This window comes from Solibacillus sp. CAU 1738 (genome assembly GCF_039888725.1).
GTDB lineage: Bacteria > Bacillota > Bacilli > Bacillales_A > Planococcaceae > Metasolibacillus.
In genome coordinates this window covers 1-115,343 of sequence record NZ_JBDQQN010000006.1, presented here as the reverse complement: position 1 = coordinate 115,343, position 115,343 = coordinate 1, and the positions used below count along the sequence as shown (strand labels likewise).

Annotated in this window: 116 protein-coding genes, 8 tRNA genes, 1 rRNA gene, 1 pseudogene and 1 other annotated feature (1 of these 127 running past the window's edge); of the genes and pseudogenes, 98 read left to right on the top strand and 28 right to left on the bottom strand. The window is 37.0% G+C overall.

The features are described 5' to 3' along the window. The 8 genes from AAFN87_RS16495 to AAFN87_RS16460 all read left to right on the top strand — a co-directional run. On the top strand, window positions 1-764 hold the 3' portion of the coding sequence (locus AAFN87_RS16495; protein ID WP_347792161.1) for a LysR substrate-binding domain-containing protein. Its footprint begins 112 nt before the window's first position; the window shows 764 of its 876 coding nt (coding positions 113-876); the start codon falls outside the window, past its left edge; the stop codon is at window positions 762-764. Window positions 765-1,206: 442 nt separating this feature from the next. Further along, entirely contained in the window at window positions 1,207-1,773 is a 567-nt protein-coding gene (locus AAFN87_RS16490; protein ID WP_347792160.1) for a DNA-3-methyladenine glycosylase I, read from the top strand. Between the two features lie 57 nt (window positions 1,774-1,830). Continuing rightward, on the top strand, window positions 1,831-2,202 hold the full coding sequence (locus AAFN87_RS16485; protein WP_347792159.1) for a YybH family protein: 372 nt from the start codon (window positions 1,831-1,833) through the stop codon (window positions 2,200-2,202). A 29-nt stretch (window positions 2,203-2,231) separates the two neighbouring features. Beyond that, window positions 2,232-3,236 (top strand): serine hydrolase domain-containing protein, encoded by a 1,005-nt coding sequence (locus tag AAFN87_RS16480; RefSeq protein ID WP_347792158.1) that lies wholly within the window; start codon window positions 2,232-2,234, stop codon window positions 3,234-3,236. 354 nt (window positions 3,237-3,590) lie between these two features. After that, entirely contained in the window at window positions 3,591-4,223 is a 633-nt protein-coding gene (locus tag AAFN87_RS16475) for a class I SAM-dependent methyltransferase (RefSeq protein WP_347792157.1), read from the top strand. Window positions 4,224-4,287: 64 nt separating this feature from the next. After that, window positions 4,288-4,755 carry a DinB family protein gene (locus tag AAFN87_RS16470; protein WP_347792156.1) on the top strand — a complete coding sequence of 156 codons (468 nt, stop codon included), beginning with the start codon at window positions 4,288-4,290 and terminating at the stop codon, window positions 4,753-4,755. A 27-nt stretch (window positions 4,756-4,782) separates the two neighbouring features. Further along, window positions 4,783-5,244, top strand: a complete 462-nt coding sequence (locus AAFN87_RS16465; RefSeq protein ID WP_347792155.1) for an NUDIX hydrolase — start codon at window positions 4,783-4,785, stop codon at window positions 5,242-5,244. Window positions 5,245-5,415: 171 nt separating this feature from the next. Continuing rightward, on the top strand, window positions 5,416-5,649 hold the full coding sequence (locus tag AAFN87_RS16460) for a hypothetical protein (protein ID WP_347792154.1): 234 nt from the start codon (window positions 5,416-5,418) through the stop codon (window positions 5,647-5,649). A 169-nt stretch (window positions 5,650-5,818) separates the two neighbouring features. Here the strand turns inward: AAFN87_RS16460 and AAFN87_RS16455 are convergent, their stop codons facing one another. Then, window positions 5,819-6,568, bottom strand: coding sequence for a class I SAM-dependent methyltransferase (locus AAFN87_RS16455; RefSeq protein WP_347792153.1), 750 nt, complete (start codon window positions 6,566-6,568; stop codon window positions 5,819-5,821). Window positions 6,569-6,905: 337 nt separating this feature from the next. Here AAFN87_RS16455 and AAFN87_RS16450 point away from each other — a divergent pair, with 337 nt between their 5' ends. After that, the gene (locus AAFN87_RS16450) at window positions 6,906-7,316 is read left to right on the top strand and encodes a MarR family winged helix-turn-helix transcriptional regulator (RefSeq protein ID WP_347792152.1); all 411 of its coding nucleotides are present in this window, start codon (window positions 6,906-6,908) and stop codon (window positions 7,314-7,316) included. Between the two features lie 14 nt (window positions 7,317-7,330). Continuing rightward, on the top strand, window positions 7,331-8,518 hold the full coding sequence (locus AAFN87_RS16445) for an MFS transporter (protein ID WP_347792151.1): 1,188 nt from the start codon (window positions 7,331-7,333) through the stop codon (window positions 8,516-8,518). 137 nt (window positions 8,519-8,655) lie between these two features. On the opposite strand, the gene AAFN87_RS16440 is transcribed toward AAFN87_RS16445, so the two are convergent. Together AAFN87_RS16440 and AAFN87_RS16435 are read right to left on the bottom strand one after the other, a co-directional pair. Continuing rightward, on the bottom strand, window positions 8,656-8,787 hold the full coding sequence (locus AAFN87_RS16440) for a hypothetical protein (protein ID WP_347792150.1): 132 nt from the start codon (window positions 8,785-8,787) through the stop codon (window positions 8,656-8,658). A 227-nt stretch (window positions 8,788-9,014) separates the two neighbouring features. Beyond that, window positions 9,015-9,278, bottom strand: coding sequence for a hypothetical protein (locus tag AAFN87_RS16435; protein WP_347792149.1), 264 nt, complete (start codon window positions 9,276-9,278; stop codon window positions 9,015-9,017). 103 nt (window positions 9,279-9,381) lie between these two features. Here AAFN87_RS16435 and AAFN87_RS16430 point away from each other — a divergent pair, with 103 nt between their 5' ends. From AAFN87_RS16430 to AAFN87_RS16405, 6 genes are all read left to right on the top strand, one after another. After that, window positions 9,382-10,158: a DUF2268 domain-containing putative Zn-dependent protease gene (locus AAFN87_RS16430; RefSeq protein ID WP_347792148.1), complete on the top strand. Its 777-nt coding sequence runs from the start codon at window positions 9,382-9,384 to the stop codon at window positions 10,156-10,158. A 153-nt stretch (window positions 10,159-10,311) separates the two neighbouring features. Next, window positions 10,312-10,824, top strand: a complete 513-nt coding sequence (locus AAFN87_RS16425; RefSeq protein WP_347792147.1) for a hypothetical protein — start codon at window positions 10,312-10,314, stop codon at window positions 10,822-10,824. Between the two features lie 60 nt (window positions 10,825-10,884). Further along, window positions 10,885-11,129: a binding site (T-box leader), on the top strand. Window positions 11,130-11,177: 48 nt separating this feature from the next. Continuing rightward, window positions 11,178-12,815: a methionine--tRNA ligase gene (gene metG / locus AAFN87_RS16420; protein ID WP_347792146.1), complete on the top strand. Its 1,638-nt coding sequence runs from the start codon at window positions 11,178-11,180 to the stop codon at window positions 12,813-12,815. Window positions 12,816-13,047: 232 nt separating this feature from the next. Continuing rightward, a complete protein-coding gene (rsgA, locus tag AAFN87_RS16415) occupies window positions 13,048-14,118 on the top strand; it encodes a ribosome small subunit-dependent GTPase A (protein ID WP_347792145.1) in 1,071 nt (356 codons plus the stop codon). Window positions 14,119-14,474: 356 nt separating this feature from the next. After that, on the top strand, window positions 14,475-15,152 hold the full coding sequence (locus AAFN87_RS16410) for a hypothetical protein (protein WP_347792144.1): 678 nt from the start codon (window positions 14,475-14,477) through the stop codon (window positions 15,150-15,152). A 139-nt stretch (window positions 15,153-15,291) separates the two neighbouring features. Further along, window positions 15,292-16,920 carry a glutathione ABC transporter substrate-binding protein gene (locus AAFN87_RS16405; protein ID WP_347792143.1) on the top strand — a complete coding sequence of 543 codons (1,629 nt, stop codon included), beginning with the start codon at window positions 15,292-15,294 and terminating at the stop codon, window positions 16,918-16,920. Between the two features lie 92 nt (window positions 16,921-17,012). Here the strand turns inward: AAFN87_RS16405 and AAFN87_RS16400 are convergent, their stop codons facing one another. Continuing rightward, a complete protein-coding gene (locus AAFN87_RS16400; RefSeq protein ID WP_347792142.1) occupies window positions 17,013-17,372 on the bottom strand; it encodes a MerR family transcriptional regulator in 360 nt (119 codons plus the stop codon). 77 nt (window positions 17,373-17,449) lie between these two features. On the opposite strand from AAFN87_RS16400, the gene AAFN87_RS16395 reads away from it, so the two are divergent. From AAFN87_RS16395 to AAFN87_RS16375, 5 genes are all read left to right on the top strand, one after another. Further along, window positions 17,450-17,782 carry a hypothetical protein gene (locus AAFN87_RS16395; protein WP_347792141.1) on the top strand — a complete coding sequence of 111 codons (333 nt, stop codon included), beginning with the start codon at window positions 17,450-17,452 and terminating at the stop codon, window positions 17,780-17,782. Window positions 17,783-17,928: 146 nt separating this feature from the next. After that, the gene (locus AAFN87_RS16390; RefSeq protein ID WP_347792140.1) at window positions 17,929-18,321 is read left to right on the top strand and encodes a nuclear transport factor 2-like protein; all 393 of its coding nucleotides are present in this window, start codon (window positions 17,929-17,931) and stop codon (window positions 18,319-18,321) included. Then, a complete protein-coding gene (locus tag AAFN87_RS16385) occupies window positions 18,314-18,820 on the top strand; it encodes a DNA-deoxyinosine glycosylase (protein ID WP_347792139.1) in 507 nt (168 codons plus the stop codon). The genes AAFN87_RS16390 and AAFN87_RS16385 overlap by 8 nt, the downstream gene beginning before the upstream one ends. 67 nt (window positions 18,821-18,887) lie before the next feature. Further along, complete coding sequence (locus tag AAFN87_RS16380) at window positions 18,888-19,358, top strand: DinB family protein (RefSeq protein ID WP_347792138.1); 471 nt, start codon at window positions 18,888-18,890, stop codon at window positions 19,356-19,358. A gap of 61 nt (window positions 19,359-19,419) precedes the next feature. Then, the gene (locus tag AAFN87_RS16375; RefSeq protein WP_347792137.1) at window positions 19,420-19,932 is read left to right on the top strand and encodes a methylated-DNA--[protein]-cysteine S-methyltransferase; all 513 of its coding nucleotides are present in this window, start codon (window positions 19,420-19,422) and stop codon (window positions 19,930-19,932) included. Window positions 19,933-20,091: 159 nt separating this feature from the next. Here AAFN87_RS16375 and AAFN87_RS16370 read toward each other — a convergent pair whose 3' ends face one another. Continuing rightward, a complete protein-coding gene (locus tag AAFN87_RS16370; RefSeq protein ID WP_347792136.1) occupies window positions 20,092-20,808 on the bottom strand; it encodes a DUF2087 domain-containing protein in 717 nt (238 codons plus the stop codon). 114 nt (window positions 20,809-20,922) lie between these two features. Beyond that, the gene (locus AAFN87_RS16365) at window positions 20,923-21,690 is read right to left on the bottom strand and encodes a TSUP family transporter (protein ID WP_347792135.1); all 768 of its coding nucleotides are present in this window, start codon (window positions 21,688-21,690) and stop codon (window positions 20,923-20,925) included. Window positions 21,691-21,810: 120 nt separating this feature from the next. Here AAFN87_RS16365 and AAFN87_RS16360 point away from each other — a divergent pair, with 120 nt between their 5' ends. Further along, window positions 21,811-22,497, top strand: a complete 687-nt coding sequence (locus AAFN87_RS16360) for a YjjG family noncanonical pyrimidine nucleotidase (protein ID WP_347792134.1) — start codon at window positions 21,811-21,813, stop codon at window positions 22,495-22,497. Window positions 22,498-22,557: 60 nt separating this feature from the next. On the opposite strand, the gene AAFN87_RS16355 is transcribed toward AAFN87_RS16360, so the two are convergent. From AAFN87_RS16355 to AAFN87_RS16345, 3 genes are all read right to left on the bottom strand, one after another. Beyond that, window positions 22,558-23,250: an ABC transporter permease gene (locus tag AAFN87_RS16355; RefSeq protein ID WP_347792133.1), complete on the bottom strand. Its 693-nt coding sequence runs from the start codon at window positions 23,248-23,250 to the stop codon at window positions 22,558-22,560. Continuing rightward, entirely contained in the window at window positions 23,247-24,095 is an 849-nt protein-coding gene (locus tag AAFN87_RS16350; protein WP_347792132.1) for an ABC transporter ATP-binding protein, read from the bottom strand. Before AAFN87_RS16350 ends, AAFN87_RS16355 begins: the two co-directional genes overlap by 4 nt. Before the next feature lie 145 nt (window positions 24,096-24,240). Further along, on the bottom strand, window positions 24,241-25,182 hold the full coding sequence (locus AAFN87_RS16345) for a LytTR family transcriptional regulator DNA-binding domain-containing protein (protein WP_347792131.1): 942 nt from the start codon (window positions 25,180-25,182) through the stop codon (window positions 24,241-24,243). A 399-nt stretch (window positions 25,183-25,581) separates the two neighbouring features. On the opposite strand from AAFN87_RS16345, the gene AAFN87_RS16340 reads away from it, so the two are divergent. The 15 genes from AAFN87_RS16340 (at window position 25,582) to AAFN87_RS16270 (ending at window position 39,131) form a co-directional block, all read left to right on the top strand. After that, window positions 25,582-25,893 (top strand): PadR family transcriptional regulator, encoded by a 312-nt coding sequence (locus AAFN87_RS16340; protein WP_347792130.1) that lies wholly within the window; start codon window positions 25,582-25,584, stop codon window positions 25,891-25,893. 5 nt (window positions 25,894-25,898) lie between these two features. After that, window positions 25,899-26,930, top strand: a complete 1,032-nt coding sequence (locus AAFN87_RS16335) for a DUF4097 family beta strand repeat-containing protein (RefSeq protein WP_347792129.1) — start codon at window positions 25,899-25,901, stop codon at window positions 26,928-26,930. Window positions 26,931-27,049: 119 nt separating this feature from the next. After that, a complete protein-coding gene (locus AAFN87_RS16330) occupies window positions 27,050-27,721 on the top strand; it encodes a nuclease-related domain-containing protein (protein ID WP_347792128.1) in 672 nt (223 codons plus the stop codon). Window positions 27,722-28,084: 363 nt separating this feature from the next. After that, window positions 28,085-28,843: an SDR family oxidoreductase gene (locus AAFN87_RS16325; protein WP_347792127.1), complete on the top strand. Its 759-nt coding sequence runs from the start codon at window positions 28,085-28,087 to the stop codon at window positions 28,841-28,843. A 189-nt stretch (window positions 28,844-29,032) separates the two neighbouring features. Then, on the top strand, window positions 29,033-29,866 hold the full coding sequence (locus AAFN87_RS16320) for a putative RNA methyltransferase (RefSeq protein WP_347792126.1): 834 nt from the start codon (window positions 29,033-29,035) through the stop codon (window positions 29,864-29,866). A gap of 3 nt (window positions 29,867-29,869) precedes the next feature. Continuing rightward, the gene (locus tag AAFN87_RS16315; RefSeq protein ID WP_347792125.1) at window positions 29,870-30,751 is read left to right on the top strand and encodes an NAD-dependent epimerase/dehydratase family protein; all 882 of its coding nucleotides are present in this window, start codon (window positions 29,870-29,872) and stop codon (window positions 30,749-30,751) included. Between the two features lie 63 nt (window positions 30,752-30,814). Then, a complete protein-coding gene (locus tag AAFN87_RS16310; protein WP_347792124.1) occupies window positions 30,815-31,405 on the top strand; it encodes a lysophospholipid acyltransferase family protein in 591 nt (196 codons plus the stop codon). A gap of 9 nt (window positions 31,406-31,414) precedes the next feature. Beyond that, a complete protein-coding gene (locus AAFN87_RS16305; RefSeq protein ID WP_347792123.1) occupies window positions 31,415-31,870 on the top strand; it encodes a low molecular weight protein-tyrosine-phosphatase in 456 nt (151 codons plus the stop codon). A 151-nt stretch (window positions 31,871-32,021) separates the two neighbouring features. Further along, a complete protein-coding gene (locus AAFN87_RS16300; RefSeq protein ID WP_347792122.1) occupies window positions 32,022-32,741 on the top strand; it encodes a YebC/PmpR family DNA-binding transcriptional regulator in 720 nt (239 codons plus the stop codon). Between the two features lie 213 nt (window positions 32,742-32,954). Next, on the top strand, window positions 32,955-34,697 hold the full coding sequence (locus AAFN87_RS16295; RefSeq protein WP_347792121.1) for a methyl-accepting chemotaxis protein: 1,743 nt from the start codon (window positions 32,955-32,957) through the stop codon (window positions 34,695-34,697). An 85-nt stretch (window positions 34,698-34,782) separates the two neighbouring features. Then, window positions 34,783-36,480: a M3 family oligoendopeptidase gene (locus AAFN87_RS16290; RefSeq protein ID WP_347792120.1), complete on the top strand. Its 1,698-nt coding sequence runs from the start codon at window positions 34,783-34,785 to the stop codon at window positions 36,478-36,480. A gap of 157 nt (window positions 36,481-36,637) precedes the next feature. Further along, entirely contained in the window at window positions 36,638-37,717 is a 1,080-nt protein-coding gene (locus tag AAFN87_RS16285) for an AI-2E family transporter (protein WP_347792119.1), read from the top strand. An 89-nt stretch (window positions 37,718-37,806) separates the two neighbouring features. After that, window positions 37,807-38,268, top strand: coding sequence for a hypothetical protein (locus AAFN87_RS16280; RefSeq protein WP_347792118.1), 462 nt, complete (start codon window positions 37,807-37,809; stop codon window positions 38,266-38,268). Between the two features lie 14 nt (window positions 38,269-38,282). After that, entirely contained in the window at window positions 38,283-38,510 is a 228-nt protein-coding gene (locus AAFN87_RS16275) for a hypothetical protein (RefSeq protein WP_347792117.1), read from the top strand. Window positions 38,511-38,528: 18 nt separating this feature from the next. Then, window positions 38,529-39,131, top strand: coding sequence for an alpha/beta hydrolase (locus tag AAFN87_RS16270; protein WP_347792116.1), 603 nt, complete (start codon window positions 38,529-38,531; stop codon window positions 39,129-39,131). 31 nt (window positions 39,132-39,162) lie between these two features. Here AAFN87_RS16270 and AAFN87_RS16265 read toward each other — a convergent pair whose 3' ends face one another. The 4 genes from AAFN87_RS16265 to AAFN87_RS16250 all read right to left on the bottom strand — a co-directional run bounded on the left by AAFN87_RS16265 (window position 39,163) and on the right by AAFN87_RS16250 (window position 44,616). After that, complete coding sequence (locus AAFN87_RS16265) at window positions 39,163-41,268, bottom strand: MMPL family transporter (protein WP_347792115.1); 2,106 nt, start codon at window positions 41,266-41,268, stop codon at window positions 39,163-39,165. A gap of 98 nt (window positions 41,269-41,366) precedes the next feature. Next, a complete protein-coding gene (locus AAFN87_RS16260; protein WP_347792114.1) occupies window positions 41,367-42,383 on the bottom strand; it encodes an inorganic phosphate transporter in 1,017 nt (338 codons plus the stop codon). Between the two features lie 17 nt (window positions 42,384-42,400). Next, entirely contained in the window at window positions 42,401-43,021 is a 621-nt protein-coding gene (locus tag AAFN87_RS16255; RefSeq protein WP_347792113.1) for a DUF47 domain-containing protein, read from the bottom strand. A gap of 434 nt (window positions 43,022-43,455) precedes the next feature. Next, window positions 43,456-44,616: a class I SAM-dependent methyltransferase gene (locus AAFN87_RS16250; RefSeq protein ID WP_347792112.1), complete on the bottom strand. Its 1,161-nt coding sequence runs from the start codon at window positions 44,614-44,616 to the stop codon at window positions 43,456-43,458. Window positions 44,617-44,817: 201 nt separating this feature from the next. Here AAFN87_RS16250 and hflX point away from each other — a divergent pair, with 201 nt between their 5' ends. The 11 genes from hflX (at window position 44,818) to zupT (ending at window position 56,553) form a co-directional block, all read left to right on the top strand. Then, the gene (hflX, locus tag AAFN87_RS16245) at window positions 44,818-46,104 is read left to right on the top strand and encodes a GTPase HflX (protein WP_347792111.1); all 1,287 of its coding nucleotides are present in this window, start codon (window positions 44,818-44,820) and stop codon (window positions 46,102-46,104) included. 336 nt (window positions 46,105-46,440) lie between these two features. Next, on the top strand, window positions 46,441-47,925 hold the full coding sequence (locus AAFN87_RS16240; protein ID WP_347792110.1) for a peptide MFS transporter: 1,485 nt from the start codon (window positions 46,441-46,443) through the stop codon (window positions 47,923-47,925). A 232-nt stretch (window positions 47,926-48,157) separates the two neighbouring features. After that, a complete protein-coding gene (locus AAFN87_RS16235) occupies window positions 48,158-48,997 on the top strand; it encodes a GNAT family N-acetyltransferase (protein ID WP_347792109.1) in 840 nt (279 codons plus the stop codon). 10 nt (window positions 48,998-49,007) lie between these two features. Further along, window positions 49,008-50,114 (top strand): o-succinylbenzoate synthase, encoded by a 1,107-nt coding sequence (gene menC / locus AAFN87_RS16230; RefSeq protein WP_347792108.1) that lies wholly within the window; start codon window positions 49,008-49,010, stop codon window positions 50,112-50,114. Window positions 50,115-50,425: 311 nt separating this feature from the next. Next, window positions 50,426-51,376: an ABC transporter permease gene (locus tag AAFN87_RS16225; RefSeq protein ID WP_347792107.1), complete on the top strand. Its 951-nt coding sequence runs from the start codon at window positions 50,426-50,428 to the stop codon at window positions 51,374-51,376. After that, window positions 51,366-52,322: an iron chelate uptake ABC transporter family permease subunit gene (locus tag AAFN87_RS16220; protein ID WP_347792106.1), complete on the top strand. Its 957-nt coding sequence runs from the start codon at window positions 51,366-51,368 to the stop codon at window positions 52,320-52,322. The genes AAFN87_RS16225 and AAFN87_RS16220 overlap by 11 nt, the downstream gene beginning before the upstream one ends. Continuing rightward, window positions 52,319-53,086 (top strand): iron ABC transporter ATP-binding protein, encoded by a 768-nt coding sequence (locus tag AAFN87_RS16215; RefSeq protein WP_347792105.1) that lies wholly within the window; start codon window positions 52,319-52,321, stop codon window positions 53,084-53,086. Before AAFN87_RS16220 ends, AAFN87_RS16215 begins: the two co-directional genes overlap by 4 nt. A 261-nt stretch (window positions 53,087-53,347) precedes the next feature. Beyond that, window positions 53,348-54,349 (top strand): siderophore ABC transporter substrate-binding protein, encoded by a 1,002-nt coding sequence (locus AAFN87_RS16210; protein WP_347792104.1) that lies wholly within the window; start codon window positions 53,348-53,350, stop codon window positions 54,347-54,349. Between the two features lie 55 nt (window positions 54,350-54,404). Further along, window positions 54,405-54,731 carry an antibiotic biosynthesis monooxygenase family protein gene (locus AAFN87_RS16205; RefSeq protein WP_347792103.1) on the top strand — a complete coding sequence of 109 codons (327 nt, stop codon included), beginning with the start codon at window positions 54,405-54,407 and terminating at the stop codon, window positions 54,729-54,731. A 102-nt stretch (window positions 54,732-54,833) separates the two neighbouring features. After that, on the top strand, window positions 54,834-55,454 hold the full coding sequence (locus tag AAFN87_RS16200) for a phosphatase PAP2 family protein (RefSeq protein WP_347792102.1): 621 nt from the start codon (window positions 54,834-54,836) through the stop codon (window positions 55,452-55,454). A 283-nt stretch (window positions 55,455-55,737) separates the two neighbouring features. Continuing rightward, window positions 55,738-56,553, top strand: a complete 816-nt coding sequence (gene zupT, locus AAFN87_RS16195; RefSeq protein ID WP_347792101.1) for a zinc transporter ZupT — start codon at window positions 55,738-55,740, stop codon at window positions 56,551-56,553. Window positions 56,554-56,629: 76 nt separating this feature from the next. Here the strand turns inward: zupT and AAFN87_RS16190 are convergent, their stop codons facing one another. The 4 genes from AAFN87_RS16190 to thrC all read right to left on the bottom strand — a co-directional run bounded on the left by AAFN87_RS16190 (window position 56,630) and on the right by thrC (window position 61,573). Beyond that, the gene (locus tag AAFN87_RS16190) at window positions 56,630-58,687 is read right to left on the bottom strand and encodes a catalase (RefSeq protein WP_347792100.1); all 2,058 of its coding nucleotides are present in this window, start codon (window positions 58,685-58,687) and stop codon (window positions 56,630-56,632) included. Between the two features lie 195 nt (window positions 58,688-58,882). Further along, entirely contained in the window at window positions 58,883-59,527 is a 645-nt protein-coding gene (locus AAFN87_RS16185) for an NAD(P)-dependent oxidoreductase (protein WP_347792099.1), read from the bottom strand. Between the two features lie 103 nt (window positions 59,528-59,630). Further along, a complete protein-coding gene (gene thrB, locus AAFN87_RS16180; RefSeq protein WP_347792098.1) occupies window positions 59,631-60,524 on the bottom strand; it encodes a homoserine kinase in 894 nt (297 codons plus the stop codon). Beyond that, window positions 60,521-61,573 carry a threonine synthase gene (gene thrC, locus AAFN87_RS16175; protein WP_347792097.1) on the bottom strand — a complete coding sequence of 351 codons (1,053 nt, stop codon included), beginning with the start codon at window positions 61,571-61,573 and terminating at the stop codon, window positions 60,521-60,523. The genes thrB and thrC overlap by 4 nt, the downstream gene beginning before the upstream one ends. 203 nt (window positions 61,574-61,776) lie before the next feature. Between thrC and AAFN87_RS16170 the strand changes: the two genes are divergently transcribed. Continuing rightward, window positions 61,777-63,003: an MFS transporter gene (locus tag AAFN87_RS16170; protein WP_347792096.1), complete on the top strand. Its 1,227-nt coding sequence runs from the start codon at window positions 61,777-61,779 to the stop codon at window positions 63,001-63,003. A 315-nt stretch (window positions 63,004-63,318) separates the two neighbouring features. After that, on the top strand, window positions 63,319-64,176 hold the full coding sequence (locus tag AAFN87_RS16165) for a MurR/RpiR family transcriptional regulator (RefSeq protein WP_347792095.1): 858 nt from the start codon (window positions 63,319-63,321) through the stop codon (window positions 64,174-64,176). 90 nt (window positions 64,177-64,266) lie between these two features. Here AAFN87_RS16165 and AAFN87_RS16160 read toward each other — a convergent pair whose 3' ends face one another. Next, window positions 64,267-65,070, bottom strand: coding sequence for a GNAT family N-acetyltransferase (locus AAFN87_RS16160; RefSeq protein WP_347792094.1), 804 nt, complete (start codon window positions 65,068-65,070; stop codon window positions 64,267-64,269). Window positions 65,071-65,341: 271 nt separating this feature from the next. On the opposite strand from AAFN87_RS16160, the gene AAFN87_RS16155 reads away from it, so the two are divergent. Next, window positions 65,342-66,268, top strand: a complete 927-nt coding sequence (locus AAFN87_RS16155) for a manganese-dependent inorganic pyrophosphatase (RefSeq protein ID WP_347792093.1) — start codon at window positions 65,342-65,344, stop codon at window positions 66,266-66,268. Window positions 66,269-66,378: 110 nt separating this feature from the next. Here the strand turns inward: AAFN87_RS16155 and AAFN87_RS16150 are convergent, their stop codons facing one another. Beyond that, a complete protein-coding gene (locus AAFN87_RS16150) occupies window positions 66,379-67,740 on the bottom strand; it encodes an FAD-dependent oxidoreductase (RefSeq protein ID WP_347792092.1) in 1,362 nt (453 codons plus the stop codon). Between the two features lie 124 nt (window positions 67,741-67,864). Here AAFN87_RS16150 and AAFN87_RS16145 point away from each other — a divergent pair, with 124 nt between their 5' ends. Both AAFN87_RS16145 and AAFN87_RS16140 read left to right on the top strand, forming a co-directional pair. Beyond that, window positions 67,865-68,569: a DsbA family oxidoreductase gene (locus AAFN87_RS16145; protein ID WP_347792091.1), complete on the top strand. Its 705-nt coding sequence runs from the start codon at window positions 67,865-67,867 to the stop codon at window positions 68,567-68,569. A gap of 124 nt (window positions 68,570-68,693) precedes the next feature. Further along, a complete protein-coding gene (locus tag AAFN87_RS16140) occupies window positions 68,694-69,332 on the top strand; it encodes an FMN-dependent NADH-azoreductase (RefSeq protein WP_347792090.1) in 639 nt (212 codons plus the stop codon). A gap of 171 nt (window positions 69,333-69,503) precedes the next feature. On the opposite strand, the gene AAFN87_RS20080 is transcribed toward AAFN87_RS16140, so the two are convergent. Then, window positions 69,504-69,803 (bottom strand): YceI family protein, encoded by a 300-nt coding sequence (locus AAFN87_RS20080; RefSeq protein ID WP_481886490.1) that lies wholly within the window; start codon window positions 69,801-69,803, stop codon window positions 69,504-69,506. A 160-nt stretch (window positions 69,804-69,963) separates the two neighbouring features. Between AAFN87_RS20080 and AAFN87_RS16135 the strand changes: the two genes are divergently transcribed. From AAFN87_RS16135 to AAFN87_RS16080, 12 genes are all read left to right on the top strand, one after another. Next, entirely contained in the window at window positions 69,964-70,269 is a 306-nt protein-coding gene (locus tag AAFN87_RS16135; protein WP_347792089.1) for a winged helix-turn-helix transcriptional regulator, read from the top strand. Between the two features lie 78 nt (window positions 70,270-70,347). Next, window positions 70,348-71,259, top strand: coding sequence for a UDP-N-acetylmuramate dehydrogenase (gene murB / locus AAFN87_RS16130; protein WP_347792088.1), 912 nt, complete (start codon window positions 70,348-70,350; stop codon window positions 71,257-71,259). 259 nt (window positions 71,260-71,518) lie between these two features. Beyond that, window positions 71,519-72,277, top strand: a complete 759-nt coding sequence (locus AAFN87_RS16125; protein ID WP_347792087.1) for an exodeoxyribonuclease III — start codon at window positions 71,519-71,521, stop codon at window positions 72,275-72,277. A gap of 69 nt (window positions 72,278-72,346) precedes the next feature. Then, window positions 72,347-74,767: a penicillin acylase family protein gene (locus AAFN87_RS16120; protein ID WP_347792086.1), complete on the top strand. Its 2,421-nt coding sequence runs from the start codon at window positions 72,347-72,349 to the stop codon at window positions 74,765-74,767. A gap of 130 nt (window positions 74,768-74,897) precedes the next feature. Continuing rightward, the gene (locus AAFN87_RS16115; protein ID WP_347792085.1) at window positions 74,898-75,248 is read left to right on the top strand and encodes an ArsR/SmtB family transcription factor; all 351 of its coding nucleotides are present in this window, start codon (window positions 74,898-74,900) and stop codon (window positions 75,246-75,248) included. A gap of 1 nt (window position 75,249) precedes the next feature. Continuing rightward, window positions 75,250-77,346: a heavy metal translocating P-type ATPase gene (locus AAFN87_RS16110; protein ID WP_347792084.1), complete on the top strand. Its 2,097-nt coding sequence runs from the start codon at window positions 75,250-75,252 to the stop codon at window positions 77,344-77,346. Window positions 77,347-77,667: 321 nt separating this feature from the next. Continuing rightward, entirely contained in the window at window positions 77,668-77,946 is a 279-nt protein-coding gene (locus AAFN87_RS16105) for a late competence development ComFB family protein (protein ID WP_347792083.1), read from the top strand. Between the two features lie 151 nt (window positions 77,947-78,097). Continuing rightward, a complete protein-coding gene (gene mntR / locus AAFN87_RS16100; protein WP_347792082.1) occupies window positions 78,098-78,517 on the top strand; it encodes a transcriptional regulator MntR in 420 nt (139 codons plus the stop codon). Window positions 78,518-78,537: 20 nt separating this feature from the next. Next, window positions 78,538-79,392 carry a CvfB family protein gene (locus AAFN87_RS16095; protein WP_347792081.1) on the top strand — a complete coding sequence of 285 codons (855 nt, stop codon included), beginning with the start codon at window positions 78,538-78,540 and terminating at the stop codon, window positions 79,390-79,392. 103 nt (window positions 79,393-79,495) lie between these two features. After that, complete coding sequence (locus AAFN87_RS16090; RefSeq protein ID WP_481886489.1) at window positions 79,496-80,398, top strand: DUF1002 domain-containing protein; 903 nt, start codon at window positions 79,496-79,498, stop codon at window positions 80,396-80,398. A 44-nt stretch (window positions 80,399-80,442) separates the two neighbouring features. Continuing rightward, window positions 80,443-80,721: a GNAT family N-acetyltransferase gene (locus AAFN87_RS16085; protein WP_347792080.1), complete on the top strand. Its 279-nt coding sequence runs from the start codon at window positions 80,443-80,445 to the stop codon at window positions 80,719-80,721. Window positions 80,722-80,888: 167 nt separating this feature from the next. After that, entirely contained in the window at window positions 80,889-81,203 is a 315-nt protein-coding gene (locus tag AAFN87_RS16080) for a hypothetical protein (RefSeq protein ID WP_347792079.1), read from the top strand. Window positions 81,204-81,347: 144 nt separating this feature from the next. Here AAFN87_RS16080 and AAFN87_RS16075 read toward each other — a convergent pair whose 3' ends face one another. The 3 genes from AAFN87_RS16075 to AAFN87_RS16065 all read right to left on the bottom strand — a co-directional run bounded on the left by AAFN87_RS16075 (window position 81,348) and on the right by AAFN87_RS16065 (window position 85,082). Then, a complete protein-coding gene (locus AAFN87_RS16075; RefSeq protein ID WP_347792223.1) occupies window positions 81,348-82,514 on the bottom strand; it encodes an MFS transporter in 1,167 nt (388 codons plus the stop codon). Window positions 82,515-82,611: 97 nt separating this feature from the next. Further along, window positions 82,612-84,135: a succinate CoA transferase gene (locus AAFN87_RS16070; RefSeq protein ID WP_347792078.1), complete on the bottom strand. Its 1,524-nt coding sequence runs from the start codon at window positions 84,133-84,135 to the stop codon at window positions 82,612-82,614. 296 nt (window positions 84,136-84,431) lie between these two features. Beyond that, window positions 84,432-85,082 carry a LytTR family DNA-binding domain-containing protein gene (locus AAFN87_RS16065; protein WP_347792077.1) on the bottom strand — a complete coding sequence of 217 codons (651 nt, stop codon included), beginning with the start codon at window positions 85,080-85,082 and terminating at the stop codon, window positions 84,432-84,434. 487 nt (window positions 85,083-85,569) lie between these two features. Here AAFN87_RS16065 and AAFN87_RS16060 point away from each other — a divergent pair, with 487 nt between their 5' ends. From AAFN87_RS16060 to AAFN87_RS16045, 4 genes are all read left to right on the top strand, one after another. Continuing rightward, the gene (locus AAFN87_RS16060; protein ID WP_347792076.1) at window positions 85,570-86,364 is read left to right on the top strand and encodes a helix-turn-helix transcriptional regulator; all 795 of its coding nucleotides are present in this window, start codon (window positions 85,570-85,572) and stop codon (window positions 86,362-86,364) included. 282 nt (window positions 86,365-86,646) lie between these two features. Then, window positions 86,647-87,396, top strand: a complete 750-nt coding sequence (yidC, locus tag AAFN87_RS16055) for a membrane protein insertase YidC (RefSeq protein ID WP_347792075.1) — start codon at window positions 86,647-86,649, stop codon at window positions 87,394-87,396. Between the two features lie 43 nt (window positions 87,397-87,439). Further along, complete coding sequence (locus tag AAFN87_RS16050) at window positions 87,440-87,688, top strand: hypothetical protein (protein ID WP_347792074.1); 249 nt, start codon at window positions 87,440-87,442, stop codon at window positions 87,686-87,688. Window positions 87,689-87,796: 108 nt separating this feature from the next. Beyond that, window positions 87,797-88,645 carry a M15 family metallopeptidase gene (locus tag AAFN87_RS16045; RefSeq protein WP_347792073.1) on the top strand — a complete coding sequence of 283 codons (849 nt, stop codon included), beginning with the start codon at window positions 87,797-87,799 and terminating at the stop codon, window positions 88,643-88,645. A gap of 35 nt (window positions 88,646-88,680) precedes the next feature. Here AAFN87_RS16045 and cls read toward each other — a convergent pair whose 3' ends face one another. The 3 genes from cls to AAFN87_RS16030 form a co-directional block, all read right to left on the bottom strand. Further along, window positions 88,681-90,129, bottom strand: a complete 1,449-nt coding sequence (gene cls, locus AAFN87_RS16040) for a cardiolipin synthase (RefSeq protein ID WP_347792222.1) — start codon at window positions 90,127-90,129, stop codon at window positions 88,681-88,683. Window positions 90,130-90,277: 148 nt separating this feature from the next. Continuing rightward, the gene (locus AAFN87_RS16035) at window positions 90,278-91,069 is read right to left on the bottom strand and encodes a YwqG family protein (protein WP_347792072.1); all 792 of its coding nucleotides are present in this window, start codon (window positions 91,067-91,069) and stop codon (window positions 90,278-90,280) included. A 612-nt stretch (window positions 91,070-91,681) separates the two neighbouring features. After that, on the bottom strand, window positions 91,682-92,842 hold the full coding sequence (locus AAFN87_RS16030; protein ID WP_347792071.1) for an MFS transporter: 1,161 nt from the start codon (window positions 92,840-92,842) through the stop codon (window positions 91,682-91,684). 334 nt (window positions 92,843-93,176) lie between these two features. Between AAFN87_RS16030 and AAFN87_RS16025 the strand changes: the two genes are divergently transcribed. Next, complete coding sequence (locus tag AAFN87_RS16025) at window positions 93,177-93,314, top strand: Lmo0850 family protein (RefSeq protein ID WP_347792070.1); 138 nt, start codon at window positions 93,177-93,179, stop codon at window positions 93,312-93,314. Between the two features lie 73 nt (window positions 93,315-93,387). On the opposite strand, the gene AAFN87_RS16020 is transcribed toward AAFN87_RS16025, so the two are convergent. Further along, on the bottom strand, window positions 93,388-94,581 hold the full coding sequence (locus AAFN87_RS16020) for an FtsW/RodA/SpoVE family cell cycle protein (RefSeq protein ID WP_347792069.1): 1,194 nt from the start codon (window positions 94,579-94,581) through the stop codon (window positions 93,388-93,390). 177 nt (window positions 94,582-94,758) lie between these two features. On the opposite strand from AAFN87_RS16020, the gene AAFN87_RS16015 reads away from it, so the two are divergent. From AAFN87_RS16015 to AAFN87_RS15980, 7 genes are all read left to right on the top strand, one after another. Further along, complete coding sequence (locus AAFN87_RS16015) at window positions 94,759-95,502, top strand: hypothetical protein (RefSeq protein WP_347792068.1); 744 nt, start codon at window positions 94,759-94,761, stop codon at window positions 95,500-95,502. 103 nt (window positions 95,503-95,605) lie between these two features. Then, entirely contained in the window at window positions 95,606-96,676 is a 1,071-nt protein-coding gene (locus AAFN87_RS16010) for a D-alanine--D-alanine ligase (protein WP_347792067.1), read from the top strand. Window positions 96,677-96,688: 12 nt separating this feature from the next. Beyond that, the gene (locus AAFN87_RS16005; protein WP_347792066.1) at window positions 96,689-98,050 is read left to right on the top strand and encodes a UDP-N-acetylmuramoyl-tripeptide--D-alanyl-D-alanine ligase; all 1,362 of its coding nucleotides are present in this window, start codon (window positions 96,689-96,691) and stop codon (window positions 98,048-98,050) included. A 337-nt stretch (window positions 98,051-98,387) separates the two neighbouring features. Then, on the top strand, window positions 98,388-99,080 hold the full coding sequence (locus AAFN87_RS15995; protein ID WP_347792065.1) for an alpha/beta hydrolase: 693 nt from the start codon (window positions 98,388-98,390) through the stop codon (window positions 99,078-99,080). A gap of 374 nt (window positions 99,081-99,454) precedes the next feature. After that, window positions 99,455-101,002: a degradosome RNA helicase CshA gene (cshA, locus tag AAFN87_RS15990; protein ID WP_347792064.1), complete on the top strand. Its 1,548-nt coding sequence runs from the start codon at window positions 99,455-99,457 to the stop codon at window positions 101,000-101,002. A gap of 111 nt (window positions 101,003-101,113) precedes the next feature. Next, window positions 101,114-101,593 (top strand): PH domain-containing protein, encoded by a 480-nt coding sequence (locus AAFN87_RS15985; RefSeq protein ID WP_347792063.1) that lies wholly within the window; start codon window positions 101,114-101,116, stop codon window positions 101,591-101,593. Beyond that, complete coding sequence (locus tag AAFN87_RS15980; protein WP_347792062.1) at window positions 101,583-103,046, top strand: PH domain-containing protein; 1,464 nt, start codon at window positions 101,583-101,585, stop codon at window positions 103,044-103,046. The genes AAFN87_RS15985 and AAFN87_RS15980 overlap by 11 nt, the downstream gene beginning before the upstream one ends. Before the next feature lie 206 nt (window positions 103,047-103,252). Here the strand turns inward: AAFN87_RS15980 and AAFN87_RS15975 are convergent, their stop codons facing one another. Further along, complete coding sequence (locus AAFN87_RS15975; RefSeq protein WP_347792061.1) at window positions 103,253-103,858, bottom strand: rhomboid family intramembrane serine protease; 606 nt, start codon at window positions 103,856-103,858, stop codon at window positions 103,253-103,255. Window positions 103,859-103,925: 67 nt separating this feature from the next. On the opposite strand from AAFN87_RS15975, the gene acpS reads away from it, so the two are divergent. From acpS to AAFN87_RS15870, 21 genes and pseudogenes are all read left to right on the top strand, one after another. Beyond that, complete coding sequence (gene acpS, locus AAFN87_RS15970; RefSeq protein WP_347792060.1) at window positions 103,926-104,279, top strand: holo-ACP synthase; 354 nt, start codon at window positions 103,926-103,928, stop codon at window positions 104,277-104,279. A gap of 66 nt (window positions 104,280-104,345) precedes the next feature. After that, a complete protein-coding gene (locus AAFN87_RS15965; RefSeq protein ID WP_347792059.1) occupies window positions 104,346-105,350 on the top strand; it encodes a LolA family protein in 1,005 nt (334 codons plus the stop codon). 230 nt (window positions 105,351-105,580) lie between these two features. Beyond that, window positions 105,581-106,699 carry an alanine racemase gene (gene alr, locus AAFN87_RS15960; protein ID WP_347792058.1) on the top strand — a complete coding sequence of 373 codons (1,119 nt, stop codon included), beginning with the start codon at window positions 105,581-105,583 and terminating at the stop codon, window positions 106,697-106,699. A gap of 285 nt (window positions 106,700-106,984) precedes the next feature. Beyond that, window positions 106,985-107,125 (top strand): annotated as a pseudogene (locus tag AAFN87_RS20075) (transcriptional regulator); the annotation flags it as partial. Between the two features lie 4 nt (window positions 107,126-107,129). Next, the gene (locus tag AAFN87_RS15950) at window positions 107,130-107,480 is read left to right on the top strand and encodes a type II toxin-antitoxin system PemK/MazF family toxin (RefSeq protein ID WP_347792056.1); all 351 of its coding nucleotides are present in this window, start codon (window positions 107,130-107,132) and stop codon (window positions 107,478-107,480) included. Between the two features lie 371 nt (window positions 107,481-107,851). Further along, a complete protein-coding gene (locus AAFN87_RS15945; protein WP_347792055.1) occupies window positions 107,852-108,244 on the top strand; it encodes an anti-sigma regulatory factor in 393 nt (130 codons plus the stop codon). Between the two features lie 15 nt (window positions 108,245-108,259). Beyond that, a complete protein-coding gene (locus tag AAFN87_RS15940) occupies window positions 108,260-109,255 on the top strand; it encodes a PP2C family protein-serine/threonine phosphatase (protein ID WP_347792054.1) in 996 nt (331 codons plus the stop codon). Between the two features lie 76 nt (window positions 109,256-109,331). After that, window positions 109,332-109,676, top strand: coding sequence for an STAS domain-containing protein (locus AAFN87_RS15935; protein ID WP_347792221.1), 345 nt, complete (start codon window positions 109,332-109,334; stop codon window positions 109,674-109,676). Further along, window positions 109,663-110,133 (top strand): anti-sigma B factor RsbW, encoded by a 471-nt coding sequence (gene rsbW, locus AAFN87_RS15930; protein WP_347792053.1) that lies wholly within the window; start codon window positions 109,663-109,665, stop codon window positions 110,131-110,133. The genes AAFN87_RS15935 and rsbW overlap by 14 nt, the downstream gene beginning before the upstream one ends. Continuing rightward, entirely contained in the window at window positions 110,111-110,896 is a 786-nt protein-coding gene (sigB, locus tag AAFN87_RS15925; protein ID WP_347792052.1) for an RNA polymerase sigma factor SigB, read from the top strand. The genes rsbW and sigB overlap by 23 nt, the downstream gene beginning before the upstream one ends. A 123-nt stretch (window positions 110,897-111,019) precedes the next feature. After that, window positions 111,020-113,194: a Tex family protein gene (locus tag AAFN87_RS15920; RefSeq protein WP_347792220.1), complete on the top strand. Its 2,175-nt coding sequence runs from the start codon at window positions 111,020-111,022 to the stop codon at window positions 113,192-113,194. Window positions 113,195-113,484: 290 nt separating this feature from the next. Beyond that, window positions 113,485-113,955 carry a SprT family protein gene (locus AAFN87_RS15915; RefSeq protein WP_347792051.1) on the top strand — a complete coding sequence of 157 codons (471 nt, stop codon included), beginning with the start codon at window positions 113,485-113,487 and terminating at the stop codon, window positions 113,953-113,955. 220 nt (window positions 113,956-114,175) lie between these two features. Beyond that, window positions 114,176-114,250, top strand: a tRNA-Asn gene (locus AAFN87_RS15910). 1 nt (window position 114,251) lies between these two features. Beyond that, a tRNA-Glu gene (locus AAFN87_RS15905) sits at window positions 114,252-114,326 on the top strand. Window positions 114,327-114,358: 32 nt separating this feature from the next. Further along, window positions 114,359-114,434, top strand: a tRNA-Asp gene (locus tag AAFN87_RS15900). A 5-nt stretch (window positions 114,435-114,439) separates the two neighbouring features. Next, window positions 114,440-114,514, top strand: a tRNA-Gln gene (locus AAFN87_RS15895). A gap of 6 nt (window positions 114,515-114,520) precedes the next feature. Next, window positions 114,521-114,596 (top strand) — tRNA-Lys (locus AAFN87_RS15890). Window positions 114,597-114,656: 60 nt separating this feature from the next. Continuing rightward, window positions 114,657-114,742, top strand: a tRNA-Leu gene (locus AAFN87_RS15885). A 21-nt stretch (window positions 114,743-114,763) separates the two neighbouring features. Then, window positions 114,764-114,840 (top strand) — tRNA-Arg (locus tag AAFN87_RS15880). Window positions 114,841-114,860: 20 nt separating this feature from the next. Continuing rightward, window positions 114,861-114,934, top strand: a tRNA-Gly gene (locus AAFN87_RS15875). Window positions 114,935-115,221: 287 nt separating this feature from the next. Further along, window positions 115,222-115,343, top strand: a 16S ribosomal RNA gene (locus AAFN87_RS15870); the annotation flags it as partial.

Below are 115,343 nucleotides of genomic sequence, written 5' to 3'. Positions count from 1 at the left end.
ACTTAGAACAAGAATTTCAAACGACTTTATTTATTCGTTCACCAAAGTCAGTACAAATTACACCAACGGGTGAAATTTTGTATGAACGTGCAAAGCAAATCATGGCTATATCGGAGGCAGCGAAGGAAGATATTTTAGCCTTTCATCATGAGATACAAGGTAAACTTGTTATTGGCGCTACCTTTACAATTGGAGAATATATATTACCGCCCATTTTGGCACTTTTACAGCAGCAATTTCCCCAACTTGAACTACAAGTTATTATCGGAAATACGGACGAAATTATACACCTTACAAAGTTAATACAAGTCGATATTGGTTTAATTGAGGGGCAAGCGCATGACAGTGATCTCACTATTCAGCCTTTTATGCAAGACGAATTATTTATAGTTAGCACAAACAGTCATCCTCTAGTTGTACAAACGACAATTACGGTTGATGAGTTACAGCAGCAAAACTGGGTTGCGCGAGAAGTTGGTTCAGGTACCCGAGATTATTTAGAACATTTATTTAGGGTAAATGGAATTCAAGTACAATCGCTCGTAACGATTAGTAGTAATCAAGGTGTGAAAGAAAGTGTTATGCAAGGGCTCGGACTATCACTATTATCTGGAAGTGTGATTGAGCGTGAAATCAAAAACGGCGATATCAAAATTTTGCCTCTTAAAGACCACCGATTTACAAGAACATTCTCATATTTGTACCCACCTACAATGAAAAATAAGCGAAATGTTGAAACATTCATTGAATTGATTAGAAAATAGTTTAGCCTACTTTTGTAGGTTCACTAAAAAGGCTATCAATGGAGTGAATTACACATGTAAGAGGAAAGATATAAGGAGTGAACAAATTATTTAGTGAAATACATAATAAAAAATCCTCATCACCTGTAAAAAGGATGATGAGGATTTTTTGTATGGATAAGAAAAGGAACTTTTTCAAATCTTACTCTTAGGGTCTTTTGTGATTTGATTTTAGATTTTAAACTTATTGATTTCATTTTGCACTATCATATTTCCATCACTTAACGGTTTTCTCGTGCGAAGACTATTGAATAACAGTCATTAAAGGCATTAATGTGAACAAGTTGATACATGACAATGAAATGCTATGCTAGATTTTTCATAAAGGTTTGATTCTTATATACTGAAAATAATTGGATATTTTTAGTTACAAATCGTTATAGAGAAGATGGGAGAGAATTCAATGAATCGATGTGCGTGGGTAAAACTAAATGAGCCGTTATATGTAGACTATCATGATAATGAGTGGGGGGTTCCGGTGTACGATGACCAGCAGTTATTTGAGATGCTCTGTTTAGAGGGGGCACAGGCAGGGCTTAGCTGGTGGACGATTTTACAAAAAAGAGAGGGCTACCGACAAGCGTTTGACCAGTTTGACGCGTCTGAAATTGTGCTTTATACAGAGGACAAGCTAGCCGAGTTAAAGGAAGATGCGCGGATAGTACGCAATAAATTGAAGATTGCTAGTGTCGTAACGAATGCTCAAGCATTTTTACGTATACAAGAAAAACACGAATCGTTCTCACACTACATTTGGAGCTTTGTGGATCATAAACCGATACTTAATCATTGGTCAACAATAGCAGATGTTCCTGTAACAACGCCGATTAGCGATAAAATGAGCAAGCAACTAAAGAAAGACGGTTTCAAATTTGTCGGCAGTACGATTTGTTATTCATTTATGCAAGCGGTCGGTATGGTAAAAGATCATACAGTAGACTGTTGTTGTTATGAGGTAGCGGAGGATTAGGTAAAAAAGAGAATGTCGGTAACATGTATTCAGTCTATGAGAGAAGGGGAATATGTCATGGAGCGTTCATATGCACAAGCTTTACAACAATATATAACAGCAACCAATTCGCATGATTTCAATAATGTGAAACAAATTCTTGATGAAAATGCTGTCTATTGGTTTACCAATAAAACCTGTACTTCTTTACTAGAAATCCAAAGTAATTTTGAACGTGCATGGGATACGATTAAAGAAGAAGTGCATGCAGCAGAAGATGTGAAATGGTTATCAATCGACGAAAAGACAGCAACGTGTATATATACGTACCATTATCAAGGTTATTTCAACGGTGAATTTATTTCGGGTAAAGGCAGAGCGACGAACATATTTATTAAAAACGACTATGGTGATTGGAAGTTAATTCATGAGCATCTCAGTAACTTTTAATAATATTTACACAGCGGAGGTATAGTTCCATGGTGGGTTTTGAGCCAGTAATACAGCAAGTAAAGCATACTTTTCAACAATTGGATTGTTCAGCTGGCGGCTTAATGATTGTTCAAGATAATGAAATGGTTGTAGAAGAGTATTGGGGTACGCAGTCGAAACAATGCCCTATGAAAACTGTAAATGAACAAACACAATTTCATTTAGCCTCTATTCGAAAAACATATATTGGTTTTGCAGCGGCATATGCATTGTATCATGGATATATTAGATCGCTAGATGACGAAATTACGCTCTATCTAAAAAGTGATTTGGATGTATTAAAAGGGGTTACGATACGTCATTTATTGACGCATACTCATGGTTTAAGAAAAGTGAACGAGGACATTATACGTGAATTTGAGCCAGGGGAAAATTGGGCATATCGGGGAATTGGTGTAGATTTGTTAGTCGAGATTATTCATTTAACAACGAAGCAAACTGCTGCATCGATACTCCATGACGTTGTTTTCAAACCACTTAATTTCAAAGAAACCAATTGGGTAGGCGCATTATCCGAACATCATGTTGAAGTAATTCACCATAATAGTCCGTTTTGGTATGAAAGCGAACTTACAGATGGAAGCAAAATGAATATGTACGCATCCATTCGGGAGTTAGCACAATGGGGATTGCTGCACTTACATAAAGGGGTAGTAAACGATGTGCAAGTAATCCCAAAAGAAATTTTCGAACTCGCGACAGCGATACAAGCACCAAAATCAATTCCTTCTGTAGCAGCTAAAAATGGCTTCTTTTGGTTTGTCCAAGAAAACGAGCGTGGAGTATCTAATTCAGAGTTAAGCCCGTTACTTCCTGAAGGTTCGTATCAGCTATTAGGTTATACAAGTGTAGCCATTTTAGTAATTCCTCTATTCAACTTGGTTGCAGTGAGAGCATTTAATAGCTTCGGCTCACCAGATGGATTCAATTATTTGGATGATGTTCATGATTTCGGGGCTTTATGTGCTCAATGTAGTGTAGGGGACGAATAAGGAAAGCGCCAGCTAGAACACTGCTAATACTGCTCGAACATTACTTACGCAAACAGCTGTATATTGTTGGATTTAGTGGGATGGTGATTGTTTTTTGGGTTGTACTTTTGCTAACTATTGTTGTTTGGAAACGATATTACAATCACGAAATTCATCAAAGCTGAAATGGTGTAAGAGCAGAAAAATATCATTTGGATTTTACTGGGTATACGTTATAATTCACCTAACAATAGAAAGGTGTGATTTTTATGGTAAAAGTATATTTGAATTCACTAATAGCGATAACAAAAGAGGATATGGCGAACTAATAGTATCGAGTGCTGTTCGCCTATCGATCATTAGGAGGAGCATTCAATGTTAAGTAAACAAGGCTTTGATTTATGGGCAAATGGCTATGACAAAACAGTTCAATTAAGTGAGGAAAGCAATCAGTATCCATTTGCAGGCTATAAAGAAATATTAAATACGATTTTTAATGAAGTGATGCAGCAAGGTATAGGTGCTGTATTAGATATTGGTTTTGGAACAGGTGTGCTAACAACGAAATTATATGAGCATGGTCATCAAATAAGCGGCTTTGATTTTTCTTCTAAAATGCTCGAAATTGCAAAAACTAAAATGCCACTGGCGCATCTTTATGAATGGGATTTAAATAACGGGTTGCCTGTTGCGCATTTTGACACAAACTATGATGCGATTATTAGCACATATGCACTGCACCATTTGACAGATGAGCGGAAAGTCGATTATATATTAGAACTATTACCGCAACTGACACAGTCGGGCAAAATATATATTGGAGATATCGCTTTTGAAACGCAGGAGCAGCTTGAAAAATGTCGTCATGAAAGCGTCGATTATTGGGATGATGATGAATACTATTTTGTTCATGAGCAATTCAGTCGTTTGTTGGATGGTAAATGTAAGGTAGAATTTCATCCAATCTCACATTGTGGTGGTATATTTGTAATTTCGAAATTAAGTTAAATACGATAGAGCTGTCTGAAGTTAATTTTAGGCAGCTCTTTTTCTTGAAAGGCTTGGTGAATTAATGCAGCATAGTAAGGGAAAAATAGTAGCATGTTATAGCGAAAGCATCCAGCATGCAAACAAGTATGCCTCTTTTTCAAAAGAACTATTACAACAACCGATTGCTCAAGGGAAATGGAGTATCGTTGAAATTATCGGGCACTTAATAGCATGGGATGAATTTGTGATCAATAAAAGAGTACCGTTTTTAATAAACGGAAAATCACTACCAGCTAGTCCGTCTGTAGAAAAGATAAATAAGCATGCAGCGCAAACTGCTTTGAATAAACCACCTCATGAAGTGTTGGAAGAGTTCACTTCAATTCGTTCTAGATTGATTGAACAAATAGAGGCTATTCGAGAAGATTGTTGGGTGAAGGAATTTAAAATTAATGATTCTCTATTAACTTGGACATCTTATTTTTTAGGGCTAATTCAGCATGATGAGCACCATTTTAAACAATGCGCTGATTTTTTAAATAAAAAATAGAATTAGCTTTTATAGGGGGGATTGTAAGTGGAGTATTTCAAAGAGTTAAGAAAATATGTAGGACATAAACCGCTTATTTTGCCTGGTTCGGTTGCGATCATTATGAATGATCACAATGAAGTGTTATTGCAACAACGTCGAGATGGTGGCTGGGGCTTGCCGGGCGGGCTGATGGAGCTGGGCGAAAGTCTAGAGGATACGGCGCGAAGAGAAGTGCGTGAAGAAACAGGTTTAGAAATAGGTAAATTAAAGCTTCTAGGTGTATTTTCAGGGCCAGATTATTATTTAAAAGTAGCGAATGGTGATGAGCTGTATTCAGTAACCGCGGTGTACTTAACAAGAGACGCAAAAGGAATATTAGATATTGATGAAATAGAGTCCGTTAGCATGCAATATTTTTCTTTGAGAGATTTACCGGCCGGATTAACAGATGGCTACCGCGGTTATATCGAGCCATATATCGAGGAAATACTAGATAAAGCAAAATAAACGTCAACACTCGAAAAAGAGGGTAATTTTTTTATTAATTTGTTGCGAATATAATTTTTTCTAACTCAAATATCAAAAAAATACTATTTTTATGTTTAGTTTAATCGGAATTGGGAATAGTATTTTGATAAAGCACTGTTTAAATAGAAAACGTCAAAAGGAGGGATTTGCATGAAGTATAAGCGACTGAAATTTGCATCATTGTTATTCATCGGTCCGCTTTTTTTGAGTAGTACGTATATATTAGCGAGTGTACTAGGGGATATTGACAATATTAATATGATTGATGAAGTGGATAATGATAGGGCTAGTGAGCAGAACGCACTAACGAAACAAATCCAGCCAGCTATTATACCCGCCTTTACTACACAAAAAGGTACTGTTAAACAAAATATAGATGAATAAGAAGCAGTAGAATATTTGAATAGACGCCTCATAAGAACTGAGACGTCTATTCGTATTTAGTGGTTATATAAAATTCAGAAGATAAAGATGTCCAATCAATAAAAAAGTAGCGATTCATCTATATAACTATAGAAAAAATTGTTTTTGGAATAGCCCTTCAGATCGTTAGCTATATATAGTTAGGTAATTTTTTAGCACGGATAATTAGAAATGAAGGACGCCGTATCTCCTTTGCGATACTAGGTAATTTTCTTGTAGCTTCAAGGGTAGGTATTGGTTCTAGTATTTTTTCAATTTGCAGTCCATTTATTACTAATGTATTGATAATAGTAGATAATGTTCTGTGATACATAACAACACCATCTACAAGCCATGTTTGGGTGCGATAACCTTCTTCGTGGTAATTATCCAACGCATAGTAAAGATAGTTTCCTTGTGTATCACATATCCAACTATCCATCTCTTTATTTGCTGTTACAATCGGATGTTCCATAGAGAAAAGCAGTGTACCATTTGTGCATAAAGCAGTACTTATTTTTTTAATTAATGCATCGAAATCGGCAAAATAGTGAAAGGCCAAAGAGCTACTTATAAAATCAATACTACCTTCAATTACTTCAGCATCCTCAAATGCAACTTGCTCAAACTGTAAACGAGCATGTGAATATTTCTCCTCGGCAGCTGTAATCATATTTTGTGAAATATCGATACCTTTAACGTTTGATGCACCTTTTGAAAGACAAAAGGCAGCAAAATCACCCGAGCCACAACCTATATCTAAAACATTCCGTTCCATTAAATCAGGTACTAGCGCTTGAAAATTCGGTTGTTCGAGTAAACGATTATAATTATTCTCCCTTGCTCTTAAAGCTTGGTATTTCTGGAAAAATTCATTGTTATCATAAATATTTTGCTTCATGATTGCCTCATTTCACCATAACGTTATGGAACCTTTGCGCATTCTTATTGTCTCATTTTAATAAAGAAAAAATAGACTTATAATTTAATTTTTGGTAATATGTAGATAGAGGCATGTCGAAATTTAATAAATGCCCTTCGGATTAAATTACGGGTTAAGACTGTAGAGCGACTTTGAAGAAATTCAAAGTTTGCCTACAGTCTTTTTATTTGTAGGATGAATAAGTTACCTTACTTGAAATTGAGTAGTATTGAAAAATTGCTTTGACAGCGTATTGTTTTTTTATTATAGTCATATAGTTAGTTAGCCTAACTAATTTTAGTTTGGAGGGTATAATATGTATGCTTACTTTTTGTCACTGAAGCTCGTTCAACGACAATATGCATATCAAATGACAGAAACATTGATGCCACACAAAGTGACCGAATTACAATGGGGTTTGCTCCGTTATTTAGTGGAAATTGGTCCTGCGACATTTTCAGAAATAGCCGCGTTTTGGCAAGTGGAAAAGCCGACAATTACCCCGGTAGCACAAAAACTGCTGGAGCAATCTTTTATTGAAGTACAGCTTGGCCAAGATAAACGACAGAAAACAATGGTTATCACTGAGTTAGGCATTGCCAAATATAAAGAAATAAAAGTGGATGTCGATATGTGGTTAACGCATTTAACAGAAGGAATTACAGAGCAAGAACTAGCACAAGGCTTAGCTGTTTTTGAGCAGCTACAACATAACTTGAAAAAATAGAAATGAGGTTTATTGTGAACAAGGAAAAATTATGGACGAAGGAATTTTTAATCATTTCAGCAATAAATTTTTTACTTACATTAATGTTCTTTTTATTAATGGTTACAATTGCTTCGTTCGCAAAAACAGAATTCCATGCGTCGACAAGTACTGCGGGGCTCGTATCAAGTATTTTCATTATAGGGTCACTGATTGGGCGATTAGGTGCAGGGCGCGTGATTGGAGATATTAGTGTCAAAAAAACATTATGGATGGGCATTCTTTTATTTACGGTTACATCGGTGAGTTATTTTTTTGCATATAATATTGCATTCTTACTAATAATTCGGCTACTACAAGGGATTGCAGTTGGTATTGCAGGGACAGCGACAGGTACGATTATTGCACAAATTTTACCCGCGGCTCGTAAAGGGGAAGGTATTGGCTATTATAGTTTAAGTGCTATATTAGCGACTGCAATTGGGCCATTTATCGGTATTTTTTTAATGAAGCTTGAGGAAGGCTTTACATGGATTTTTACGTTAAACGTTGTATTATCGATTTTTTGTATCATTGTTATTATATTGGCGAAAATCGATTTGCCTGCACCTATTAAAAAGGATAGTGTTCAAGAGAATACATCGATTATAGGGAAATTTATCGAGCCAAAAGCGTTACCAATTTCGTTTATAGCCTTATTAATCGGCTTTAGTTATTCAGGTGTAATGTCATTTATTACGTTTTATGCTGAGGAAATCAATTTAGTTGAAGCGGCGAGTTATTTCTTCTTAGTGTATGCCATCGTTATTATTTGTTCGCGACCTTATACAGGGAAGCTTATGGACGTGCGCGGAGCAAATATTGTAGCTTATCCTAGCTTCATAGTATTTGCAATTGGGATGGCGATTTTTAGCCAAGCAACAGCTAGTTGGATGCTGTTACTTGCCGCCGCGTTAATCGGTTTAGGCTACGGAAATTTCAACTCAGTAGCTCAAACAATTGCGGTAAAAGTAACAGACGTTCATCGCTTCGGGTTGGCAACATCAACGTATTTCATTATGTTTGATTTAGGGTTGGGTGTTGGACCTTACACACTTGGCTTTGTTGTACCGCATACAGGTTATCGTCCGGTTTTCGTTGCTATGGTGGCAGTTATTGCTTGCTGCATCCCATTATATTATTTACTTCATGGCCGCCGTGATAAGGAGCTAATAAAAATTTAATAGCGAAAGAAGAGCTACGGGTCGTCTGTTTCCAGGCGATCCTTTTGCGGCTTTCCGGTAGCAATTGAAGAGTAACTTCATAAAATAGAAAACCCTCGAGCAACTCATATTGCAGTTGCCGAGGGTTTAACAGTATATTAAGCGATTTTATTTGTATATGACAGCATTGCGGATTTGTTGAATTTTGCTAAAGCTTTTGTTGCTTCGTTTTTATTATTATACTCGAACATACGATAAGAATTTTTTTCGAAAACTGTAATAACCCACATAGTTAGGTCCCCTTTTATGTTGAATAGTATGTTATATAACAACTAGCTTTATGAGCGGTGTGAATTGATGTTGTTATATATCAGTTGATAATTTTATTCTACTCCGATTTTGAAAAAAAGAAAGTAGTTTGTGTATACTTTCACAAATCGTTCAAAAACTAGCGCATAAATGTGGATATTGTATGAATTGGGGATTCATTGTATTGAGTGGAAAATACACCAGTGAATTACCAGAAAAATGCGGATGTTAAAGCAACACCTGCAATAAATCCAATGGCAATACCAAAGCCAAAGCCATTACGTTCGAAATCATTTTCTCTACCCCAACCCCAGCCTAAGCCATACCCACCTGGATTGTTTGGTTCAAGCCAAACCATTCTTCTTGTTACACGCGTAATATGTCCTACATGTGTATTTCCTTGTCTGTCTGTAATGCGAACTCGCTGACCATGATATTTACAACATAAATCATATGCATCTGCTGAATTCATTATACCTCCTCCTTTCTAATAGAATGTGTTTTACTATATGCAAGAATAGAAAGTACACACGTGCCAATCGTCTACGGCGTATACTAACGAAGGGGGCGTTTTGTTGCCAGTATTAAAAACAGAGGATTGGTTGTTACAGTTATTGGATTGCAAAACCGATGTCATAAGAGCACATTCTGAATGTATTTGTGCACCATTAATACCTTATTTTCAAAATGCAACGTCTGGAGAAATTCAGTTTGAATTATTGCGACAAGGGTTATTTAAGCCTGAAGAAATCCAGCATTCCAAGCAATTATTGTCGACAACGGTTTGGCAAACGGTGCAGCAGGAATTTGAACGACTTCGATTACTTTGGAACGGTCCAGATGTAGCGGTTGTAATATTACCGATTACGAAAGAAGGTCCACAAAAAAATGGTGTCGCTTATCGGCGGACACTCGTATTATTTGTGTCAGCATTAATTGAAGAAAAAGAATTAAAAGCATTACTCGCACATGAGTATAATCATGTGTGTAGGTTAGCCTTCTTACAGCAACGGCCAGATCAAATTACATTACTTAATTCTTTAATTATTGAAGGACTTGCAGAACATGCTGTAGAACAATTATATGGAGAAGAATTCCTTTCACCATGGACAAAAAGCTATACAATAGAAGAAATAATACCGATTTGGAAGCAGTATATAATGCCAAACCTTCAGTTAAAAGGAGTTAGCAATCATAGAGAATTTTTATATGGTAATAGCAAGATGCCGTGGATTGGCTATTGTATTGGGTATCGAATTGTACAATCGTTTGCAGCACAACAATCTGATTTAACAACACTACTCACAACACCAGCGCAAGAAATACTCGCAAACTCACAAATCGGGATTTAATTACAATAATATACATATATTACAATGATGGCCCTGAAAGTTTACACTAAATAGTATAAAAACCAGACAAAATACTCAATTACATAGAAATGTATTTAGGTGGAAATGATTTTTGTTACAATGAACGTAATAATTTTAAGGAGTGAAGATGGCATGAGAAAATGGTTATTAGCTAGTGCTTTTGTGTCAGTTTTATTAGCTGGGTGCACCGAGGACAATACACAAAAGTCAGAGGCGGTAACGAAGGTCGAAGCAGCAAAGCAAACTGAGAAAGTCGCTACGAAACAACAAATCACAGTATTTGTTAGCGATGAGCAGGCTGAATATGTGGAGCCACTTAAAGTGCCATATGAAAGTATGAAATTATCTTTAATTCGCTTTATTTATGATGAAGTGGGTCGTGAGGGAGTTGGTTTAATCGACTACACAATAAAAAATAATGATCGTACTCTAGTGTTGAATTTCGACGATGGTATTTTCAAAGTGCAAGGATCCGCAGGTGGCCGAATGTTTATGGGGTCACTTGCAGAATCCTATTTTGCAAATTTCCCCTATATTGAGGAAATCATTTTATTGCATAATGGCTCACCTGAAGAAATTTTAGACCATGTATCAATTGGTCAACCAATTACACGTAAGCAATCGTTTACAAAACCGGAAAATTAAAAAGTAATTACGAGCTTGATTTTTCCAAAAGATAAGCGTAGTATAATCCGTAAATTCAAATGAAAAGCGTTGAAGAGGAAAAGTATATTAGGCAAGTTTTTTAGAGAGCTTCTGTTGGTGGAAATGAAGTAAATGTACCTAATAGAAAATGACCTTGGAGCTGCGTACCGAAAAATTTAGTAGGCTACGACGAGAAAGGCACTCGTTACAACAGCGGCAGTATCTCTTTTTTGACGTACTGAATGAGGCAAATAGTGTAAACTATTTGTAAATGTAGGTGGTAACACGTGATTCACGTCCTAATCTTTATGATTAGGGCGTTTTTTTATTTTTTTATTAAGGAGGAGAATAAAATGGCAATAGTAATCGGAGGGGCTTGGCCATATGCAAATGGCTCACTTCACTTAGGGCATATTGCAGCCCTCTTACCAGGAGATATATTAGCGAGGTATTACCGACAAAAGGGACAGCGTGTTTTGTATGTGTCAGGTAGTGATTGTAATGGTACACCAATATCAATTCGTGCTAATCAAGAAGGAACAACAGTAGAAGCGATTGCAGACTACTATCACAAGGAGTTTTCGGATAGTTTCTTAAAATTAGGTTTTACGTATGACTTGTATACGCGAACAGACGCACAGCATCATCATCGGTCTGTGCAGCAAATCTTTTTGCAGTTGTTAGAAGCGGGGTATTTATATAAAAAGAAAATAGAGCAGGCGTATTGCGAAACGGATAAGCAGTTTTTACCGGACCGTTTTGTAGAGGGTGTTTGCCCGAATTGCGGGGCAAAGGCAAGGGGTGATCAGTGTGATCAATGCTCGGCCATTTTAGATCCACTTGATTTACTTGAAAAACGCTGCAAAATTTGTGGCAACGAACCAGTCATTCGGGAAACGGAACATTTTTATTTTACTTTTAGTGAGTTCCAGCCATTACTAGAAGCATTTTTACAAAAGGCTAAAGATGAAAAGCGTTGGCGTGATAATGCACTTTCGTTAACTAGTCGTTATTTAACAGAGGGAGTACCAGATCGTGCAGTAACACGTGATTTACCAAATGGCATCGCTGTACCGGTTGATGGCTTCAAGGATAAAAAGATTTACGTATGGATTGAAGCGGTGTCAGGTTATTTAACTGCAAGTATGGAGTGGTCGCAACAGCACGGGGAAAAGATTGAGGAATGGTGGAATGAGGAGACTATTTCTTATTATGTACATGGGAAAGATAATATTCCGTTCCATAGCGTTATTTGGCCAGCTATATTAATGGGTCTAAACAATCCTGCACTACCAACGCATATTATTTCAAATGAATATTTAACGCTTGAGAAACGTAAGTTGTCAACGAGTCAAAATTGGGCTGTATGGGTTCCGTATATTTTATCAAAATATAATCCAGATTCGATTCGCTATTTTTTAACTGTAAACGCCCCTGAAAATCGTGATACGGATTTTTCATGGCGAGAATTTATTTATAGTCATAATGGCGAGCTACTCGGTGCATATGGCAATTTTGTTAACCGCACATTGAAATTTATTGAAAAATCTTTTGATGGCGTTGTACCAACAGGTGAATTTGATGCAGAAATTCGTTATATAACGACTGAGCTATATACAAAAGTAGGAGAGCTCATTGAACAAGGTCATTTTAAAGTAGCGCTGGATGAAGTATTTGGCTATATTCGTTCATCCAATCGTTATTTTGATGAGCAACAGCCTTGGATTCAAGTAAAAGACGATGTGGAAAAAGGGAATGATACGCTTGCAACATGTACGTATATCATTGCGAATTTAGCACAACTTTTGCATCCGTTCCTACCATTTTCTACACAGAAAATACGCGAAATGTTGCAAATTGACGTAATCGAGTGGCAAGAGCAAACTCAACTTCCAAAAACATTATTTGAAGTGACGCCGTTATTCGAACGACTTGATACGGCGCTTATTGAAGAAGAATACAATGCGCTTGTTAATGGTTCTAAAGGATAGAATTGACATTTTTAAAAAAGTCAGCTATATTTAAATTACTAATTATCGGAAGTAGGTGATGTGACATGATGAATAGATTTGCTTTTGACAAACTGCCATTCAGTCTGTTCAATTTCACACGCCTAAAGTGTACGTTTTGACGTATACTCTTTTAAATGCGCGCATGAAACCTTGAACTGCTGAAATGGCAGCTCAAGGTTTTTTTTATGCATACATTTAGGAGGATAACGAATTGAATTTAAACAAGTTAGGGTTTACCCCATTTTTTAGCGAGCAAGTAGAAACAGTAAATAATAAATATAAACAGACAATCCCGGCACGCGTTGTGTTAGAGCATAAGCTGTCATATCGAGTTATAAGTGAAGCAGGTGAATGGCTTGCTACTGTTGCAGGGAATTTTGCCTACAATGCGCTAGCTCGTGAAGATTATCCCGCAGTAGGTGATTGGGTGCTAGTTGAACAAATGCCGGGTGAGGAAAAAGCCATTATTCATAAATTATTACAGCGTAAATCGGTGTTTTCCCGTAAAGTAGCGGGTTTGGAAATTGAAGAGCAAATTGTTGCAGCGAATGTTGATATTGTTTTACTAGTTATGAGCTTAAATGCGGATTTTAATATTCGCAGGCTGGAACGATATTTAATTGCAGCTTGGGATTCAGGTGCTAAACCGTTGATCGTCTTAACAAAGGCGGATTTATGTGATGATGTGGAGGGGCATGTGAGCGAGGTTGAAGCAATTGCGTTTGGCGTTGATATTGTTGTCACAAGTGCCGTGACGGGTGAAGGCTTTAATACAATCCGAACACTGTTTACAGAAGGTGTTACAGGAGCGTTGCTTGGGTCATCTGGTGCAGGGAAATCAACAATAATGAATGCACTTCTTGAGACCGAACACATGAAAGTTTCAGGTATTCGTGAGGATGATGCAAAAGGGCGCCATACAACAACGCATAGGGAGCTAGTTATGTTACAGACAGGTGGCTGTTTAATAGATACACCTGGTATGCGTGAGCTACAGTTATGGAACCAATCTGATAGCTTAGCCGTAAGCTTTCAAGATATTGAAGAGCTAGCGGACCAATGCCGATATCGAGATTGTACACATAAAAGTGAACCTCATTGTGCGATAAGGTTAGCTATAACAGAAGATGTATTAGATGAAGCGCGTTTGCAAAGCTATTTTAAATTACAGCGTGAGCTTGCTTATATCGAGCGTAAAACGAATGCACAAGCAAAGCTAGTAGAGCAACGTAAGTGGAAGAAAATAACAAAGGGTATGAAAGCGAATAAAAAGACTAAATAACTAAAAAATGTGCATTCGAAAATCTTTTAGTTGAGATAAATGCTACGGGAAATGGCCTAACATGTAGCATTTAGTAGTGTAAGTAGCTATTCAGCACACCTTTTGCACGTTGGCTTATTTATGTCTTCTAAATGTTGATTAAAAGATTAAAAATATCTTATTGAATAAACAGTGTGAGAAGAAGCATATTCAATATTTATTAGAAAATCCATTTTGCGTAGCTGCAAAATGGATTTTTAATTTTTTTATTGCAAGCAACATATATATACATAGAGTGTCTAACGAAATCTAGTTCTATAAACAAAAGTAGTATTAGTAGATAAATTTTTTAACTCTAACGGAAGGGGCCAACGAGTATGAAGTACTTACTCATACTAACGCTTGCTTGTCTTTTTCTTCTCGGTTCCTGTCTAGAAGAAAATGCAATTGACAAATCTCGGATTAATGATTCTGAAAATGAAACAAATAGTAATCTGAAATTGCCAAGCGGAATTCCAGTCACAAAAGGGAAATTTTTAACGGCAACAGCAACAACGGATAGTTATTTAACGACGATTATATATTATGAAAGTGAGAAAAAACTCCCGTTAAATGACTCGGAAATTGAGGATGTGGCGCAACCAATTGCCCGTCTGCAGATTGAAAAATACGCAACAGAGCAAGAAGCAAATGAACAAATTGCGTTTGAATATTACGCTCAGTATGGTGGGCAGGAAGTGGAATTAGGCTACAATATTACAGGTTATCAAGAAGAGGCTGCCGGTTCATTTTGGACGAGCTGGAATGAAGGGTATTGGGCAATATCAACACATACGCAGACGAGTGAACCGAGCAAAGGTTTATTACTTGCAAAGCAGGCTGTTGAATTTTTAGAAACGCATAAGCTCCCGATTCCGAAGACGCATGGCCGCGCCTATTTAGATGTAGATGAAAAAAATAGTCGTATCATTTGGCAGGAAGGTACAAAAGTGTACACATTAGATGAAGTAGTAGATTCAATCAAGCTATTAGAAATTGCGACGAGTATTGAGTGATAGACTTTATTGGAAATAAACACCGAAAATAAATACCAAGTAATTATGTAAGAATAATATTGATTTATATGTTACTTTCGGATAATATATAAAAAAGTTAATTTTCTGAAAAATTAACTAAAAAAGGGGGGGCATTTAGATGAGAAATAAAAAGTTTTTCTTACTATTATTTGTTTTTACTTTAATTTTTGTTTTATCTGCATGTAGCGGGGATAGTGGGAGTACGGGTGAGACGACCAAAGATACAACAAAAGATACAACAAAAAGCGAAGGGACCAGCACACAAAGTGAGGAAACGATTACAGGTGGTGAGCTAGTCTTAGAAGTGTTATCAGAAGCAGTCGAGTTAGATCCACACGGGTCAAACGATGTACCTTCTTCAAACGTGCAGCGTAATATTTACGAAACACTTATAGTGCGTAATTTTGAAACAGGTGATTTAGAGCCGTTACTTGCAGAATCTTGGGAGTATATTGATGATTTAACATTACAATTGAAGTTGCGCTCAGGCGTAAAATTCCATGATGGTACAGACTTTAATGCAGCTGCAGTTAAAGTGAACTTAGATCGTCTTTTAGATCCTAAAGTAGCATCACCACGAGCATCGAACTTCGAGCCAATCTCAGAAGTAATTGTTGTAGATGAGGCAACGGTACAAATTAAAACGAAAGCACCATTTGGATCGTTATTATTTGCCTTAACGCATCCAGGTGCTAATATGATAAGCCCAACTGTTATTGCGGAAGATTATAAAGCGATGGAAGCTGGCGAGAAAGAGCGTGCTTATGTAAATGCACATCCAATTGGTACTGGTTTCTTAAAACTCGATAAATGGACATCAGGTCAGGAAATTCGTTTAGTAAAAAATACAGAGTATTGGGGCGACCAAGTATCTTATGATTCAGCTGTATTTAAAACAGTCCCTGAAAGTGCGACACGTGCAGCTGATTTAGAAGTAGGGAATGCACATATTATTGATCCGGTACAACCTACAGAAGTTCCACTTGTAGAGGGATTTGCAACAGTGAATAAACAGCCTTCTGTATCTGTTGCTTATGTGGGCTTTAATGCAAAAAAAGCACCGTATGATAACGTTAAAGTTCGTCAAGCCATTTCAAAGGCAATTGATCGTAGTTCTATTATTGCAGGTGTTTATGATAACTTTGGAGTACAAGCATTTGGTCCGTTATCGCCAATGGTATGGGGTTACACAGACCAAATTACGAAGCAAGATTATAATCTTGAAGAAGCAAAAGCATTACTTGCAGAAGCGGGCTATGCAAATGGTTTCAAAACAATGATATGGACGAATGACAACCCACAACGTCAACAAATTGCAGTTGTTTTACAAGAGTCTTTAAAGCAATTAAACATTGAAGTTGGCATTGAAGTAATGGAGTGGGGAGCGTATTTAGATAAAACAGCAATAGGGGAGCATGATATGTTCATTCTAGGCTGGTCACCATCTACTGGAGATGCAGATGGAGCCTTGTATCCACTATTCCATTCAACAGATATGGGGAACAATAACCGTACATTCTACTCTAACCCAGAAGTGGATAAATTATTAGCAGCTGGGCGTATAGAAACAGATGCTACAGTTCGTGCACAGATTTATAAAGATGTACAAGAAATCATTAACACTGAAGCACCAGCAGCATTTATTCACCACCAAGCATATTTAACAGGGGTAAGCAATAAGATTACTGGTTTCTCTGTCGATGCAACGGGTATTTATCAGCTACAGGACGTGCAAATTATTAAATAAATATTGATTAGAAAATAAAACTTACCTAGTCAAAAATGCTTTATGTAGAAAAACTACATAAAGCATTTTTTTATGAATTGAATTGGTTTTGATTACTTTTTCAACTCATTGATACCGGTAATTAAATTAGTAATGTTAGCAAGCTTCGCTGTAATTTCTTGCTGCTCTAATTGTAAAATTGTTTTAGTATTATTGAGTTTCAAAATAATAGCGGATAATAGTTCCACTGAATTACATCCGTTATCTCGTTTTACTTGAAAAATCACTTGAATATCTTTCAATGCTAAGCCTAAGCCTTGCATTTCCTTAATTGCTTGAAAGTCTGCTAAATCTTTGGCTGTATAGTCTCTTAGATTATTTATCCATGCGGGTCGTAATAAACCTAGTTCCTCATAATGACGGACCGTATCTCTTGTAGTATGAGCTTTTTCGATAAAGTTGCCAATCTTCAAAATATTTCACCTCGTTCTATTGACATGGGGTTAACCCCACAATTTAACCTAAAAATAAACACCAAAGGAGGCTATATATGATTAGTAGTGTATTGATTGTTGGATATTGCTGTATCAGTTTAATTGCTATAGGCATTTATTGTTATCGACAAAAAGGGCAAATTGGTAGCTTTGCAAAAGGTGCAACGGTTGCATTCTTTATCGTTACACATATAGCGTTTTTAGGATTTGGATTGTTTAAAAATAAATTTGATTTTTCTATTACTATACTTTTATATTTTTGTATATTAATTATTCTTTCTCGTTATTCAAATGGCAAAATATTATTTAATAAAACCAATTTATCGCACCATCTCTATACAGCTACTTTCTTTTTGCTCATTTGCTTGATCAATTATTTGAATTATTAAAACTAGGTCAAAGCAGAAGTAGAATTTCATACTTTTAATAATATATTCCTTTAAAATGGCAATACTCCTTTTATTCTTCAAATAGTAATGCTGATTTTTGGTTTTATATATTACTTTGGTAAACTAAATAGAGGGAGTGTGATTATATGCGAGATGTGAAGTTCAGAGGACAAAAGGATTGCGGAAATGCACCGAGAAAAGTTGTTATAGAGCAAATCCTGTTAGCGATAGCAGAACAAAATATACCGCACTTACAGGAGCAGTTAGCTGAAGATATTCAGTGGGATTTTGTCGGGAATAGATCATATAGAGGTATTAAAAGTATAGCTGAAGCACTTGACGAAATGCCCTTTTGTGAAGAACTAATAATCGAAAACACCATTACGCACGGCCGCGATGGCGCAGTAAGCGGCGAGATTATTGGAAATGGATTGAAATTTGGTTTTAGTCACATATGCCAATTTGCAAGTGCCGGCAAACAGGCGAGATTAAAACGAATGACAACTTATTTAATACAAATTGGTGAGACAGATGATTAAAAATATTTTACCGCCCGTTGTAGATGAGCATACAAAAGTATTAGTTGTCGGCTCAATGCCTGGGGTACAATCACTAGAAAAACAGCAATATTACGGCAATGCGCGCAATCACTTTTGGCCAATTATTAGTGAAATTACAGGGCAGACTATACCCGATGATTACATTAAACGGCTTGAATTATTAAAAGCACACGGTATTGGTTTATGGGATACAATTCAATCATGTGAACGCCAAGGTAGCTTAGATGCTACTATTCGCAATGAAATTCCGAATGATTTTGCAGCACTTTTTAAGAAATATCCCCATATAAAAGCGGTATTTTTCAATGGTAGTAAAGCGTTTGATGTTTTTAAAAAGCATATAGGATTTGCTGTACTAGCAAGTAGAGATTTTGAAAAGATGCCATCGACAAGCCCGATCCCTGGAAAGAATATAAAGTCTTTTGAGGAAAAAGTAGAAGCTTGGAGGGAAATTGGGAAATATATAACTCAGGGTTAACTATATAATTGAAATCATCTTAAACTTTCATTATGCTAAAACTATAACTATAAGAGGGGGAATAGAAATGTATCGTAATGTACAAGATTTTTCAAAGGACTGGCATTCATCATCAAAAGGCACGTTAAATGTAATGAAGGCTATTACAGATGATAAAATGGGACAAGCAATTGTTGATGGGCATAATACATTAGGGTGGCTAGCATGGCATTTAGTAAGTGTTGGAGGGGCATTTGGCCACTTTGCAGGTTTACAAATTCCAGCACCTGGTCCAAATATGGAAGCACCAAACAATATGGCTGATATTATTGAAGCATATGAAATGGTAATTGAGGGATATAAAAAAGCTGTCGAAACGATGACGGATGAACAGCTTTTAGAGGAAGTACAAGCTTTCGGCGGAGCAATGCTACGTGGACAGCTATTGCGTACGTTAATCGATCATCAAACACATCACCGTGGACAAATGACGGTGTTACTACGTCAAGCCGGATTATCAGTTCCACCAGTAATGGGGCCAACTGCAGAAATGAATTAAAAATGAAGGAGCTGTCTGAAATGTATTTTTGGACAGCTTTTTCCTTTATGAGATGGAGGATATGCTTGTGCAGCCAACAATTTATTGGACAATGTTCAAATATAACGATACTCAGTTTACACTAGCTACAACAGACGAAGGATTGTGCTTTACAGGTGCACTAAATAAAGATGAATCTGAACTATTAGAATGGGCGAAGAAGTGTTTTAAAGGTAGTGAAGTGATAGAGGATGCAGAAAAAGTAGCACCATATGTACAAATGTTTAATGAGTATTTTGCTGGTGAACGAACACAATTTGATTTACCGATTTATTATCGTGGCACAGCATTTCAAGAAAGGATTTGGCAAGTGTTACAAGACATTCCTTACGGTGAAACATGCTCGTATTCTGATATTGCACAGCGCATCGGCAATCCAAAAGCAGTGCGAGCTGTTGGCGGGGCAATCGGGGCTAATCCTGTCATGATTGTTGTACCTTGTCACAGAGTAATTGGTAAAAACGGCTCTTTAACAGGATTTAGGGGCGGATTAGAGCTGAAAAAATTATTACTAACTATTGAAGGCATTAAATAAGGAAAACTTTTTCATGGCTAAGTTTGCCGAACGGGGGGGCTATAGCCTAGGGGGAGTGCACAATCACCTAACTAAGTAAATCGCACGTAAAAAAATTCATTTCAAACAATTAATGCCCTTTACATAATTGAAATTCAATTGTCCCCCCATTGTATGGCTCTAAATCCAATAGCTTTGACAATCAGTACTACGATGCATGAAGCCGTATTGGATTAAATAGCGACGTACGGTTACGTGATCGTCGAATATTTGCTTTAAAATTTCATTTACTTCTTTTTCCGTATAGTTGCGGTTTGCTTCAAACTTTTTAATCACTTCTTGCAGTATCACAATTTTACGTTTTTCCTTTGTCGGTAATTGTTTCACGCGACCGTCGGAGTCTATAAATGTTGCGAGTACTTTTGCACGTTCTTCTTCGGTAATTGCGTATCGTTCGTCCACCATCGTTGCTCCTTTATGAATTGAAAATGGTTTTGGCTTATCAATGAGCGCCATAATCGCTAAAAATGTTTCTGCTTGTCGTTCCTTTTCGCGTAGCTTAAATCGATGATTGCGAATCGTAGAAGCAGAAATGCCCATTTGTGTGGCAATATCTTTATCTAAAAAATCGCTCGCAAAATAGTGCAGTAATTCTGTTTGATGTTCGGATAGGCCTGTGTAACGTTTATTCAGGGCAAGTAAAGCATCAAGTGGTGAGCCATGTTGGTCATAAACATGCTCGTTCATTGCATGCTCTGCCGTTTGAAAAATCTCGCCAGCCGGATAAATTAGCCCTTCCTCAAAAGTCGTCTCACAATATAAACAGCAAAATTGCTGCTCCCTTTTGTAGTAGCCTTTAATCATATCATCTTTTTTATAATCAAAATCAGTTTTCATGAATTTAGCAAACCTTTCTATGTAATGTTTGTTATAACATAAACTAATTATCTATTTGTTGTCAAATTAATTAAAAAAAGGGTGTGTCGTGATAGCGGCACACCCTTTTTCACTCTACATAAAGTAGTCATATGCATTTTTTGCTAACAAAACAACGGTTACTGTAATAAACAATACACGGACGTACCCGCTACCGCGTTTAATGGCGTATTTTGAACCACAAATCGCACCAAGTATTTGTGCAACCCCCATAATTAAACCGTAAGCGTAATTAATTTGACCAAGCGTCATAAACATTAATAATGCCCCGATATTACTACCAAAATTTAAGAATTTCGCATTGCCAGCAGCCTTTAAAAAATCAAAGCCGATCATTAAAAATGCGAAAATTAAAAATGATCCGGTTCCTGGGCCTAAAAATCCGTCGTAAAAACCAATGGCAAATATGACAAATAAAAAGGCGATAAATTTTCCTTTTGATAGCTTCTTATATGTAGATATAGAACCCCAATCTTTTCTGAAGATTGTATATACCGCAACAGCCGCAAGCATCACAAGCATAAGTGGTTTTAAAATTTCGGGGTTCATTAAATGAACGACCCATGCCCCAATCATCGAACCAATAAATGCAAGAGGAAACCACTTATAAACCGATTTAATGTCAAGTTTCCCTGATCGATAAAAAGTAATTGTACTTGTCATTGAACCCATTGTACCTGCAAGTTTATTCGTTGCGACAGCTGCAGATGGACTTAGCCCAGTAAACATAAGAGCGGGTAACGAAATGAGTCCACCACCACCAACGACGGAATCGATAAAGGCAGCTAAAAAACCAAAGAAAAATAATAGTAGTATAATTGATAAATCTAAATCAAATGGCATATTTGCAACCTTCTTTCTTAATTACAAATGAATCGTAGCGAAAAAATATTGTGATTACAAGGAAATTTTTTGTATTGCTGTTATAGTAAATAGTAGTTTAAATGAAAGAAGTGGATTTATATGGGGAAATACAGAAATTTATTATTCGATTTAGACGATACATTGCTTGATTTTGGTGCTGCAGAGGATTGGGCATTACACCGTTTATTTGAGGAAGAAGGCATTACTTTAACTACTGAAATTGAATCGAAGTATCGTCAAATTAATAGCGATTTGTGGAAGCAGTTTGAAGAAGGAAGCATTACACGGGAAGAATTGATGACGACACGCTTTGCAAAGTTATTTCACGTATACGGCAAAGAAGTTGATGGTGGGCTGTACGATAAAAAGTATCGTGACCACTTAGCGGAAAGTAAAGTTTTTGTAGATGGGGCATGGGAGCTAATTAACAATTTAGCTGATGAATATAACTTATATGTTGTAACAAATGGGGTATCGACAACACAATATAAGCGCCTGAATATAACAGGGCTGGCGCCGTTGTTTAAAGATGTGTTTGTATCCGAGGATACGGGCTATCAAAAACCGATGATAGGTTATTTTGATTATGTGTTCAAACGCATTCCAAACTTTTCTGAAAATGAAACGCTTATAATTGGTGACTCGTTTACGGCCGATATTGTCGGGGGATTAAACGCAGGAATTGATACTTGCTGGTTGAATCGGCATAATAAAGTCAATGTAACTGACGAAAAGCCAACTTATGAAATTCAAAAGTTACAGCAATTATATATGATATTAAAATAATAGATATACTGTCCTATAAGTGAAAGCTTACAGGACAGTTTTTTATTAAGAGGGGCTTTATTAATCTACCATGCGTTTTTTGCATAGAATTACTGCTATTATCCACGCCAAAATTGTCCATATAGTAATAATGATAACAGGTAAAACAAAATCCATTGTAGAAGATGCACCTGCTAATAATAGTAATTGCGAGCTCGGAAGCCATTCTGCAACTTGTAGTACAGGGAAACGGTCAACAAAAACAAGTGCAAGTGGGCCAAACGAAAAGATACCCATTACTGGCAACACTGCGAGCGATGCTTCCATAGTAGACTTTGCAAATAAACCACAAATTGTTCCAAGAGCTGAGTAGAAAAGTAAAGAAATGATCAAGGCAACGGTAAGCATTGGACTAGGTAAATAGTTGAAAAAAAATAGGCTTAATCCAATAATAATCGCAGAAACAACGGAAACTAATGTACTTTTCCCTATTAAGATGTCACCAAGGGATGCAGGCGAAAGTAATAAACTGCGAAGTGTATTTCGTTCTTTTTCTTCTGCAATTAAACAAGCTTGGATAAAGGCTGTAACAATTGCAAATGTCATATTTACTGGTAAGAAAATCATTTGTGTCGTGTCTGAATCAGATTGACTATAAAAGAATGCTAATATTAGTGGCAGAAAGATCATCGATGAAATTGCATAGTTACGGGAAAATTCCTTATAATCCTTCATGAAAATTGCTTGTATACGTGTAATTGAAATATTCATCATACTAAATCACTCCCTGTAATTTGTAAAAATATATCACCTAAAGTTGGTTCGTTAGTGAATAGACGAGCTACTTGATTATTCAACATCCAATTATGTAGCGCCTCTGCATCTTTTGCGCCACTTTCAATTGTATGAACTAAACCTGTTGTCAATTCGACTGTAATTGTTTGCTCACTATATTGTTGTTTTAAGTCACTTGGTGTGCCGATTGCTCGGATCTTGCCACGATTTAAAAATGCAACTCGGTCACAAAGCATTTCTGCCTCTTGCATATCATGCGTTGTTAGAAATATTGTTGTACCAAGGTCATTTAATGCTCGCAGTCCTTTATAAATATGTGCGGTATTCACAGGATCTAGTGCTGAAGTCGGTTCATCTAAAAAAAGTAAATCAGGTTTATGCAATATGGCACGCGCCAATAACACACGCTGCATCATTCCTTTTGATAATTTATTTACTTTCTTATTACGCTCTCCATATAAATTAACAAATTCAAGCGCTTCTTTAATTGCCGAATGAGGTACATCATATAGTTTACAGAAAAGTAGTAAATTTTCTTCTATTGATAAGCGTGTATAAAGACCGCTATTATCTGTTAAAATACCAAATCGTTTGCGATTTGCACTCTGCTGCATAGCGCTAACAGGCATACCGAAAATAGATGCATCTCCGCTATCATGTTGCAATTGTGCAGTTAGTATTTTAATGGTAGTTGTTTTACCAGAGCCACTTGGACCAAGGAATCCAAATATTTCCCCTTTTTTAATGGAAAATGAAACGTCTGTTAGTGCTTCTTCTTGTTGAAATGATTTTTTTAAGTGACTAACGTCAATAACTGTTGTCATAATAAATCTCCCTCCGTATTGGTGATGCTTTTACTTTATCGCTGAAACAGCAATCGTACATTAGATTTACCGTGAGAGGAGGGAGAATTCTGTTTTTAGGAGAAATAACGTGTTGAGTGGAATCGACTATTTCCTGGGAAATTCGCTAAATTCCGATTAATTCCTTTAACATAGCAAGTTTATTTTTTGATAGTGGCACAACGGTTTTTGTTGTTGTATGAATGGATAAGCTATAACTATTTTTCGTCCACGTAATAATTTCCCGTACTTTTTGTAAGTTCACAATATAGGATCTATGACAGCGGAAGAAGCCAAGGGGGACTAATCGGTTTTCAAGCTCTGTTAATGTTAATGTACATGGATACGATTCTCCTGCAACATATACAAATACATCCCCTTCAATACTTTCTATATAATCAACTTCTGGCGGGTTAAATAAAATAATCTTATCATTTTTTTTCGTTGGGATTTTTTCTATCTTTATAGGTGTAAAAGTAGTTGTTTCTGTGTTTAGCTCTTCTTGTTCAGCGATATCTAATGCGTGTAAACCTTGTGTATCAAGTCTGTTTATTTCGTTGCACGAAGTAATCAAATCCTCTAAATTATTAGATAGTAAAACAATCATCTTTTGTGAAAGGCTTCCTAGTAAATTAATTATTATTTGTTTTGTATGGTCCTCTAAGTTTTGTAACGGCTCTTCGATTACGATCAACGAAGCGGGTGTTGCACACACTTTGATGTAATGAAGCAGCTGTTGTTCACTGTTAGAAAGCTTATTTATTTTTAAATGTTTTCGTTCTGTCAAAGATAGTCGCTGTAGCAATTCATCGACAGATTTTGTAGTGCCGTATAATTTTTTATAAAACGTTACAATTTCACTTACTTTTAAACGTTCGTATAATTGATCTTCTTTTAAATGTACATATGCATTTCCGTCCTTTTGTAAAACCGAAAGTAAATAATGCATTTTTGCACGATCCGTATAAATGCCAGTAATATAGTTTTCTTTGAAAGCAATTGAAAGCTTAGGACAAATAATATTACCTGCCTCAATATAAGGCGCAATTTCAATGTCACATGTTGGCATAGACAAAATCCCCTTTTTTATAAACTGTTTCAATTATACAGCAAACGTCTAAAAATGGAATAATATACAAGTTGAGAGTGGCGATGGTATAATTAATTACTATAAGAAACCACCTGAAGTTGTTTTGTTAAAGAAAGACCAATTTAGTTTTCGCATTAGCGGAAGGAGAGGGCGATTATGATGATTGGTGGAATGGACACGTTGATTTTTTCACAAAAGCTTTAGCTGAATATAGTATGCCATTTGATAAAAAATGCTGCTTGTTTGGGAGTGATTCATAGTGCTACATACAAAATAAAAACTTCTATAAAGGGATTTTTATTTTACCCACTACCTTGCATTGAATAGTAGTATAGGATACACTACTAATTAATGAATAGTAGTGGAGGAGGTTTCGCGTTGAATCCACAATTTAAAAAAGGTGTTCTAAATTTATGTGTGCTCGCATTATTAGATAAACGTGATATGTATGGTTATGAATTAGTGCAGGCGATTTCGATGAAAATTGATATTTCAGAAGGGGCTGTTTATCCGTTGCTTCGTAGACTAACTACGGAAGGTTATTTTAAGACGTATATGGTCGAATCAACTGAAGGTCCTGCGAGAAAATATTATCAGCTAACTGATGAGGGGAAGGCTCAATTAGCTGCACAAAGGTTAGAGTGGTACCAGTTTTACAAAGCGGTGAATGACTTAATAGATAAGGGGTAATCGAAATGGGAGAACAGCGGTTTTTAGCAAAGCTTGAACAGGAATTATATAAGTTAAATGAGCATGAACGACAAGATATTATTCGTGATTTTAAAGAGTATTTCGAGAGTGGTCAGGCAGAGGGCAAAACGCCGGATGAAATGATTGCATCGTTAGGTTCACCAAAGGAACTAGCGGAAGAATTACTAAAAGCATATTCCGAAGAGGAATTTGTGCAAACAGCGAGCACTACATTAGAAGAGGCGTTTAGCAAAGTACACATAGATAGTAATACTACAAATGTGCATGTTTTACCATCACCAACTGGTCAGCTATATACAGAAGTAAAGGGGAAAGGTGAACTAGTAGACCCGGCAATCTCAGTCGAGAATGACACTTTAAAAGTGAAGATTGACCGTAAAGCAACGAAAGTTAAATTTTTTGGCCTAAAATTCAATTTGGGGATGTCAAATAATTCAACGGCCATTATATATTTGCCAGAAAAACTATATGAAAAATTAAAAGTTACAAATGGTATAGGAGAAATAAATATTCAAAAGCTACAAGCAAAAGAAATTGTCTGCAAAGCGGATATTGGTAGTGTTCGCTTGGAGCAGGTGCTTGTAAGCAAATTAAATGTCACAACAGATGTGGGACATATTGGTGTGAAGTCAGTGAGCACAACGACAGCAACACTTAAAAGCGATACGGGCAGGGTAAGTGTCGAACAGGCACGTGCAGAAAACTGGCATTTACAATCAGATGTGGGACTCATTGATTTAAAAAATGTAGATGGAGCTATTGACGCTAGCAGTGACGCAGGCAAAATTAGTGTAGAAAACGAGAGCATTAAAAGACCACTAAAATTACAAACAGATGTTGGTAAAATTTTAGTAAAAGTAGTGAATCGTTTAGAAAATACAACGGTTTATGCAAAAACGGATATAGGGAAAGTTTCGATTTTTGGCGAACGCGGCAAACGCTTTGTTTACGGAACAGGAGAGAATAGCATCGATTTGCGAACAGATATTGGCAATATTACGCTTGAACAAATATAATCAATAAGCCCTATATAATAAAAAAGTCTTATTGCATCTTAGCCAAATGGTTCATAGTCAAGAACTAGTAATTTTGATAAAATGGGAAAATAAAGACACTTTTGTTAGGGGTGGACACGATGACATTTTGGCTAATTTTAATAGGTATTGTATTAATCGGCGTTACAGCTGTTGCAATTTATAAATATGATGATTCAGAATTTAGTAAAGTAACAGATTATTCGTTTTTGGATATGTGGACAAATAAAAAGGTGCACGCTGCTTATAAGCTAATGACGACACTTGATCATGTGAAGGGCGAACATAAGGTTTTGCTGGATTTACAAGTACCGAATCGCAATAGTTCGGAATTTATCGATGCGTTGTTAATTCATGAATCAGGCCTATTTATTATCAATGTTGAGTATAAAAAGGGCTGGATTTCGGGACGTGAACAAGATGTCGAATGGACGCAGCTTTTGCATAATGATAAGCGTGAATTTTTCCGAAATCCAATTCATAATGGGCAACGTAGTATGTATGCATTACGTGAACAACTGCCGGAAATTTCAGCGGACGCGTATAAAACATTAGTATTGTTTACGGATGTTTGCTCATTCCAAAAGATTGAATTACATTCAAAGCAAGTGGACGTAATAAAAACTAAAGACTTAAAAAGATGGTTAACGAATATAGATACAAATATTTTATCACCAACAGAAATTCAAACGATTTATGATACGCTAAAAGGTATGTCTAAATTGAAAAAGCATAATCAAAAATCGGTAACAACACAACCGACAACGAATTAAAAACTCCTGAAAGTAGCAAAGTAACTACTTTCAGGAGTTTTTTATACTAGGATACTATATTAAGAAAATGTTCCACGTGAAAAAATTAATAAAAATGGCAGGAAATTATTTGCTTGTCATTTTGTTTTCTCCATTCCTACTAAGTTAGGAAATCTATCAATAGGTTCAGAAAATACTTTCTTAAGTGGCACCTTTCATGAAGTGCCCATATTTCTGCGCTAGCTCGAATTCTTTATCGATAAAATTCTGCAACATTGTATATGAAATTCAAAATTCCCCCAATGAAGCAGGAAAAAACTAGCTATTTATCGAATATAAACATATGTAACAAGAAATAGATCACTAATTAGGAGGATTCAATTTATGAGACTTCAAGACAAAGTGGCTGTCGTTACAGGTGCAGCTTCAGGTATGGGAAAAGCGATTGCGATTCTTTATGCAAAAGAAGGAGCGAAAGTAGTAGTATCCGATTTAACTTTAGAAGGTGCTGGTGCAACTGTTGCTGAAATTACAGCAATTGGTGGTACGGCAACAGCTGTAGTAGCAGATGTTTCACAAGAGGCTGATGTGCATAAATTAATTAAAGCTGCTTTAAATAGCTACGGGACTCTTGATATTTTAGTTAATAATGCAGGTGTTATGGATAACTTCGCTGGTATTGGCGACGTGACAGATGAGCTTTGGGATAAAGTATTCGCTGTCAATGTAACGGGTGTGATGCGCACGACAAGACAAGCAATGCCGACTTTTTTAGAAAAAGGGGCGGGTGTTATTGTTAACATCGCTTCAGTAGGTGGTTTATACGGTTCACGTGCTGGTGCAGCATATACGGCTTCTAAGCATGCGGTTGTCGGGTTAACGAAAAATACAGCATTCCAATATGCGAAGCTAGGTATTCGTTGCAACGGTATTGCACCAGGTGGAGTTAATACAAACATAGGGGCTTCATTTAAAGAGCCGAATGAAGCAGGGATGGCACATGCGATGGCAGGTGCTAACTTTAATCCGCGTAATGGTGATCCCGAAGAAATTGCAAATATTGCGTTATTTTTAGCGTCAGATGAAGCTAGTTTTGTCAATGGAACAATCATAACTGCAGATGCAGGATGGACTGCTTATTAAAATAATATATCCTTCTACTTAGCGTACAGTTGAGTAGAAGGTTTTTTTACGATGATGAAAGATTAATATTTTCGAGTTAAAATTCTGTCTAGTCATTCGAGTTCTACTAACCCCTAATACTACACTACTGATGGAAGTTTAGTTTTATTTTGTTATGATTGAAAAAAGGTGTAGTTAAAGGAGAAAAACATGGGACAATTATCAAAACGTGAAGCAAGCATTCACTATTTTCAACAATATAAAGAAATCTTTGCTTGTCCTATTTGTAAAAAGGATATGGAAGTAAGTGAAGCAGGAAAAATGTTTTGCGCCAATAATCATTCATTTGATGTGGCGAAGCAAGGCTATATTAATTTAATGACAAAACCTGTTGCTACAATGTATAGCAAAGAATTATTCGAATCACGCCAGCAAATTATTGTAAGTGGTTTATACGATCAAGTACAACAGGAGATTGCCAAGTTGCTAAGTGGCCAGCAAATCATTTTAGATACAGGATGCGGGGAAGGGTCACATTTAGTACGTATTTGTGAGCAGTTGGATGGAGCAATAGGTGTCGGTATAGATATTTCGAAAGAGGGTATTATCGCGGCTGCGAAATATTACGGGGAGAAAATTTGGTGTGTAGGCGATTTAGCGAATAGCCCGTATAAAGCTGACACATTCACTACGATATTAAATTTCCTTTCACCCGCTAATTACGAGGAGTTCAAAAGACTACTTGCGCCTGGTGGTAAAGTTATCAAGGTCGTCCCGCAATCTAGTTATTTAAAAGAGCTTCGAGCGCAAGCTTTTGCTGATTCGGAAAAAGAAAGTTATTCCAATGCACAAACTGTGGAACGCTTTAAAGAGAGCTTTAACAAGGTAGAAGTAAAGCGTGTCACGTATACGGTGCCACTTGCAGTAAATCTAGTGCCAAAGCTTTTAGAAATGACGCCAATGGGCTGGCATATTGAAAATCCTGATGCCATTCAGCTAAAGGCTATTACGATTGATGTAGACATTCTAATAGGGGAGATGTAAAACATGAAAAACATTTTAGTATTAGGTGGAACACGTTTTTTTGGACGTAAATTAGTAGAGCTATTAATTGACCAAGGGCATAATGTAACAATTGCGACGAGAGGTCAATCAGCGAATCCATTCGGAGACAAGGTGGAGCATGTGACACTAGACCGTGCAAAAAAAGAACAGCTGGAGGAGTTAATGGATAACCGTACATTTGATCTTGTGTACGATAATATTTGCTACTCACCGAATGAGGCAAAAGCATTTTGTGATGTCTTTAACGGTAAAATTGGCAAGTTAGTGTTTACTTCTACATTATCAACTTATGAACCGAATGGTGTAGCGAAAATTGAAGCTGATTTTGATCCTTACAGTTACGACATTCGTATGGGAGATACAACAGATTTCACATACAGTGAAGGTAAGCGCCAAGCAGAAGCAGTATTTTATAAATATGCACAATTCCCTGTTGTAGCGGTGCGCTTCCCGATTGTAATGGGGGAAGATGATTATACTGAGCGTCTGCATTTTCATGTGAAGCGTGTGGCACAAGGTGAGGCGATTGGTTTTCTCAACATGGATGCCGAAATGTCATTTATTCAGGCGACAGAAGCTGCGAGATTTCTAGCTTGGGCGGGCGAAGCGAATATTGAAGGACCATATAATGCGACAGCGACAGGCACGATTTCATTGCGAGCGTTAATGGACTTAGTAGAGGAAGCTACAGGGAAACATGCGAAAATATCGCTCGTTGGTAATGACGACATTCGCTCACCGTACGCTATTCCCGCTTCATGGTATATGAATAACGACAAAGCTACAGAAGCAGGCTTCGATTTTACAGATCTTACTAGCTGGTTAGCCAATTTAGTACGAAACATTGCAAAACAATACGCATGATTGAAAACGCTATATGTTTTCGATTAGAATAGACGTATCAAATAAATAAGGTAGGAAACGAATGTGTATAAAATAGCAGCGAATGTTGCGAAGTTCATTTTAGGGGTGAACGGCGCAACAGCAAAAATTTACGGAGAAGAAAACTTGCCAAAAGAGGGCGGTTTTGTTATAGCTTGTACGCATAATGGATATATCGATATTATAAATTTAGGTATATCTGTTTATCCGCGAGAAATTCATTTCATGGCAAAGAAACAGCTATTCGAAGTAAAAGGCTTAGGGTGGTTAATTAATAAATTAAACGCATTCCCAGTCGATCGTGATAATCCGGGACCGAGCGTTATTAAAATTCCACGTCAACTAATTAAAGAAGGGAAAATTGTTGGTATTTTCCCAAGTGGTACGCGTTCAGCAGAGAGTTCTGATTTAAAGCAAGGGGCAATTACAATTGCGCAATTATCGAAGGCACAAATTGTGCCGGCTGCTTATATCGGACCACGTAATATTGGCGAAGTGTTTAAACGTCAAAAAGGTTACTTAGTTTATGGCAAGCCGTTTTCTGTAGAAGGTGGCAAAGAAGCGCGCGATGAGGCAACGCATTTCTTAGAACAGGAGCTAAGCCGTTTAACGGAGGAGCTAAAATCGAAGGCATAGGAGGTAGCTATGATTCGTGTATTATTCGTTTGCTTAGGTAATATTTGCCGCTCACCGATGGCAGAGGCGGTGATGCGTGATTTAGTGGAAAAGAGGGGCTTAAGTGCAGAAATTAAAGTTGATTCTGCAGCAACAAGCTCATGGCATATCGGGGAACCACCGCATAAGGGCACTATGGCAAAGCTGAAGGAATATAATATTTCAATTTCTGGGATGAAAGCTCGCCAGCTTACGGTGGCTGATTTTGAAGCTTTTGGTTATATTATTGGAATGGATGCGAGTAATGTCCGAAATACTCGAGATATGCTGGGGCAACCCGATCATCCAAAGATTTTCCGCTTTTTAGATTTAACGCCACATGAAAAAGACGTACCAGATCCTTGGTATACAGATGATTTTCAAGAAACGTATGACCTTGTAGTAGAAGGCTGTGAGGCATTGTTAGAGAAAATTTTAAATAAGTGAAGTTTTAAAATACTCATAGATGCAACGAGTTTTGTCTTTCTTTCTTCTTTTTATTTATGAGAAAATTAGTGTATAATACTACAGTAATTCACTTATATAAGAAGAGATATTCTCTTAATGAAATAAAACGATATTGAAAGAGAGTGGGACTATGGGTCGTAAATGGAATAATATCAAAGATAAAAAGGCTTCTAAAGATGCAAACACTAGTCGTATTTATGCGAAATTTGGTCGTGAAATATATGTAGCAGCAAAATCAGGTGAACCAGATCCAGAAGCTAACCGTGCATTAAAAACAGTTTTAGAGCGCGCTAAAACGTATTCAGTACCGAAGCACATTATCGAAAAAGCAATCGATAAAGCGAAAGGCGGCGGCGAAGAAAACTTCGATGAATTACGTTATGAAGGTTTCGGTGTAGCAGGGACAATGGTTATCGTGGAAGCATTAACAAATAACGTAAACCGTACAGCGTCGGATGTGCGAGCGGCATTTGGTAAAAATGGCGGGAACATGGGCGTTAGCGGATCGGTTGCGTATATGTTTGATGCAACTGCTGTTTTCGGTATTGAAGGTAAAACTGCTGATGACGTGTTAGAAATTTTAATGGAAGCAGATATAGATGCGCGAGACATTTTAGAAGAAGAAGAAACAGTAATCATCTATGCAGAGCCAGACCAATTCCACGCCACGCAGGAAGCTTTGAAAGCAGCTGGTATAGAAGAATTCACTGTTGCAGAATTAACGATGTTACCACAAACAGAAGTAGCAATTTCAGGCGATGATGCTGCGAAATTTGAGAAAATGATAGATGCATTAGAGGATTTAGAAGACGTACAACGTGTTTACCATAATGCTGACATAAGCGAATAATAGAGGATATGTACTAAAAATCCGCCACTTAAACGATTAAAATTATAAATAAAAAACGTAGTATCCGTAAATGGATGCTACGTTTTTTATGTATTTTAGAGAAAGATCGGCACAATTAGAGAAGGTGTGACATTTTTCATTGTTTAATTTTCGGTTTATGCAATAATGTAGTTGATAGAAATTTCTAAATATATGAAAAGTGGTGATTGAGCTATGAAAATTTTACAAACCATACAAGGAAAACTATTAATATTCTCGTTCTTAATATTTTTAGTGCCTAGCTTAATTATTAGTTTTGTGAGTTATATACAAGCAAAAAATGGACTAGATGAATTAGGCGAAACAATAATAAAAAATAGTGTAGAAACATCGTTACAGTTAATTGAGTCAGTTAATAAGGAAGTTGAAAGTGGTACGATTACATTAGAAGAAGGAAAAGAACGTGTTAAAACGCAGCTTGTTGGGGCGATGAATGAAGAAGGAAAGCGCCCATTGTCATACCCTGCTAGCTTAGGTGCAAACGGCTACATATACATTTTAGATCATGATGGTACATTACTCGGGCACCCAACGCGCGAAGGTGATAATTTATGGAATGATCAAGATGAATCGGGACAATATTTTATTCGAGAAGTAAAAAACGAGGCATTAGCTGGTGGTGGCTTTACATATTATGACTTTGAACTCCCTGGACAAACCGTTGTTGCACCAAAGTTAATATACTCAAAATTAGACCCAAACTGGAACTGGATTATTGCTTCCGGCACATATCTTCAAGACTTTAATGCACCAGCATATGCCCTCTTAAAAGTAATTGGTATTACACTAGCTATTGCTGCAATAATAGGTGGGCTAATCGCAACGTTATTCTCACGTCACTTTGCGGTTCCACTACAGCATTTATCAAAACGTGTTGGCCAAGTTGCTAAAGGAAATTTAACAGTTGAAATTAGCGAGCTTGATAGAAAAGATGAGATTGGTTTATTAAGCAATGGCTTTAATAATATGGTTCTCCAGTTAAAGGCGCTCATTACAGATGTAGAAAAAACGATAACAGAAATCCAATCGACATCGACCAATTTAACGGCTGTTGCCGAGGAAACGACAGCGTTTGGTGAAGATATCGTCAATGTGATGACAGAAGTTGCAAAAGGCGCTACACACCAAGCGTCAGATGCGGAAGAGACGAATCGTTCTACTTTAGAGTTCGCCAAGGAAATTGAAGTATTACATGATAAAAATAAATCGATGCTATTATCATCGCGCCAAATGCGTGAGTCAAATGCACAGGGGTTAGAAAACTTAACAAATTTAAAAGTGAGATCAGAAGAATCGAATGCACTCATTACAAAAGTACAAACGGTATTTGAAAGCCTTATTCAAAAAGTACGCGAAATTGAAGGAATCGTCGGTACGATTAATGAAATTTCAGATCAGACGAACTTGCTGGCTCTTAATGCCTCTATTGAAGCGGCAAGAGCAGGCGAGCATGGAAAAGGCTTTGCAGTTGTAGCAGAGGAAGTACGTAAGCTTGCTGACCAAACTAGCCAAGCAACGGATTTGGTACACAATACATTACGTGGCATTGAAGTGGAAACGAATTTAGTAACTACGGAAATGTCGAAAACATATGCAATTGTACAAAATCAACATGAGTCTGTAACGATGACACAAAATTCATTTAAAGAAATTGAAGCAGCAGTGGAAAATATTATTCATTCGATTGAAGAAGTATCAGCAAGTGTGGGTCAATTGAACTCGTCTAAAAATACAATGCTAACATCAATTGAAAGCATTGCATCAATTAGTGAGAAAAATGCCGCAATGACAGAAGAAGTGACTGCTTCTGTAGATGAACAGCAACGTGCAATCCAACTTGTAACGAATTCTTCAAATGAGTTAACGAATGAAATTGCCGAACTGCAAGAATCGATTAATAAATTTTCAATTCATTAAATATAGAATAGTTGCAAAATAGCTTTCTATAATAAATAATAAGTATAGAAATTTCGAAATCCGAAAAAAAGAAAGTAGGTTTCATATGACGACTTTTAAAGACTATGAATACAAGCGTCCGAACTTGGACGAAATGAAAGCAGCAGTACGTGCCTTAATTGAGGAATTTAAAACAGCAAAATCAGTGGTAGAACAAAGCGAAATAATCGAAAAAATTAATGTGTACCGCAATAATTTTTCAACACAGGCAAACTTAGTTTATGTTCGTGCATCTATTGATACAAAAGATGAATTTTACCAAGCTGAGCGTGATTACTTAGATGAAGTATCACCGCAAGCAGAAGAGATCATTTTTGAATATTATCAAGAGCTTGTGAAATCACCATATCGTGCACAGCTTGAAGAAAAATGGGGCTCGCAATTATTTGCATTAGCAGAAAACCAAATTAAAGGCTTCTCACCTGAAGTAATTGAACTAATGCAAAAAGAAAATAAGCTAGTATCCGAATATAGCAAGCTAGTAGCATCAGCTCAAATTGAATTTGATGGTAAGACATTAACACTTGCACAGCTTGGTCCATACGGCGAGTCTACTGACCGTTCTGTACGTAAAGCAGCACGTGATGCGAGCTTCAATTTCTATGCAGAAAATGGCGAGAAATTTGATTCTCTTTATGATGAGTTAGTAAAGCTTCGCCATGAAATTGCGACAACATTAGGCTATAAAAACTATGTTGAGCTCGGTTATGTGAATATGAACCGAATTGATTATAATGCAGAAATGGTTGCTAAATTCCGTAACCAAGTACGTGATTTCATCGTACCAGTAGCGACGAAATTATATGAACGCCAAGCAAAACGCATTGGTGTAGAAGACTTAAAGTATTATGATGAAGGCTTGAAATTCTTATCTGGAAATGCAACACCACAAGGTTCGCCGGAATGGATTGTAGAAAATGGTAAGAAAATGTATGAGGAATTATCACAAGAAACAGGCGAATTTTTCAACTTTATGATCGAACGTGAGTTAATGGATTTAGTAGCGAAAACAGGGAAAGAGAGTGGCGGTTACTGCACATTTATTGATGATTACGATTCACCGTTTATTTTCTCAAACTTTAATGGCACATCAGGCGATATTGATGTATTAACGCACGAAGCAGGGCATGCCTTCCAAGTATACTCTAGCCGTAATATTGGTATTCCTGAATATTTATGGCCAACATATGAATCGTGTGAAATTCATTCAATGAGTATGGAGTTCTTTACATGGCCTTGGATGGAATTATTCTTTAAAGAACAAACAGAAAAATATAAATTTGCACACTTAGGTAATGCGTTATTGTTCTTGCCTTATGGCGTAGCTGTAGATGAATTCCAACACGTTGTATATGAAAATCCTGAGATGACACCGGCTGAACGCAAAGCCGCTTGGAAAGAAATTGAAGCTAAATATTTACCTCACCGTGATTTTGACGGTAATGAATATTTAGAGAGCGGTGGCTTCTGGCAACGCCAAACGCATATTTATGCGAGTCCATTCTATTATATCGATTATACATTAGCGCAAATTTGTGCTTTCCAATTCTGGAAACGATCTCGCGAAGATTTTGATTCAGCGTGGAAAGATTATGTACACCTTTGTGGACTAGGTGGTTCGCAATCATTTACAAACCTAGTACGTGAAGCGGGCTTAATATCGCCATTTGAAGATGGTTGTGTAGAGTCGGTAATTGGTACAATTGAAGACTACTTAAACTCAGTGGACGATACAAAATTATAATTTCTAAAAAAAGTTTCAAAAGTGCAATTTTGTACTTTTGAAACTCTTTTTATTTCCCTATACTTTAAGTATTCTCTACATTGTGTTTTTTTTGTTCATATGACATGATTATTTATAGTCAAGCTAGATGAAAATAAAGAAAAAAGGTTGTGAGACGATGACAAAGAAATTATGGTTCCAAGTAGGGGTGGGTATTTTACTTGGACTACTTATAATAAAATACTTTATTGAAATTAGATCGATTTTCAATCCAATCATCATCATTATTAAAACGATTTTCATCCCTTTACTGTTAGGGGGGGTACTGTACTACATTACGGAGCCGTTGCAACGAGTATTAGAAAAGCGTGGTATGCCAAGATGGGGCAGTTTAGTAACGATTATTGTGCTATTAGCTGCGGCCATAACAAGTGTATTGTTAATTATCGGTAATCCTATTGCTGCGCAAGTAAACACGCTAGTCGATAATGCACCATATATTGGGGAGGAAATTCAAAAGTTAACAGATTATGTGTTTGATAATAGAGAACATCTTCCACCTCAAGTAGAAGAATTTATCAACTCTTTAGTATCTTCAATCCAAGCCATTGCAGTGACGAGTAGTAAGTGGGTTGTGGGCGTTGTGAGTGGTGCAGTAACTGCTACATTTACACTCATTCTCGTGCCATTCTTTTTTGTGTTTATGTTAAAGGATCATGAGAAATTCGCTCCAAACATTTACGGTTTATTTACTGGGGAGCGCCGTGAATGGGTGAAAGAAACATTAAGAGAAATTGATGTGGCATTACGCAGTTATGTGCAAGGACAAGTTCAAGTTAGCTTTTTACTAGCGTTAATGATGTTCGTTGGTTATTTACTTATTGAATTAAAATATTCATTGTTATTAGCGCTTTTTGCGTTTTTTATGAATATGATTCCATTCATTGGCCCATGGGTATCGCTTGTACCGGCTTTACTTGTTGCACTAATTCAAGATCCCGTTTTAGTAATTTGGGTAGCTATTATTACATTAGTAGCGCAGCAGGTAGAAAGTAATTTCATAACACCAAATATTATGGGGAAATCTTTAGATATTCACCCGTTAACAGTTATTTCAATTGTACTTGCTGCAGGGAATATTGCTGGCTTTATTGGAATTTTAATTGCGATCCCGACATACGCAGTTATTAAAGTTATTGTAATAAATATTTACGATGAACGTAAAAAAATTAAAGAAACTGCTACAAAAACTGTGTAGAGGTGAAAAGGAGAGCTACGTGCTTTCCTTTTTTCTTGTCTAGGAAACGGGTATAATAATATACACATTGAATTTTAAAGGAGTACTTTATGTTAACATTTGAACAAAAACAAGCAATTATTGAATCATTTCCTCAGCTTACGAAAAAAGAAATTTCATTAAAGCGTCTGAACTATCATTTCGAGGAGAGTCTTTACGAAAAAAAGATTGTTGTCGAAAAGTTACATCCAAACGGAAATGGTTTTGTTTTCGTAGGGGATTTATTACCATACGAAAAAGAAGCGGATGATAAAGGACTTGTTAATATACGAGATTATGATGAGAAGGCGCTACGTGAAATTATTGCAGCATCGTTAGAATATTTATCAGAGGATATTGATGATACACCAATCATTGAGGTATGGCGTTCTCGCGATCAAGTGGAATTAAAACTAATTTTTGAAAATCGTTCTTGGGCTGTGTACCATAACGATAATTTAGAAGAAGCATTTGGTACGCGTGAAGCAGCGGTCGAATATTTACTTGCAGAAGGTTTCCGACCAGTAAAATAAAGGTGAGGGATACGATGGAAGAGAAAAATATGTCAGGGAAGAAAATGGCGTATATTGTTATGGGGTTAATTATAGCTACTGCTGTATTTATTGTTCTTGTCATTCAATTTTTTTATATGACATATGATCCTGCAAAATATGGTCGTAAAAATGGCGGAATTGATCAAGGGGGCAAAGGGGAGGAATCAGCTCCTTTGACGAATGACTTGTATGAGGCTATAATTATCTCAAATTCGAGATAATTGTAGGGGGCATTAAAAATGCAACATATTTTCAACGATGGTACGAATGGTAAAACATTATTATTATTGCACGGTACAGGTGGAACGGAACGAGATTTATTAGGTTTAGCTAAAGAAATAGATGAAGAGGCAAATATTTTAAGTGTACGTGGTAACGTACTAGAGAATGGGATGCCTCGTTTTTTTCGCCGACTTGCTGAAGGTGTGTTTGATATGGAAGATTTGCTATTCCGAACAAAAGAGCTGTATGACTTTTTAGATGAGGCTGCACAAAAGTATAATTTTGATCGCCAACAAGTCATTGCAATTGGTTATTCAAACGGTGCTAATATTGCTGGTAGTTTATTATTCCATTATAAGAATGCATTACAGGGCGCACTTTTACATCATCCAATGGTACCGAATAGAGATGCGAGCATTCCTGATTTAACAGGTGTCGATGTGTGGATTGGTGCAGGGTTAAATGATTTCATGTGCCCACCACAAGAATCAGAACAACTAGAATCAATGTTAAAAGCAAAAGGTGCAGAAGTAGAAACGTCTTGGTTTAACTACGGTCACCAATTAACTATGCAAGAAGTACAGGCCGCAAAAGCTTGGTACGCTAGAAAATATGCATAAAGAAAAGCGACAGCTAAAGGCTGTCGCTTTTTTATTTCTTTTTAAAAGGTAACCACCAGTTCCAATCACCGAGTAGTTTCATCAAACTTGGTACGAGCATTAAACGAATTATTGTTGCATCAATCGCAACAGCAATCGCAATACCAACACCTATTTGCTTTACTGGCATGACGTCTGTAAAAGCAAAAGCTCCAGTTATAACAATCATAATGAGAGCGGCTGAAGTAATAATTTTACTCGTAGAAACGAGGCCATCAACCGTCGCCTTCGTATTATCAGAGCCATTTAAATACTCCTCTTGGATTCGAGAAATTAAAAATACTTCGTAGTCCATACTTAGCCCAAATACTAAGCAGAAAACAATGACTGGGATAATGAGCACGATTGTACCGGCTTCAATACCGAAATGTCCGTATTGGAAAATATAAACGAGAATCCCGAATGTCGAACCGAGTCCAATAATGTTCATAATAATAGCTTTTAACGGAATTAAAATTGAACGGAATGCAATCATTAAAATGATAAATGTTGTTATCATAATAATTACGAGAGCGAAGCCAATTTTATCTGCAATTTCATCAAAAATTTCTTGGTTGAATTTGGATTGACCAGCAAGTGTAAATTCTACCCCTAAATCTTTGTCTTTCCATTTACGCACAAAATCTTGCGCTTCACTGGATGCTCCGTTTGCATCTAAATTAAACGACATATACATTTTATTACCTTGTACGTAATAATCACGTGTCATTTCTAAATAGCTCGGGCTTTCTGGGTTAGTGATTGCTTGCTGCCACATATCAACAGAGTCAATTTGTGCAGTTGTAAACATAGAATTGACGTTCTTCACAAGCTTTTCAGCAGATAACTTTTCTTGAATTTCGTACATCTTTTGAAGACCCGCTTCATCCTCCCAGCCATCCACTCGCTCAGCTAATAAATACACAGTAGCTTCATTACCTAAACCGAATACTTCAGACATTTTATCGTATGTTTGACGTGATTCGTATGAAGCTGGTAAGGAGTCTGTTGAAGGAATAGTGAGTTTTATATCTTTAATCGGTAACATTGCAATACTAAGTAAAATCAGGGCTATAAAGATAATAAAGACCGGTCTACGCATTACGAATGCGGCAAATTTCTGCCATTTTGATGTAGATGGTTTCACGCGGAATAGCCGCCATTTATTTAAACGATCGCCAAGTAGTGTAATGGAGGCAGGAAGCAAAGTAAGCCCTGATATTATTGCTAATAATACAACAAGCGATCCGCCAAGTGCGATATTTTGAAAAATTTCAACTTTAATGACAACCATTGCTCCTAAACCAATCATCACACAAAGCGCAGAGAAAATGATTGAGCGACCAGCCGTCCGAATGGCAATTTGAACGGCCTCTTCTATAGATGTTGTTGCACGTTCCTCTCGATAACGATTAATAAAGAGCAACGCAAAATCAATACTTAATGCAAGCCCTAGCATCGGTACAATATTTAGTACGAAAATAGATAAGTTGACTGTATCGCTTAGGAATGATAATACACCGAATGCGACGATAACCGTTGCAGCGCCGATAATAACAGGTAGTAGAGAGGCCACAACAGTACCAAACGCTAACAGAAGCACAATAATAGCGATGGGCATTCCAATTGCTTCAGCTTGCATTAAGTCTTTTTGACTTGCGACATTAATATCTTTAGAGATGACAGGTTCACCTGTGATTGATATGCCTTCTTCATTTGCTAATAGCTCGCGAATTTCATCAACAATCGGAAAATAATCGGTTACCTCTGTGCCAAAGTTGAGCATGGCATAAGCAAAATCATCCTTTTGCAATGCCTCGATACCAACTGGCGAAAGTATTTCTTCAATTTCTTCAATCTGTTCTAAATTTTTTAAAATAGCTGTTATTTCTTCGTCAGTTTTATGTTCAAACAGTACAAAAATTGTTTTCGCAGGAGTGCCAAAAGTATTTGCTAGCTCGTTTATCGTTTCAATATGATCATCTTTGACGAAAAAACCATCTCCTTGTAGTTTACTAGGGAGTTGGATTGCAAAAAACGCCATTACTATAAACAAAATTACCCAAATACCAACAATTGCCTTTGCATATTTTGTAACAAATTTCGAGAATGTCAGCATTTCACGACCACCTTTCTTTATATATATTCAATGCAAATGATTCGGTAGCATTATGTAAAAAAAATCCAGATTACTATTGTAACCCGGATAATTAAATATTAAAAGATTAAGTCTAAAAGGAAGTAAAATGCACTAGACATCAGCGCAGATATTGGCATTGTAATAATCCAAGTCATAACGATTTTACGTGCGGTGCCCCATTTAACACCTTTCACACGTTGTGCAGTACCAACACCCATAATGGCAGAGGAAATAACATGTGTTGTTGATACAGGTAAGTGAATCAAAGTTGCGCCGAAGATAACAGATGCAGAGGCTAAATCAGCGGCAGCCCCATTTACGGGACGGATTTTCATAATTTTTCCGCCAACCGTTTTGATAATTTTATAACCACCGATTGAAGTACCTAGACCCATTGCTATTGCACAGGCCAAACGAACCCAACCTTGAACTTCATCTGTAGATTGTAAACCACCTGCGATTAAAGCCATTGTAATGATACCCATTGCCTTTTGAGCATCATTTGTACCGTGCGTGAAAGACTGAAGTGCAGCAGTACCAATCTGAAGTGTACGGAAGCCTTTATTTGTCTTATAAAGATTAAAGTTTTTAAATAGTACTTTAAATATTGACATTACTATGAATCCGGCAGCTAGTGCGATAAATGGCGAGAAAATTAACGCCTGCAAAATTTTAATGAAGCCAGAGTAGTTTAAAATATCAAATCCTGCTGCAGCAATGGCAGCACCTGCAATCGAACCAATTAAAGTGTGTGAAGAGCTTGATGGAATACCATAGTACCAGGTAACTAAGTTCCAAGTTATAGCAGAACAAAGTGCAGCTAAAATAACAACCGATCCAACAAGTGGCGCTTCAGGTGTTGATAATGCAAATGGGTCAACGATATCGCTGGCAATTGCTTTAGCTACTCCAACGAATGTGATTGCCCCTATAAAGTTCATAAATGCAGCCATTAGTACTGCGACGCGTGGAGGTAACGCACGTGTCGATACTGAAGTTGCAATCGCATTTGCTGTATCATGGAAGCCGTTAATAAAGTCAAATAATAAAGCGAAAATAACGATTAATATTGTAATGAGTAATATTGTATCCATTAAAATTTCTCCCGCTCTTACGCGTTACGCATAATAATAGTTTCAATTGTATTCGCTACATTTTGACAGTAGTCCGCGATTTCTTCTAATTGCTCATAAATATCTTTGAACTTAATTAGACGGATTGGATCTTTTTCGTGTAGGAAAAGTTGTTTGATGGATGAACGTAATACTTCATCGCATTCGCGTTCGTAATCTTTAATTAGAATTGCATGTTGACGCATACCGACTAAATCCTTTTTATTTAAAAGATCCATTGCTTTCACGATTTCGTCTGCAGATTTTGTAATATAGCCTAAAAAATCACGCATCGATTGATCGATATCAGTAAATGAAAACATTTCAAAGTGAGCGATACACCCTTCTGTACCATCTAGTACATCATCCATACGAATCGCTAATGCTAAAATATCTTCACGTTCGATTGGTGTCATAAATGATTTATTTAACATGACGATTAATTCATGAATTAATTTGTCCCCAGCAGTTTCGTATTCCTTCATACGAATGCTAATTTCCTTTAAATCTGCAACTGTTTCAATACGGTAGTTATTTGCGTAATGAACTGACTCTTGCACATTTTCAGCAATTTTGTGTAATGCTGAGAAGAATGGGTCTGATTTTCTTGAACTGAACATGGATTGCCTCCTGAGTGTATATAAAAATTTTATTATTGATAAATTAACCTCACTTATCATAACAAAAACTTTAAAAAATCTACACATTTTTTACGTCTGTATCAACAATCTTTACATTACTGTAATATATATTTTGTTCACATATTAGTGACTTAATAACTATACTGACCTGAAACTTTGAATGAAGGGAAATGAAAATAGTCTAGAATTCCTTTTATATCAACGATTTCGCCATTGCTATGCCCAACTGTTGAATGGTGGGATTGGTATTTAATTACCAATTTTCACTCAACGTAATAAAATGAATTGTAAACGTAATGTTAATGCATATAAATCAATATATGTTTATAAAGCTGAAAATTCCTTAAATTAGAAAATGAGTAAAAAATAAAACTGTCCTAGTAGAAAATGAATTCTTACTAGGACAGTTCGTTTTACATGAAATTTTTTAATTCGTTTTGTAAAAATGGGTTAACATTTAACAAGGCAATAAACGAATCGTATTTTATTCGCTCTTCTTGCGTAGCTTTTTTGCCTGTGAAGTAAGCGCGAATTAAAATGTTTTTTGGGGTGTTTTCCATATCGATAAATTCGAGTATTTGCGTTTCATAACCAACGAGTGTTAATAGTTGGGCACGAATTGAATCTGTTGCTAGAGCAGCGAAGCGCTCACGAATAAGACCGTGCTGCGTCATAATATCAAGTTCTGGCGCATTGAGCTGGCGATTGAGCTCATGCTGGCAGCAAGGAACGCTTAAAATGACCTTCGCGCCCCATTTTACTGCTCGGGCTAATGCCATATCTGTCGCTACATCACAAGCATGCAGCGTCACGACCATATCAACAGACGTTTCTTCATTATAATCATTAATATCTCCGACTAAAAATTGTAAATCATCATATTGTAAATCTTGTGCAATGCGATTACATTCCTCAATAACCTCCTTTTTTAAATCGAGCCCAGTGACACGGATATCTAGACCTTTTTCTATTTTTAAATAGTGATAAAGCGCAAATGTTAAATACGATTTCCCTGAACCGAAATCTAAAATGCGTATTTGGCGATCTTCCGGTAAATGCGCAAGTGAATCGTCGATAAATTCAACGAAGCGATTAATTTGCTTAAACTTATCGTATTTTTGTTTTTTTACTTTGCCGTCCTCGGTTTGTACACCTAGGCGAATAAGAAATGGATAGGCAGTCGCATCATCGAGTAAGTATTGCTTTTTGCGGTTATGTGATAAATTAACCTGTTTTTGCTGTTGTGTTTTGTCTGATTTCCAAAGCACTTTGTTTTTCTTAGAAAGTTGTATTTGGATTGACTGATCTGTAAACTGTGCATGAATTTGGCGGAACTGCTCGAGAAGTAAGTCAAAATGATGAGCAAAAGCATCAAGCTTTACATTTTCATGTTTCAAAATACGTTCATATTGGTATTCAATTTGTATCGTATAGACGCCTTTTAATTGTATTGGTTTTAATTTTATTCTTTTTAGTTCGTTTGACTTTTGCCGAGGCTGGCTAATCGTCGCGTAGATTAATGTTTGTTCTTGTAGCAGCGCTAAAAACTGCTCTTTCATTTGTTGGAATTCCATCGCTATGACCTTCTTTTTCATAAATATATTGGCATTAGTGTATCATAAGAGCACTTTATAAGGGGATTTAAAAGATGAAAGGAAGAAAGAGATTTTATACTAAAAATCTTTTTTAGTAGCTTCCAAAGTTCCGGGTGTATTTGTGCCTTGAGCTTTTATTATGGTACGATAAAGCCAATTATCCGTTACGGGGGCGAACGAATGAATACACTAAAAGAAATTGAAACTTTGAATGAGCGCGGCATTCTAGTTGGCGTAAATTTGAAAAGTGATGAGCATTTCGAATATTCAATGGAAGAGCTCGAAAATTTAGCGGAAGCATTAAATGTTGAGGTTGTCGGGATAGTGACACAAAACTTAGAACGTGTCACACCATCACATTATGTTGGTACGGGTAAAATCGCAGAAATAAAAGCGTTTTATGAGGAAACGGATGCGAATATCGTTATTTTTAATGATGAGTTATCGCCATCGCAAATTCGTAATTTGGAACGTGAACTTGAGTGTAAAGTAATTGATCGTACGATGCTTATTTTAGATATTTTCGGTCGTCGTGCGAAAACACGTGAAGCACAAATGCAAGTCGAGCTTGCCCAATTACAATATATGTTACCCCGTTTAGTTGGACTACATGCTTCGCTATCTCGTCAAGGTGGTGGTACCGGTGGAGGATTTAAAAACCGTGGTGCCGGTGAAACGAAGCTAGAGCTGGATCGCCGTAAAATAGAGGACCAAATTGCCAAGCTGCGCCGCGATTTAGAACATGTACAAGCTCAGCGTGATACGCAGCGCAAGCAACGCCGCAAAAATGCCGTGCCAGTCGTATCCATTGTTGGTTATACAAATGCTGGTAAATCAACCATTATGAATCAGTTGTTACGAAGAATGGGACAGGAAGATTCGAAGCAAGTATTTGAAAAGGATATGCTGTTTGCAACACTTGAAACGTCTGTGCGCAATATCGAGCTTTCAGATAACAAATCTTTTTTACTAACAGATACAGTTGGTTTTGTTAGTAAATTACCGCACCATTTAGTAAAGGCATTCCGTTCAACACTTGAAGAAGCACGTGATGCAGATTTACTGCTACATGTAGTAGACGTATCAAATGAAGAATATCGCTTTATGATGGATGTAACGAATAATACGTTAAAGGCAGTTGGTGTAGAAGATGTCCCGACAATTTATGTATATAATAAGTCGGATTTGGCAGGTGTCGAGTATCCATTAATTAGTGGGGATAATATATGGATTTCAGCGAAACAAGGTATAGGACTTGATGAGCTAATACAAATAATTCGCACAAATATATTTTCTAATTATATACAATGTGAAATGCTTATCCCTTATGATGCAGGTGCTGTTGTATCATATTTAAACGAATATGCGACCATTCAATCGACAAGCTATGAGGAACAAGGAACGTTACTTTCACTTGAAATAAAAGAAGCAGATTATAAAAAGTATGAACAGTATATCGTGAAATAAAAAAGTGTCCCGAAAAAAATTCGGGACACTTTTTCTTTTTTTTAACACACATCATTCAAGATATATAATCGCATAATACGTAAAGATGTTCAAAGAGCGAGGCATCTTGCATCGTCCTGCTGCACAAGCAATACCTATCTAAAAATAATAAAAATTTATTCTAAATATAGTGAATATAAAATAAAACCTTAAATTTCTAACATTTTAATAAAAGCTTGAAAAAATATTTTTCATGCTTTATTGTAATGAAATATAGTTTTCTGACGATTGCAATATTGTGAGTTGAATTGTCATTAAATTTAAAAAGTTTACTAAAGAACGGAAGAGGGTATTTTTATGTTAAGTAAAGATGAAATAGTCAAATCCGTGCCTCAAAAAGGTTTTTTTGGACATCCTAAAGGGCTGTTCACATTATTCTTTACGGAATTTTGGGAACGATTCTCATATTATGGAATGCGCGCCATTCTTATCTTTTTCATGTACTACGAATTACATGAAGGTGGGCTTGGATTAGACCGTGTAACAGCGAACTCAATTATGGCGATTTATGGATCATTAGTTTATATGTCAGGAATTATCGGTGGTTGGCTAGCTGACCGAGTATGGGGTACGCAAAAGGCGGTATTCTACGGTGGTATTATGATCATGATTGGTCATATCGTTCTGTCATTCCCTGGTGGCGTAACAATGTTATTTATATCAATGTTCTTCATTGTTATTGGTACAGGGCTATTAAAACCAAACGTATCATCCGTAGTTGGTGATTTATATGCAGAAAATGATGCTCGTCGAGATGCAGGTTTCAGTATTTTCGTTATGGGGATTAATATGGGAGCATTCCTAGCACCATTAATCGTAGGTGCTGTTTCAGAAGCAACTAATTTCCATGTCGGCTTTGCAATTGCGGCAGTAGGTATGTTTGTCGGATTAATCGTATTCTTGTTAACAAAGAAAAACTTAGGTTTAGCAGGTGCTGCACCAAGCAATCCGATGAACGCGGAAGAAAAGAAAAAAGCAATCCGCAATTTCGCTATTGGAACAATTGTAATTGCGATTGGCGGTTATATTGCCTACTCAACAGGAAACTTAACTATTGAAACATTTAGTTTATTAATTACAGCGCTCGGTATTTTATTACCGATAGCCTTCTTTGTTGTTATGTATCGAAGTCCAAAAACAACGGCAGATGAAAAATCTCGTTTATTGGCATATGTGCCGTTGTTTATTGCAGCCGTAATGTTTTGGGCGATTCAAGAGCAAGGAGCTACTATTTTAGCGACTTATGCGGATACACGTACAGATTTAATGGTAGGAGACTTTAAAATTTCACCAGCGTGGTTCCAATCGTTGAACCCGCTGTTCATAATTATTTTAGCACCTCTATTTGCTTTACTTTGGGTGAAGTGGGGCGAAAAAGGACCATCAACACCTAAAAAATTCGCCTTCTCATTATTTTTTGCAGGGGCATCATTCTTCGTAATGATTATCCCAGCTACCATATCAAGTGGGGATACTTTAGTTAGCCCATGGTGGTTAGTACTTTCATTTTTACTTGTTGTAATTGGGGAATTATTATTATCTCCAGTCGGCTTATCTGCAACAACAAAACTAGCCCCAGCGGCATTCGCGGCACAAACAATGTCTTTATGGTTCCTAACAAGCGCCGCTGCCCAAGCGATTAACGCACAACTAGTTCGTGTATACGAAGTAGTGAGCGAAGCAACGTACTTTGGAGTGCTAGGTGGTATATCTGTCGTACTCGGCTTGATTTTATTAGTATGTACACCAATCATCTCGAAAGCGATGCGCGGAGTGAAATAGAAAAAAGAACAATCTCAAAAATATTTGGGATTGTTCTTTTTTTGTGCGACTAAAGGGAAATACTTAAAATTCTGATTATGTAATTATTATCCCGTGGTATATAATGGAATTGTGGATTGCTCGAGGATGATGTTAATGAAAGAACATTGAATCAGTTAGCACCGAAGATTTACTCTTTTCATTTACACAGTGCTGCGCATGGGCAGGCTATACAAAAGGAGGCTGTGAAAATATGTTAGAATTAGTTGTTGTAAAAGAGATGGAGACATTAGATGAACTAGAACAAGTAAGACAACTAGAACAGGCGATATGGTCAACATCCTGTACACCGATTCACCAGCTTGTTGCTTTTATTAATAATGGCGGTTTTGTATTAGGAGCTTATTTGAATGATGAGTTAATCGGGTTTAACTACAGTTATGCTGGGTTTGTTAGTGGTGAGCACTATTTATACTCGCATTTATTTGGTGTAAAACGAGAATTTCGCGAGCTAGGGGTAGGCGAATTATTAAAGCTATATCAAAAGGAACAAGCGCGTTCATATGGTCATAGCAAATGTAAGTGGATATTTGATCCACTCGAAACGCGTAATGGTTATTTAAACTTTACTAAATTACGTGGCTATGCAACAACGTATGAGGCGAATGTATACGGTCAATTAAATGATGACTTTAATAAAAAATTACCGTCAGATCGTGTTTTTGTCGAATGGCAATTAGAAGACGACGATGCACTTCGCTGGTATGCTAAAATTGAGGAGCTGCTAGAGGAAGCAGAGGAATTAGTACCTTGGTCCTTTAGTCTTGTCGGGTTACCTATGCTTGATGCGCAAAATATATTTGATCCGGCATTATCGTATCACCGAGATGCATATTTACTACCAGTGCCACAGTATTTCCAAAAAATAAAAGTTGAAAGCCCCGCGTTAGCAGAAGACTGGCGTTATAAAACGCGTACAATTTTTGAAACGATGTTTAAACAAGGTTATGCAATTATTCATTTAGTAAAAGGGCAAGGTCAGGAAGCCGTTCATTTTTATTTACTAGTAAAAAAATCACTGTTCGCTCTGTAAAGGAGACAGTATGAAAATAACAAAAGTAACGATATACACGATGAAGATGCACATGAAAAGCCCTTTCACAACGAGCTTTGGTACACTTCAAAATAAAATATTCTTATTAATAGAGGCAAAAGATGAATCAGGACTTACCGGTTGGGGTGAAGGGGTCGCATTTGATGCACCTTGGTATACAGAAGAAACGGTAAAAACAATGTATCATATGTTGGAGGATTTTCTTATCCCAATGCTATTAAATAAAGAAATCACACATCCTGATGAAGTGAGTCAGCTTTTTGCACCAATTCGCCGTAATCAGATGGCGAAATCAGCAATTGAAGGCGCAGTATGGGATATCTACGCTCAGCAAAGAAACATACCGCTTTCTCGTGCACTTGGAGGTGTGTCCGATAAAATTGAAGTCGGCATTAGTATCGGGTTGCAAAATACGACTGAAGAGCTATTAACAGTTATTAGTGGATTTTTACAAGAAGGCTATAAGCGCATTAAAGTAAAAATTAAACCGGGAAACGATGTCGAGTTAATTCGTTCGATTCGTTCGCGCTTCCCAGATGTACCACTTATGGCTGATGCTAATTCAGCATATACATTAGCTGACATGGAGACGCTAAAGGCACTCGATTCATTTAATTTAATGATGATCGAACAGCCACTTGCATGTGATGATATTGTCGATCATGCACGATTACAAAAGGAAATAAAAACACCGATTTGTTTGGATGAAAGCATTACTTCTTTTGAAGATGCAAGAAAAGCAGTAGAATTAGGTAGTTGCAAAGTTATTAATATTAAAATTGGTCGCGTTGGTGGGATTACAGAGGCGAAGAAAATTCATGATTACTGCGCAGAGAAAGAGATCCCAGTATGGTGCGGTGGTATGCTGGAGGCAGGCATTGGTCGAGCACATAATATTGCTCTAACCTCGTTATCGAACTTTGTAATGCCGGGCGATACGGCAGCTTCAAATAGGTACTGGGAAGAAGATATAATTATGCCTGAAGTAACAGTAGAGGACGGTTTTATTACTGTGCCGACAACTGTAGGTATTGGCTATGAAGTGAATCGTGCAGCAATTGAGAAATATTGCATTGCAATTAAACATTATATGTAACTAAATATTGATAAAGTAACTATAGGTTGTTTGAAAGTACGATGAAGTACTTTTGAACAACCTTTTTCAATGCAACGTAATTGTGAAAAAATGTGCTATTAGAATGATACATAGAGGCTGTTTTTGTTAAAAAATACTGAGAATCGCTCAAAAAAGACCGAAATGATTTTATTTTCACATAACTTCATTGATTATCGTTCTCAATCGCAATTTGATTTTCAATATATACCTCGCTATAATGGGAAACAGAGATAATATGATAATCATTTTCAATGAGAATCGTAAAATATAGAAGATTAACGGAGAATGAGATGAAACTATGGTATTTAATTGTCGCCACTGTAATACTGTCATGCATTTCCTTATTCCTTGGTGCGAAAGATATTACGCCACTGGATTTGCTTGATTTTTCTTCAGAAGAGACAGAAATATTTATAATTAGCCGTGTACCCCGATTAATTGCAATTATTTTAGCAGGTGTCGGCATGAGTATCGCTGGTTTAATTATGCAAAGCTTAAGTAGAAATAAATTCGTATCGCCAACAACAGCAGGTACATTAGATGCTGCAAAACTAGGTGTCTTAGTCGCAATGATTTTTACGAGTGCTACTCAAACACATAAAATTGTATTTGCCTTTACATTTGCATTATTAGGTACGCTGTTTTTCATGCAGTTATTAAACCGTATCAAGTTTAAAGACGCAATTTTTATTCCACTCGTTGGAATTATGTTCGGGAATATTTTATCCTCGGTAACGACATTCTTCGCCTATAAAGCGGATATTCTACAAAACGTTTCAGCTTTTATGATGGGTAGCTTCACGCTTATTATTAAAGGAAATTACGAGTTATTATATGTGAGTATTCCTATTGTATTTATTACGTATCTATACGCAAATCGTTTTACAGTAGCGGGGATGGGAGAAGATTTCTCCAAAAATCTCGGTGTAAAATACAAATTTGTTGTTAATTTAGGGCTAATCCTTGTAGCACTTATTTCTACAACAGTAATTTTAACTGTCGGTGTTATACCGTTTTTAGGGTTAATCATACCAAACATTGTTTCTATTTATAAAGGAGACAACTTATCGAAAACATTACCGCATACGGCTGTGCTTGGTGCACTATTCCTGCTTGCTTGTGATATTGTTGGTCGTCTTATTATTTATCCATATGAGATTCCAATTAGTTTAACAGTAGGTGTGATTGGTGGCGTGATTTTCCTAATCATGTTGTTTAGGGGGCGAGCATATGCGAAATAATGCGCTTAAATTAGGGATTTTAGCAGTACTAAGTATTATTTGTATTGCCCTATTCGGTCTTTACGATATTAAAGGAAGTTTTGATTATGCCTTTCCACGTCGTATGATTAGAGTAATGGCAATGATTGTAACGGGGGTAGCAATTGCGTATTCAACTGTCGTATTCCAAACGATTACGCATAATCGTATTTTGACCCCTTCTGTTATGGGGCTTGACTCGATGTACATGGTTGTGCAAACACTTATTTATTTCTTCCTTGGATCTTCGTCGATCTTAGTTATTAATAAATATTTCAACTTTGGAATTTCAATAATTGCAATGGTGCTGTTTGCGCTTCTTTTATATCGCATTTTATTTAGAGCCGACAAGCATACAATCTACTTTTTATTACTTGTTGGGATGATTCTTGGGACTCTACTCGGAAGTATTACAACGTTCATGCAAGTTATTATTGATCCGAATGAATATACGGCTTTGCAAAATAAAATGTTTGCAAGTTTTAATAACGTGAACGGAGATTTGGTTTGGGTGGCAGCGGCTATCTTGCTTGTCGCATTTATATACGGCTATACAATTATGAACAAATTAGATGTTATGTCGCTTGGTCGTGAAACAGCGATGAATTTAGGTGTTAACTACGACCGGATTGTTATGAATGTATTAATTTTATCATCTGTATTAATTGCTACTTCAACAGCACTTGTTGGACCGATTATGTTTTTTGGTTTAATTGTAGCGAATCTCTCGTATCAATTCTTTGCAACGTATAAGCATACAGTTCTTATTGCGGGTGCAAGTTTAATTAGTATTATTGCATTAGTCGGTGGTCAGTTTATTGTAGAGCACGTCTTTGAGTTTAGTACGACGTTAAGCGTAATTATTAACTTTATTGGCGGCGTATACTTTATCTATTTATTACTGAAAGAGAGTAGGGCGGCAGGATGATTCAAGTAAAGAGCTTAAGCAAATACTTCGGCAAAAAAGCCGTTGTAGAAGATGTGAACGTAACAATTGAAACAGGTAAAATTACGTCGTTTATCGGACCAAATGGTGCGGGTAAATCGACATTATTATCGATGGTCAGTCGCTTATTAAGTGCAGATACTGGAGAGGTATTGCTCGATTCAAATGATGTTCGTCAGTGGAAATCAGAAGAGTTTGCAAAGCGTGTATCCATTTTAAAACAATCAAACTTTATGAATGTGCGTCTAACTGTCCGTGAATTAGTATCTTTTGGTCGCTTCCCGTATTCACGTGGTCGTTTAACATCAGAAGACATTGTGCATGTTAACCAGGCATTAGAATATATGAACTTGCTTGAAATGGAAGATAAGTTTCTAGACGAACTATCAGGTGGTCAACGTCAGCGCGCCTTTATCGCAATGGTTATTGCTCAAGATACGGATTATGTTTTGCTAGATGAGCCATTAAACAATTTAGATATGAAGCATTCTGTTCAAATAATGAAAATACTACGGAAGCTTGTTGATGAACTTGGTAAAACAGTTGTGATTGTATTGCATGATATTAACTTTGCATCTGTTTATTCAGATCGCATTGTAGCTTTAAAAGATGGACGTGTTGTAAAAGATGGTCCTACAAACGAAATTATTAATTCAGATGCGCTTAAACAAATTTATGACATGCATATCCCTGTTCAAGAGCAAGATGGCTGTCGAATTTGTGTATACTTTAACTCGCATTCTTAATGTGTAGTTGAGAATGACTTCGGAAATATGTAAAATAAAACTTTAAAAAATATAACGAATTCTATATAAAATCCTTTATAAACATTGATTTATAAAGGATTTTATAGTTTTGGAATTATGTGACTAAAATTTGTGGAAACAGTTGACAATGAGAATCATTGTGACTATAATGAGAATTGTTCAAATGATAATGATAATCATTACGAGCTGGCAAACAACAATAATACCATTTTTAAATAAAGAATAGGAGAGTTTTAACAGATGAAAAACTGGAAATTACTTACCGTACTTATAGCGATGCTAGTATTCGTACTAGCTGCTTGTGGATCTTCAGACGAAGGGACAAAAGAAAAAGAAGAAACAACTGGTTCTACTGGAAAAGAACAAACGGAAAGCAATGAAGAAGCTTCAGCATTCCCAATGACTATTAAATCAACTGTTGAAGGGTATGAAGATGTAACTTTTGAAAAAGCACCAGAAAAAATCGTAGTATTTGATTACGGTTTCCTTGATACTTTAGACGCGTTAGGTGTTGAAGTAACAGCTGTTGCAAAAGGTAACTTCCCTGAGCACTTAAGCAAATTTGCTGATGATAAATATTTAAATGCTGGCGGTTTAAAAGAGCCTTTATTTGAAGATATTGCTGCTATGAAACCGGACGTTATTTTCATCTCAGGCCGTCAAGGTGACGCTTACGAACAATTAAAAGAAATCGCTCCAGTTGTATTCGTTGGTACTTCAAACGACGATTACTGGAACTCATTCCATGCTTCAGTACAAATCGCTGCTGACTTATTTGGCAAACAAGCAGAAGTTGACGCTAAATTAGCAGAAATTGATGCTGCAATTGAAGAAGTAAAAGCTATCTCTGGTGCTTCAGATGAAAAAGCTTTAGTAACACTTTACAATGAAAAAATCTCAGCTTACGGTCCAGGTGCTGGTTCACGCTACGGTTTCGTACACAGCGTATATGGTTTCCCAGCTGCAGCAGAAGATCTTGAAAACTCAACTCACGGCGCACAAATCAGCTATGAGCAAATCCTTGAAATCAATCCTGATATTTTATTTGTAGTCGACCGTTTAGCTGCTACTGGTGAGAAATCAAATATTTCAGAAGCATTCAATAACGATATTGTTAACAAAACAAACGCTGCTAAAAACGATAAAATCATCTACTTAAACGGTGCTCTTTGGTATTTAGCAGGTGGCGGTTTAACTTCTGAATTACTAAAAGTAAACGAAATCAAGGCTGCATTACAATAATAAATACAGAGCTGTCCTTATACAGGGCAGCTTTTTTTAAAAGGGAGGTTAGAGTATGTTCATTCAAATGAGACGTTTTATCGTCACAGAAGGCAATGCAGAAAAAGTGCTAGAGCGTTTTACGCGTAAGCCAGATCAAGGGCCATCTTTAGTTGAACAACAACCAGGTTTTATCGGTCGTGAAATTTTAGTGAAAAAAGTACGTCGTGGTGATGAAGAAGTAGTAATGATTATTCGCTGGGAATCAGAAGAGGCATGGAAAAACTGGGAGAAGAGCCCTGAGCATATTGCGGGTCATAAGGCGAAGTTAAAAGAAGGTAAGCCTGCACAACCAGAATATATTATTGAATCATCCCACGCAAATTATATGGTTGTAGAGTAAGCGCTCAATATCGAGTGCTTTTTTTGTTTTCTACATGTTTTTAAAGTAGTTTATTCATATAATATGTTAAGATAACGGAAGAAAATTAAAGGTGGAATATTGATGAACAAAAGGATGTATCTATTAGCAGTTGTAACATTATGTATTTTCTTCGGGCTTCGTATAACTTATAATACACCTAGTATTATTGCATTTGATGAAAAGATGTCCGATTTACTTGAAGGCAATACATTTATTATTTTCTTTCATTATATCGGAGAGCCCATTTTTGTCGTTCTTGTTGGGCTAGTTTTAATGATATGGTTATGGGTACGTGAGCGTAACTATCGTGGGATGTTTTTTGTATTGCTTACTTTTGGCGCCGGGAATGTGGTAAATCAGCTATTAAAAAAATGGGTTGAACGTCCGAGGCCAGAGATGCTTGACCAATTAACTTCGTATAGCTTTCCGTCAGGGCATGCGATGACGGGCATGTTATATTTACTTACAATCGCTTATTTATTATCGGAAGTGTTAACGGATCAGAAAAAAGTGCTACTCGTGTGGGTTATAGCACTCGTGTTAATATGCTTAATTGGTTTATCACGCATTGCAGAAAGCCGCCATTTCGCTTCAGATGTTCTTGCAGGATGGAGTATAGGTTACACATGGTTTGCTATTTGCGTATTCTGGTATGAGCGTCGCAAGCGCATTTTTCATTCGGTGAATTTACAAGAACGTTAATTATTATGGGAATTACCAAGGGTGCGTCTGAAAAGTCATTTTAAGACCCCGATTTGCGACGAAGATAGTGATATTTCGATATGACAACTGCGTAAATAAATGTATTATGAAAAATTTATTATAAAAATACTAGGCTGTCATGTAGGTTATTACTTATAGGCAGCCATTATTTTTTATCTTTTAAGTTGGTTATTAACAAAAAGTGTTACTTAGTCTAAAAAAGTTGTTATCGGGAAACATTTCGCATATAATACTATTAAAATATGAGAAATGGTGGAAATTCATGGAGGGTAACGTATTATTAGCACTTGGTTTAACATTGTTTGCAGGGCTTGCAACAGGTGTCGGAAGTTTGATTGCCTTTTTTACATCGAGAACAAACACGAAATTTTTATCCGTCGCGTTAGGCTTTTCAGCAGGTGTCATGATTTATGTATCATTAGTAGAGATTTTCGTTAAAGCTAAGGATTCACTAACAGCTGCGCTAGGGGTTAAAGAAGGTTATTGGATGACCATTTTGGGCTTTTTTGGTGGTATTTTACTTATCGCGCTTATCGATAAATTTATACCGAATAAAAATAACCCACATGAAGTGCGGACAGTAGAAGATGTGAATGCTGTTGAAGGTAAGCAAATTGCAGAGGCAGATAAATTGATGAAAATGGGAACATTTACGGCACTCGCAATTGCGATTCACAATTTCCCAGAAGGCATCGCGACATTTATGTCAGCTCTTCAAGATCCGAACCTTGGAATAGCGATTGCTATTGCTGTTGCAATTCATAATATTCCAGAGGGGATTGCTGTCGCTGTGCCAATCTTCTATGCAACAGGTGTACGTATGAAAGCATTTAAATTGTCGTTACTTTCTGGGTTAGCTGAGCCTGTAGGAGCACTTGTCGCATTTCTTATTTTAATGCCTTTTTTAAATGATATTATGTTTGGTGTTGTATTTGCCGGTGTGGCAGGGATTATGGTATTTATTTCTCTCGATGAATTATTACCAGCAGCGAAAAAATACGATGAAACACATTTATCGATTTACGGTTTAGTCGCAGGAATGGCTATGATGGCGGTTAGTTTAGTATTATTAGCATAAATATGTGTATATCTTGTGCAAAAGAAGTAAGAACCCTCAAACTGATTTTCTAATTAGAGGGTTCTTTTTGCTATACTTATATATTTATATCTCTATCCCAAAAGCGCTGTCGTGTAATTATTTTAATAAAGTCATCGCCGAAATTTGGGTTTCCTGTTGCAAAAAGTATGCCAGGGCCAATTGGAGCATTAATAGCATTAAAGTATGATGCTCCACTAGAAGCGATTCCAATTGGCTTGTAATGTTTATAAGCTTGTCGAATATAGTCCGTCATATCACTATTAAACTTCGCTTGATCAGTAGCTGTTCCACCAACGACATATAAAGAATCGAAGAGAACTGGGGCTGTCGTTAAAAATGTCTCATCCACTTGTAGTTTTGCACCGTCCAAACTTGATACAGGATTGAGCTTTTCTGATATCACTTTATAGCACACACCGTAACGTTTGAATGTTTTTATCATTTGATTTACTTCAGCTGCATTAAAGTTCTTTCCGATAAGAATGCCTACTTTTAATGTTTGAGGTGCGAATGTCGTATTTTTTTGACTTAATGCAGGGGAGGAAGCTGTGATATTCACTTGCATCCCTTTCGGAGGATTTACGCCTAGGCGATCAGCAAGTGTCGTAGCTAAAGCTTGATCAACATGGACAAACATATTCACAACTTGCTGTCTAACACTTCTGCTTTGCACTTTCCCAACTTCAAATGTAAAGGCATCGAGTATATGTTGTTTTTCAGGTGGAGACATACTATTCCAAAATAGCCTTGCTTGTGAGAAATGATCATTAAAGGATTGGCTTCTTCCTTGAATAACACGCCCCTCGACTTTATCTGCATAATGAACATACCCGCCTTCAGCTGCAGTGCTTGTCGAAGGGGTATTGTTGGCAAGTGAATTTTTATGGTAGCTTACTTTTCCTACATTAATCATTTGGCGGCTAAATCCGTTGCGCTGATTATTATGGAACGGACATAGTGGTCGGTTAATAGGTATTTCAGTAAAGTTTGGACCGCCAAGCCGTAACAATTGTGTATCTAAATAAGAAAATAATCTTCCTTGAAGTAAAGGATCATTTGAAAAGTCGATACCGGGTATTACATTGCCTGGATGGAACGCTACTTGCTCGGTTTCTGCAAATACATTATTAACATTGCGATTTAGCGTTAATTTACCAACTTTTTTTACGGGAATAAGCTCTTCTGGCCATATTTTTGTTGCATCTAAAATATCAAAATCGAATTTAAATTCATCGGCGGGGTCGATCATTTGTACACCAAGTTCATATTCTACAAAATTACCAGCTTCGATTGACTCCCATAAATCACGGCGCTGGAAATCAGGATCTTTGCCGGAGATTTGTTGCGCTTCATTCCAAACGAGTGAATGGACACCAAGTATAGGTTTCCAATGGAACTTTACAAATTTAGAATGTCCATCTGCATTGACCAATCTAAATGTGTTAACACCGAACCCTTCCATCATGCGGAAATTTTTCGGTATTGCACGGTCCGACATAAGCCACATAACCATATGGGCCGTTTCTTGATTGTTTGCAACAAAATCCCAAAATGTGTCGTGCGCTGTTGCAGCTTGTGGTATTTCGTTATGTGGCTCAGGTTTAGCAGCATGAATAAGGTCGGGGAATTTTAGAGCATCTTGAATAAAAAACACAGGGATATTATTGCCTACTAAATCGAAATTTCCATCTGGGGTATAAAACTTCACCGCAAATCCACGTACATCTCGAGCGGTATCTTGTGAGCCTAAACTACCGACAACATTTGAAAATCGAACGAATACAGGTGTTTTTGTGCCTGGCTTTTGTAAAAATCCAGCTTTCGTAAATGGAGTCATTGATTCGTATAATTCAAACTCGCCATGTGCGGCATATCCTCTAGCGTGGACGACACGCTCTGGAATACGTTCGTGGTCAAAGTGAGTGATTTTTTCGCGGAAATGAAAGTCCTCCATTAAAGTCGGTCCTCTTAACCCTGCTTTTAAAGAGTCTTCATCATTTGAAATTTTCACACCTTGATTTGTCGTCATCTTTTTTCCGTCATTATTCACTGTAAAGCCTTCAAGCTGTTGCTCTTTTTTGTTTAATTCGTCATTATTTTTTTGATTATCCATTAAATCTCCTTTCTAAATTTTGAATACCAAATAGCACAAAACTTAATAAAATATATGTGCATTTCATTTTTTCATGTATATAAAAACTATCCGTTTTGGCACAAATAAAAGAGACAGCAATTTTTAGGATTCCAAATAGCTGTCGCCTCTAAAGGTTATTTTATTTAATAATATTCGATGTGAAGGTAATATATGTTAGGATGCTGTTGTTATGTTTTCAGATGCAACGGTAAAAACTTTATTTACATGATTGGCATTTTCGATTTCATCAATAACAGCAACAGCAAAGTCAGCGTAGCTTATATAGCTATTAAGTTGTGAATTGACAACTAGATGTTCCTTACCGAGTACATAATGTCCTGTGCGCGGACCTTCTGAATCGAACATTGCAGAAGGGCTAAGAAATGTCCATTGAACTGTAGAGTTACGGAGGTTTTCTAAATTTTGAAGCTGGTATTTAGCTACTGTAGCTAAATGCTCAGGATAATCGCTAATTTCAAGTAGGCGTACCGTTTGATCACGGTCTACAAATAAACAACCTGCGCTACCGACGACGAATAATTTAGTATTTGTAGGTTGTAAAATTGAAATTAAATGTTTGCCTGCATCAACATGCAAATGCTCTTCGCCGTTTGCTGGGGCAAAGGCATTAACTACATAGTCGAACGATTCTATGTCAGTTGCTGTGAGGTCGAATAAATCCTTCTCAATCGTTGTAACAGGCTCTTTTAAAGTCGCTTTATTTTTAACTATTGCAGTCGCATCATGGTTTCGCATGAGCGCCTCTCTTAAAATATGACTACCTGCTTTACCAGAAGCAGCAATTATTCCAATTTTCATAGAAACGTCCCCTTTCATTCACAATATTTTATTAGTATATCCATAAATAAAAGTAATTATTCCCTAAAAAAGCAGTACAAACATAATAGTTTGTACTGCTTTTTTATATTTCGGTAACTTGTGAACCATTTGTATCGGCTGTTGTTAATACAATTTTGTGAGCAGGGAATTGCTCTTTCATTTCCGTAACAAATGCGTCAGCGATATTACTTGGAATTATAGAAATTAATGTCGGACCAGCACCGCTCAAAGCTGTTCCATATGCACCAGCAGTTTTGGCGGCTGCTTGGATTTCAGAGTAAGCAGGAATTAGTTTTGCGCGGAATGGCTCATGGAATAAATCAGCCTCCATATAATGACCAATCCGTACATAGTCTTTTGCCATTAACGCCGCTGCTAGCATATTGCCATTTGCACTAGCACGCACTGCATAAGAGCGGTCAAATTGCGCTGGTAATATATCACGTGATTCAGCTGTTTTTAATTCAACGTCAGGGATAAAGACGACGAAAGATGCATCGACTTCGCGTACATGCATCGTATCTACAATTCCATTAACATCCATAGCGGAAATTGTTAGTCCACCTAGAACGGAAGCTGTTGCATTGTCAGGATGTCCTTCGATTTGAGATGAAATGTTTAGTTTATCCTCTATAGTCAGTTGTAAATCACATATAATATTTGCAAGTTCGACTGCTGCAACAATAGCAGCTGCACTACTACCTAAACCACGTGCCAGTGGTAATTCACTTGTCATTTCCACGCGACAGCTAGGAAGCGTTTTACCGAATTGGTCAGCAACTTGTTTTGCAATTTTATAAATAAGATGATGTTCAACTGTCGTATCAGTCGGTACATTATCACCTGTATGAATAAATTCCCACTCGTCTTGAGGCGTGACATGTAAAGATAAATAAAGTGACAAACCTAGCCCGATTGAATCAAAGCCAGGACCTAAGTTTGCTGTACTGCCAGGCACTTTTATTTGCCAGCTCATAGTACACCCTCAATATATTTGCGAATTTCTTCTTCATCATTTTTTAGTGATACTACATCAACTGTTGAAACGCTCATTGCTGTATCAGGGTCTTTTAAGCCGTTACCAGTAAAGACAGTTACTACTTGGCTACCTTGAGGAATTTTGCCAGCTTCTACAGATTTGATGACACCTGCAAGAGAAGCTGCAGAACCTGGTTCAACGAAAATACCTTCTGTGCTCGCAATTATTTTATACGCTGCTAAAATTTCTTCGTCTGTTACAGAGTCGATTATTCCGCCTGATTCATCACGTGCTGCTTCTGCAAACTTCCAACTAGCAGGGTTTCCGATACGAATTGCTGTTGCTACAGTTTCAGGATTAGTAATTGGCGCACCTTGCACAATGGCAGCTGCACCTTCTGCCTCGAAACCGAACATTTTTGGCAGACCAGAATTTTTTGCTTCATTATATTCTTTAAAACCTTTCCAATATGCAGTAATATTTCCTGCATTACCAACCGGTATGCATAAGAAATCGGGCGCTTTTCCTAATGAATCTACAATTTCGAATGCTGCTGTTTTTTGACCTTCTATTCGGTATGGGTTGACAGAGTTAACGAGTGCAACGGGTGTTGTTTCGCTTACTTGACGTACAATATTCAGTGCATCGTCGAAGTTCCCATCAATTTCGATAATTTTTGCACCGTACATACAAGCTTGTGCTAATTTACCAAGTGCTACTTTACCTTTTGGAATAACGACGATTGATTGGATACCAGCACGTGCTGCATAAGCTGCGGCTGCGGCAGATGTGTTTCCTGTAGATGCACAAATAACACATTTCGAACCTGCCTCGATTGCTTTTGCAACAGCGAATACCATTCCGCGGTCTTTAAAAGAGCCAGTAGGGTTTGCGCCTTCGATTTTTCCGTATAGCTCAATGCCTAATTTCTTTGACAGATTAACTAAAGGAATTAAAGGTGTATTCCCTTCGTTTAATGATAGAGCAGGTGTATTTTCATTGACAGGTAAGTATTGTTTATATTCTTCGATAAGACCTTTCCACATGACGAAATTATCTCCTTTTGTTCTCACTAGATGAACAATTGTTTTTGTATAAAAGACATTTTAACGCTCCTACGATTCTATTTCAATAGGAGATAGCTAAATTATCTAAACAATTTGATATTTAAAGTTTTTATTGTCACTTTATTGAAATAAATGTATAGTATACATGTTAAGTCAAGTGTAAAGACAGGTGGTAACTATCAATGGGGAAAAATGAAACACAGTCAATTTCACGCAACAAATTACTCGGTGTAGCAGGTCTCGGTTGGATGTTCGATGCAATGGATGTAGGTATTCTGTCGTTTGTCATCGCGGCACTTGCTGTAGATTGGGGACTAAATTCAACTCAAATGGGGTGGATCGGAAGTATTAACTCGATCGGTATGGCAGTAGGGGCGCTCATGTTCGGTGTCTTTGCAGATAAAGTTGGGCGCAAGAAAATTTTTATGTGGACGCTTGTGTTATTTTCTGTAGCTAGCGGTCTATCAGCGCTAACTACAACTCTCGCAGCGTTTATGATTTTGCGCTTTTTCGTTGGCATGGGACTAGGTGGGGAATTACCAGTTGCATCTACATTGGTATCGGAAAGTGTCAAAGCAGAAGAGCGCGGACGAGTTGTCGTATTATTAGAAAGCTTTTGGGCAGCGGGCTGGTTAATAGCAGCGGTCATTTCTTATTTTGTTATTCCGGCAGATTTTTGGCCGATTGAAGGATGGCGCGTCGCATTAATTTTAACTGCGTTACCGGCGTTTTATGCCATTTATATTCGCATGAAGCTACCGGATTCTCCACAATTTTCAGTAAAAGTAGAAGCAAAGAAACGCTCAATTGTACAAAATATTGCAGATGTGTGGTCACGTAAATACGTAAGATCCACTTTTGTTCTTTGGACGTTATGGTTTACAGTAGTATTTTCATATTATGGTATGTTTTTATGGCTTCCTAGTGTAATGGTCGGAAAAGGTTTTGATTTGATTTCGAGCTTTAAATATGTGCTCATCATGACATTTGCACAACTACCAGGATATTTTACAGCCGCTTGGTTCATCGAAAAGTTTGGGCGTAAATTTGTCCTCGTTACTTATTTAATTGGGACGGCAGCTAGTGCGTTTGTATTTGGTAATGCAGATTCAGTAACCGTTCTTCTCATTTCGGGTATGTTTTTATCATTCTTTAATTTAGGTGCTTGGGGTGCACTTTATGCATATACACCTGAACAGTATCCTGCTATTATTCGTGGGACAGGTGCAGGTATGGCAGCAGCAGTTGGTCGCGTAGGCGGTATATTTGGACCCCTCCTAGTTGGCTCACTCTTAACGAGAGGATATGAAATCGGTTCTATTTTCGCTATTTTTTGTATCGCAATTTTAATTGGTGTCTCAGCAGTATTGTTTTTAGGAAAAGAAACGAAACAAACTGAATTACAATAAGTGAAAAGGGCGGCCCTGATGTATTCAGGCCGCTCTTTTATGTATAAATGCAGTGAATTATACAGTAAATTAAACTTTAGTAATTTAATAAAAATAGTCGATTTATATTAATAGTTTTATTTTTTAAATATAATATACATAAATATGTCAATTTTATATCGATAGTAGTTTTATTAATTAAAGTATTGAAGTTTTTTCAGAAAAGTCGTTGTATTCAATTTATATTCATGGTAGTGTATGTTCTATTATGGGTATTACAGCGTTCTTTGAACTAACATCACTAGGACTATTTTGAAGAAAGGATAGGAGTAGAGTATGAGCATTTGCGATAGTATAAAAAAGAAGTTTATTCGATTGTCAAAAGGGCAACGTAAAGTCGCACAATTTGTTTTAGAAAACCCGAACGTAATCGCCACACAAGTAGCCTCGGAAGTAGGTAGGCAAGCTGGTGTAAGCGAGTCGACAGTTATTCGCTTCTGTTATGCAATGGATTTCACAGGTTTTAGTGAATTGCAGGAAAAAATGAAGGAATATTTAATTGAGAAAAATGGTGTAGCCCCAGCACCAATGAAAAAACGCGCAACGAAAAAACGAAATATTCTGTGTAATGATGTTATGTCACACGATATGAACGACATATTAAATACAATGCAATTAATCAATGAAGAAAATTTCGACAGCGCGGTACAATGGATTCATCAAGCAGAAAACGCGTATGTGTTAGGATTTAGAAGTTCTGGACCAGCAGCGTATTGGTTAAATGAAAACTTACAAGGCTACCGAAATAATGTCCACTTTATTCAGTATGATGCCGAAGCGATTGCGATGAAAATTACGCAAATGAATGAGCGAGATGTATTATTTGTTGTTGCTTTAAATGAGCAATACGAAGATGTATTGACAATCGTACAAATTGCAAAGCGTAAAAAAGTGAAAATTATTGCTCTTAGCGACAGTTCAGTATGCTCAATTAGTAACTACGTAGATGTATTATTCATTCTCGATACAGAAAAGCAACAACATACAATTTGTTCAGTTGCAGTCTTTTCCTTTATTAATGCCCTTGTAGAATGTATTATTTTGCAAAATAAAAAGCAGTATGAGGCATATCATGCAGCGAATGTAAAAATTAAACATGACGATGAAGTCCGTGAAATAATACAAGTAATTTAAAAAATGTCCGTCTAGAGACCTCATCTCTAAGCGGACATTTTTTTATTGTTAAAAGTGAGGCTTCTAACTGTAGTGGGATATTACTGCCTGTTATTCGGCGAGAAGCTTCCCGAAAAGCAATTCATCATAGTAGTGATTATTGAATTTTATTGCTTGTTTTTTTGTGCCCTCTACTTCATAACCATATTTTTCGAAAAACGAAATAGCTTTTTCATCTTGTGACATAATGGCTACATCCAATCTTTCTATCCCATTTCGTTTCGCCCATTTTTCGCTTTGCTGTAATAGCGCTGTACCGATTCCGATTCTCTCATGCTCAGCTACTACGCCTATACATAATGAGGCGACGTGTTTAATGTGTGGTGCGTCATGCCCTTTAATATATGCATATCCAGCAAATTCACCATTTAAAATGCAGAGTAAAATAGTGCTATTTTTTTGCTTTCGCCATTCAGCCATTTGTTTACGAATGCTTTGCACGGTTAAGTTTTGATTGTACTCTTTGCAATAATCAAAATTACATTTCGCATAAATGGCTTCCTTTAAGTTTATAAATGCACGTGCATCGTCTGTTTCGATTGATCGAATAATAAATGTATGTTTACTAGAAGCTTCGCCTTCGCTTTGTTCATTCGTAGCCTGCAACCTAGAGAATGTTACTGTACGGCCGAGCTGTACATCAATTACATTGTAGTTCGAATTGAACCAAGATAAGTAATGTGTCAGTGGCGGCTTTGTTTTTTTCCACCAGCTCAAATTTAAATAGGCAGCATTTGGTAGACCTTGTCCCATAATATTCTCTATTGCGTTGTATGTAAGCGTAAATTCATTTTGCGTAGCATTTTGGAAGAACTCAGCTAATGGAATATACTTCTTCTCCATTTTCTTCGTCATTAAAACCCTCATTTCTATGTATCAAATTATATTACATATGGATATTTTAACATAAGAATCAAATGTTTAATAAAAAATATGAAAGAATTATTATGGTAATAACATATGTTTAACAAAATTTCGACATTTTTCGACCCTGTCTACGTTGTTAATAATGTATATTTTCTATTCTTATAAACATGCTATTTTCATGAAAAGTTCTATTTCTCTTATTAATATAAGGTATGATAAAATGAAGTCAAAAATAAGCAATAATCCAGGAGGCTATTTTATGAGCAAGATTTTAGTTTTTGGACATAAAAATCCAGATACAGATACAATTACATCGGCAATCGTTTATGCGTATTTAAAACAACAATTAGGCGTAGAAGCTGAAGCTGTACGACTAGGTGAAGTAAACAATGAAACAAAATTCGCTTTAGAGAAATTTGGATTTGAAGCGCCTCGCCTAATCAATTCAGTAGTAGGTGAAACTGATAAGGTCATTTTAGTTGACCATAACGAATTCCAACAATCAGCTGACGGTATCGAAAAAGTACAAATTACAGAAGTAATCGATCATCACAGAATAGCAAACTTCCAAACAGCTGACCCACTATACTTCCGAGCAGAACCAGTTGGCTGTACTGCAACTATTTTAAATAAATTGTTTAAAGAAAATAATGTAGAAATACCTGCTAATATTGCTGGTTTAATGTTATCGGCAATCGTGTCAGATACATTATTATTTAAATCGCCAACATGTACTGAACAAGATGTGAAAGCAGGCGAGGAACTAGCTAATATCGCGGGTGTCAATGCTGCTGAGTACGGTCTTGCAATGCTTAAAGCGGGCGCGGACCTTTCGGATAAATCATTAGAGGAATTATTGTCACTAGATGCAAAAGGCTTTGATTTTGGTACTAATAAAGCAGTAATAGCACAAGTGAATGCAGTAGATATCGAAGATGTGTTAGGTCGTCAAGCAGAACTAGAAGCGCTACTTGCGAAAAATGTAGAAGAAAACGACTTAGACTTATTTTTCTTCGTCGTAACTGACATCATAAATAACGATTCAACGGCAGTGGCAGTTGGACAAGTTGCTGAGGCAGCAGCGCGAAGCTTCGGTGCTGAAATCGTGAATGGGCGCATCGTATTACCAGGGGTTGTTTCTCGAAAAAAACAAATCGTGCCAGTGTTAACGGAAGGTCTTAAATAAAGTAAAGTGGTGAAAAACGTTTGCATACTATGGTGCTTACATTTTTCAATATAAATAAGTGTAGACAAAATCATTTAGACTTTGTCTACAAACTTAAACTCCGAGTATTATTACTCGGAGTTTTTTAAATCTAAAGGATATACAGCTGGCCCTTCTATAACGTCTCCATTCTTATCATATCGTGAGCCATGGCATGGACAATCCCATGTTTCATCTGCTGTATTCCATCTTGTTTTACAGCCTAAGTGCGTACATTTTGGTGCGGATATACGTGTAATATGGCCACCGATAAACTGCTCACCTATAAAGCCTACTTGTACGAGCATTTCATAAATGGTGCGACCTTTTATTCGGTTAGGATAATACAGTGCTGTTGCTGGGTGCTCATTTTTAGTGAAAATCCCACGCAATATTTCAGCAGCAACGAGCGAGTTTGATAACCCCCATTTATTGTAACCAGTCGTTATAAATATTGGAGAATCCTTAGAAATAGGACCAACAAAAGGCAATTTATCTGGTGTCGCCATATCTTGCGCACTCCATAAATAACTTGGTGCAGGTAAATCGTAAACAGTCTCAAGCTCTTTAGAAAGCGTATCGTAGTATTTTGCCGTCTCACTTTCCATACCAGCCGCATGTGACATACCGCCATAAATAAAATAAGGATCAGCCTCAATAAGTGCTGTACGAATAGTTCTTGACGATGAATCAATACTTAAATACTGCCCATTTAATAATTCCTTTGTTTTAACAGCAGTTAAATACGTGCGATTAATCGTCAACTTAGTAGTAGTAAGTCCAGAAAGCGATTCAATTGGATAATGTGTGCATAATATGAGCTTATCACACGTAATTGTATAGCCATCTTCTGTTGTAGCTGTTGGATCATTCGTGACATGCGTAATACGTGTATTAGTAAACAATTGTACGCCTTCTTTTTGTGCAAGCTTTGCAAAATGCAATAAAAAAGAAACAGGATGAATTTGTGCTTCGTCCTTCATGCCAAGCGCCAATTGTACGTTTACATTAAGCTCTGTATCATTAGTAGCAATAGAAGGAATACCGATTTTTTCATAAGCAGTATGTTCTTGCTCTAACTGTATGCGCTTATTTTGCTCCGTTGTATATAGAAAGGATGTCGCACGAATAAATGTTTTGTTACAGGCGGTATTAAGCGCATGTTCAATTGCATCTTTGTTTGCATGATAGTAAAGCTTAGCATGTTCCTCGGGTAAAGTATGAAATAGAGCACCGTGCTGGGCGGTGAGTTTGCCTGTCGAATAAACAGTTGCCCCACTTCCAATTGCCTTTGCCTCTACTACAACAACGTTAAAACCCTCTTTTGCAAGTAAGTATGATGTATAAATCCCACTTAGTCCTGCACCTATAATACAAATATCACATGTCATATCAGATGTTACTGTTGAAGTTGTAAGTGGTGTCACGTGTTGTAACCATAATGATTGTTGCATTAGATACCCCCTCCTTTAGTTAAATTTCAGTATAGGGAAAGGAAGGGAGCGATATTCACAAGTCGAAAAAATTGAATATCTCTTTACAATATTTGTACAATGATAAAAAAGGGAGGTTTTACTAATGAAAATTCAAGTATGGTCAGATTATGTATGTCCGTTTTGTTATATTGGTAAAAAACAATTAGAAAAAGCAATTAATAATAGCGGCTATGACGGACAAATTGAAGTAGAGTTTAAAAGCTATTTATTAGACCCCAATACACCAGTAGATATGGAAGATTCCATTTACAACGGTTTAACAAAAAAATACAATATGTCGCTGCAAGAAGCGAAAGCGATGACTCAAAATTTGGCATTACGTGCTAAAGAGGTAGGACTGGAATATAACTTTGATGAAATGAAAACAGCAAATACTGTTGCGGCACATCGGTTAACAAAATGGGCAGAGGACAATGGAAAAGGCGCTGAAATGAATGAACGTATATTGAAGGCGTACTTTTTAGAAGGGCAAGCAATCGGACGTGTAGATGTACTTGAAACTTTAGCGCAAGAGGTCGGTTTAGAAGCTGCAGCTGTTCATGAAGTTTTAGCAAGTGATAAGTATACAGTAGAAGTACAGCAAGATATTGAAGTCGCACAGCAATTAGGCGTGCGCGGAGTACCGTTTTTCGTAGTTGATAATAAATACGGCATATCGGGTGCACAGCCGCAAGATTTATTTGAGCAAACTATTGAAAAAGCAGCAACAGAAGCCGGCTTAACACGTAAGCTCAACATGGTCGGCAACGACGGAGCAGCATGTAAAGATGGGGTATGTGATATATAATCTCGGTCTAAAGTTGTAGAGCAACTAGGTTGATTTTTCGCTGTTGCTCTATTATTATACTAATATATCTTGATTTCAAGATAAGTGAAATTAATCTAATTGATTTAAAGGAGTTTTTATATAAATGACAAACGTATTAGTAGTAAAAGCAAATAACCGTCCAGACGGTGTTTCAACAAAAATGTACGAAACTTTCGTAGCAGAAGCTGCAAAAATTGAGGGCTTAAACGTAACAACTTTCGATGTATTCGAAGAAAATTTAGCTTACTTCGGCCAAGATTTATTCAATGCTTTCGGTAAAGCGCAAGCTGGCGAAGAATTAAATGAAGTAGAAGCGGCTTCTTTAGCATCATTCAACAAATCACGTGAAGCATTAACACCAGCTGACGTAGTTGTCTTTGCATTCCCATTATGGAACTTAACAATTCCAGCAGCATTACAATCATTCATCGACTACACTTATGGTGCAGGTTATTCATTCAAATATGATGAAAACGGCAACATAGTAAGTTTAATGACTGATAAAAAATACATCGTATTATCAGCTCGTGGTGGTATTTACTCAACACCAGAAACTGCACCAATGGAAATGGCGGCAACTTACATTAACACTGTAATCGGTGGAGTATACGGTATGCAAAAAGTGGACGAAGTAATTATTGAAGGTCACAATGCTGATCCAGCAAACGCTGAAGCGATTATTGCAGCTGGTTTAGAAAAAGTTCAAGCAGCAGCACAAAAATTAGTAGCAGTAACTGCATAATAAAATTTTAAATGCCCTGAAAAGTACATTAACTTGCTTTTCAGGGCATTTTATTTATTAAAGTATTAGTTATTGAATGCGCTCAAAGCTTATAAATTTTGAACCTAGTAATGCTAAAACCCCTTATTCTTCTAAAACCCCGAACTGTTCACTCTTATTTTCTAAATCCATTCAATCTCCGCTTTGGACTTCCGATGAAATATAATAGGTTGTCGTGCATGATCTCGACTTTAGAAGCGATATAAGTCGTTTTAAGAATAAATTCGCGTGGGGAAAATAGGTGAGAGTAAGATGATGGTCACGCGTAGCATCCTTTGTCGATATACTAGCTACATCAATTTCTATTTTGTTGTGCAAATCTTCTGAGCAAGTAATATTAGATGTTTCAATAATTATTGAAAACGATCCGAATAGGCCATTTGCATTTGACAGCATCAAATAGTGTTCAACGGTAAAAAAGTTGTAATTAATCCATTACAAATAATTTTACAATATGTGGTGCGGACTTGCTTGTAACCAACTTACTTTTCGTAATCAACTAAAAAATGATAAACTAATAAGGATACAAATGAATGTAAATTTACTTTCAATTTAAATATCGTTACAATTAACAATGTAGAGGTGAACAATTATGAAGGAAACCGCTTTATGTCCGAGACTATCAAAAGCGATGGAGCTTTTAGGGAAACGTTGGACTACTTTAATTATTTATCAGCTTTTAGATGGATCCCAACGCTTCAATGAGATCGAGGCTGCTCTACCAATTAGTGGTCGTTTATTATCAGAACGTTTAAAAGAACTTGAAAAGGAAGATATTGTTGAACGTAAAGTATATTCAGAAGTACCAATTCGTGTGGAATATTCTTTAACAAATAAAGGTCGCTCTTTAGAAGGAACAGTTCGCGAAATTGAAAAGTGGGCACAATCTTGGTTATAAGCGGCAAATTACTTGTCAAATAGGTCATAAAAACCGATACTTAGAAAAGTATAATTAAGTAAGAAAGGAATTGGCTTTATGACATTACAACAATGGGCGGTTGATTTAGCTCAAATCGTCAATCCAGAGAATATAAAAACAAAAGAATCTTTAAAAAAATATACAATGACTAAACTCGGTGGCGAAGCAGATATTTTCGTCATGCCTGAAACAGAGCAACAAGCGCAAGCAGTTGTCGAATATGCATATACAAATAATATCCCTCTATTAATGTTAGGAAACGGTTCCAATATGGTCGTGCGTGATGGCGGGGTACGTGGCATTGTTATTAACTTTGCAAAGCTAGATACTATTCAGATTGACGGAACACGAGTATACGCGCAAAGTGGCGCACTTATAAAAGAAGTTTCAAAACGCGTTGCAGCGGAAAGTTTAACAGGCTTTGAATTTGCTTGTGGTATCCCCGGTTCAATTGGTGGTGCTATGGCAATGAATGCGGGTGCATATGGTGGCGAAATTAAAGATGTCATCGTAGAAACGGTAGTATTAACGAGCAAGGGAGAGCGTCTAGTGCTTTCCAAAGACGATTTAGAGCTTGGCTATCGTAAAAGTGTTATTGCGAAAAATGGTTACTATGTATTATCCGCCACTTTCCAACTAGAGGAAGGGGATCAAGCGGCAATTGATGCGAAAATAGCGGACCTAACTTATCAGCGTGAATCCAAACAACCTCTCGAATACCCATCAGCAGGTAGTGTATTTAAGCGTCCACCAGGGAATTTTGCAGGGAAATTAATTCAAGAAAGCGATTTGCAAGGCAAAGGAGTCGGCGGAGCAGAAGTGTCGGAAAAACACGCAGGCTTTATTATTAATAAAAACAATGCAACAGCATCAGATTATATTCAAACAATTGAAATGGTACAAAGAGTCGTAAAAGAAAAATTCGATGTTCAGTTAGAGCTTGAAGTGAAAATTGTCGGGGAAGATTAATATCGCGTGATGCATTCGAAAAAGTAAGGGGTGCTTTGTAAGTTCACGCTTACAAAGCACTCTATTTTTATTCCATATTATGCGCAGTAAGACTTCACTTTATGGCCTCGAATCACATCAATCAAATATGGGGGAACTGCCCGTATATACAAGATTGATGCAACAACAATTAGTGGGTTGAGAACAATTCTATTGGATTGGAGCTTGATTTATCCCGAATTATTCCAAAATTTATAGGAACCAAGGAATGGAGACAATAATGAAATTTATTTCGTGGAATGTAAACGGCATTCGTGCTTGCTTATCGAAAGGTTTTTTAGATTATTTTCATGAAATGGATGCAGATTTTTTCTGTATTCAAGAGACGAAATGCCAAGCAGGACAGGTTAATATGCCTCTAGAGGGTTATTATCAATATTGGAACTATGCGGAGAAAAAAGGCTATTCAGGGACAGCCATTTTTACAAAGCATGAGCCTTTATCTGTGAGATACGGTGTTGGAGAAGAAGAGACTGAACCTGAAGGACGAATTATTACATTAGAGTACGAACAGTTTTATTTAGTAAATGTGTATACACCAAATGCTCAGCGTGATTTAGCTCGTCTGTCATTCCGTATCTTATGGGAGGAAAAACTAGCACTTTATTTAAAGCAACTTGACGCGGAAAAACCCGTCATCTATTGTGGAGATTTAAATGTCGCACATATGGACATTGATTTAAAAAATGCAAAATCCAATCAAGGTAATTCAGGAGTGACAGTTGAAGAACGAGCAAAAATGACAGAGCTTCTTGCGTCAGGGTTTAAAGATACGTTTCGCACGCTATACCCAGAGCGGACTGATATGTATACGTGGTGGTCTTATATGAGCAAAGTTCGTGAGCGCAATATCGGTTGGCGTATTGATTATTTTATTGTATCTGAGCGCATTATGGCGTATGTTGAAGAAGCGAGTATTCACATGCAAGTTTTAGGTAGCGATCATTGTCCTATAGTATTAAAATTAAGGGCAGTATAGCAGGAATTCTGCTTACATATGCGGAAACGTAAAATAATAATGTACTAAATAGATAGAGAGGTGGATTTTATGACGAACAAACAGAAAACGACAAGGAAAAAAATTGTTAACGCACTCATTTGGGTTGTGGGAATTGTCATTATTTTAGGCGGTGTGACGATGGCTGGCGTGCATATGTACGTGGCAAACTCCTTGCCGAAAATTGAAGGTGAAGTAACAGTTTCTATATTAGACGGCGATGTAGATGTAACACGTGATGGTATGGGTGTGCCGCATATTGTAGCTAAAAATGATGCCGATTTATATCGCGCACAAGGTTATGTCCAAGCGCAGGATCGTTTATTCCAAATGGATTTATCGCGCCGTCAAGCGAGCGGTACATTAGCGGAAGTAATCGGTGAAAGTGCGGTTAGTACAGATAAATTTTTCCGTACATTTAGCTTACGTAACGCAGCTGAAAAGTCTTGGGATGAGTATGATACAGAAACACAACAAATATTACAATGGTATGCAGATGGGGTAAATGCCTTTATCGATGAAGTAAAAGGTACGAGTAAATTATCCTATGAATTTAAGCTGTTAGGTTACGAGCCAGAGCATTGGACACCGATTGATTCTTTAACAATCGGTAAATATATGGCATATGACTTAGGAGGAAACTGGAACTTACAAGCATTCCGCCATTGGGCTCTGCAAAATTATTCGAAAGAGCAAGTTGAAGAATTAATGATTAATTATCCAGAAAATGCATCATCAATTATTGAAGCGAACTTAGCAAACCCAGTTAATGTAGCGGGCGCGTTCAATGTAGATTTATTACCAAATGAATTTAACGGTAGTAATAACTGGGTAGTATCAGGGGATTTAACGAAGTCAGGTAAGCCATTACTTGCAGACGATCCACATTTAGGGTTAAACACACCTTCTATTTGGTATCAAATGCATTTACAATCACCTGAGCAAAATGTTAGTGGTGTTATTTTTGCTGGTATTCCAGGTATTATTTTAGGGCATAACGAACAAATTGCATGGGGCGTAACGAATGTTGGTCCTGATGTGCAAGATTTATATATCGAAACACCAAACCCAGAAAATCCGACACAATTCAAATATGACGGTAAGTGGGAAGATGCAAAAGTCCGCAAAGAACCTATTAAAGTAAAAGGCGGTAAAACAATAGACTTTGAAGTTGTAGAGACACGTCATGGTCCTATTATTTCTGATTTAGTGTTTAAAAAAGAAGCACCAACTGCGTTGTTCTCGATGCAATGGACAGCATTGCAACCAACGCGTGAATTACAAGCAATCATTGGCTTTAATAAATCGACGAACTGGGATGAGTTTGAGCTAGCGCTAGAAGATTTCCGTGCTCCGGCGCAAAATTTCGTATTCGCATCTACCGACGGAACTATTGCGTATAAAGCAAACGGAGATATCCCGATTCGTAAAAAAGGTGATGGGCAATTCCCAGTACCGGGTGACTCTTCAGAATATGGATGGGAAGGATTTATTCCTTACGATGAGCTACCAACTGTCATCAATCCTGAAAAAGGGTATATTGCAACAGCAAATAATAAAATTATCGGAGAAGAATATCCGTATCATATTACAAATTTTTGGGCTCAGCCATATCGCTATGAACGTATAGTAGAAATGCTAGAGTCAGTGAAAATTGGTGATATCGATGAAGAAACAGGGGAAGCGTTTGAAGGCTTTACTGCTGCGGACATGAAAGCGATGCAAATGGATAAGAAAAATCTATACGCTGCTGAGTTTTTACCGAGCTTCCTAGAGACAATCAAAGCAAATGATAAAGAAGGTAAGTATGCAAACATTATTAAAATGATGGAAGAGTGGGAGCTGTATGACAATAAAGACGATGCAGAGCCGCTCGTATGGCATTTCTTAATCGAAGAAATAAAAGAAACAATATTTAAAAACGAGATGCCAGAAGATGTGTACAACATGATGCCAGGTAAATATCAAATTATGGATGAGATGCTTCGTAATGCATATGCAGGTAAACCAGGTGTATGGATTACGCAGGCTGGCGGTTTAGACAAGGTCGTGTATGGTTCATTTGAGCGTGCAATTGCTGATATTCAGGCGAAATATGGTACTTCGGTTTCGAAATGGAAATGGGGTAGCTACCATAAAACATCATTTAAGCATCCACTGTCTAGTGCATCCGATTTCATCGCATCCTATGTTAACCCAGCTCCAATGGCTTCAGGCGGTTCACGTGTGACAGTTATGGCTGCTGCGGAAGATGGAAATGGAAATATTAATCACGGTGCTTCATGGCGTTTCGTAGCCGATTTAAATAGATTAGAATATACAGAGCATATTGTAGCTCCAGGTCAAAGCGGTCACATGAAATCAAAATGGTATGATAACCAAGTGTCGCGTTGGGTATATGGCCGTTATCATAGAACATATATTGACGGCAATATACAAACGAAATATGAATTAAAATTAAATGCGCAATAAAAATCAACAGAATCCTGTAACAAGGATTCTGTTTTTTTTTTTTTTTTTTCATTCAAATAAGCATTTGAATGTTTGCGACATATTATATATACTAAGAACAATCAAATGTGTATTTGAATGAGGGGTGTATATGATGAAAGATGTATGTGAAGTAACGAAAATAAATGATGAAACAGTTACACGTGTACAAAAGCAAATGCCGGACTTGTCGCGTGTCGCCAAATTTCTAAAAGCATTATCAGATGAAACGCGTTTGAAAATTGCCTATGCGCTAACGCTTGAGCCGTCATTATGCGTATGTGATGTAGCCGCTGTTATCGGTTCCTCTGTGGCAACTGCGTCACATCATTTACGCTATTTAAAAGATAACGGCTTAGCTAAATCCCATCGTGAAGGGAAACTAATGTATTATTCACTGGCGGATGACCACGTATATCAAATTGTAACGATTGCATATGAACATTCAAAGGAAGTGGATTAAGATGGCGACGAAAGAAAAACAACAGTATCGTTTAGAAAACTTATCTTGTGCAAATTGCGCAGCGAAATTTGAACGTAATATTCGTGACATTTCGACAGTTGAAGAAGTACAGCTTAATTTCGGAGCATCAAAATTGACTGTTGTAGGTGAAGTAACAGTCGAGCAATTAGAGCAAGCGGGTGCATTCGATGGAATTAAAGTGAAATCGGTAAATGACCGTAAAAAGGTATCGACGCCGTTTTATAAACGAAAAGAAAATGTATTAGCCTTCATTGCATTACTATTTGTTATGGCAGCATATACAACAAGCGTATTTTTAGGAGAAGAAAGCCTAGCTGTCATTGGATTATATTTCGTCGCGATCGTAGTAGGTGGCTATGGCATTTTTATAACAGGATTTAAAAATTTACTTAAGCTAGATTTTGATATGAAGACATTAATGACTATTGCCATTATTGGTGCAGCCATTATCGGGGAGTGGGAAGAAGCAGCGATTGTCGTATTTTTATTTGCAGTAAGCGAAGCACTTGAAGCATATTCAATGAACAAAGCACGACAATCAATCGAAACATTAATGGATATTGCACCACCTGTTGCATTAATTAAAAAAGTACACGGTAATCATACACATGAAGTAGAAGTTCCGACTGAAGATGTGAAAATTGGCGATATATTAGTCGTGAAACCGGGACAAAAAATTGCGATGGACGGAATTGTAATTAGCGGCGTGTCCACAGTGAACCAAGCTCCGATTACAGGTGAATCAATCCCTGTCAATAAAGTAGTGAATGACGAAGTATTTGCTGGTACGTTAAATGAGGAAGGCGCGCTTGAGGTTCGTGTTACAAAACTTGTGCATGATACGACGATTGCTAAAATTATTCATTTAGTAGAAGAGGCACAAGCAGAAAAAGCACCTTCACAAAAATTTGTGGATCGTTTTGCTAAATATTACACACCAGCAATTGTAGGTGTCGCCGTACTTGTCGCAGTTATCCCGTCGCTTGTAACAGGGAATTGGCAAGAATGGATTTATCAAGGATTGGCAGTACTAGTTGTTGGCTGCCCATGTGCACTTGTCATTTCTACACCAGTGGCAATTGTTACAGCAATCGGAAATGCAGCACGTCAAGGGGTACTTATTAAAGGTGGCGTTTATTTAGAAGAGCTTGGTCGAATTAAAGCGGTGGCGTTCGATAAAACAGGTACATTAACAAAAGGTGCACCTGAAGTAACGAATGTTATAGCAAATGGTGTATCGGAAGAAGAGTTACTCGCACTTGTTGCTGCTGTAGAAGAAAAATCACAGCATCCGCTAGCACGAGCTGTCCTGTCAAAAGTGCATAAACAAAAAGTAACGCCAGCAGTGCCAACAGACTTCCAATCAGTCACAGGTAAAGGTGCCTATGCGACAGTTGATGGGCAAGTCATATCGGTTGGTAGTGTGAATTGGATTAGTACATTAACAACGATTAGTGAATCATTACAGCGACAAATTGCAACGCTAGCTGCACAAGGAAAATCCGTGATTGTTGCAGCTCGTGCCAATGAGTGTATCGGCGTATTAGCTATTGCCGATAAAATTCGCGAGGAAAGTAAAGAAGTGATTACTGCACTTAACCATAGTATTATGCTGACAGGTGATGCCCCGCTTACAGCACAGGCAATTGCCAGTGAACTAGGTATTGAAGATGTACGTGCCAGCCTTTTACCTGAGCAAAAACTAGAGGCAGTAAAAGAGCTACAAGTGAAATACGGTGCGGTCGCCATGGTTGGAGATGGTGTCAATGATGCGCCAGCACTTGCAGCAGCTTCAGTCGGCATTGCAATGGGAGGGGCTGGAACAGATGCAGCACTTGAAACAGCAGATATTGCACTAATGGGTGATGATTTAACAAAACTACCTTATACAATTCGCTTAAGTAAAAAAACATTAATGATTATAAAACAAAACATTACATTTGCATTGGGCTTAAAATTAATTGCATTATTGCTAGTTATTCCTGGATGGTTAACATTATGGATTGCTATTTTTGCCGATATGGGTGCAACGTTATTAGTAGTATTAAACTCTCTCCGTTTATTAAATAAACAATAAAATAAAAATTCTTCACTAAAAGATTGTAATGACTTGTGATTAAAGAGCTTGTAAAGGCTTTGGGGGATTATTGGCTTATCAATTTCTCGCAAAGCGTATAGTTGGCACGAAATCCAACATTAAGTTAAGGTTTTAAACCAAAACGAGACACAAAAGGTTTATATTAATTAATTTTACAAAAATAGAAAGTTATTATTGAAGGCACAAGATATGAAAATTTAATTGTATAAAGTATAAAGGTTGTTAGTTAGTGCTGTTTGAGCTATATTATTAACTGATAAGAATAATTTATTGATGAATGATTGAGGCGAAAGTAGCTGTATGACACAACCGATTTTAGTAAATGTTACCGAGGAGATTGTTCGCGGCCTAGTAAGTTTTTTATTACACGGTAATGAATATCAGACGTTCTGTCATTGTGAAGTATGTGAAATGGATATTGTTGCAATTGCTTTAAATGAACTGCCTTCTAAATACGTAGCTTCTGCGGAGTCACGAGATACGGCATTTGAAAAGTTAAATACGCCTGAAAATATTGAGGCGATCAATAAACAAATTATACGTGCGATTCACATTGTAGGAAGTAATCCGCGACATTAAATAGGGCTGTACAGTGAGTAAGGACTTACTGTACGGCCCTTGTTGTATCATATCCGGATAGCCCTGAAATAACTACTGTCGTTTTCAGTTAACTTTTTATGTGCGGATGTAGTAAACTTATGTTAGCAAAAGGAAAGAGAGGGGACATGAAATGCCAACACCAAGCATGGAAGACCACATCGAGCAAATTTATTTATTAATCGATAATAAAGGATATGCACGTGTGTCTGATATTGCAGAAGCATTATCTGTTCTACCTTCCTCCGTTACAAAAATGGTCCAAAAATTAGATAAAGACGGATACTTAGTATACGAAAAATATAGAGGTTTAACGCTCACACCTAAAGGAGAAAAGCTTGGTAAACGCCTAGTGCAAAGGCATGATTTACTGGAGCAGTTTTTACGTATCATTGGTGTAGACGAAGAACGTATATATGGTGACGTTGAAGGTATTGAGCATCATTTGAGCTGGAATTCCATAGATCGTATTGCGGATTTAGTACAGCTGATGGAAGAAGAGAAAGAGTTTATAGTGAAACTCGATGCAATGAAATCACAACAAAATATGTAATTTTAGAAAGGGAAGTAGTAATGAATGAATTACGATCAGGTCAAGTTGTAGAGCTTACTGTATTAGAAGAACAAGGTTCTCGTTATATGTTAACAGATGGAGATCAGGAAATTCCGTTAAATGTCTCAGACGTTTTACAATCGCTTACTATTGGTGATCGCGTGAAAGTCTTTTTATTTGCAGACCGCCGAGGAGATTTACAAGCAACAACCGCTCTTCCAACTGTCGTAGAGGGAGAGTACGGCTGGGCGCGTGTATTAAAAGTAACACGAGAAGGTGCATTTACTGACATTGGGACATCACGTGAAGTATTAGTGAAAGCAGAAGATTTACCTGTATTAGAAGAATTATGGCCACAGCCAGGCGACCATTTATTTATGACGCTGCGTACTGACCGAAACGGTGATTTATTTGGCCGTTTAGTAACAGAGGAAAAAGTGAATGAACTATACGAAGGTGCTCTAGATAATATGCATAATCAAAACATTGTTGCTCGTCCGTATCGTTTACTTCCTATAGGTTCATTTTTACTTGGTGTAGAGACGCCATTCCGTATTTTCGTGCACGAATCGGAAATGAAAGCCGAACCGCGATTAGGGCAGGATGTACAAGTTCGTATTATTGATATTAAAGAGGATGGTTCATTAAACGGTTCGATGCTACCACGTAAGCATGAACGTTTAGGGGACGATGCAGAGAAAATTTTTGCGTACCTGGAGAGCGTTGGCGGTAAAATGCCGTTCAGTGATAAATCATCACCAGAGGAAATTCAAGAAATGTTTGAGATGAGTAAAGGTGCGTTTAAGCGCGCACTAGGAACTTTAATGAAAGCTCGTAAAATTAAGCAGCAAGACGGCTGGACAGAAATCGTCTAATTTTCTTCATTAACTGCAAAAGGCAAAGCTTGCTAGCTGAAACCTTTTGCTTTTTTTGTCGTACTATTAAGAAACGTAAAAGCGTTTTGAAAGGGGTAAAATCATGAAACAAAAATGGATTGCAGTACTTGCTATTTTTGTGCTCGCGTTATCAGTATTCACACCAATGACAAGTGCAGCAACACAAAAGCCGATTAATGAGAAGCTAGGAGTACCAATTGTTGTGTACGGAGCAAGTCTTTCAGAAGCTGAAAAAGATATAGTAAAAACGGCACTAAGAGTAGATGAAGAACCAGAAATAGATGAAATTACTGTATCAGGTGCAGATTTAGTTCAATATATTAAAAATAGTAATTCAAGCTCACGTATGTACTCTTCAGCGAAGATTACGAGACAAGAAGAGGGTAAAGGACTTGTCATTAGCATTGTGACACCAGGCAATATTACAGAAGTTACCGCAGAAATTTATGCAAATGCTATGCTGACAGCAGGAATAGAAGATGCTGTAGTAGAAATTGCCGCTCCAAAACCAGTAACAGGCCATTCAGCATTAGTAGGGATTTACAAAGCGTATGAAGTGAAAACAGGTGAAACACTCGATATCGAACGTACAGATGTAGCAAATGATGAATTAAATGTTGCGACTTCGATAGCAAAAAGTGCGGGGGTTACAGATGAACGCGTAGCAGAATTACTGACAGAAATTAAAAAAGTAATTGCAGAAAACAATCCTGCATCACGTGAAGAAGTGCAAAAAATTGTAGAAGAACAATTATCTAAACTGAAAATCGATTTAAATGAGCAAGACCGTCAATTATTAATTGATTTAATGGACCGCATTCGTCAACTAGATATTGATTTTTCTAAGCTTTCGACGCAGCTTTCAAATATAAGTAAAACGCTTGAAGAAAAATTTGGACCAATCTTGCAAGATGAAGGTTTCTGGAATAGCGTGAAAAATTTCTTCAGTAATTTAATTGACACGATTGCTTCATGGTTCAAATAATCTCTCGGAATATTGTATAGTAATTAAGTAAAGGGGGATGTAAAATGGAATTCAAACTGAATACATCAAATGGCCATTTCGCTTATGAATATGAAGAGGGTGGCGAGCGTTTAGCAGAAATTACATGGTTTGAGCAAGGTGGAATAATGCATATGGATCATACGTATGTATCAGATAAGCTGCGCGGACAAGGGGTAGCAAAAAAGCTGTTAAATCAAGCAGCTGATTATGCAAGAAAGAATAATTTAAAAATGAATGCCATTTGCTCATATGTCGTTGCATCATTTGAGAAAAGTAATGAATATGATGACGTAAAAGCATAATAAAGAGAGGTATATCAATACTATTATTGGTATACCTCTTTTGCGTATTTTAACAGTAGAAAGTTCTAGGAAAGCCTGAATTAGACACATGATCTTAGCTAAGACGTTTAAAAGTAGCTGTATTGGGGAACATACTCATACACTTAATAATTCTGGAGGGATATATGGTGGCTAAATTTAAAGGCAAACGCGTCGTACTTGCGGGGTTAATGGCAGGTGTTGCTCGCTATTTAAGTAAAAAGAAAAATCGTGATAAAGCGATGGAATATTTAATGAATGCAAAATCAAGGGTAAATTCAATGCTATCTGAAAAAATGAATAAAACGGGTACTCATGATGTTGATAAAGGCAATACTTTTCAAAATCTTGCTGAAACAGCAGGGGATGCTGGCGCAACAGAAATAAGAGAAAATAATATGATTGCTGAAGGTGCAGCAACATCCGTACACTACTACAATGAGTCTAATCAAAAAGAAATTTAGTTTAGTGAGTAATGAAAAGGGGCTTTCTTGTAAGTAAATACTTACAGGAAAGCCCCGTATTTCTGCGATAAGTTTCTCTTAAGAAACCTTGCTTCTTTGATAGTCAGATAAAAATATTACCATCCTCGTCGTAAAGAGGGCATCTCAAAATGACTTTTTAAACGCTCTCTTGTCTTTGTGCCCGATTAGGCTAATACATGCAAAGATAAGTAAAATGCCGCCTGTTAACATAAATCCTTGAGTATGATTGAGTGACAACAAGCCGAGTAATGACGAGCCGACGACAACGCCAAATGAGAAGAAGGCATAAAAATAACCGTATGCTTTTCCACGCACCTCTTTTGACGTTGAATCGATTAAAAGAGAGTTAATTGATGGGAATAAAAAACCAAAGCCAATACCATAGCACGCAAGCGATGTATAAAGTAAGCTACTGCTATTTGCTTGACTTAATAATAACTGACTAATTCCCATTAAACTAATGCCAAGAGCTAATGTATAAACAGGCGCTACTAAATCGAAAATTCGATTTGTTGGCAATATAAAAATGAGAACAGCGACAATACCAAATGTACTCATAAGCATACCACTCATACGCGAATCAAAGCCAAGCTGCTGAACATGTAGTGGTAGCTGATAGGCAATGACACCCTGCGAAAACATTAAAAAGAAAGCTCCTGTAAAGGCCTTTAACGTGCCAGCATTACGGAAAAATGCCCGAACTGGTACATGTTTAACTTGTTTCTTTGATTTTCTTATTTTCTTATTTGGCAGTAGCAATAATGCTAACACTCCAAGCACTAACATACAAATTGCTGTAATATTAAAGACGAAAGGTACACTTTGTCGGCTTGCAATAATCCCGCTAAAGGCAGGACCGACAATAGCTGAAATACCAATAAATGCCCCTGATATCGCGCCTCCTTTGCCTCGTTTTTCTTGGGCTGTTACACTTGCTAAATATGTAAATGCTGCCGGAACAATTAAACCCGCTACTAACCCATGAATAAAGCGAACTATTAATAAAAATGTTGATTCTCCAACAAATGAATAAAGTAACAATGAACTGCCTGTAAGAAGTAGACCAGCTACTAGTATGTGAAAAGGTCCCTTTTTATCTGTCAAAAAGCCGGAAAAAATATTGCCGAATGTGTTTGAAAATGAATACATCCCGACTGCTAGTCCAGCGATAAAAGGTGTTGCCCCTACAGATTCAGCAAAAGTACTCATCACCGGAAGTTGTGTAAATAAATCAAAAAACGAAAAGAAAATAATCGCATAAATAAAGTACCGCATAACTTGCCTCCATATGATAACATTTCTCAATAAATAAATTATATCATTAATTGCATAAAAAAAAGGCGAAATCTGCTTGAACAGATTTTGCCTTTTTAAGTAATTTATAAAATTAAGCTTTAGCAGTAACTTCTTGCTTCATTGTTTTATTTTTTGCAAGGTTTACGTGCCAAGAAAGAGCTTCCTCTAAAATATGAGGAGTTTGAGCGTTACCTGTTGCTTCAGCAGCACGGTTGTAGTAATCCCATAATTGCTCTTTATAATCTGGATGAGCACAGTTTTCGATAATTAGAGGTACACGCTCTTTTGGAGCAAGACCACGTAAGTCAGCGATCCCTTGTTCAGTTACGATTACATCCACATCATGCTCAGTATGGTCAACGTGAGAAACCATTGGTACGATTGAAGAAATCGCACCACCTTTTGCGTATGACTTCGTTACGAAGATACCAAGACGAGCGTTACGTGCGAAGTCACCAGAACCGCCAATACCGTTCATCATTTTTGTACCTGAAACGTGTGTTGAGTTTACGTTACCATAGATGTCTAATTCAAGAGCAGTGTTGATTGAGATTAAGCCCAAACGACGGATAAGCTCTGGGTGGTTAGAGATTTCTTGTGGACGTAAGCAAATTTTGTCAGCATACGCTTCTAAGTTGCCGTATACTTTTTTCTGTAATTCTTCAGTAAGTGTAATTGAAGTTGCAGCAGCGAATGATACTTTACCAGCATCAATTAAGTTAAATACTGCATCTTGAAGTACTTCAGAAGCTACAACTAAATCTTCGAACTCTGAATCAGCAAAGCCGTCAAGTACAGCATTTGCTACAGAACCTACACCAGATTGTAATGGCATTAATTTGTTTGTTAAACGACCTTGTTTAATTTCATCACGGAAGAAATCAAGTAGGATGTTTGCCATGTTTTGTGTTTCCTCATCTGGAGGAACGATTAATGAAGGCGCATCTGGCTCTTCAGAAATAACAATCGCTTGGATTTTAGAAGGATCAACGCGAATACCGATTTCACCGATGCGTTGTTTTACATCAGTCATTGGGATTGCTTCACGCTCTCCTTGTTGGCCTGGTACATAAATATCGTGAATACCGATTAAAGCCTCTGGGTGAGAGATGTTTAATTCGATAATGATATTTTCAGCATACTCAGCGAAAATTGGTGAGTTACCTACAGAGTTTGTTGGGATGATTAATCCATCTTCTGTAATTGCAACTGCTTCTAAAATTAAGTGTTTGATTGGGCCAATAATACCTTGACGTACTAACTCAGCGTTATGTGAAAGGTGAGCATCTACATAAGAAATCTCGCCTTTATTAATCAAGCCACGCATTACAGAGTCGCCTTGGAAAGGTCCACGTTTATTAATAACGCCAGCAGCAGCTAGGTGATTATCAACTTCAGGTCCTAATGACGCACCAGTGTACACATCGATTTTAATTTCTTCATTTTTTGCACGTTCTACTAGTGCCATTGGGACAACTTTTGCGTCTCCGGCACGGGTAAATCCACTCATACCTACTACACTACCGTTTTCGATTAATGCAGCAGCTTCTGCAGCAGTTACGACTTTACTTGCTAATTCTTTTAAACCTAAGCGTTTCTCAACTCTTGGATCCATTTAAAAATCCTCCCCTAAAAGTTTTTGATGGTTCAAATACAGTTTGAGAAAATTGTGTAAGAATTTTCTGTTTATTTAATTGAGTGGATACTCAACCTATATAAATAATATTATCACCAAATTGTCACAATTTCTTTATGTAGCGCATGAAAGTGCTTAAAAACCGTTTAATCGAGAAGAAAATGGTTATTTCGATTAAATGCGCTATATGACCAATTTGTAAGTAATGAAAGTGATTATAAAAAAAGACCTTGCGAAAGTGTGCAAAGGTCTTTTCAATATACATATTAATACAACTAGAAACCTAGTGAACGACGGAAGTAGCTAGCATAACGTTGACTCACAGGAATGCGTGTACCGTCTTTCATAATTAATAAAAACGTCGAGTGAGAATCGGGTTGAATTTCATCAATAAAATCAATATTTACGATATATGAACGGTGGCATCGAATGAATGAATCCGGTGCTAGAAACAGTTCAAGGTCACTTAAGTTTAGACGGTGGTAGCCTTCGCGTGCCATTGTTTTAACGAAAGTTTTACGTAGCTGAGTTTCAAGATATATCACTTGGTTATGCTTAATAGGGTACCAGCAATCATCAATTTTCACTGTAATGTAGTTTGTTAAAAATGGTGATGGCTTTTGGGGGAAAATAGCAGTAATTGCACCTTTCGTCTCGCCCTCATCCACTAATGGAATACTCATACCGAAGTATGGTACGCCAAAAACATCTGGCTCGATATATGTGCTGATTTTTTGGCCGTATGTTAACGCTTTATGTGCAGCTGAGCCTTCTTTTACAGGATCACCCGGTTTAATTTTTAAGTCTACTTTTTTGCTCGGCTGGTAATATAAGTACTCATTTGTGTCCGAAATAGCAATAGACGTGTTTTCCGGGAAAAATTCCTTAATTATATCCATGATTTCTTCTATTTGTTTTGGATCCACTTTACAACACCTCTTTTAAGCATTTTAAATAATTATCCTCTATTTTACTACATATTACTATAAATACACTAGAGAAGATTTAAGAATATTCTACAGATAAATACTTTTTTTGATTAAAATCCAGACATGTTCAATACATTATTTTACTTTTAATTGAATAATTTTCTAAAAAATTATTTGTTATTACAACAAATAAGGGCATTAACATGAGATAATGGAACTACTAGCAATTGAAATTTATGTTGATAAAAAAACATAAATTATGGTAATATTCACTGTAGTTAGTAATTTTTGTTCGTTTATTTAATAAAAACATATGGTTATATTAAGTATTTTGCATGTTCGATTCAGAGGTTATTTTTATTATTACAAAAAATGTTAGAAAAAATTATTTCTAGTAATTTACTTTCCGGTACATATTATTTGTTTATATGTGAATTTTTGTAAAAACTATACAGAAGCATTCTGAAGAAAGATGGGATAATCTATGCAACTACATCAACACTCAATATCGGAAACAATATCTAAAAGATATTTCCAAGAAATTGATAATATTAACCAGTATAGCGGGATAGAGGATTTCTTTACGATCGAATCGAAGCTACTATTTGAGATTTATCATTTAGAAGCGGCAAAAGCGAAAAAGTCATTACATGATCTTATCGATATTTTATCTATTCGATTCGGTAAACAAGTCATTAAAGTTGTACGCCATTATTTTGTGATTTTGTCTTCGATAGTTGCACGTAAGCTGTTAGATAATCAAGTGCCATCGAAAAAAGCTTTCGCGTTTAATTTAGCATGTGCAGATATGATTGAAAATAAAATGAAAGATGCAGAGTTTTTACAATTTGCAGATGATTTAATTGATTTTTACGTATACTTTATCGCAGACCGTAAGCAGCCGACTTTCCGTCATCAAACAGTAAACAAAGTGATTATGTATATTAATGATGAGTTAGAGAATGATTTAACAGTGGAAAGTATTGCCGGTAACTTTCATATAAGTACGAGTCACTTGTCTCGTATTTTCCGTGAGCATGTAGGGATTACATTAGTTGAATATTTAAATGTACGCCGTGTAGAAGAATCACAATATTATTTACGCCATACAAATAAAAGCATCACATCGATTTCGGATCAATTCCATTTTTGTAATCAAAGTTATTTTACTCGTATTTTTAAGAAATATACGGGTGTAACACCGAAGCATTTCCGTGATGAATTGCATCATGAATTTTATCGTTTTGACATTGGTGAAATGGGCTACGAAAAAGTATAGGGGGCTATGTAATAAGTCCAAGTGTGCCTTTTTTGACGCCCTATTTAAAAATCGAGAATGTTGCGTAAACAATATTCTTGATTTTTTTATTTTCTTTTAAATTATTTACCATCTTTAGTATGTTTTGATTTGATCGTTTATTATCAAGGATTACCAAACGATAACTGAAAAATTCGGGGAGGATTTTTTCGGTAAATGAAGCTTAACTGCATGTTGGAAAATTGAGTGTGTGAAGCTATTGCTGTATACTGCATTTATCGACTCTATATAGTAGGTGAAAAAATGAAAAAACTAATACTATTTTCAATGCTAGGCAGTTTACTATTCGTTTTGAGCGGATGTCAATCGGTTGAAAATCAAGAAGGCTTTTTCTATAGCCTGTTTGTACAACCGATGAACTTTTTGTTAGATTTTTTAGGTAACAGTGTATTCAATGGAAGCTACGGATTAGCGATTATTTCCATTACGTTTGGTATTCGTTTGATTTTAATGCCATTTATGCTGAAAAATTATCGTTCCCAGTCTATGATGAAATCTAAAATGGATATTGTGAAGCCTCAAATGGAAGAGATTCAGGCGAAGATGAAAGAGGCTAAATCAAAAGAGGAGCAAATGGCTTTTCAACAAGAAATGCTCGCATTATATCGTGAGAATAATATTAATCCATTAAATATGGGCTGTTTACCGGTTATTATTCAAACGCCAATTATTATGGGATTATATTTTGCGATAAGGTATTCTGCAGATGTAAAATCACATGAATTTTTATGGTTTAGCTTAGGTTCACCTGACATCGCTATGACAATTATTGCTGGAATTGTTTATTTGGTGCAGGCGCAAGTGTCGTTGTGGACAGTGCCGGAATCGCAAAAAGCACAAATGAAAGTATTTATGTATATTTCGCCAATTATGATTGTTATTATTTCTTTCTCATCAATGGCAGCACTTCCGCTGTACTGGTCAGTAGGGGGCTTACTATTAATTATTCAAACGTATATTGGACGAAAATATTATTCTAACCATACAAAGTAATTACGTCGGGGCATCTATGCTCCGACATTTTTTAGGAGGATATATGAACGAAAAAGTTTTATCTACCATTTTAGTGGCAATTTGTAGTGTGTTTGCAATCTTTTTTGTTATTAAGCAAAATTTTGAGTTAGCTGTACTATTTTTAACGTTGATGTTTACATTTTCTAACTTTTTTCGTTATCGAAGCTTTATGAGTCAAGGAAATATAAAAGAAGCGAAATGGATGCGAGGTTTAGCGATTTTCTTTAGTATCGCTTCAATAGCGGTATTGTACATCGTTTTAACGAAATAGGAAAAATGTTTCATTTCGATAGCTAATTTACCTGTATAGTATATTTAATAATTCAAATGATAGATTTAATGTTAAAATAGTAGCTATATATAGGAAAGAAGGCGCAATATGAAAGGCAATACATCAAAAAAGAAAAACGATAGATGGAAGATTGTGATTGGTGCAGTCATTTCAATTACAATTATGATAGCTATTGTTTTAACTGTAATAGAAAAAAAAGAAGTAGCAAATGAACAGGCTACAAAGCCAGATATAGAAGAGCAAAGCAAACCGACTATTGATGGAGAAGAGCAAAATAACTCATCCCAAAATGAAGAGTCTAATGAACAACAACCGGAACAAGATGAAAATAATGTAGAAGAAGAGCCTACAGAACAAAAACCGTCTGTTGAAATAGATAGCGGTGGGTACCCGGTAACGCATGTAGAACCAACTGAACCAATGTATGTAGATGGTGTAATGATTGTGAATAAAAAGCATCCATTACCGAAAACATTTAATAAAGGTGAAGATGCTACAGCACGTGCTGCGTTTGAAAAAATGGCAGCTAGTGCAAAAAATGAAGGATTTGAGCTAGTAGCGTTTAGTGGTTACCGTTCATACGATTATCAAGTTACACTTTATACAAATTATTTGAATCGTGATGGGAAAGCAGCAGCAGATCGCTATAGCGCTCGTCCAGGATACTCAGAGCATCAAACAGGACTAACTTTTGATATTGGTGAAAAAGGCCGCGAAGATTTATGGTTAACAAGTGAATTTGGTGAAACACCTGCAGGGCAGTGGCTTATGAAGAACGCTCATAATTACGGTTTTATACAGCGTTATCCGAAAGGGAAAGAAGACATTACGGGCTATATGTATGAATCATGGCATTATCGTTATGTTGGTGTAGAACTAGCCACAGCCATTTATCAAGCAAATACAACGTTAGAGGAATATTTAAACATACAATAAAACGGATGTCCGAGCTTCTCGGACATCCGTTTTAATTATAATATAGGTGACAATAATCGTGAAATGGATTCTTTGAATTTTACAGAGTTGGAACGGTTATCGTATTTTTCCTCTGTTAGCTCGGTACTATCGAGAATATCTGTTTCGAAAATTTCCGCTAAATTATGCGCTATTTTACGATCATAGATAAAGGCGTTTACTTCGAAGTTTAAACTAAAGCTACGCACATCGATATTCGCTGTTCCGACAGAAGCGACTTCATCGTCAACAACAATCATTTTGGCGTGGATAAAGCCGTTATCATAATGGTAAATACGCGCACCAGCTTTTAATAGCTGACCGACATATGAGTACGTTGCCCAGTAAACGAACGGATGATCCGGCTTATTTGGAATCATAATACGTACATCAATGCCGGATAGTGCCGCGATTTGTATTGCATCGAAAAAGCTGAAATCTGGAATAAAATAGGGCGTTTGAATATAGATATATCTTTTTGCATTAGCGATTAACCTTAAGTATCCGTTTTTAATAACGGTCCATTCTGTATCTGGTCCACTCGAAACAATCTGAACAGCAGCATCTCCCTTTTGGGGAATAACGGGGAAAAATCGTTCCGCATAGCTGATTCGATGTCTGAAACTTGCCTGATTCCAATCGAGTATAAAGCGTGTTTGTAGCGGATGAACTGCACTACCTTCGATACGTAAATGAGTATCGCGCCAGTATCCAAATTTTTTATTTAATCCTAAATATTCATCGCCGACGTTAAAGCCACCAATGTAACCTATGCGTCCATCGACAATAACGATTTTGCGGTGATTACGGAAGTTTAGACGCGGATTAATAAGTGGGAAAATAGACGGGAAAAATACTTCGATTTCGCCACCAGCATCTAATAATTCTTTAAAATGACGCTTTCTAACGCCACGGGAGCCCATCTCATCAAAAAGAATACGCACCTTTACTCCTTGTTTTGCTTTTTTTATCGCAACATTTAAAATACGTTGACCTAAATTATCCAACTTGAAAATATAATATTGAATATGAATATGGTCCTTTGCTTGTAACATATCTTCAATTAGTTTCTCGAATTTTTGTGCACCATCACAATATATGTCGATGTGATTATCCTGTGTTAAAACGGCATTATTCGTTGTTAAATTCATATAAATAAGTTCCTTATAATCCTCCACGTGCTCGGTAAGAAACTCTAAACGATCTTCTTCAAGTGCTTCGATTTGGTAATTGATTAACGATTCAATACCAATATCTTTGCGCCCTTCCCATCTAAATAAGTGTTTTTTACGGAGCTTTCTCCCTAGCAGTAAATATAAAAGGAAGCCTGCAAGGGGAAAGAAATAAAGTACGAGAATCCAAGCCCATGATGAGGAAGGATCTTTACGTTCAAGAAAAATGACAGTAATCGCAAAAATAATATTTAAAACTAAAATAATCGGGATGATGTAGCTTGTATTAATCATGTCTATCACGCTACACACCTGCTTTCATAGTATTTTTTCATATATTATTATAGCGTATGTATATACTAGATAGAAAGAAAACTCCTCTATGACCAATAATAAGAAAAACCTTTCGCGGTAATGGGCTGGTGGCGAAAGGTTGTGCTAGCTAATACTGATCACTATAGAAATAAATGTCTGTAAAATCTAGTTGTTTTAATCTTTCGGAGTTAATGAGAAAACTGACAATACCTGAATTGCCCCACATTATACCTTCTTCATCATTCGAAATAATTTGCAGTAGCAATGTATCGTAACTTTTTAAATGCGGATTAAGTTGGCGAATATCTTCTTCGATAAAGTAAGGGTATCCACCTATTTTATGATCAGCACCTAAAAAAGTAGACAAATAAATGTCCTCAAAGGATTGTCCATCTTCACTTATATAGGAATTTGCATTAGGGATGAATTTGGTTAATCTGTAATCTGTAGCTGATACTGGTTCGATTCCTTCAACAAAGTAAAGCGCATATTCTTTCGTAATTGGAAAGGGTACTTTGTTATTAACTGCGTATGAAAAATCGATAATCGATGCCTCGTCCGTTGTTTTGTAATAACGCACTTTAAAATCACTTTGTCTGTTGAATGTATTCGTTAACGGTGTAAACTGGTACGCATTCACAGAAATAAAAAATTGTAATAGCCCCTGTTGTGGAAAAGGGGATGGTAAAGAGAATTCTGAAAAATTAATTTGTGCAAGTAACGGCATATATTGTCCGTTTGTATCTTTCGGATGCTTCTTAGCTTGTGGAAGATATGGATTTCCAGCAAACTTGCTTGCAGTAATGGCTGGTTGCTCATTCCTGACTATGATCTCTGCATAATCAATGGCGGATTTTTCAAGTTGGACACGAAATGGCTCCAGGATTTTCGGTATATTTAATCGTTTTAATTGAGTCAAGTTAGTTCCTCCAGCATAAAAATATTACTTTGATAGGATGCTCCAAAAATGCGTTCGTATAACTAGGAATTCCACTGTTAAATCGCATTTAAACATAAAAAAAATAATGAGCGGAAAAACATTATAAAAAGTATTAAAAGCTGCGGGAAAATACAAAAAAGAGTTATATCAGGCTCTACGTCATATGTGGGGACTAATTTTAAGGGATCAAAATTGATTGCATCTTTTTTGAATGGGGGACGTTGATTTCCATTCTGGGGCGGGCGCTTTCCTGGGGGCACGGCTCCAACTAAATTGTTTCGGACGGGACCGAAACAATTGGATTTTCCGCATGTGCGGCTGTCGCTAAGCTTTCACCGCAATAAACATTGCTTATCCCCAAGGAGTCGCCGCCCCTCCATTCTAATCAACACGTCTAACAAGATGTACGCCTATTTCTTATATTCATGATTGAGCAAAACCTCATTCCTTTTCACTTTCTAAAATAATGAGAGGTAGAATTTTTTTAATGGTGAAAAGATAGGGAAAAGTGAATTTTATGGAATTCGTCTTATTAAACAAAATGGAGTTGCCTCGAAATATTCGAGGTAACTCCATTTTGGGTATAGGCAATTACTCTACACGTAAAGTTTTCTTGGATTTTTTAAAGACTAAGACAATTAAAATTGCCAGTAAAGCAACTGCTAATGCAATGTAGTATGTGAGCGCACCATCAATTTTAAATAATGATGCGAATAATAACGGTCCGATAATGCGCCCGAGATTATCCATTGAATAAGTAAGGCCGGCTGCTGTTCCGTATTTACCTCCCGACTCTTTTGAAGTGAGCGATACAACACAAGTTCGAGCGATAGCATTTCCGGCTGTAAATACGCATAATGCAAGCCCTGCAAAAAATAGATTAGAAGTAAAGGTAATGAGTAAGAGACCCACTGCTGTGATGATTTGTGCCCCGATTAACCATTTTGTTTCTGTACCATCTTTTATTTTTCGAATGACGCCACCTTGAATACCTGCATCTACAAAACCGCTAAACATGAATAAATAGCCGAGTTGTAAAGGTGTAATATTAATTCGTTCTATTTGGAAGAGCTGGAATGTCGCTTCCACCCCTGCCAGTGTGAATGTTACAAAAAACGAGAACAGGAATAAATAGCGAACACGGTACTTGAATAAAACGTTTGCTCCTTGTGGTATAATAGCCCGTTTATTCGCTTCTCCTTTTCGTTCGGGTTCGCGAAGTACAAATAGTGCATAAACAAATAGTAGAGCAAGTAATGCGGCAGATACAATAAATGGTAGCTGCAAACTAACATGCCCTAACATACCGCCAATTGCCGGACCAAAAATGAAACCTAAACCAATAGACATTCCCATGAAGCCCATATACTTATTACGGTTTTCATTCGTTGACACATCTCCTATATAGCCTGTTACTGCTGTATAGAGTGCACCGGAAAATAACCCACCGATAACGCGTGAAACGTATAAAATGAATAAATTCTCGATAAATAGGCTGAAAATAATAAAGCTTAAGCAAAAACCAACAAGTCCAATTAAAATTAGTTGCTTACGCCCGATTTTATCAGATAATTGTCCCCATAAAGGCGCAGTAAAGAAACTGGCAAGTGCATAAACAGTTAGTAGCCCACCGACATGAATTTCATCCCAGCCTTGTGCGACAATTACTTCAGGTAATACCGGAATAATAATAGCAAAACCTAAATACACAAGAAACTGGATCGACATTAATAATAAAAGTGCTTTTTTCATGACAAACCCGCTTTCTATTTGTATATATGTATTGTACCTCTTTATATTTTAAAAAAACAAGAAATCGGTAAGAAATGGGTATTTTTTATGCGCGGTACAGAAAGTTAATCCATTTCCAATGAAATAATGAAAAAACTGTTTAAAGTTATGTTATTTAGGGAAAAATAAAGTGTGAATTACTTGACTTTTTAAAGCTGTAACATAATTGAAAAACTTTTTATTAGGAATTAGTGTTATGATAAATATAGTTTTAAAAGTCAGACCTCTTATGAGCGGAACTTTTTAGTATAGAGAACGTTTATATTTTTAACTAGGAAAGGTTGAGGTGGAACATATGGCGAAAGAAATCGACTTAAAGAAAATTGTTACAAATTTATCTAAATTAGGCGTGAACGCAACTGTTACAAAGTCTCGTATAGAGCTTTTAAAAGTTTTAACACCACCAACGCAATCGCCGCAAGCTCAAAATTAATTAAGCTAGATGATAGTTATTGATATTGATAAAATAAAATTCCACTGCATAGTATATGTGCAGTGGAATTTTTTTAATCTTCATCTTCATCGTTTGTTGAAAACATATATGTTCTATAGTGGAATCGCATACTAAATACGAGACCAATTGCGAGGGCATTTCCCATAAGCGAACTACCACCATAGCTTAAAAACGGTAGCGGGATACCTGTAATCGGTAATAGCTGGATTGTCATACCGATATTTTCGAAAACGTGGAATGTTATCATTGCAATAATCCCTGCACAAACATATGTACAGAATGGATCTTTTAGTAGTAACGTTGTTTTTGTTAAATGATAAATAAGTAAAAAGTATAGGCAAATGACGAAGCTTGCGCCAACAAAGCCCCATTCCTCACCGATGACTGAGAATATAAAGTCTGTATGGTTTTCTGCTACATATACTTCGCGGTTCATAAAGCCTTTCCCGAAAATTTCACCAGAACCAATGGCGTTTAATGAAGTAATTAAATGATACCCATCACTTGTAGAGTAAGAATACGGGTCTAACCAAGAATATATACGGGCAAATTGGTATGGTTGGAAACCGAATGCTTTTTCTAAAAAGTCTTGCATATAAAGCGCCATCCAAAGTAGTGATCCACCAGCGATTACCCCACCGATGAAAACTGGTAAAATAATTTTCCATGACACGCCTGCTACAATTATAAGTGCGGCTGTAATTGCTAAAAATACGAGCGCCGAACCAAGGTCAGGCTGTGTCAAAATAAAGGCAAGAGGAATAATTAATGTCACACCGATTTTCCCTAGTAAAATAAAATCAGTTTTAATAGTTTTTAACGTATATTTTTCGTGATGCTTACTAATTAATTTTGCCATCGCCAAAATAAAAAAAGTTTTCATAAACTCGGCCGGCTGAATATTACCGAGTGGTGTTTTATACCAGCTTTTTGCACCGTTAACTCGCTCAGCGATTTGCCCCGGTCCTTCAGGTAAAAACACGAGTACAAGTAGCATCAAAATACCGAACCCGTATAATACCCATGCCATTTTTTTATATTGATCTGGTTCAAAATACATTACGAACGCCACGATTACTGCGCCGATAACGTACCATTGTATTTGTTTTAGTACGAAGTTAGTTTCGCCGTATTGCCCAGTAGTTTGAGCAGAGGCGATAGCGAGCGCACTAATGCAAAGGAACATTAATAATATGAAAGCGAGCGCCCAATCAAAACGCTTCGCAAATTGACGATTGTTTTCCATGAATTCCACCTTATTCGTTAGTGCTTATTTTGCATTCTTTACTTTATCATATTATACCGAAAAAAACTGCAAACGGTATAAGGTAAAAGTTGTGACGAACTAAAGTATAAAATGTTTCAAAAAATGTGGAATGAGCATATAATAAGCATATTATTCGTTTTAAAGGGGCTGTGTATAGTGGCAAAAAAGATGAGGGCAGCAGAAGATTATATGCATCACTTATATATACATATGAATGATGTGGATCATTTTGTGATATTTAGTGGTCTAACACTAAAGCAGTTTTTTTCTTCTGTAGAACCTTTACGTAATCTACTTTTGTTAAAACACGTATATGAGGATGGTTCCTTTAATATGCATACACAGTTGGACTTTATTTCTACTGAAGATATGGCTAGCTTTGTCAAAGTAGATGTTAAAGATGAATTATGTTGGGTAGATTTTTCCAATGAAAAGCAAGTAAATCAGTTAACTCCAATGGAACAGGCGGAGTTGCTTTATTTAAGTCATAAACATGAACCGCTTGCATCACCTTTTTTTGAGAAATTACAAAATCGATATGTTTACTATGCATCTCCAAATGATAAAATGACAAAAGTGTACTTTCGCTTTCTTGCTGACGTTGAGCAGCTAATGACGAATGTCTATAATAGAATGATTGAAGAAAGGGAAGGAAACGGGGGGTTTTGGCGACGAAAGTCTAAAAAAAATGTACCGACGATTGAGCCAGCAGTTTTGCGCGCTTGTCGCCCTTTTGCTAAAGAAGGGGCACTATTATCACTTTATAAACTGGATAAGCCTAATTCGAACTACGGTATCGAAATTAGGTCTTTAGTCGATTATGATTTTCCGGATGAAGTATGGGATGACTTGAACGATATTATTAAGCGAGGATATGACGAATTTATTTTGATTAACTAGCTAGTTAGCACCCACTGCATTTGGATTTCCAACAACAGGTGGGTGTTTTTTTACGACAAAGAACATTATGTAAAGTAAGATTTAAAAAATGGAGGTCAACAGTATGAAAAGAAAAATCGGTTTATTATATGGTGGAAAGTCTGCGGAGCATGAAGTGTCGCTTTCAACAGCAAAAGCGGTGACGCAAGCTTTAAATTTTGATAACTATGAAGTGTATCCGATTTTTATTACATTGGATGGGGAATGGCGTACGGGACCTCAATTAACAGCGCCAATTGACTCAATTGAACAATTGCAAATTACGCAAGAAAACAGCTTACCTAATAATATTACACAATTTATTGAAGCGCATAACCGTATTCAATTTGATGTAATTTTCCCTTTACTACATGGTACGAACGGAGAAGACGGTACTGTTCAAGGGCTACTTGAAGTATTAAATATCCCGTATGTAGGCAACGGCGTACTTAGCTCGTCAGCTGGTATGGATAAAGTAGTAATGAAACAATTATTTGAAATTGCAGGTTTAAAGCAAGTCCCTTACGTGCATTTTATCCGCCGAGAGTGGGAGAGCAATCAGACGGCAATTATTGCACAATGTGAACAGCAGTTGTCGTGGCCAATGTTTGTTAAACCAGCAAACTTAGGATCGAGTGTCGGTATTAGCAAAGCATCTGACGTAACTGAATTAATCGCAGCGGTAAAATTAGCGCTACAATACGATCGTAAAATTATTATCGAGCAAGGCATTGTTGCGCGTGAGATTGAAATGGGTGTTTTAGGTAATGATAAAGTACGTGTATCAGTTGCAGGAGAAATAAAACCCGTAACAGCGTTTTATGATTATGATTCTAAATATAAAGATGGTTCGACAACGCTTATTATTCCTGCAGAAGTACCTGCGCAAGTAGTAGCGGAAATGGAAAATATGGCGAAGCGTGCATTCAAAATTTTAGATGGAGCTGGTCTTGTACGTTCGGACTTCTTCGTCACTGCGGACGAGGAGGTATATATTAACGAAGTGAACACTATGCCTGGTTTTACGCCAGTTAGTATGTACCCGTTATTATGGCAGCATACAGGCATTAAGTATGAAGAGTTAATTGATACTTTAATTTCATTAGCGATAGAGCGTCATCAAGAAAAACAACAGCTTCAATATAATAAAGATTGAGTGGGATGAACGTTGAAAAAGACATTAAAGCAACTAGCATCATGGTTGAAAATTGACGAGCAAGCATTTGGAGAAACAGTCGTTACGGGTATCTCTATTGATACGCGTACAATTGAAGAAGGGGACCTTTTTGTACCATTTCGTGGTGAAGCTGTGAATGGACATCAATTCGTTGAGCAAGCATTTGAAAAAGGAGCTGCGGCATCACTTTGGTTAATAGATGAGCCGAACCCACCTGAGGATCGTCCACTTATTTTTGTCGATGATGCTGAAAAGGCATTACAGCAAATGGCGATTGCTTATCGTAGTGAGCATTCTGCAACATTTATTGGTGTTACAGGCTCTAATGGCAAAACATCATCGAAAGATATTTTAGCAGGTGCGTTATCCCCGTACTTTAAAGTTCAAAAAACAATCGGTAATTTTAATAATCAGCTTGGGTTACCAATTACCATTTTACAGCTAGATGAGGATACAGAAGTGTCGGTGCTTGAAATGGGGATGAGTGGTTTTGGAGAAATTGAATTTTTATCTCGTATTGCGCGCCCTCATTTAGCGATTATTACGAATATTGGTGAGGCACATATGCAAGACCTCGGCTCGCGTGAGGGTATTGCTCAGGCAAAATACGAAATTACAAAAGGTTTACTTGAAGAAGGCGTTCTAATTTATGATGGAGATGAGCCATTACTACGTGAGCTTGTTGCACAGGACCCGTATACAACAACAAAATCATTTGGATTTGAAGAAGGAAATGATTTAGTTGCCACTACTATTCAAACAACAGAAACAGGTAGTCGTTTTACTGTGCATGGGATGATTGAAGGAGACTTCTTCATCTCTGTTCTTGGGAAACATCAAGTGAAAAATACATTGAACGCCATGCTTATTTGTAAGGCAATGGGCTTAACAGATGAGCAAATTCGCGCATCTCTTCAAAAAGTTACATTAACCGATATGCGTATGCAACTTGTGAAAAAAGGTGATGTTTTATTTATTAATGATGCGTATAATGCTGCACCAACTTCCATGCATGCAGCAATCCAGTTCGTTCAATCAACTGAAATACGTAATGAGAAGTGGCTTATTCTAGGAGATATGCTAGAGCTAGGTGATAATGAGCAAGCATTTCACGAGGAGCTAGCACTGCATATTGATGCGGGACAGATTGCGCGTGTTTGTTTGTATGGTCCACGCATGAAGTGGTTGTATGAAAAATTACTTGGAACATTCAGTGAGAAACAGGTTTTATATAGTGAAGCAGATTATGTACCAATTATCGAAGCAATTAAAGCCGATGCAACTGAGCAATCAATTATATTACTAAAAGGTTCACGCGGAATGAAATTGGAAACAATATTACAAGCAATTTAAAAAAGAGGCTTAGTGGGTTATGTCCCTACTAAGCCTCTTTCGTTTTATTAGCATTTAAATCATTAAATGAGCTGTTGTAAGTTTTAGCGCCATTTTCTAACGATTGACAAGACAGTTTCGCTTGCTGTAGTTCCATTTGCGCGCTCTCCATTTGATTTAACATTTGTAGCGATGCGCGTATTGTTTAAGAGTATTGTAGTTAAAATATTCTTAAACGATAGCATCTAAAAAAATCATTTTAATTTTCCTCTGTTAGATGTAACAAAAATGAGGTGTGTAGAAATAAACTACAACTAATTATTGGCATTTTATCAAGAATTAATAGGAGTTGATGAATGTGAAGCGCGGCGTACTTATATTACATGGCTTTTCAGGAGGTCCTTATGAATTAGAGCCGTTCCTTACGTTTTTGCATGAACGGACGAACTGGATAATTGAAACTCCGACATTTTGTGGACATGGCGAAGAGCTATCGATGCATGGTTATAAGGCAGAGCATTGGTTAATGGATGCGGAAATAGCATATAGAAAATTGGCGAAAAAAGTAGATGAAGTAGTTGTTATTGGTTTTTCTATGGGAGGTGTCATTGCGTTGTATATAGCGAAGCGCTACTCGGTGAAAAAGTTAGTGTTACTTAGTGCGGCTGTGAAATATATGGGTCCCGCACAGCTCATGAAAGACTTGCGAATAATGGCGCGTGAGGCTGTGAACGGGCATTTAAAAGATAATGAATTATTTCAGCGCTATGAGTACCAATTACGTCATGTACCGTTAAGTGCTACAGTGGAGTTTACGCGTGTTGTTAAAAAGGTAGAACCGTATATTGGCTTTATAGAAGTACCGACGTTTATTGTTCAAGGAGAAAAAGATAGCGTCGTTCCGAGTATTACAGCGCAGTTTTTATACGATCAACTTAAAGCAAATGAAAAGCATATTTTTTTATCGGCAAATGGGGAACATCATATTTGTTTTAGTGATGATTGCGAAGAATGGTTTTTCCAAGTATTAGATTTTCTACAGGCACCGTAAGAAATCTGACTAATAAGATTATGCATTATCGTTGCATACCGAACATTACCGTGATAGACTATGTTAAGCAATGGATACATTTTGTGCGAAGGCTCTTCATTATTATTGTTGAAGAGTGCTTTTTTTTGAATTTAACGGTTTTATTCTATTTTTTTCTTTATTTTATAGAACATATCCAGCAATAGAATCGAACCGCTCGGCAACGACCGGGCTTTCCTTTTCATATAAGAGAGCTTCTGCGCATGCTTTAACATTTGACGCAGAGAGAATTTTAAGTAACGGAAGCGTTCCACATACAGGCTCGAGTTTGCCGACACTTCATCTGAAAATGTAACCATTTGTCAACTTATAAGAAAAAAAGGAGATTGAAGAGTTTGACAAATTTTTCAGAATTAAATATTAGCGAATCTACATTACGTTCAGTAAAACGTATGGGATTTGAAGAAGCAACACCAATCCAAGAAGGTACAATTAAATTTGCGATGGACGGCCGCGATGTATTAGGTCAAGCGCAAACAGGTACTGGTAAAACTGCCGCGTTCGGTATTCCTCTAATCGAGAAAATCGATCCTAAAAACCCTAACATTCAAGCATTAGTTATTGCGCCAACTCGTGAATTAGCGATCCAAGTTTCAGAAGAACTTTATAAAATCGGTTACGATAAACGCGTAAAATTATTATCTGTATACGGTGGTCAAGAAATCGGACGCCAAATTCGTGCGCTTAAAAATAAACCACAAATTATTGTCGGTACACCAGGTCGTATTATCGATCACATTAACCGTCGTACTTTAAAACTTGAAGATGTACAAACTTTAGTTTTAGACGAAGCGGATGAGATGTTAAACATGGGCTTCATCGACGACATTAACTCAATTTTAGAAAATGTCCCAGCTGATCGCCAAACTTTATTATTCTCAGCTACAATGCCTCCAGCAATTCGCAAAATTGCAGAGACTTTCATGAATGACCCTGAAATTGTTAAAATTAAAGCGAAAGAATTAACAATGGAAAACATTGAGCAATTCTTCGTAAAAGCACAAGAACGTGAAAAATTTGATGTACTATCTCGCATCATCAACGTTCAAAAACCAGAATTAGCAATTATCTTTGGTCGTACAAAACGTCGTGTTGACGAGTTATCACAAGCATTAAGCTTACGTGGTTTCAATGCAGAAGGAATTCATGGTGACCTTAGCCAAGCAAAACGTATTTCTGTATTACGTCAATTCAAAGAAGGTAAAATTGATATCTTAATCGCAACAGACGTTGCAGCACGTGGTCTAGATATTTCTGGTGTAACACATGTTTACAACTTTGATATCCCACAAGATCCTGAAAGTTATGTACACCGTATTGGCCGTACAGGTCGTGCTGGTAAATCAGGTCTTGCTGTTACATTCGTAACTCCACGTGAAATGGGTTACTTACGTATCGTAGAAGAAACAACTAAAAAACGTATGACACCATTAAAGCCACCTACATCAAATGAAGCTTTAGCGGGTCAACAACAAGTAGCGATGGAAAACTTAGTTGAGTTATTACAATCTGCTGAATTAGGTGATTACCGTACGCTTGCAACAGACTTACTGGAAAACTACAACGCTGTAGATTTAGTAGCGGCTGCATTAAAATCAGTAACACGTGAGCCAGATGCTACACCTGTAACAATTTCTGAAGAGCGCCCATTACCAATGCGTCGTGAACGTTCACAAGGTGGCGGTGGTAACCGTGGCCGTGGTGGAGATCGCGGACGCGGTGGCCGTAGTGGTGATCGTGGTGGTCGCGGAGGAGATCGTCGTAGTGGCGGTGGAGACCGTAACCGTGGTGGAGATCGTGGTGGTCGTTCATCAGGCGGTCGTCGTGAAGGTGGTAACCGTGAAGGTGGCGGAAGCCGTCGTCCACGTCGTAGTGAAGACTAATTTGACTTTAAAAGTTCTAACAACTGTTCATTCAGTTGTTAGAACTTTTTTTATTTGAAACATTATCGATTATAACTGCGTATAGTTAGTATAGAGAAGGGGGGCAGCGTGTTGAGAGAGGAACCGAAATATCAAATTCCGGAAAAAGGTAAGACGGTTTGGCGTTTGTACGGCATTATTGAAACAATCATTGCCATTATCTTTGCGGGTATCATTAGTTTTTTAACGTTTAAATTTAATTTTCCGCCATTTGTTTATTACATAGCGACTGCGGTTGTAGTCTTAGTTGGCATATTAACGATTTGGTTATTTCCTAATATTCGATGGAAAATTTGGCGTTATGAAGTACGTGAACAAGAAATTGAAATTCAGAGTGGGCTATTTATAGTGAAGCGTACACTCATTCCAATGGTACGTGTCCAACATGTAGATATGGGGCAGGGACCGATATTGAAAAAGTATGATTTAGCGAATATTTCTATTTCTTCGGCAGCTACTACACATATAATTCCGATGCTTGTAACAGCAGATGCAGATGCGCTCCGTGCGAAAATTTCGGAGCTAGCAAAGGTGGCGGAAGATGATGTATAAGTATAAATTACATCCAATTTCCATGGTCATTAATTTCGTTAAAGCATTAAAAGATTTATTGCTACCGATTATCGTGTTATTTATCGCCAATGGTTTTAATATTAATTTCGATATTCATAGTGAAAAATTTTTTGCTGAAATGATTCCCTTATTTATTTTATTATTTTTTGTTGTGTATTCATTGTTAAATGGAATTTTGAAGTGGTGGACGTTTCGCTATTGGTTCGAGGACAATGAATTACGTGTGGAATACGGCTTATTCGTCAAAAAAAAGCGCTATATTCCGTATGATCGCATTCAAAGTTTGAATTACAATGAAGGGATTTTTCATCGTGTTTTTGGCTTAGTACAGGTGATGGTTGAAACAGCGGGTAATAAAACAGGTAAGGCAGAAGCGGAGTTAACAGCCATTACTCGTGAAGCTGCAAACCAGATTGAAAGTGAAATGAAAAAAGTAAAGCATAAGAAAGTTGTGGCACATGAAGATGATATAGCTATAGTACCTGCAGTGCGTGTTATTCATAAAATATCAAACAAAGATTTAGTCGTGCTCGCTACAACATCAAATAGTATTGGGGTTGTATTAGCGGGTGTCATTGCGATTGTATCTCATTTTGCTGAGTATATACCATATGAATGGATATTTGAGGAAGTAGCACATTTGCTTAAATTTGGAATGTTATTAGTAGCGGCACTTGTGTTAATAGCGTTGCTACTCGCATGGGTTGTATCGGTCGTCATTACATTTTTTAATTATTATAGTTTTCTAGTAACAGAGGAAAATAATCGTTTAATAATTACGCGTGGTTTACTTGAGAAAAAACGTATTACAATCCCACTAAATCGAATACAAGCAATTAAAATTGTGGAAAATCCATTTCGACAAATGTTTGGTTTAGCAACGGTTGTTGTTGAAAGTGCAGGCGGTAGCTTTGGCGGGGAAAAGGATAGGCGTATTGTATTATTTCCTCTGATTTCAAAGAAAGAGATGTTTGTACCGTTACAACGATTGTTCCCACATTTGGATTTAACGCTTGTTGATGCGATTCGCCCACCTAAAAAAGCACGCCCATTTTTCTATCGACTTGATTTTATTTGGATGGTGCCGGCAATTTTCGCATTATCGTATTTCTTTTTCCCATATGGCTTATTATCGCTATTAATAATCGTACCAGTATTAGTACTAGGTGTATGGCAGTTTAAAACTGCTCGCTTTAAAATTGTAGATGATCAAATAACGATGTTGTATCGGTCGGTTAGTCGTATAACATTTATTGCTGAAAAACATCGCATCCAAATCGCTCAACGTAGCCAAACGTATTTCCAAAAGAAAAAAGGGGTAGCAACGGCAAAAGTTGTTGTAATGTCTGGCATGAGTGGAGCTGCCGCGAAAGCATATAATATGGATGAAAAGGATATTGATTTACTAATGTCTTGGTATGAGCGGAAATAAAAAAGGGGCTATTCCTAAATAATAAAAAGTAGCGATTCAACAAGGGATTGAATGCTACTTTTTTGCTGTTTAGTCATATATCTTACACTTTAAAATACAGAACTTTCTGAGGAGAATCGTTGGGCCTACTTAAGATGAAAGTGAGCAGATTCTTATGATATTCTATTGTAGGGGTTCATTTCAAAAGGACTTTTAGGAAAAATCCATTATTTATTACGCCAGCGTATCATGTTTTTCGGTTTAAAGTAAAATAGACCGAGAATAAACCCTGCTACAAGACCGCCTAAATGGCTTGTGATATTAATGTTGGATTGTACAAATGTCATAAATACGCTAATTACAATAATTGGGACAATAATTTGACGTAGCTGTGGCATTGTATGGCGTGTATAGTATACGAGTGCACCGAAAGCACCGATAATACCGAAAATCGCACCACTTGCACCAACGCTTGCATACATGGCATCTTCAAATGCAAATGTTGCGGCTCCACCGAAAATACCTGCCAGGAAATAAATTGTTAAAAAGCGCATTTTTCCTGCGATTTTTTCAAGCTCGGGACCAAATAAAAAGAGTGAGAACATATTAAATAAAATATGCATAAAGCCTGCATGTAAAAACATTGATGTAATAACACGCCACCATTCACCCGCAGCGATTAAACCATTGACACTGATACCTGCATAAAAAATTTCATCACCAATACCAGGTATTAGTGTAATAATAAAAATAATGATGTTTACAGCAATAATTGTTGAAACGACTGGATACATCTTAATATACTGACTAAAGCTTTCTCTACGAATAAACATTTTTCCACCTCAACTTGTACTATATTATACATTGTTTATTATAAAGAATGAAAGGGGGAACCCTACTGTGATTAAAGGAATTGGACTAGATCTTGTTGAACTCTCTCGCATAGAAAAGGCAATGCAGCGCTCTGAAAAATTTGTACATCGAATATTAACACCACGTGAGCATGCACTTTTTGTAACGCTATCGCAATCTCGGCAAGTGGAATTTTTAGCAGGACGCTTTGCGGCAAAGGAGGCGTATGCTAAAGCAAATGGCACTGGTATTGGAAAAGGTTGCGAGCTCCAACAAATTGAAATTTTAAAAAATGATGCCGGCGCACCCGAACTTTTTTTCGACAGTGAGCGTGTTGACGGATTTATTAGCATTACGCACACAAATTCAGTTGCGGCTGCACAAGTTGTAATAATGGGATAAGACATATTTTGACGTGTCCATCCATATGTTAAAGTACCAGAGCGAAAGTGGAGAAAGGATGGAATATTGCACTACCGAAAGCTCGTATTAATCATCTTTTGTTGTGTATTCGTGTTAGCCGCTTGTGGCAAGGCATCACAAGAGGAAGTTGTACAAGAAATTGGCGAAAAATGGAACGAAGCAAAAGGTTACGAATTAAGCGCATCGATGGAAATTAAGACAGGCAGTGAACCACGCACATATGACGTCAATGTTTGGCATACGAAGCCGGATTTTTATCGGGTTGAAGTGACAGCGCAAAATGAAAAAGTGACGCAAATGATTGTGCGCAATGAGGAAGGTGTATTTGTTGTAACTCCGGCATTATCCAAAACGTATAAATTCCAAAGCGATTGGCCAAAACAAAATAGCCAAGCCTATTTAATTGGTGCGTTAGCCGAAGATATATTGGCGGATAAAAAGCTACAAATGGAGGATGGAGAAGACTCTTACGTATTTAGTGCTGCAACACGTAATGGTGACAAAACTGGCATGCCAGCACAAGCAATTACAGTCGAAAAGAAATCATTGCTACCACAGCGAGTTGCTATTTTTAATGAAGCTGGTGAAGAACAAATTGCGATTACATTTAAAGAAGTAAAGCTTGGTATTACGCATAAAGCAGAAGAATATGCGGTCGAGAAATTTTTAGAAAATGGAGAAAAAGATACGGCAAGTGCCGATATAGAAAATAAAGAATTCCAAACACATTATCCTATTATTCAATGGGATAATACTAAGATAGTTGAAGAGCAAGCTATAGATGATCAAGGGACAAAGAGAGTTATTTTAACTTATGAAGGTGAAAAGGCATTTACTTTAATGCAACAGCCGGTAGTTATTGAAGACACGAAACTGCCTGTATTTGCACCAGGTGATCCAGCAGATTTAGGATTCGCGATAGGCGCTATTACAGATCATTCGATAAGCTGGGAGAAAGACGGCATTTCATTCTTCATCGCATCAAATAAATTGACGCGTGAAGAAATGATTGAAGTCGCAGCTTCTGTAACAGCCGGAAGTATGAAATAACACGAAATGTCAATCCTAGAAGTAACAGCCCAACAGCACATACATGATTAGTTGAAAGAATACGGTATTTACGGGCAGCTTATTCTCGTGATTACTTCCTTGTTTTCTCTATTAGAAAATCGGGAAATAACTGCCCGTTAATTTTAAAAAGCTTTCTTAACTTTGTTGGACGGTAAAAAATAAAAATCGCAAAATATAGTTTATAAATTATAAAAGAGGGTAATTAAAAAATGGAAAATATTCAATGCTTTCGTCCGACAAAGGCAGTAATTGATTTGCAAGCAATTCGAGATAATGTTGTACACTTAAAAAATATGTTACAACCTGAAGTTCAAATTATTGCCGTTGTAAAAGCAAATGCATACGGTCACGGGGATATAGAGGTAGCGCGTACTGCTATGGAAGCAGGAGCAACTATACTAGCAGTAGCTACCCCGGATGAAGCAGTCCATATGCGCGAATATTTCCCGCAAGTAGGTATTTTAGTATTAGGTGCAACACCGATTTCGTTTGTGCCATATGCAGCAGCAAATGATATTATGTTAGCTGTTTTTTCACAAGAATGGGTCGAACAAGCCGCAAAGCAAAACATTGACCGCTCTTTGAAATTACATATTAAGATTGATACAGGTATGGGGAGAATTGGTGTTTCTACTAGAGACGAATTACAACAATTATACGATGCTATTACTGCAGCATCTCATATGCTTGTAGACGGTGTTTTCACACATTTTGCGACGGCAGATGAAGAAGATACAAAGTACTTTGACAAGCAAGTAAAGATGTTCAAAGATTTTCTACAGCTCCTTCCGAAGAAGCCTCGTCTTGTGCATGTAGCGAATACAGCAACATCACTCATTAAAGATGCATCATTGCAATTCGATGCGGTCCGGTACGGTATTTCGATGTACGGTTTAGCGCCATCCCCGTATGTTGAAACAATTTTACCATTTCCACTACGCCCGGCCTTTTCACTTCAAACAGAACTCGTTTATGTGAAAAAAATAAAGGCAGGTCAATCGGTTGGATATGGGGCAACGTATACGGCAGAAGAAGATTGTTATGTAGGTACATTACCGATTGGCTATGCTGATGGTATGATTCGAAAATTATGTGGACAAAATGTATTAGTGGACGGAAAATTTGCACCGATTATTGGGCGAATTTGTATGGATCAATGTATGATATTACTTCCTACTGCATATAATATCGGAGAGAAAGTTACGCTTATTGGTACACAACAAGGTGTGACGATTTCGATTGATGATTGGGCAGGTAAACTTGAAACAATCAATTATGAAGTACCATGTATTATTACAAACCGAGTGCCGAGAATATACAGCAACTAAAAAATAGTACTTTCGACAAAAACCGGACAAAAAACAAGAATTGTCATTTTTTTAAATTTCTTGTCTTTTCATTGCATGTATTCAATGTTAAAATTAGTATATGAAAAGTAGAAGCTTTGCGGGCTTTGCGGTTTTTTTGGAGGTGCTTGTTGTGTACACGAAAAAATGAATGAAGTAGTTAGCTATTCCAGCGAATTATTAATTGAATTTCAGCAAACGTTTGACCAAAGAAGTTTTCGTGATGGCGAAATGTCGTATGTTTCGAAACGTAAAATTGTGAAACATGCGCAACCAAATCAAATACGGGAAGCTTTAATAAAGGGCTATGTGGAGATGTCGCATATTAATCTGTCTATTTGCAGCGAATGTCTGTATGCAGAGTATGAAGCGGAACATATGGTGGAGCGTCTCGTTAGCGGGAGATGACAAGTTGATTGTGAAGCGTGGAGACGTTTTTTTTGCAGATTTATCACCTGTTGTTGGTTCTGAACAAGGTGGTACAAGACCTGTATTAATTATTCAAAATGATATTGGAAATAGATTTAGCCCAACCGTCATCATTGCAGCAATTACTGCGCAAATTCAAAAAGCAAAATTACCCACACATGTCGAAATCAATGCTAAGAAATATGGCTTTGAACGGGACTCGGTAATTTTGCTCGAGCAATTGCGTACTATTGATAAATCACGATTAACAGATCGGATAACTCAGCTCGATGATGAATTGATGGAAAAGGTAGATTTGGCATTAGGAATTAGTTTAGGCCTCGTAAGTTTTTAATACATAAAAATAAAAACATCGGAACAATTGTTGTTTCGATTTTTTTTATACCCTTTTATTAGGTAATGTTAATTAAATTGTAATCAATTTGTAATTAATTAACATAAATTGATTCCCTTAAATATTAATTTATAGTATGGTAGTGGGGATTGTAAATAATGAATTTTCCGAATATTGCTTATTGATATAGAAGGTAAAATAGCGTTCAATATTTTATCGACAAATAGCGTGGTGTAAAACAGGGAGAATAGTATTTTGGTGAAATATGAAGATACATAAAAAAGCGAGAGGTGAATAGATTAAAAAACGTTGTACAATAGGGCGAATAATATGGAAATATAATCTCCTGACAGAATTGGGGTATGAGAAACATGAGATCTACTGTAGAAATTATCACAGAGTGGGATATTGTAACTGCACGCCAATTAGGACGTAATAAAGCAAAATCTATTGGATTCGGAACAGTAGATCAAGCGCGTATTACGACGGCAGTAAGTGAATTAGCGAGGAATATTTACTTATATGCACATGCAGGAGAAATTATTATAGAAAGATTAGAAAAAGACGGTAGGCAAGGTATTGCAATAACAGCTACAGACAATGGTCCAGGAATTGTTGATATTCGATGTGTGATGGAGGACGGATTTTCTACATCAGGGGGACTTGGAGCGGGCTTGCCTGGGGTGAAGCGTTTAATGGATGGTTTGGAAGTCCAGTCCCGACTAGGAGAAGGGACAACCGTGCGTACAGAAAAATGGCTATGATAGGATGTGGGATTTTTGAATGAACTTCAAATTCAATATAAAAAGATATTAGCAGATTATATTGAAAATCAAACTGAACGAAATTTATATATAGGCCAAAATTTTATTCGCCAATTAATTCAAAAAAAAATAACGCCTGAAGAAGTAATTGGTATGCATAAACACGCAATCGAGGAAATTTCACCCGATTTACCACCTGCAAGTGCACATGGTTATGACTTTTTAATCGAAATTATGGTTCATTTTGGACTTACGTTAAAGGAACGTCAAAGCTTACTAGAGCGGCAGGAAGAGCTGCGAATTGAAATGAATGTAGCTGCGAATATTCAAAATTTGATGTTGAAAACAACTGTCCCAAATACAAATCAAATTGATATTGGTATGGTTTCTATTCCTATTCGCAAAATGAATGGTGATTATGTTCACTTTTTAATGGATGATGATACATATGTAGGAGTTGCTGTTACGGATGTCGTTGGTAAAGGTGTGCCTGCAGCGCTTTGTATGTCTATGGTCAAATATGGGCTTGATACGTTAGAGTATGCAGAAAATAATCCAGCGTATGTATTGGAAGTGCTAAATCGTATTATTGAAAAAAGTGTAGATGATAGTATGTTCGTGTCGATGTTTTACGGTCGCTTTGATATTGTAAATGATTTATTTACATACGGTTCAGCAGGGCATGAACCAGCACTTTACTATAGTTCGGTAGAAGATACTTTTTATGATTTAGAATCAAAAGGATTACTTCTTGGGGTAATGCCCGAAGTTAAATATCCGCAGTTTGAAGTCCAATTACAAAACAATGATTTTATAATTATGATGACGGATGGTGTAACTGAATTTCGAAAAGATGAAACGATTAATTCCCGTGAAATTATAGGGAATCTGGCACGTAGCCTTTGTCACTTAAGCGCGCAACAAATGTGTGAAGCGATTTATGAAGAACTACAAAAGCTTCAGAAGTTTGGTTTGGAAGATGATTTTACTGTTGTAATTTTCAAAAAATGAAAATATTTTAAAAAAATTAGGTTTAAAGTTGTGTGTAAAGGGAAATGTAGTATAGCTTGACTGGAGGTGTCTCATGATGAATGTAAATGTTCAGTTTCGAGAAGATGGAAATGTTACAAGAGGTTTAATTGAAGGAGAAATTGATACGTACACAGCTCCTATTCTACGCGCGGAGCTAGATGCCATTCGTGTCGCAAATGGCATGTTAATTGAGTTGAATTTATCGAAAATTAGTTATATGGATAGTACAGGCTTAGGTATCATAGTAGCTTTCTATAAAAAAGTAACGAAAGAAAATGCTCAATTAAAGCTCGTAGGATTAACGAATCGTTTAGGTCGCCTTTTTGATATTACAGGTTTAAGTGACTTAATGGATATTGAAATGGACAAGAAGGTGGAGTTAAGTTATGAGAGCATTTGACTACATTGAAATTAGAGTTCCTGCAAAGTCGCAATATGCTAGTGTAATTCGTTTGGCTATATCGGGACTTGCGATGCGAATCGGTTTTACTTACGACGAAATTGAAGATTTGAAAATTGCGACAGGCGAAGCGGTTACAAATGTTGTTCATCATGCTTATACTGGCCATGAAGAAGGTGAGATCGTCCTGGGGTGTGCCCTATTTAAAAATAAAATTGAAATTATGGTAGCGGACTATGGCAGTGGCTTTAATTTTGAAGAAATCAAATCAAAAATAGGGCCTTATAATGAAAATGAAAATATTGCCATGTTACGTGAAGGGGGCTTAGGTCTTTATTTAATGGAAGCCTTAATGGATGAGGTAAAGTTAAATAATGAAGGCGGTGTTACTGTTTTCATGACGAAATATGTCACGAGAGAGCAGGTGGTAGAGAATGTCGAAAGAATTACTACCTAAAAATTCTCGACAAGTAGATGTATTCCAATGGATTGTTCAATATCAAGAAGTGCAAGATGATAGTGCACAAACAAGCTTAGTGAACCATTACAGGCAACTCGTTGAATCGATCGCTCGTAAATATTCTCATGGTAAATCTGATTATGATGATATTGTACAAGTAGGTATGTTAGGCTTGCTTGGAGCGATTCGCCGTTTTGACCCTGCGTTTGGTAAAAGCTTTGAAGCGTTTGCTATACCGACTATCATAGGTGAAATTAAACGTTTTTTACGAGATAAAACTTGGGACGTACATGTGCCTCGTCGTATAAAGGAATTAGGATCACGTATTATTAGTACGGTTGAAGCTTTAACAATTGACTATCAACGTCCTCCATCAATTAATGAAATTGCTAGTTATTTAGATGTGCAGGAAGAGGACGTGCTAGAAGCGATGGAATTAGGTCGTAGCTATCAAGCTCTATCCATGGATCATTCAATCGAGCTAGATTCGGATAGCAGTACTATTACGTTATTTGATGTCATCGGCAAAGAAGATGATGGCTTTGAGAGGGCAAACAGACGGATGATTGTTGCAGATGCGATGGACATATTAAATGAGCGCGAAAAACAAATTATTCAACTCACCTACTTAGAACAACTAAGTCAAAAAGAAGCTGGTGAACGTCTCGGTATTTCTCAAATGCACGTTTCGCGTATTCAGCGAAAAGCAATAAAAAAACTACAGGAAGCGATTATATCAAGTGGTAGTCTTTCATTTTAATTTAATAACTAATAAGTCTACTATGAGAATGGTAGACTTATTTTTTTGTTTGGTTCGAGTTAGCTGAACTCGTCCAATGAATGATAATATAGAAGGGGATTAATGGGAAGGACAGTGATGATTGTGGATCAAAATCAAATGTTAAAAATCATTGCAGCAGATACAAATGTGAAACCTCATCAAGTAGAGGCTGTAATAAAGTTGTTAGAGGATAGCAATACCGTGCCTTTTATTGCACGTTATCGAAAGGAAGCGACAGGCTCATTAGATGAGGTGCAAATTAAAGCGATTGAAGACCGCTTTCAGTATTTACAGCAACTTGAAAAAAGAAAAGAAGAAGTACTACGTTTAATCGATGAGCAAGGGAAACTAACAGAAGAATTAAAAACTGCTATTACAGCAGCAACGGTATTGCAACGAGTTGAGGATTTATACCGACCATATAAACAAAAACGCCGTACAAAAGCAACAATAGCGAAAGAAAGTGGCCTTGAGCCGTTAGCTGATATTATGATGCAATTTGGAAAAGAAGATATAGCATTAGTAGCAGAGCGCTTTATCAATCCAGAAAAAGCGGTAGAAACAAGTGAGGATGCGTTGTCTGGAGCCCGTGCAATTTTAGCAGAGCGTTTTGCCGATGATGCGGCAATACGTGACCGTTTACGTAAATTATCATGGCGCGAAGGAAAAGTAGAAACAGCTGAGAAAAATGCGGAAAAGGACGAAAAGCAAGTATTTGAAATGTATTATGCATATGAAGAGCCGGTTAATCGTATTGTGCCACACCGTATTTTAGCGATAAACCGCGGCGAAAAGGAAGACATTTTAAAAGTATCTATTGTTGTGCCAGTAGAGCGCGCTACACAAATAATGGAGAATGAGTGGATTCCGAAAAATAATACATCGTCATCGGTTGTTGAAGTGCAAGCAGCAATAGTTGATAGCTATAAACGTTTAATTCAGCCTTCGATTGAGCGTGAGTTACGTAATGAATTAACAGAAAAAGCTGAGGCCCAAGCAATACACATTTTCTCAGAAAACTTGCGTAATCTATTACTGCAACCACCAATGCGCGGCAAAATGGTACTAGGTGTAGATCCGGCATATCGCACAGGTTGTAAACTAGCTGTAGTGGACGAAACAGGGAAAATGCTAGAAGTGACAGCCATATATCCTCATCCGCCAAAGCCGGATGTTGCTAAAGCAAAGTCGGTTGTTAGTGCAATGTTAGACCGCTATCCAATTAGTATTATTGCTATCGGTAACGGCACAGCTTCGCGTGAAACGGAGCAATTCATAGCCGAAGTATTAAAAGAGCGCGATACAGAAGATGTAGCGTATGTCATTGTCAATGAAGCTGGAGCATCGGTGTACTCTGCTTCAGAAGTAGCCCGTGCGGAATTCCCTGATTTACAAGTAGAACAACGTAGCGCGGTATCGATTGCAAGACGTTTACAGGATCCATTATCAGAACTTGTGAAAATTGAGCCTAAAGCGGTAGGTGTTGGTCAGTACCAGCATGATGTATCACAAAAGCAATTAGCAGAGTCACTTACTTTTATAGTAGAAACGGCTGTAAACCAAGTCGGTGTCGATGTAAATACAGCATCAGCATCGTTATTGCAATACGTATCAGGACTATCAAAAACAGTGGCGGAAAATATTGTGAATGTACGAAGTGAGAATGGCAAATTTACATCACGTGCACAACTGAAAAAAATTCCGCGGTTAGGTGCTAAAACATATGAGCAAGCAATCGGCTTCCTGCGCATTCCGGCGGCGAAAAATCCACTTGATGCGACAGGTATTCACCCCGAAAGCTATAAACTGGCGGAACAAATTTTAGGAGTAGCGAAGTTGTCTAAAAAGGATGTCGGAACAAAAAAAGCAGAAGAAGCGATTGCTGCATTATCGATTGAAGATTTAAGTAAAACACTTGAAGTGGGCGAAGTAACGATTAAAGATATTGTTGATACATTAATGAAGCCATCTCGTGACCCTCGTGATGCCTTCCCGCAGCCATTGTTAAAAACAGATGTATTAAAAATGGAAGATTTGAAAGTAGGAATGGAACTACAAGGCACAGTGCGAAACGTTGTTGATTTTGGTGCCTTTGTCGATATCGGAGTGAAGCAAGACGGACTTGTGCACATTTCAAAATTACAAAAACGTCGTATAAAGCATCCACTTGAAGTAGTAGCGCTTGGGGATATAGTTACTGTTTGGGTTGAAAAAGTAGAAGCGACGAAAGGGCGTATCTCATTGACGATGCTACCACCAGAGCAACAAATTGATTAAACTAAAAAGGCTGTCCATAAGTATGGCTGCCTTATACTTATAAGACTGATGTAGTAAATTTACGCTTTAAATAGTAGTTGATGGGGCGGCACAGCATTTTTACGTGAACAGCGTTAAATGAACAAAGGCTAAAACCGTCACGTTGTGTGACAAAGCCTGTGTAATAACAACCTGTTTCTCCGAGGAGGTTCAGGGCAGTGCTTGAGCCCCATCGAATTTTTAACGATATAATTACCTTTTTTTATAGTAGAGGGTTTTTAGGACAACCCCTTTTTCATGGAGGGAATAAGATGACGGATACAGAGCTACAATTATTAGTAGAAGAATTATCACAGCAATATTTTCAAGTACCATTTTTACATAGAGCATATTTTAATAGTCGCTTAAAAACAACAGGCGGTCGTTATTTATTGCGTACACATAATATTGAGTTGAATAAGCAATTATATGAGCACTTTGGTATTGAGGAGCTGCGGGGTATTATTTTACATGAGCTTTGCCACTATCATTTGCATATTCGAGGGATGGGCTATAAACATCGCGATCAAGATTTCCGATTGCTATTGAAGAAAGTTGGTGCCCCCCGTTTTTGCTCTTCTATAGAAGAAAAGGATAAAAAGCGTATAATAACAATCCACACATATCAATGCATTAATTGTAAACGATTATATAGTAGAAAACGGAAAATGAATGTTAGTAAATACCGCTGTAGTTACTGTAACGGTGCTATTCGATTAATTAACAGTGAAAAATTCGAATGAATTTTATTGATATAAGGTTTGATGAATTAAATGTCGGGTACAATATGTAAATACGTTAGTGTTTTAATCAATGTTTATATTATATAAACGTTGATATAACAGTGTTTTTTGATTTGCGCCATAAGAATTTGATAAAAAAACGAAAAAAGTGTTGACGATGTATAGAGATGTGGCTATAATAATAAAAGTCGACAAGATGAAGTCGATAAGACAACATTATTCCGAAGTAGCTCAGTGGTAGAGCAACCGGCTGTTAACCGGTTGGTCGTAGGTTCGAGTCCTACCTTCGGAGCCATGGCCCGTTGGTCAAGCGGTTAAGACACCGCCCTTTCACGGCGGTAACACGGGTTCGAATCCCGTACGGGTCACCATTTTCATTAATTAAATAACTTACTCAAGTAATGGTCCCGTGGTGTAGCGGTTAACATGCCTGCCTGTCACGCAGGAGATCGCCGGTTCGATCCCGGTCGGGACCGCCATTTGTTGGGGTATAGCCAAGCGGTAAGGCAACGGATTTTGATTCCGTCATGCCTAGGTTCGAATCCTAGTACCCCAGCCACTTTGAGAGCCATTAGCTCAGTTGGTAGAGCATCTGACTTTTAATCAGAGGGTCGAAGGTTCGAGTCCTTCATGGCTCACCACTTTCAATTTGACATATTATCATACTCGTGTATAATAATAAAAGTCTTGCTAATTTGAATGCGGTCGTGGCGGAATGGCAGACGTGCTAGGTTGAGGGCCTAGTGGGGGCAACCCCGTGGAGGTTCAAGTCCTCTCGGCCGCACCAGATAAGTTATAATTTTATTTAGCGCCCGTAGCTCAATTGGATAGAGCGTCTGACTACGGATCAGAAGGTTATGGGTTCGACTCCTGTCGGGCGCGCCATATTAATTTAATCAAATTACGCGGGTGTAGTTTAATGGTAAAACCTCAGCCTTCCAAGCTGATGTCGTGAGTTCGATTCTCATCACCCGCTCCACTGTTTTTTAAAAAAACAGTTGACACGAACCGAATGACATGTTACTATACAAGAGTTACTCATTTGAGTAACGGATGTAACTAAACAACTTTTTTAAAAAAGTTGTTGACACGAACTTCGGTAAGTGTTATGATATAAAAGTTGTCGCCGATAAGTGGCTAACACAATGAACCTTGAAAACTGAACAAGCAAAACGTTAATCAATAAAGTTTCATTTAATTATGAAACAAAAATTTTGGACATCAAAATTGATGCCAGCAAAAATTTGAGCTAATCAAATTTTCTTTTTTATGGAGAGTTTGATCCTGGCTCAGGACGAACGCTGGCGGCGTGCCTAATACATGCAAGTCGAGCGGACGTTTTGTTGGTGCTTGCACCGACAAAACGTTAGCGGCGGACGGGTGAGTAA

Coding starts and splice junctions, on each gene's coding strand:
- AAFN87_RS16490 (WP_347792160.1), top strand. CDS start 1,207: ATGAATCGATGTGCGTGGGTAAAACTAAATGAGCCGTTATATGTAGAC.
- AAFN87_RS16485 (WP_347792159.1), top strand. CDS start 1,831: ATGGAGCGTTCATATGCACAAGCTTTACAACAATATATAACAGCAACC.
- AAFN87_RS16480 (WP_347792158.1), top strand. CDS start 2,232: ATGGTGGGTTTTGAGCCAGTAATACAGCAAGTAAAGCATACTTTTCAA.
- AAFN87_RS16475 (WP_347792157.1), top strand. CDS start 3,591: ATGTTAAGTAAACAAGGCTTTGATTTATGGGCAAATGGCTATGACAAA.
- AAFN87_RS16470 (WP_347792156.1), top strand. CDS start 4,288: ATGCAGCATAGTAAGGGAAAAATAGTAGCATGTTATAGCGAAAGCATC.
- AAFN87_RS16460 (WP_347792154.1), top strand. CDS start 5,416: ATGAAGTATAAGCGACTGAAATTTGCATCATTGTTATTCATCGGTCCG.
- AAFN87_RS16455 (WP_347792153.1), bottom strand. CDS start 6,568: ATGAAGCAAAATATTTATGATAACAATGAATTTTTCCAGAAATACCAA.
- AAFN87_RS16450 (WP_347792152.1), top strand. CDS start 6,906: ATGTATGCTTACTTTTTGTCACTGAAGCTCGTTCAACGACAATATGCA.
- AAFN87_RS16440 (WP_347792150.1), bottom strand. CDS start 8,787: ATGTGGGTTATTACAGTTTTCGAAAAAAATTCTTATCGTATGTTCGAG.
- AAFN87_RS16435 (WP_347792149.1), bottom strand. CDS start 9,278: ATGAATTCAGCAGATGCATATGATTTATGTTGTAAATATCATGGTCAG.
- AAFN87_RS16425 (WP_347792147.1), top strand. CDS start 10,312: ATGAGAAAATGGTTATTAGCTAGTGCTTTTGTGTCAGTTTTATTAGCT.
- metG (WP_347792146.1), top strand. CDS start 11,178: ATGGCAATAGTAATCGGAGGGGCTTGGCCATATGCAAATGGCTCACTT.
- AAFN87_RS16410 (WP_347792144.1), top strand. CDS start 14,475: ATGAAGTACTTACTCATACTAACGCTTGCTTGTCTTTTTCTTCTCGGT.
- AAFN87_RS16405 (WP_347792143.1), top strand. CDS start 15,292: ATGAGAAATAAAAAGTTTTTCTTACTATTATTTGTTTTTACTTTAATT.
- AAFN87_RS16395 (WP_347792141.1), top strand. CDS start 17,450: ATGATTAGTAGTGTATTGATTGTTGGATATTGCTGTATCAGTTTAATT.
- AAFN87_RS16390 (WP_347792140.1), top strand. CDS start 17,929: ATGCGAGATGTGAAGTTCAGAGGACAAAAGGATTGCGGAAATGCACCG.
- AAFN87_RS16385 (WP_347792139.1), top strand. CDS start 18,314: ATGATTAAAAATATTTTACCGCCCGTTGTAGATGAGCATACAAAAGTA.
- AAFN87_RS16380 (WP_347792138.1), top strand. CDS start 18,888: ATGTATCGTAATGTACAAGATTTTTCAAAGGACTGGCATTCATCATCA.
- AAFN87_RS16375 (WP_347792137.1), top strand. CDS start 19,420: ATGCTTGTGCAGCCAACAATTTATTGGACAATGTTCAAATATAACGAT.
- AAFN87_RS16370 (WP_347792136.1), bottom strand. CDS start 20,808: ATGAAAACTGATTTTGATTATAAAAAAGATGATATGATTAAAGGCTAC.
- AAFN87_RS16365 (WP_347792135.1), bottom strand. CDS start 21,690: ATGCCATTTGATTTAGATTTATCAATTATACTACTATTATTTTTCTTT.
- AAFN87_RS16360 (WP_347792134.1), top strand. CDS start 21,811: ATGGGGAAATACAGAAATTTATTATTCGATTTAGACGATACATTGCTT.
- AAFN87_RS16355 (WP_347792133.1), bottom strand. CDS start 23,250: ATGATGAATATTTCAATTACACGTATACAAGCAATTTTCATGAAGGAT.
- AAFN87_RS16350 (WP_347792132.1), bottom strand. CDS start 24,095: ATGACAACAGTTATTGACGTTAGTCACTTAAAAAAATCATTTCAACAA.
- AAFN87_RS16345 (WP_347792131.1), bottom strand. CDS start 25,182: ATGCCAACATGTGACATTGAAATTGCGCCTTATATTGAGGCAGGTAAT.
- AAFN87_RS16335 (WP_347792129.1), top strand. CDS start 25,899: ATGGGAGAACAGCGGTTTTTAGCAAAGCTTGAACAGGAATTATATAAG.
- AAFN87_RS16330 (WP_347792128.1), top strand. CDS start 27,050: ATGACATTTTGGCTAATTTTAATAGGTATTGTATTAATCGGCGTTACA.
- AAFN87_RS16325 (WP_347792127.1), top strand. CDS start 28,085: ATGAGACTTCAAGACAAAGTGGCTGTCGTTACAGGTGCAGCTTCAGGT.
- AAFN87_RS16320 (WP_347792126.1), top strand. CDS start 29,033: ATGGGACAATTATCAAAACGTGAAGCAAGCATTCACTATTTTCAACAA.
- AAFN87_RS16315 (WP_347792125.1), top strand. CDS start 29,870: ATGAAAAACATTTTAGTATTAGGTGGAACACGTTTTTTTGGACGTAAA.
- AAFN87_RS16305 (WP_347792123.1), top strand. CDS start 31,415: ATGATTCGTGTATTATTCGTTTGCTTAGGTAATATTTGCCGCTCACCG.
- AAFN87_RS16300 (WP_347792122.1), top strand. CDS start 32,022: ATGGGTCGTAAATGGAATAATATCAAAGATAAAAAGGCTTCTAAAGAT.
- AAFN87_RS16295 (WP_347792121.1), top strand. CDS start 32,955: ATGAAAATTTTACAAACCATACAAGGAAAACTATTAATATTCTCGTTC.
- AAFN87_RS16290 (WP_347792120.1), top strand. CDS start 34,783: ATGACGACTTTTAAAGACTATGAATACAAGCGTCCGAACTTGGACGAA.
- AAFN87_RS16285 (WP_347792119.1), top strand. CDS start 36,638: ATGACAAAGAAATTATGGTTCCAAGTAGGGGTGGGTATTTTACTTGGA.
- AAFN87_RS16280 (WP_347792118.1), top strand. CDS start 37,807: ATGTTAACATTTGAACAAAAACAAGCAATTATTGAATCATTTCCTCAG.
- AAFN87_RS16275 (WP_347792117.1), top strand. CDS start 38,283: ATGGAAGAGAAAAATATGTCAGGGAAGAAAATGGCGTATATTGTTATG.
- AAFN87_RS16270 (WP_347792116.1), top strand. CDS start 38,529: ATGCAACATATTTTCAACGATGGTACGAATGGTAAAACATTATTATTA.
- AAFN87_RS16265 (WP_347792115.1), bottom strand. CDS start 41,268: ATGCTGACATTCTCGAAATTTGTTACAAAATATGCAAAGGCAATTGTT.
- AAFN87_RS16260 (WP_347792114.1), bottom strand. CDS start 42,383: ATGGATACAATATTACTCATTACAATATTAATCGTTATTTTCGCTTTA.
- AAFN87_RS16255 (WP_347792113.1), bottom strand. CDS start 43,021: ATGTTCAGTTCAAGAAAATCAGACCCATTCTTCTCAGCATTACACAAA.
- AAFN87_RS16250 (WP_347792112.1), bottom strand. CDS start 44,616: ATGGAATTCCAACAAATGAAAGAGCAGTTTTTAGCGCTGCTACAAGAA.
- hflX (WP_347792111.1), top strand. CDS start 44,818: ATGAATACACTAAAAGAAATTGAAACTTTGAATGAGCGCGGCATTCTA.
- AAFN87_RS16240 (WP_347792110.1), top strand. CDS start 46,441: ATGTTAAGTAAAGATGAAATAGTCAAATCCGTGCCTCAAAAAGGTTTT.
- AAFN87_RS16235 (WP_347792109.1), top strand. CDS start 48,158: ATGTTAGAATTAGTTGTTGTAAAAGAGATGGAGACATTAGATGAACTA.
- menC (WP_347792108.1), top strand. CDS start 49,008: ATGAAAATAACAAAAGTAACGATATACACGATGAAGATGCACATGAAA.
- AAFN87_RS16225 (WP_347792107.1), top strand. CDS start 50,426: ATGAAACTATGGTATTTAATTGTCGCCACTGTAATACTGTCATGCATT.
- AAFN87_RS16220 (WP_347792106.1), top strand. CDS start 51,366: ATGCGAAATAATGCGCTTAAATTAGGGATTTTAGCAGTACTAAGTATT.
- AAFN87_RS16215 (WP_347792105.1), top strand. CDS start 52,319: ATGATTCAAGTAAAGAGCTTAAGCAAATACTTCGGCAAAAAAGCCGTT.
- AAFN87_RS16210 (WP_347792104.1), top strand. CDS start 53,348: ATGAAAAACTGGAAATTACTTACCGTACTTATAGCGATGCTAGTATTC.
- AAFN87_RS16205 (WP_347792103.1), top strand. CDS start 54,405: ATGTTCATTCAAATGAGACGTTTTATCGTCACAGAAGGCAATGCAGAA.
- AAFN87_RS16200 (WP_347792102.1), top strand. CDS start 54,834: ATGAACAAAAGGATGTATCTATTAGCAGTTGTAACATTATGTATTTTC.
- zupT (WP_347792101.1), top strand. CDS start 55,738: ATGGAGGGTAACGTATTATTAGCACTTGGTTTAACATTGTTTGCAGGG.
- AAFN87_RS16190 (WP_347792100.1), bottom strand. CDS start 58,687: ATGGATAATCAAAAAAATAATGACGAATTAAACAAAAAAGAGCAACAG.
- AAFN87_RS16185 (WP_347792099.1), bottom strand. CDS start 59,527: ATGAAAATTGGAATAATTGCTGCTTCTGGTAAAGCAGGTAGTCATATT.
- thrB (WP_347792098.1), bottom strand. CDS start 60,524: ATGAGCTGGCAAATAAAAGTGCCTGGCAGTACAGCAAACTTAGGTCCT.
- thrC (WP_347792097.1), bottom strand. CDS start 61,573: ATGTGGAAAGGTCTTATCGAAGAATATAAACAATACTTACCTGTCAAT.
- AAFN87_RS16170 (WP_347792096.1), top strand. CDS start 61,777: ATGGGGAAAAATGAAACACAGTCAATTTCACGCAACAAATTACTCGGT.
- AAFN87_RS16165 (WP_347792095.1), top strand. CDS start 63,319: ATGAGCATTTGCGATAGTATAAAAAAGAAGTTTATTCGATTGTCAAAA.
- AAFN87_RS16160 (WP_347792094.1), bottom strand. CDS start 65,070: ATGACGAAGAAAATGGAGAAGAAGTATATTCCATTAGCTGAGTTCTTC.
- AAFN87_RS16155 (WP_347792093.1), top strand. CDS start 65,342: ATGAGCAAGATTTTAGTTTTTGGACATAAAAATCCAGATACAGATACA.
- AAFN87_RS16150 (WP_347792092.1), bottom strand. CDS start 67,740: ATGCAACAATCATTATGGTTACAACACGTGACACCACTTACAACTTCA.
- AAFN87_RS16145 (WP_347792091.1), top strand. CDS start 67,865: ATGAAAATTCAAGTATGGTCAGATTATGTATGTCCGTTTTGTTATATT.
- AAFN87_RS16140 (WP_347792090.1), top strand. CDS start 68,694: ATGACAAACGTATTAGTAGTAAAAGCAAATAACCGTCCAGACGGTGTT.
- AAFN87_RS16135 (WP_347792089.1), top strand. CDS start 69,964: ATGAAGGAAACCGCTTTATGTCCGAGACTATCAAAAGCGATGGAGCTT.
- murB (WP_347792088.1), top strand. CDS start 70,348: ATGACATTACAACAATGGGCGGTTGATTTAGCTCAAATCGTCAATCCA.
- AAFN87_RS16125 (WP_347792087.1), top strand. CDS start 71,519: ATGAAATTTATTTCGTGGAATGTAAACGGCATTCGTGCTTGCTTATCG.
- AAFN87_RS16120 (WP_347792086.1), top strand. CDS start 72,347: ATGACGAACAAACAGAAAACGACAAGGAAAAAAATTGTTAACGCACTC.
- AAFN87_RS16115 (WP_347792085.1), top strand. CDS start 74,898: ATGATGAAAGATGTATGTGAAGTAACGAAAATAAATGATGAAACAGTT.
- AAFN87_RS16110 (WP_347792084.1), top strand. CDS start 75,250: ATGGCGACGAAAGAAAAACAACAGTATCGTTTAGAAAACTTATCTTGT.
- AAFN87_RS16105 (WP_347792083.1), top strand. CDS start 77,668: ATGACACAACCGATTTTAGTAAATGTTACCGAGGAGATTGTTCGCGGC.
- mntR (WP_347792082.1), top strand. CDS start 78,098: ATGCCAACACCAAGCATGGAAGACCACATCGAGCAAATTTATTTATTA.
- AAFN87_RS16095 (WP_347792081.1), top strand. CDS start 78,538: ATGAATGAATTACGATCAGGTCAAGTTGTAGAGCTTACTGTATTAGAA.
- AAFN87_RS16090 (WP_481886489.1), top strand. CDS start 79,496: ATGAAACAAAAATGGATTGCAGTACTTGCTATTTTTGTGCTCGCGTTA.
- AAFN87_RS16085 (WP_347792080.1), top strand. CDS start 80,443: ATGGAATTCAAACTGAATACATCAAATGGCCATTTCGCTTATGAATAT.
- AAFN87_RS16070 (WP_347792078.1), bottom strand. CDS start 84,135: ATGGATCCAAGAGTTGAGAAACGCTTAGGTTTAAAAGAATTAGCAAGT.
- AAFN87_RS16060 (WP_347792076.1), top strand. CDS start 85,570: ATGCAACTACATCAACACTCAATATCGGAAACAATATCTAAAAGATAT.
- yidC (WP_347792075.1), top strand. CDS start 86,647: ATGAAAAAACTAATACTATTTTCAATGCTAGGCAGTTTACTATTCGTT.
- AAFN87_RS16050 (WP_347792074.1), top strand. CDS start 87,440: ATGAACGAAAAAGTTTTATCTACCATTTTAGTGGCAATTTGTAGTGTG.
- AAFN87_RS16045 (WP_347792073.1), top strand. CDS start 87,797: ATGAAAGGCAATACATCAAAAAAGAAAAACGATAGATGGAAGATTGTG.
- cls (WP_347792222.1), bottom strand. CDS start 90,129: ATGATTAATACAAGCTACATCATCCCGATTATTTTAGTTTTAAATATT.
- AAFN87_RS16030 (WP_347792071.1), bottom strand. CDS start 92,842: ATGAAAAAAGCACTTTTATTATTAATGTCGATCCAGTTTCTTGTGTAT.
- AAFN87_RS16025 (WP_347792070.1), top strand. CDS start 93,177: ATGGCGAAAGAAATCGACTTAAAGAAAATTGTTACAAATTTATCTAAA.
- AAFN87_RS16020 (WP_347792069.1), bottom strand. CDS start 94,581: ATGGAAAACAATCGTCAATTTGCGAAGCGTTTTGATTGGGCGCTCGCT.
- AAFN87_RS16010 (WP_347792067.1), top strand. CDS start 95,606: ATGAAAAGAAAAATCGGTTTATTATATGGTGGAAAGTCTGCGGAGCAT.
- AAFN87_RS15980 (WP_347792062.1), top strand. CDS start 101,583: ATGATGTATAAGTATAAATTACATCCAATTTCCATGGTCATTAATTTC.
- AAFN87_RS15975 (WP_347792061.1), bottom strand. CDS start 103,858: ATGTTTATTCGTAGAGAAAGCTTTAGTCAGTATATTAAGATGTATCCA.
- alr (WP_347792058.1), top strand. CDS start 105,581: ATGGAAAATATTCAATGCTTTCGTCCGACAAAGGCAGTAATTGATTTG.
- AAFN87_RS15945 (WP_347792055.1), top strand. CDS start 107,852: ATGAGATCTACTGTAGAAATTATCACAGAGTGGGATATTGTAACTGCA.
- AAFN87_RS15935 (WP_347792221.1), top strand. CDS start 109,332: ATGAATGTAAATGTTCAGTTTCGAGAAGATGGAAATGTTACAAGAGGT.
- rsbW (WP_347792053.1), top strand. CDS start 109,663: ATGAGAGCATTTGACTACATTGAAATTAGAGTTCCTGCAAAGTCGCAA.
- sigB (WP_347792052.1), top strand. CDS start 110,111: ATGTCGAAAGAATTACTACCTAAAAATTCTCGACAAGTAGATGTATTC.
- AAFN87_RS15915 (WP_347792051.1), top strand. CDS start 113,485: ATGACGGATACAGAGCTACAATTATTAGTAGAAGAATTATCACAGCAA.